Origin of the sequence: Mycobacterium vicinigordonae (genome assembly GCF_013466425.1) — a bacterium.
Classification (GTDB): domain Bacteria; phylum Actinomycetota; class Actinomycetes; order Mycobacteriales; family Mycobacteriaceae; genus Mycobacterium; species Mycobacterium vicinigordonae.
On record NZ_CP059165.1, the window covers coordinates 4,534,071 to 4,649,013 of the forward strand.

The window sequence follows — 114,943 nt, forward strand, 5'->3', positions numbered from 1 at the left end:
GGCCAGCGCGTGGGCACGGATCTGCGGGATGGTCAGCGGACCGTACGGCCCGTTACCGGTGTCGCCAACATAGATGATTTCTTCGTCCGGCAACTGGTCGATGATCGCCCGCGCAACCGTTAATCCCCCTACGCCGGAATCGAATATCCCGACGGGTGCCAGCGGCGAACTCATTGCTCAGCGGGGCGCACGGATGGCCCGCTTCCGTTCTCTGGCCTTGCGTTCCGGCGACGACAGCAGATACGCGGCCACCACACCGGCCACGGCGCCGCACAGGTGCCCCTGCCAGGACACGCCGCCGCACACCCCGAGCACCGGTAGCGCACCCAGCAGCACCCCGCCGTACACGAACAGCACAGCCAGCCCGATGACGATGTTCCACAACCTGCGCACAAAGATCCCGAACACCAGCAGGAAGGCCAGCCAGCCGAAGATCAACCCGGAGGCGCCGATGTGATCGGTTGGGCCGCAACTGCTGCCGATGTTGCCGATCAGCCAGGTGCCGAAGCCGCCCAGGATCCAGATGATCGCGGTGGCCCAGACGAAGCGCGACAATCCGGCCAGCGTCACCAAGAAGCCCAGCACCAACATCGGTACCGTGTTGGCGATCAGATGCCCCCAGTTCGCATGTAGCAGAGGCGCGAACAGGATCCCCCACAACCCGTCGGTGGTCTGGGGCCTGATGCCGTTGCGGTCCAGCCGGCCGCCAGTGAGCTGGTCGATCAGCTCGACAACGTAAAGGAGCGCGACGAACGTGATGATCGTCGTCGCCCCGGTCACCCAGGCCGGCTTCTTATCCTGCGTCGCCGGCGGGTGCGACCCGCTTCTGCCCATAGCTGCCCTTCCAGCGTGTTCCCCGCTTCGACCAGGCTACCGGCGCACCCCTGATCGGCGGCGCATTGCACCAGTGCCCGCCTACCGGGCTGTGCCGGGGTCAGCGCGGCGGGGATGCGTGACCAAAGCCTCGACAAGGTCCGCGCGGATCCCCAGCAGGCTAGCCGCTCCGCTTCGCGAGGGCGGCCGGCACGACATCGCGGTAGGCCGGTATCCCAGCCACCGACTCGGCGGCGATCAGCCCGGACAGCACCGCCCGGGCCAGGCAGTCGGCCGCGGCGGCGCCCACCGCGGTGATGACTGCAGTCTCCGGAGAGAGTGCCGCCGGGGTGTTGGGTGACGGGGGCACCTCGATCGCGCCCGTCGCCAATGCGAAAACCGTGTCGCCGTCCAGCGGGGTGTGCGCCGGGCGCAGCGTACGGGCCAGGCCGTCGTGCGCGGCAACGGCCACCCGCCGGCAGGCCGCCGGGCTCAGCGCGGCGTCCGTGGCGACCACGGCGATCGTGGTGTTCAGCTGGCTAAGTGGGGAGGGCAGTTGCGCCAAAGCCTCGACCTGCTCGTGCGGCGGTGTCGTCAGCGCGAACTCGCCAATCAGTTCGGCCATCCACGGCAGACCAGTAGCCGGATCGACGGCTTCACCGGCGGCGTTAACGATGGCCAGTGCGCCCACCGTCACCCCGGAAGGGAGCGTGACCGATGACGTGCCCACGCCGCCCTTGAGCACTCCGACGCGCGCGCCAACGCCGGCCCCGACCGTTCCCAGCGTGACCGCCGCCCCGTCGCCGGCGGCATCCGCGGCTTGGCATGCGAAATAACCAAATTCGGCGGTCGGCCGGCAATCCCAGGCCCCGACTGGCAGATCGAAAACCACCGCGGCCGGCACTATCGGAACTACACCGCCACCCATCGCCACACCGCGCTGCTGCTCCTCTAGCCAGCGCATCACACCGTCGGCGGCAGCCAATCCGTACGCGCTGCCGCCGGAGAGGACCACTGCATCCACAAAGCGCACGCTGTTGATCGGATCGAGCAGGTCGGTCTCCCGGGTGCCCGGTGCGCCGCCACGGCAGTCGACCGCGCCGACGGTCCCGGGTGGTGTCAACACCACAGTGGTACCGCAGGCCCACCCGCCACCGAGGGATGCATCAGGGTCTAACCGGTGGTGGTGGCCGACGCGGATGCCGCCGATGTCGGTGAGGGAGTTCATCGGGTCGCCACCGGAGTTACCGGTTACCCATCAGGACCAGCACCAGATACTCCTGCAACACCGTGAGCCACTGGTAAACGTCGAAGTGGGCGGCCAGCGGGTGATCGGCCGGCAGACGTTCGGGGCCCTGCGGCCCGACTTCGAGCATGACGCCCAACGTCAGCCGCAGGTCGTTGACCGCCGTGATCCAGGCGTTGGCGGCTTCCTCGGTCAGCTCGAACCGCCCGCCGTTGTCCGGCACCGTATCCAACAACTGTTGCGCCGCAGCACGTTTGGCATTGATGATGTCGGGCTCGTGCAAACTGCGCAGCGCCGAGTTGAGCGTTTCGGAGGCATCCAGGGTCAGCGGATCCGCCTCGTTACGGCGGTAGAAGTCGGGCAGCAGCCGACCTAGTGTCGGGTCGGCGGGACGCTGCGAGTGCCCGGTCTTGATGCCGGTGATCTCTTCGAGTTCGTCCGACGGCGATGTTGATTGCCGCTCGTCGAGCAGGCCGATCATCGCGCCCACCAGGTTCTTGAGCAGGGCCGCTTCGTGCGGCGCCAGCGACGACCGAAAACGGGGGCCGTCGCGCGTCTCGACGCGCTTCCATTTGCGCACTATGACTACCGGCTACCTGCGGATCTCACTTGTCCTGCTGCATCGTCGCCCACAACCCGGCGGCATGCAGCTTGGACACATCCACTTCCATCGACTCCCGACTGCCCGACGACACCACAGCCTTGCCTTCGTTGTGCACTTGCAGCATTAGCTTGGTGGCCTGCGGCTCGCTGTAACCGAACAACTTCTGGAACACGTACGTCACGTAGGTCATCAGGTTGACCGGGTCGTCCCAGACGATGGTGACCCACGGGCTCGTCGTAGCGTCGACCGGAGCGGATTCACGCTGCCCCGTGCTGCCCGGCTTGGCCGGCGCTTTCGCTACCACCATGGGCCAAGGATACCGAGAGTGGGCCGTCGCAGTCAGCCGATACCGTTGGCAGCGTGAATGCGCCGTGACTTACCGTGCATCAGCTGGGTTGCTGACCGACAAATACGAGTTGACCATGCTCGCGGCGGCCCTGCGCGACGGCACCGCGCACCGCCAAACCAGCTGGGAAGTGTTCGCGCGCCGGCTTCCCGCGGGCCGTCGGTACGGGGTGGTCGCCGGAACCGGCCGGTTGCTAGAGCTGTTGCCGCAGTTCAGGTTCGACGACGCTGCGTGTGATCTGGCCGGCGAATTCCTCGATGCCAGCACGGTGGACTACTTGCGGAACTTCCGGTTCAGCGGCGACGTCGACGGCTACGCCGAGGGCGAATTGTATTTCCCCAACTCCCCGGTCCTGTCGGTGCACGGCAGCTTCGCGGAGTGCGTGCTACTGGAAACGCTGGTGCTGTCGATCTTCAATCACGACGCCGCGATCGCGTCGGCAGCCGCGCGCATGGTCAGCGCTGCTCGCGGCAGGCCGATCATCGAGATGGGTACCCGCCGCACCCACGAACAAGCCGCGATCGCCGCTGCGCGGGCCGCCTACATCGCCGGCTTCGCCGGCACGTCGAACCTGGCGGCCCAACAGGCGTACGGCGTGCCCATCGCGGGCACCGCCGCGCACGCCTTCACCATGGTGCACACCCGGGAGAACGGTCCCGACGAGCTCGCCGCCTTCCGGGCGCAAGTCGCGGCCCTGGGTCGGCAAACCACACTGCTGGTCGACACCTACGACGTCACGACTGGGGTGGCAAACGCCGTTACCGCCGCCGGCCCACATCTTGGCGCGGTCCGCATCGACTCTGGCGACCTTGAGGCGCTGGCTCACCAGGTGCGCGCGCAGCTCGACGAGCTCGGCGCGCGGCAGACCCGCATTGTGCTGACCGGTGACCTCGACGAGTTCTCCATCGCCGGTCTGGCCGCGGCTCCGGTGGATCGCTACGGAGTCGGCACTTCCCTGGTCACCGGTTCGGGCGCACCGACGGCGAGCATGGTCTACAAACTCGTCGAGGTGGACGGCATCCCGGTGCAGAAGCGCAGCAGCCAGAAACAATCCCCCGGTGGCCGCAAAGCGGCCCTGCGGCAGGCCCGGGCTACCGGCACCATCACCGAGGAGATCGTGTACCCGGCCGCCCGCCCGCCTGCCGTCACCGAGACACACCGAGTGTTGACCACACCGCTGGTGCGCGCCGGCCGCGTCGTCTGCGACACCGACCTGGCCGCGGCACGGGAACTGGTGACCGCGGGGCTGCGCAGCCTGCCGTGGGAGGGGTTGAGCCTGTCACCGGGCGAACCCGCGATCCCGACCCAGACCATTCCGGCCTGACCGGCGGAGCAGCTGGTGTCCGAAGCCGAATCCGTAGGGGAACTGCTGGCGACGGCGGTCGCTGCGCTTGGTGGTAGCGAACGCCGCGGCCAGTTGGAGATGGCCGCCGCGGTCTCCCGCGCCTTCGAATCCGGTGAGCACTTGGTGGTGCAGGCCGGCACCGGCACCGGAAAGTCGTTGGCGTACCTGGTTCCCTCGATCGTGCGCGCGGTGAACGACGATGCGCCCGTGGTGGTGTCGACGGCAACAATCGCCTTACAGCGTCAGCTCGTCGACCGCGATCTGCCCCGCCTGGCCGAGTCGCTGGCCGACTCCCTGCCCCGCCGACCCACCTTCGCGTTACTCAAAGGGCGACGAAACTATCTGTGTCTCAACAAGATTCACGGAACCACCAGCGACGACCCGGACGAACCGCCGCAGGAGGAACTGTTCAACCCGATGGCGGTGAGCGCGCTAGGCCGCGATGTGCAACGCCTCACCGAGTGGGCGTCGAGCACCGACACCGGCGACCGCGACGACCTCAAACCCGGTGTGCCGGAACGGTCCTGGGCGCAGGTCAGCGTTTCGGCGCGGGAATGCGTCGGCGTAGCCCGCTGCCCACACGGTAGCGAATGCTTCTCGGAAAAGGCCCGAGCCCGCGCCGGCGGCGCCGATATCGTCGTCACCAATCACGCGCTGCTGGCTATCGACGCGGTGTCGGATTCGGCGGTGCTGCCCGAACACGAACTGCTGGTCGTCGACGAAGCCCACGAGTTGGCCGACCGAGTGATCTCGGTGGCTACCGCGGAGTTGACGTCGGCCTCGTTAGGAGTGGCCGTACGGCGCATCACCCGACTGGTGAAGCCCGAACTTGTCCAGCGCCTGGAGGCGACCTCGGCGACCTTCTCCTCGGCAATCCACGACGGCCAGGAAGGCCGCATCGACTACCTCGACGACGAGCTCGCGACCTACCTCGCCGCGCTACGCGACGCAGCCAACGCGGCCCGCTCGGCGATCGAGGGCACCAGCGACGCGCGCGCCGCAGCCGCTCGTGCCGAGGCGGCGGCGGCGCTGAGCGAGATCGCCGACACGGCCGCGAGGATCCTCGATTCCTTCGGACCGGCTATCCCCGATCGCAGCGACATCGTCTGGCTGGACCACGAGGACAATCGCGGTACCCGGCGCGCGGTGCTGCGGGTGGCTCCCCTGTCGGTGGCCGGACTCCTGGCCACGCACGTGTTCGCCCGCTCGACGACCGTGTTGACATCGGCGACGCTGACCGTGGGAGGGGCGTTTGACGCGATGGCAGAGTCCTGGGGACTCAAGAGCCCGGACACCGGCTGGCGCGGGCTCGATGTGGGGTCGCCGTTCGAGCACGCCAAATCCGCAATCCTTTACATCGCGGCACATCTGCCACCGCCCGGGCGCGACGGCGTCGGGTCGGCCGAGCAGCTGACCGAGATCGCCGATCTGATCACCGCGGCCGGCGGTCGGACGTTGGGCCTGTTTTCGTCGATGCGTGCGGCGAGGGCCACCGCCGAGGTAATGCGGGACCGGCTCTCCACACCGGTGCTGTGTCAGGGCGACGACAGCACCTCCGCGTTGGTCGAGCAATTCAGCGCCGACCCCGAGACGTCGCTGTTCGGCACGCTGTCGCTGTGGCAGGGCGTCGACGTACCGGGGCCGTCGCTGTCACTGGTGCTCATCGACCGCATCCCGTTCCCGCGGCCGGACGACCCGTTGCTCAGTGCTCGGCAGCGCGCGGTGGCCGCCCGCGGTGGCAACGGGTTCATGGCCGTCGCCGCCAGCCATGCCGCGTTGCTACTGGCGCAAGGATCTGGCCGGCTGCTGCGCCGGGTCACCGACCGGGGGGTGGTCGCAGTGCTGGACTCGCGGATGGCCACCGCCCGTTACGGCGAATACCTATGCGCCTCGCTCCCGCCGTTTTGGCGAACGACCAACCCCGCACAGGTTCGGGCCGCCCTGGAACGATTGGCGCAAGCGGACGGCACTAAGCCAGGGTGACCAACCCGAGTTCGCTGCTCTCGGCCAGCATCGGATGGCGCGGCAGCACCCGCACCGTGTATCCGAGGGAGCCCGCCAACGGCAGTGGCGTCGTCGTCGAGAACACCTGATAGCCACCTTCGGCGCTGCCGGCGTACGTCATCTCGACGGTGAACGGATCCTGCAGCTCGTCGGCGGCGTCCACGCGGCCCAAGACCGCCTGCACCGTCACTTCGTCGGGCGACAGCCCGGCCAGGTAGATCGTCGCGGTCAGGGTCAGCTTCGACCCGAGCAACGGGGTGTCCGGCAGCCCGGTGCTGTCGACGTCGGTGATGTTGATCTGTGGCCAGGCCTCCTCGGCGCGGCGGCGGTACGCGGCCAATTCGCGCGCCGGGTCGAACCGAGCGCCACCGTCGGGAGCGGCGACGGTTTGCCGCAGCGACTTCGCCGCCGGCGTGTAGTACTGCTCGACATAGTCTGTCACCATCCGCGACGCCAGCACCTTGGGCCCCAGCGTCTGCAGGGTGTGCCGCACCATCTCGATCCAGCGCGGCGGCGTCCCGTGCTCGTCGCGCTCGTAGAACTTCGGCGCCACCGCCTCTTCCAGCAGCTTGTAGAGTGCGGTGGCCTCCAGGTCGTCGCGCCGGTCCTCGTCGAGGACCCCGTCGGCCGACGGGATCTCCCAACCGTTTTCGCCGTCGTACCACTCGTCCCACCAGCCGTCGCGGATGGACAGATTCAGCCCGCCGTTCAACGCGCTTTTCATCCCGGACGTGCCGCACGCCTCCAACGGCCGCAACGGATTGTTCAGCCAGACGTCGCAACCCCAATAGAGCAACCGCGCCATCGACATGTCGTAGTTGGGCAAAAACGCTATCCGATGCCGAACTTCGGGGCGATCCGCGAAGCGCACCACCTGCTGGATCAGCGCCTTGCCGCCGTCGTCGGCGGGGTGCGACTTACCGGCGACGATCAGCTGCACCGGCCGGTGCTCGTCGAGCAGCAGTCGTTCCAGCCGATCCGGATCGCGCAGCATCAGGGTCAGACGTTTGTACGTCGGGACCCGTCGGGCGAACCCCATCGTGAGCACGTTGGGATCGAATGCTGTTGATATCCAAGTTAGTTCAGCTTCCGACGCACCACGCTCCAACCAGGACTGGCGCAGCCGCACCCGGACGTCCTCGACCAGCAGCGCACGCAACTGCGACCGGATCCACCACAGGTGACCGGGATCGACCTGCTGCAGCCGCAGCCACACGGCGGGCTCGCCGAACGAGTCCGACCCGGCCAGCTCACGTCCCAGTTGCAGCCACTGCGGTGCAGCCCAGGTACGCGCGTGCACGCCGTTGGTGATCGATCCGATCGGGACTTCCGCGGGGTCAAAACCGGGCCACAACTCGTTGAACATGACCCGGCTCACCCGGCCGTGCAGCAACGAGACGCCGTTGGCCCGCTGTGCCAGCCGCAGACCCATGTGCGCCATGTTGAACTTGGCCGGGTCGTCCTCGGCACCCAGCGCCAGCACTCGGGCCGTCGGCACGCCCGGCAGCAGTGTGGACACCCGGTCACCGGCGTCGTCGAAGTAGCGCTGCACCAGCTCCACCGGGAACCGGTCGATGCCCGCCGGTACCGGGGTGTGAGTGGTGAACACGGTGGCCGACCGCACCACGGTCAGTGCCGTGTCGAAGTCCAGGCCGCCGTCCATCAGTTCGCGGACACGCTCGACGCCGAGGAATCCGGCGTGGCCCTCATTCATATGGAACACCTCGGGACCGGGGCGCCCCTCGATCGCGGTGAAGGCGCGGATCGCCCGGACCCCACCGATGCCGGCCAGTAGTTCCTGCACCATCCGATGTTCCTGGTCCCCGCCGTAGAGCCGGTCGGTGACGGTGCGCAGCTCGTGCTCGTTCTCCGGGACGTCGGAATCCAGCAGCAGCAACGGGATCCGGCCGACCTGCGCAACCCAGATCCGGGCTCGCAGCTGCATCGAATCCGGCAACGCCAACTCCACCAGCGCCGGGTTGCCCTCGGCGTCGGTGAGCAGCCGCAGCGGCAGGCCCTGCGGGTCCAACGAGGGATAGGTCTCCTGTTGCCAGCCGTCGGCGGTCAGGGACTGCCGGAAATATCCCGAGCGGTAGTACAGGCCCACCGCGATCAGCGGCAGCCCCAGGTCGGACGCCGACTTGAGGTGATCTCCGGCGAGGATGCCGAGGCCACCGGAGTAGTTGGGCAGCACCTCGGCGACACCGAACTCCATCGAGAAGTAGGCGATCCCGGTGGGCAGTTCGGCCCCGGCCGACTGCTGCTGCTGATACCACAGCGGGCGGGTCAGATAATCGTTCAAGTCGGCGGCGAGTTCGTCGAGGCGGCGCAGGAAATCCTCGTCCGTCGTCAGTTCGTCGAGCCGCGCCGGCTTGACCGCGCCGAGCACGGCCACAGGGTCCTTGCCGCACTTGTTCCACAGCTCGGGGTCGATGGTGGCGAACAGGTCCTGCGTCGGCTTTTCCCAGGACCAGCGCAGATTGGTCGACAGCTGGTCCAGCGCGGCGAGACGTTCGGGGAGGTGGGCTCGGACGGTAAAGCGGCGGAGGGCTTTCACGCATTGCAACCTTACTGAGGTTTTCGCAGCCTGCAGCCTTCCACGGCGGCCAATTCGGCAGTCGGCTACACCACCTTCGGTGTAGCCGACCATTAGGGTGGGTATGGGCGCTAAGGAGGCGAGCAGACCGGCCTGCGGAACTAGACCTGGAAGAAAACCCCGACGAGGACCGCTACATCGTTCGAGGGGTGAAGTCCAAGAACTCTCCCGCGACGATGCGGTCCGCACCCCGCGGACCGAGCAGGAGCCGGAGAATCGGATTGGAGTGATTGGTGCCCGGTCGTATCGAGATCGACGACGTCCAACCCGTCGTCTCGTGCGGTACTTATCCCGCAAAAGCTGTGGTCGGCGAGGTGATCCCGGTCCGCGCCTCGGTATGGCGCGAAGGCCACGAGGCGGTAGCGGCGACCCTGGTGGTCCGCTACCTGGGGACGCGCTACCCGCAGGTCACCGAGGTTCGCCGAATCAAGGCCGTACAAGCTACCGAGGCCGAAGTGACCGGCAAGCCGGACACGGCGGCAACTGATGAGCGAGTCAAGCCGCTGCACCTGCCGATGACAATGGGCCTGGAACCCTACGTGTTCCACGGCCTATTCGCACCTGATCGGGTCGGCCTATGGAGCTTCCGGGTCGACGGCTGGGGCGACCCTATACACACCTGGCGACACGGTCTGATCGCCAAACTCGATGCGGGCCAAGGCGAAAAGGAACTTTCCAACGACCTGCTAGTAGGCGCGGCGCTGTTCGAGAGAGCCGCCACGGGGGTACCGCGGCAACAGCGCGGACCGCTACTGGAAGCGGCGACCGCGTTGCGGTCGCCCGGGGACCCCTTGACGCGCACCGCGCTTGCGCTCGCTCCCCAGATCGAGGAGCTGCTGCACGAGTATCCACTGCGAGAATTGGTCACCCGCGGCGAGCAGTTCGGCGTCTGGGTCGACCGGCCGGCGGCGCGTTTCGGGTCGTGGTACGAGTTCTTCCCGCGCTCGACCGGCGGGTGGGACGCCAACGGCAACCCGCTGCATGGCACGTTCGCCACCGCCGCAGCGACACTGCCGCGGATCGCCGAGATGGGTTTCGACGTGGTCTACCTTCCGCCGATCCACCCGATCGGCAAGGTGCACCGCAAGGGACCCAACAACAACCCCACCGCCGCTCCCGGAGACGTCGGCTCACCCTGGGCGATCGGCAGCGACGAGGGCGGCCACGACGCGGTGCACCCCAGCCTCGGCACCATCGACGACTTCGACGAATTCGTCTTCGCCGCAAGAGAACTAGGGATGGAAGTGGCGCTCGATCTGGCATTGCAGTGCGCGCCCGACCACCCGTGGGCCCGTGCGCACCGTAACTGGTTCACCGAGCTGCCCGACGGCACCATCGCCTACGCGGAAAACCCGCCGAAGAAGTACCAGGACATCTACCCACTGAACTTCGACAACGATCCGGCCGGCCTCTACGACGAGGTGCTGCGTGTGGTGCGGCATTGGATCGACCACGGCGTCAAGTTCTTTCGGGTGGACAACCCGCACACCAAGCCACCGGACTTCTGGGCCTGGCTGATCGGTCAGGTCAAGTCCTTCGACCCCGACGTGCTGTTCCTGTCCGAGGCATTCACCCCGCCCGCGCGCCAATACGGTCTGGCCAAGCTGGGTTTCACCCAGTCCTACAGCTACTTCACCTGGCGCACCGCCAAGTGGGAACTCACCGAGTTCGGTAACGACATCGCCCGCCTCGCCGACTTCCGCACCCCCAACCTGTTCGTCAACACGCCCGACATCCTGCATGCAATCCTGCAGCACAACGGTCCCGGCATGTTCGCCATCCGGGCGGTGCTGGCCGCCACCATGAGCCCGGCTTGGGGAGTGTATTCGGGCTACGAGCTGTTCGAGCATCGCGCTGTGCGCGAGGGCAGCGAGGAGTACCTGGACTCGGAGAAATACGAACTGCGGCCCCGCGACTTCGCGGGCGCCCTGGCCGAAGGAAAGTCGTTGGAGCCGTTCATCACCCGGCTCAACCAGATCCGCCGGCTGCATCCCGCACTGCAGCAACTGCGCACCATCCACTTCCATCACCTGGACAACGACGCCCTGCTGGCCTACAGCAAGTTCGACCCGGCGACCGGTGACTGCGTCCTGGTGGTGGTGACGCTCAACGCATTCGGGCCCGAGGAATCGACCCTGCATCTGGACATGGAGGCGCTGGGCATGGAGCCCTATGACCGGTTCTGGGTGCGCGACGAGATCACCGGCGAGGAATACCAATGGGGGCAAGCCAATTACATCCGCATCGACCCGGGCCGAGCAGTCGCTCACATTGTCAACATGCCCGTCATTTCCGAAAAGTCCCGGATCACGCTGCTGCGCAGGAGGTGAGGGGAAATGAACCGCATTGACCAACTCGCTACGACACATCTGATGCCCGATCCCACCGAGGTGCAACGCCTGGTATCCGGCGAACATCACAACCCGCACAGCATCCTGGGCGCCCATGAGTACGTTGACCACACCGTGATCCGGACCTTTCGCCCACACGCCACCAGCGTCGTCGCGCTGGTGGGCGAGGACCGGTTTCCGTTGCAACACCTCGATTCCGGGGTGTTCGGGGCGGCGTTGCCGTTCATCGATCTGATCGACTACCGACTTGAGGTGACCTACGAGGGTTCCGGCCCGCACGTCGTCGCCGACGCCTACCGCTTCCTGCCCACGCTGGGCGAGGTGGACCTGCACCTGTTCGCCGAGGGCCGCCACGAGCGACTCTGGGAAGTACTTGGCGCCCATCCCCGCTCGTTCACCACCCCCGACGGCGAGGTGACCGGGGTGTCGTTCGCCGTGTGGGCCCCGAATGCCAAGGGCGTCAGCCTGATCGGTGAGTTCAACGGCTGGACGGGCAACGACGCTCCGATGCGGGTGCTGGGCTCCTCCGGTGTGTGGGAGCTGTTCTGGCCCGACTTCCCCCCCGGCGGTCTATACAAATTCCGAGTGCACGGCGCCGACGGCGTGGTGTCCGACCGCGCCGATCCGCTCGCGTTCGGTACCGAGGTTCCGCCCCAGACCGCATCGCGGGTGACGGTCAGCCAATACACCTGGGGCGACGACGAGTGGATAGCGCAGCGCGCGCAACGCAACCCGGTCTTCGAGCCGATGAGCACTCTCGAGGTGCACCTCGGCTCCTGGCGCCCCGGCCTGAGCTACTTGCAGCTCGCACACGAGCTGACGGAATACGTTGCTCAACAAGGCTTCACCCATGTCGAGCTGTTGCCCGTAGCCGAGCATCCGTTCGGGGGTTCGTGGGGCTACCAGGTCACGTCCTACTATGCGCCATCGTCTCGCTTCGGCACGCCCGACGAATTCCGCAGCCTCGTCGACGCGCTGCATCAGGCGGGCATCGGTGTCATCATCGACTGGGTGCCCGCACACTTCCCGAAGGACGCCTGGGCACTGGGCCGGTTCGACGGCACCGCCCTATATGAGCACTCCGATCCCAACCGCGGCGAGCAACTGGACTGGGGCACTTACGTATTCGACTTCGGCCGTCCTGAGGTGCGCAATTTTCTGGTGGCCAATGCGCTGTACTGGATCGAGCAGTTCCACGTCGACGGCCTCCGCGTGGACGCAGTGGCATCGATGCTCTACCTGGACTATTCGCGACCGGAAGGCGGCTGGACGCCGAACATCTACGGCGGACGGGAAAACCTGGAAGCGGTGCAGTTCCTGCAGGAGATGAACGCCACCGCGCACAAGGCCGCGCCGGGCATCGTCACCATCGCCGAAGAGTCGACCTCTTGGCCGGGCGTCACCCGCCCGACCAACCTGGGCGGGCTTGGCTTTTCGATGAAATGGAACATGGGCTGGATGCACGACACGCTCGACTACGTCAGTCGCGACCCGATCTACCGCAGCTTTCACCACCACGAGATGACGTTCTCGCTGCTGTACGCGTTCAGCGAGAACTACGTGCTACCGCTGAGCCACGACGAGGTGGTGCACGGCAAGGGGACCCTGTGGAGCCGGATGCCCGGCGACAACCACACCAAAGCGGCCGGGCTGCGCAGCCTGCTCGCCTATCAGTGGGCACACCCGGGCAAGCAACTGCTGTTCATGGGCCAGGAGTTCGGCCAGCGCGCCGAGTGGTCGGAGGAGCGCGGCCTGGACTGGTGGCAACTCGACGAACAGGGCTTCTCCAACGGTGCGCTGCGTCTGGTGCGTGACATCAACGCCATCTACTCCAGCCACCCCGCCCTTTGGAGTCAGGACAACACCCCCGATGGCTACTCGTGGATCGACGCCAACGACTCGGCCAACAACGTACTGAGCTTCCTGCGGTACGGCAGCGACGGCTCGGTGCTGGCTTGCGTGTTCAACTTCGCCGGTGCCGAGCACAGCAACTACCGCCTGGGGCTGCCGGTCGCCGGTCGCTGGCGGGAGGTACTCAACACCGACGCGACGATCTACAACGGTTCGGGGATCGGCAATCTCGGCGGTGTGGACGCCACCGAAGATGCCTGGCACGGGCGGCCTGCCTCGGCGGTGATGGTGTTGCCGCCGATGTCAGCGCTGTGGCTGGAGCCCGACGAGTAAAGGATTCTCAATACAGCGCGTTGGCGAGGTTGCGCCGGCCGGCGATGACTTCCGGGTCGGCGGGGTCGAACAGCTCGAAGAGGTCGATCAGCCGGGTCCGCACCTTGGTGCGGTCGTCGCCCGAGGTGCGGCGCACCAACGCAATCAGCCGGTCGAACGCCCCGCTGACATCCTGGTTCAACAACTGCACATCCGCGGCGGCGAACGCGGCGTCGATGTCGTCGGGTGCGGCGTCGGCAACCAGCACCGCGTCCGGGCGTTGCGCGGTTGCGCGGGTGAGGAAGTCGATCTGGCGGATGGCCGCCTTGGCCTCGACGCTGCCGGGGTCGGCGTCTAGGACCTGCTGATAGGAAATCTTGGCCGCCTCGAACTCGCCGGCCTCCAGTTCCTGGCGCGCCTGTGCCACCGTCGGGTCGACTGGCGCCGGCTCGCCGGAACCGGAAGGGCCCTTGAGCTTTCCTTCGGTCGCTTCGAGCAGCTTGTCGATCCAGCGGCGCAACTGGTCGGCGGGCTGTGCACCCTGAAAGCTGGAAATGGGCTGTGCCGCGGCCAGCGCGACAACGGTCGGAACGGCCTGCACCCCGAATACCCGGGCCAGCCCGGGCGCGGCGTCGACGTTGGCCGCCGCAAGGGCCCACTTGCCGTTGTCGTCGGCCGCCAGTGCAGACAGCGTCTCGAGCAACTCGACGCAGAGCTCGCTTCGTGGCGACCACAACAGCACCACCACCGGCACCTCGTCGGAGCGGTTGATTACCTCGTCTTCGAAATTGGCTTCGGTGACCTGGATGATCTCTGCACCGCCCGGTCCGCCGGGTTGTGCTGACGGTCCACTACCCGCCGGTGAACCCGACGGTGCGGTGGATTGCTGAGCGCGCTGCTTAAGACCGGACAGGTCGACCGCGCCGGCCAACGCAGGCCCGATCGAGGGACGAGGACGTGTCACGCTCTCAAGTTTGTCACGCCGCTCTTGGCGCCGTCTGACCCGGTGGCGCGGATGCGGCAAGCCCGTGATACTGGCCGGTAACCAGCGGGTATGACCGATCTCACAAACTTCGCGCCACCGCTCTGCCCCGCCGCCGCCAGCAAAGTCCGACCCTGGTTGCTGACGGCTACGGCGCCCGCAAGATGAGTGCGTCGCCCTGACCACCGGCGCCGCACAGCGCGGCTACGCCGTAGCCCGAGCCGCGGCGCGCTAGCTCTAGCGCCACGTGCAGGGTGATGCGCGCTCCCGACATACCGATCGGGTGCCCGACGGCGATCGCGCCGCCGTTGACGTTGACGATCTCCGGATTGATCCCGAGCTCTTTGGTCGAGGCCAGTGCCACCGCCGCGAATGCTTCGTTGATCTCCACCACGTCGAGTTGGTCGACGGTGATGCCTTCCCGGTCCAGCGCCTTCTTGATTGCGTTGGCGGGTTGCGACTGCAAGGTGGAGTCCGGCCCGGCCACCACACCGTGGGCGCCGATCTCGGCCAGCCAAGTCAGCCCCAACTGCTGGGCCTTTGCCTTGTTCATCACCACGACCGCGGCCGCCCCGTCGGAGATCTGCGAGGCCGACCCGGCGGTGATGGTGCCGTCTTTGCGGAACGCCGGTTTGAGGCCGGATAGCGAGTCGGCGGTGGTGTTGGCGCGAATGCCCTCGTCCTCGCTGAACTGCAGCGGATCGCCCTTGCGCTGCGGAATGCTGACCGGGACCACTTCGTCGGCAAAGACGCCGTCCTTCCACGCGGCGGCGGCCTTCTGGTGCGAGGCGGCGGCGTATTCGTCCTGCTCCTGGCGGGTGAACTTGTCGATGTCGTTGCGTTGTTCGGTCAACGCACCCATCGGCTGATCGGTGAAGACATCGTGCAGCCCGTCGTAGGCCAGGTGGTCGAGCACGGTGACGTCGCCGTACTTGTAGCCCGACCTGCTGTCCATCAACAGGTGCGGCGCCTTGGTCATGGACTCCTGCCCGCCGGCAACCACCACGTCGAACTCCCCGGCGCGGATCAGCTGATCGGCCAACGCAATCGCGTCGATACCGGACAGGCACATCTTGTTGATTGTCAGCGCCGGAACGTCCCAGCTGATACCGGCCGCGATCGCGGACTGACGGGCCGGCATCTGCCCCGCGCCCGCGGTCAGCACCTGGCCCATGATCACGTACTCGACCAATGAGGCGGGCGCCTCCTCGTTGGGGAAGGCCTTCTCCAGGGCCGCCTTGATCGCGATGCCGCCCAGGTCGCTGGCGCTGAAATCCTTCAGCGAACCCATCAACTTGCCGATGGGTGTCCGTGCCCCAGCAACGATCACCGACGTGGTCATGAAACCTCCTAGACGCTTGGGAACGGGCGATTACAGCAACCCGGAGAAGCAGATTCTTCCTCATGAGGTTACCGTTATGTGATGACGACCGATCAAGTTGACGCCCGTCGCAGTTTGGCTACTTCCCTGGTGACCGGACTCGATCACGTCGGCATCGCAGTCGCCGACCTCGATGCCGCGATCGAGTGGTACAACGACCACTTGGGCATGATCCTGGTGCACGAGGAAATCAACGATGACCAGGGTATTCGCGAGGCCATGCTGGCGGTGCCGGGTACCAGCGCGCAGATCCAGCTGATGGCCCCGCTCGACGAGGACTCGGTGATCGCGAAGTTCATCGACAAGCGCGGCCCGGGCATCCAGCAGCTGGCCTGCCGGATCAGAGACCTCGACGCCATGTGCGAGCAGTTGCGCGACCAGGGCGTGCGGCTGGTCTACGAGAACCCGCGCCGCGGTACCGCAAACTCGCGGATCAACTTCATCCACCCCAAGGACGCCGGCGGGGTGTTGATCGAATTGGTCGAGCCGGCGCCGCGCTGAGCTAATACCACTTGCGGGTTGGCCCGCGGGTGGCGCGGTTCACCCAACACGGTGTGTGCCAGTGCCGTCGGTCCTGCACCGCCTCTGCCGAATCGGTCCGCCAAACCACCACATGTGCTATGCCAGAACGGATTTCGTGATCGCACCCGGGGCAGCGATACGTCTTGGCAGCACGCGCGACCGCCACCGCGCGCACTTCGTAGTCGTACCCGTCCGGTCCGGTCTCCACCCGCTGCGCCAGCGGCGGCGGCAGGGGCCGCTGCGGCCGGTTGCGGCGCCGGGCCATCAGAACAGCCGGTACTCGTCGCTGTCCATCCCTCGCATCTTGTCGTAATCCAGTGTCAGACAACGGATGCCACGATCCGTTGCTAGAGTGCGGGCCTGCGGTTTGATCTGCTGGGCGGCGAAAACTCCTTTCACCGGCGCCAGCACGGTGTCACGGTTGAGTAGTTCGAGATAACGGGTGAGTTGCTCGACGCCGTCGATCTCGCCGCGACGCTTGATCTCCACGGCCACCGAACCGCCCTTCTCGTCCCGGCACAACAGATCGACCGGCCCGATGGCGGTCATGTACTCGCGGCGCACCAGGGTGTACCCCTCGCCCAGTAGCCCGACATGCTCGGCGAGCAGCGCCTGCAGGTGGGCCTCCACACCGTCCTTGACCAACCCGGGATCGACGCCGAGATCGTGGCTCGAGTCGTGTTCGATCGCCTCAACGGTGATGCGCAATTGTTCGCCGGCCTTGTTCTCCACCACCCAGATCGGTCCCGGCTCCTCGGTCAGCCAGCATGGTGGGCTCATCCAATTCAGCGGCTTATAGGCGCGGTCGTCGGCGTGGACGCTTACCGAGCCGTCCGCCTTGAACAACAGCAACCGGCGTGCGGAGGGCAGATGCGCGGTGAGGCGGCCAACGTAGTCGACAGTGCACTGGGCGATGACAAGACGCACCCGCATCACCTTAGAGGCTGGCGGGAATCGGGCGTTGGGACGATCCGACGAATTAGGCTGAGCGCAACCATGTCCTCCAAGCAGCCGCCCCGGCGGTCGTCCCAGCGGAGTTTCGCGCAGCGGCTCGGCCGCGTGCTGGAGCGGTTGACCCGCCAGAGCGGGCGGTTGTCGGCGACCCCCGCTTACGGCTCCTGGCTGTTGGGGCGGGTGTCGGAGGACCAGCACCGCCGACGGGTCCGCATCCAGGTCATCATGACCGTCCTGATCATTAGTGCGAATCTGATCGGCATCGCCGTGGCGATGCTGGTGGTGACTGTCGCGGTTCCGGTGCCGGATGTGTTCGATGACGCACCGTTCTGGGTGTCGTTCGTGGCGGTCCCGGCCTACATCGTGGCCGCCTTGGCGATCGGGGCGGTCACGATCACGCGCGGCACGGTCGAAGCGCTGCGCTGGGCGATCGAGGAACGCACGCCGACTCCCCGCGACGAGCGCAACACTTTCATGGCGCCGTGGCGCGTGGCCGTCGGCCATCTCGTTCTGTGGGGCATCGGGACGCTGTTGCTGACCGCCCTCTACGGGATGGCCAACAAGATGTTCATTCCCCGTTTTCTGGTGGTGGTCAGTTTCTGCGGCTTGCTGGTGGCCACCAGTAGCTACCTGCTCACCGAGTTCGCCCTGCGCCCGGTGGCCGCGCAGGCGCTCGAGGCCGGGCCGCCGCCGCGGCGACTGGCGCCCGGGATCCTGGGCCGCACCATGGTGGTGTGGCTGCTCGGTTCGGGTGTGCCCGTAGTCGGCATCGGCCTGATGGCCATCTTCGAGATGGCCATGCAAAACCTGACCCAGACACAGTTCGCGGTCGGTGTGCTGATCATCGCGGCAGCCACCCTGATCTTTGGGTTCACCCTGATGTGGATCCTGGCCTGGCTGACGGCCACCCCGGTTCGGGTGGTGCGGGCGGCACTCAAGCGCGTCGAACAAGGCGACCTGCGAGGAGACCTGTTGGTGTTCGACGGGACCGAGCTCGGCGAACTGCAACGGGGCTTTAACGCCATGGTGGACGGGCTACGCGAACGGGAGCGCGTGCGCGACCTGTTCGGCCGCCACGTCGGGCGCGAGGTCGCGCTGGCCGCCGAGCGCGAGCGACCGAAGCTGGGCGGCGAGGAGCGCCACGTCGCCGTCGTCTTCATCGACATCGTCGGCTCTACGCAGCTGGTAACCAGCCGGCCGCCCGCCGACGTCGTGCACCTGCTGAACCAGTTCTTCACGATCGTCGTCGAAGAGGTCGACCGCCATCACGGGCTGGTGAATAAATTCGAGGGCGACGCGTCGCTTGCCATCTTCGGAGCGCCCAATCACCTGGACTGTCCCGAGGACGCCGCGCTCGCCGCCGCACGGGCTATCGCCGAGCGACTTGCCCACGAAATGCCAGAACTTAGGGCCGGTATCGGGGTCGCCGCCGGACAGGTGGTCGCCGGCAATGTGGGCGCAAAGGAGCGCTTCGAGTACACGGTGATCGGTGAGCCGGTGAACGAGGCGGCCCGCCTGTGCGAGTTGGCGAAGTCACGCCCCGGCCGGTTGCTGGCATCCGCGCAGATGCTGGAGCGGGCCGGCGAGGAGGAACAGGCCCGGTGGTCGTTGGGCAGGCACGTGCGGCTTCGTGGACACGACCAGCGCATCCGACTGGCCGCGCCGGCGCAGCCGGCCAAGCGGGACAAATAGCGCCGTCGACGTAACCTTTCCCCATGGGTACCGGCAGCTGGGTGTTCCTCGTCTACGGATCGGTGTTCGTTCTGTTCGTCGGGATCATCGCCTACAGCATCAAGGTGACTCGCGGCGACGGCCGCTTCCGCAACAGCGATGTACCGGACACCGGCAGTGACCGCAAGCCGCGTGAGCGGCACGACACCGCGGACTGACGCGCCGAGTCAGAGCCGTACCGTCAATTCCACGCCCTTGTCCAAGCCCAGCGGCGTGCTGATGTAGCCGTTCTCTGGGGCGCGCACATAGTTCAGATAGGCGTGATCCGGGTCGAGGCTGACGTTGTCGCCGACGATCACCGCGCCGTGCGTCAGCACGGGTTCGAGGATCTTCGCCACCGTCAGGTCAAGGTCGGGCCACCCATCAAGCAGCACGAATTGCACTGGGCCCGTGACTGTTTGGAGTGTACTGCGGGCGTCACCAGCGAGGATGGTGATCAGGTCGCTGACACCCGCTTCGTCGAATGTCGCCCGAGCAGATGCCAGTTTTCGTGAGCTCATCTCGGTGGTGACGATGTGGCCGAAGCCGTTGTCGCGGACCGCGGCGGCTAGGTGCAGGGTCGAGATTCCGTACGACATCCCGTATTCCACGATCGTGGTCGGTTTGACCGCACGAACCAGGCTGTAGAGCAGTCGCCCGGAGTCGGGCGCTACGGAGAGGTAGAAGTCCTGGCAGGCCTCCGCGCGCTCCTCCAACGGATAGTCGCGGGACGAGACCCCTTGTCGGCGTTCAGCATCGAGTCTCGCATTGGCGAAGAGCTGATCGATGATCGAGGCGTATTCCGGTTGATTCAAAGTCGTAGTCATGATTTTTACAATAGACGCTACGTTTCGTCTAGTCTAGTACTTATGGTGTTGGATCGGGTTGTGGCAAACACGCAACCGCATCGCGGCAACCGACACGGGCGCAGCGAGGCCGCGCGTGAAGCCATCCTGCGCGCCGCCGACGACCTACTGGTCGAAAAGGGATTCGCCGGAGTAACCATCGAAGGCATCGCCAGGTCCGCCGGGGTGGCGAAACAGACCGTCTACCGCTGGTGGAACTCCAAGACCGAAGTGCTGATGGACGCATTCCTCGAGGACGCGGCCGCCGATCTGGAACCACCAGACACCGGCAGCCTCAGGTGCGACCTGCACACCCACTTACGCGACCTGGTCCGATTTCTCACCACTGACGACGCGGGCGCCGTGTACCGCGCATTGATCGGGCAGGCGCAGCACGATCCGGAACTCGCGCGGTCGTTTCGTGCCCGCTACCTGCATGACCAGCAGGTTCGCGACCAGAAGCCGTTCGTCCGGGCGATTGCACGAGGCGAGCTGGCCTCCGACATCGATGTGGCATCGTTGGCAGAGCGGCTCGTCGGCCCCATCCACTATCGGGTGATAGTGACCGGTGAGCCGGTCGACGACGCCTTCGTCGACGCATTGATCGATTCATGCTTGACGCACACCGCAGGAGCACAGAAATGAGATTCCTAGCCACCGCGGCAGCGTTCGCGGGTGTTGCGGCGCTGCTGCAGACAGTTCCGGCGGCCGCGGATCCCCCGTCCGGCGCTGATGCAATCGATGCTTATCCGTTGGCGCAGGGGCACTTTTCTTCGACATCGGACTTCTACTGGAAATTCTTCAAGACACCCGACGGCCGCTCCTGTGCGGTCGCACCCAATGGTGGCGTTTCCGGATGCGACGCGGTTCCCATCGACGCTCCCGCCGGCACCAACCAGACCGTGGTCAGCAGCTGGGCGGCGGCACAGTACCGGCACGCCGACCCGCCCGGTTTCGCCCGAGACGTGGACGTACTTCCCGAGGGACAACGGCTGGAAAACTGGGGCACCGTCTGCGGGGTGGGACATCAGGGCACGGTCACCTGCAAAGCCCCCGGATCGCACGGCTTCATTCTGGCCAGCACCTACGGGGTGCTCTGGTAGCGGCGGGTTGCTGGCGATTTCCGGCGCACGACGTTGATGTCGCTTTTCCGCCAGTCATGTCGGACCAAGGGTGTAACTGTTGAGGGGTGCATGAAGATTTCGAACGCTGTTACCGGGCGGTCCAGGCCAAGGACGCCCGGTTTGACGGCTGGTTCGTTATCGCGGTCCTGACCACCCGGATCTATTGCCGGCCCAGTTGTCCGGTCCGGCCTCCACTGGCCCGAAACGTACGATTTCTCCCGACAGCAGCCGCGGCTCAGCGCGAGGGCTTCCGAGCCTGCAAGCGGTGCCGGCCGGATGCGTCCCCCGGTTCTCCAGAATGGAACATGCGCGGAGACACAGTCGCGCGGGCTATGCGGCTGATCGCCGACGGCACGGTGGACCGCGAGGGCGTGACCGGCCTGGCGGCCCACCTGGGATACACCACTCGGCAGGTGGAGCGGCTGCTGCAGGCAGAGGTCGGCGCGGGTCCACTCGCACTGGCCCGGGCTCAACGAATGCAGACCGCGCGCGTGCTGATCGAGACCACAGACCTGCCGTTTGGCGACGTGGCATTCGCCGCCGGTTTCTCCAGCATCCGCCAGTTCAACGACACCGTGCGCCTGGTAAGCGACAGCACTCCGACGCAGTTGCGCAAGAATGCGGCCGTGCGGTTCGGCACGCCAACCAGTTCGCCCGGTGCTATTTCACTGCGACTACCGGTACGAACTCCGTTCGCGTACGAGGGTGTCTTCGGCCACTTGGCCGCTACCGCGGTACCGGGCTGCGAGGAGGTCCGCGACGGTGCTTACCGGCGCACCCTGCGATTGTCCAGGGGTACCGGCATAGCGACACTGACGCCCGCACCCGATCACGTGCGCTGCCTGCTGGTGCTGGCCGATTTCCGTGATCTGGCCACTGCCACGGCCCGCTGCAGACGCCTTTTGGACTTGGACGCCGACCCCGAAGCCGTGGTCGACGCGCTGAGCGCCGACCCGGATCTGGCGTCGGTGGTCGCCAAGGCGCCCGGTCAACGGATCCCGCGCACCGTCGACGAGTCCGAGCTGGCGGTGCGGGCCGTGCTGGGTCAGCAGGTCTCGACACGGGCGGCCCGCACCCACGCCGCCCGACTGGTCACTACCTACGGCCGCCCCGTTCAGGATGCCGCGGGCGGTTTGACCCACACGTTCCCGTCAGTAGCGGAGCTCGCGGACATCGACCCACTGCAGCTGGCCGTGCCAAAGACGCGCCGACGGACCCTAACCGTGCTGCTGGCCGCCCTCGCCGAAGGCAGCGTCACCCTTGACCCCGGGTGTGACTGGGCACGGGCTCGCCAGCAACTGCTCGATCTACCCGGAATCGGGCCCTGGACTGCAGAGGTGGTAGCCATGCGCGCCCTCGGCGACCCGGATGCGTTCCCGTCCGGCGACCTCGGTCTCAGACAGGCGGCCAAGCAGCTCGGCATGCCCGACCAGGAACGAAGCCTGATCGAGCACAGCGCCCGCTGGCGTCCCTGGCGGTCCTATGCGACTCAGCACCTGTGGACCACACTTGAACATCCGGTGAACCACTGGCCACCGAACGAGCCAGGAAAGGCAGAAGCATGATTCTCTATCGCACCATCGAAAGCCCTATTGGTCCGCTGACCCTAGCCGGCCAGGAGGGGGTTCTGACGAATCTGCGGATGGTCGATCAGACCTACGAACCGAGCCGGGCCGGGTGGAGTCGAGATGACAGCGCGTTCGCCGACGCGGCCGAACAGCTCGACGCCTACTTCGCCGGCGAGCTCTGTGACTTCGATATCGAAATGGAAATGCGTGGCACGGGATTTCAACAGCGCGTGTGGAAGGCGCTACTGACCATTCCCTATGGCGAGACGCGTTCCTACGGAGAGATCGCAGCCCAGATCGGGGCCCGGGGTGCGGCGCGCGCGGTGGGATTGGCCAACGGACACAATCCCATCGCTATCATCGTCCCGTGCCATCGCGTTATCGGCGCCAGCGGGAAGTTGACCGGCTACGGTGGGGGCCTCGACCGCAAGCAGACGCTGCTCGAGTTGGAGAAGCGGCGATCCGCACTGACGCTCTTCGATTGATCACCGCGCGTCTGATTGCCGCGTTCGGTGCGTGATCACATCCGAAATGCAAAAGACCCCAGAATACAAAAACACCCCCAAATGAATGGGGGTGTTTTTGTATGTTCGGCGGTGTCCTACTTTTCCACCCGAATTGGGCAGTATCATCGGCGCTGACAGGCTTAGCTTCCGGGTTCGGGATGGGACCGGGCGTTTCCCTGTCGCTGTGGCCGCCGTAACTCTATTTAATTTGTACATTCAAGTTGTATTGATGGGGGGTGTGGTGTCCACGGCAATTAAGCCAGCGAACAGATAGTGGTTGCGATTGGTTGTGTTGGTAAGTTTTCGGCCGGTTAGTGCCAGTTCCCTGCACCCATTACTGGGCTTCCAGGTCTGGCCTATCAATCCAGTGGTCTGCTGGGGGCCTTATCCCTCCTAGAGGGTGAGAAACCTGATCTTGGAGAAGGTTTCCCGCTTAGATGCTTTCAGCGGTTATCCCGTCCGAACGTAGCTATCCAGCGGTGCTCCTGGTGGAACAACTGGTGCACTAGAGGTTCGTCCGTCCCGGTCCTCTCGTACTAGGGACAGGTTTCCTCAAGTTTCTGACGCGCGCGGCGGATAGAGACCGAACTGTCTCACGACGTTCTAAACCCAGCTCGCGTGCCGCTTTAATGGGCGAACAGCCCAACCCTTGGGACCTGCTCCAGCCCCAGGATGCGACGAGCCGACATCGAGGTGCCAAACCATCCCGTCGATATGGACTCTTGGGGAAGATCAGCCTGTTATCCCCGGGGTACCTTTTATCCGTTGAGCGACACCCCTTCCACTCAGAGGTGCCGGATCACTAATCCCGACTTTCGTCCCTGCTTGACTTGTAAGTCTCGCAGTCAAGCTCCCTTGTGCATTTACACTCAACACCTGATTGCCGTCCAGGTTGAGGGAACCTTTGGGCGCCTCCGTTACATTTTAGGAGGCAACCGCCCCAGTTAAACTACCCACCAGGCACTGTCCGTGAACCGGATATACGGTTCGACGTTAGGTGTCCAATACGATCAGAGTGGTATTTCAACAACGACTCCGCCCTGACTGGCGTCAGAGTTTCACAGTCTCCCACCTATCCTACACAAACCGTACCGAACAACAATACCAAGCTATAGTGAAGGTCCCGGGGTCTTTTCGTCCTGCCGCGCGTAACGAGCATCTTTACTCGTAGTGCAATTTCGCCGAGTCTATGGTTGAGACAGTTGAGAAGTCGTTACGCCATTCGTGCAGGTCGGAACTTACCCGACAAGGAATTTCGCTACCTTAGGATGGTTATAGTTACCACCGCCGTTTACTGGGGCTTAAATTCTCCGCTTCACCCTTACGAGTTAACGGGTCCTCTTAACCTTCCAGCACCGGGCAGGCGTCAGTCCGTATACATCGTCTTGCGACTTCGCACGGACCTGTGTTTTTAGTAAACAGTCGCTTCTCACTGGTTTCTGCGACCGGTTTCCGCTCCCACCGCAAGGGTGTTCACGGCATGCCGGTCCCCCTTCTCCCGAAGTTACGGGGGTATTTTGCCGAGTTCCTTAACCATAGTTATCTCGTACGCCTTGGTATTCTCTACCTGACCACCTGTGTTGGTTTGGGGTACGGGCCGTGTGTGAACTCGCTAGAGGCTTTTCTTGGCAGCAGAGGATCACCGAATTCGCCTCAATCGGCTATGCGTCACCTCTCAGGATTAATGAGCGACGGATTTGCCTATCGCTCTCCCTACGGGCTTGCCCCAGTATTACCACTGACTGGTACGGCTACCTTCCTGCGTCACCCCTTCGCTTGACTACTACCAACCGGGGTCCCACGCAGCCGGTCACCGTCGCACCCCGAAGGGATTGATCAGCAACCATTTGGGTGGTTAGCACAATTGATTCATCACGGGCGCGCACACACGGGTACGGGAATATCAACCCGTTGTCCATCGACTACGCCTGTCGGCCTCGCCTTAGGTCCCGACTCACCCTGGGCGGACTGGCCTGGCCCAGGAACCCTTGGTCTTTCGGCGGGCAAGGTTCTCACTTGCCTATTCGCTACTCATGCCTGCATTCTCACTCCCCCACCCTCCACCGGCGGTTACCCGACGGCTTCGCTGAATGAGGGACGCTCCCCTACCCACACCTACTTACGTAGATGTGCCGCGGCTTCGGCGGTGTGCTTGAGCCCCGCTACATTATCGGCGCACAATCACTTGACCAGTGAGCTATTACGCACTCTTTCAAGGGTGGCTGCTTCTAAGCCAACCTCCTGGTTGTCTCTGCGACTGCACATCCTTTCCCACTTAGCACACGCTTTGGGGCCTTAGCCGGCGATCTGGGCTGTTTCCCTTTCGACGTACGGAGCTTATCCCCCGCCGTCTCACTGCCACGCTTGACACCACGGCATTCGGAGTTTGGCTGACGTCAGTAACCTAGTAGGGCCCATCGGCCATCCAGTAGCTCTACCTCCGCGGTGAACCACGTAACGCTGCACCTAAATGCATTTCGGGGAGAACCAGCTATCACGGAGTTTGATTGGCCTTTCACCCCTACCCACAGCTCATCCCCTCAGTCTTCAACCTAAGTGGGTTCGGGCCTCCACGCGGTCTTACCCGCGCTTCACCCTGGCCATGGGTAGATCACTCCGCTTCGGGTCCAGAACATGCCACTACACCCCTTACGGGGATGCGCCCTATTCAGACTCGCTTTCGCTGCGGCTACCCCACACGGGTTAACCTCGCGACATGTCCCTGACTCGCAGGCTCATTCTTCAAAAGGCACGCCATCACCCCACAAGGAGGCTCTGACGGATTGTAGGCACACGGTTTCAGGTACTCTTTCACTCCCCTCCCGGGGTACTTTTCACCATTCCCTCACGGTACTAATCCGCTATCGGTCATCGAGAAGTATTTAGGCTTACCGGGTGGTCCCGGCAGATTCACAGCAAATTCCACGGGCTCGCTGCTACTCGGGAAATTGATACGAGGCAGGCGCCGAGTTTTCGCGTACCGGGCTCTCACCGTCTATGGCAGACCATCCCAGGCCACTTCCGCTAACTACGACACTTTTTGACTGCCCCTCAGCCAGGTAGAACTGAGAAGTATCACTCCCACAACCCCGCACACACAACCCCTACCCGGTATCACATGCATGCGGTTTAGCCATTTTCCGCGTTCGCTCGCCACTACTAGCGGAATCACAATTGTTTTCTCTTCCTACGGGTACTGAGATGTTTCACTTCCCCGCGTTCCCCCCCGTACCCTATATATTCAGGTACGGGTAACACGACATCACTCGTGCTGGGTTTCCCCATTCGGAAATCCTCGGATCAACGCTCGGTTGACAGCTCCCCGAGGCATATCGCAGCCTCCCACGTCCTTCATCGGCTCTCGATGCCAAGGCATCCACCATGCGCCCTTAGACACTTACAAACACTACAAAAACCAAAGAATAAAATTGCACAAAAAAGAACGCGCTACCGCGAACGGCAACGCATCTGTTTTGATGCTCGCAACCACTATCCAATTCTCAAACACCACACCCCACCATCAAGATGGCGGGACAACACCTGGACAAACTCAAGTGTTGCCTCAGGACCCAATAGTGTGTCTGGCTTGCTTGTTGTTGTGCACCCGGCCCTCATCCACTACAGATGAGAACCCCTCACGGCTCGCACCCCACCAATTGGAGTGCTTTTCGTGGTGCTCCTTAGAAAGGAGGTGATCCAGCCGCACCTTCCGGTACGGCTACCTTGTTACGACTTCGTCCCAATCGCCGATCCCACCTTCGACAGCTCCCTCCCAAAGGGTTAGGCCACTGGCTTCGGGTGTTACCGACTTTCATGACGTGACGGGCGGTGTGTACAAGGCCCGGGAACGTATTCACCGCAGCGTTGCTGATCTGCGATTACTAGCGACTCCGACTTCACGGGGTCGAGTTGCAGACCCCGATCCGAACTGAGACCGGCTTTAAAAGGATTCGCTTAACCTCGCGGCATCGCAGCCCTTTGTACCGGCCATTGTAGCATGTGTGAAGCCCTGGACATAAGGGGCATGATGACTTGACGTCATCCCCACCTTCCTCCGAGTTGACCCCGGCAGTCTCTCACGAGTCCCCGGCATTACCCGCTGGCAACATGAGACAAGGGTTGCGCTCGTTGCGGGACTTAACCCAACATCTCACGACACGAGCTGACGACAGCCATGCACCACCTGCACACAGGCCACAAGGGAACCGACATCTCTGCCGGCGTCCTGTGCATGTCAAACCCAGGTAAGGTTCTTCGCGTTGCATCGAATTAATCCACATGCTCCGCCGCTTGTGCGGGCCCCCGTCAATTTCTTTGAGTTTTAGCCTTGCGGCCGTACTCCCCAGGCGGGGTACTTAATGCGTTAGCTACGGCACGGATCCCAAGGAAGGAAACCCACACCTAGTACCCACCGTTTACGGCGTGGACTACCAGGGTATCTAATCCTGTTCGCTCCCCACGCTTTCGCTCCTCAGCGTCAGTTACTGCCCAGAGACCCGCCTTCGCCACCGGTGTTCCTCCTGATATCTGCGCATTCCACCGCTACACCAGGAATTCCAGTCTCCCCTGCAGTACTCAAGTCTGCCCGTATCGCCCGCACGCTCACAGTTAAGCCGTGAGATTTCACGAACAACGCGACAAACCACCTACGAGCTCTTTACGCCCAGTAATTCCGGACAACGCTCGCACCCTACGTATTACCGCGGCTGCTGGCACGTAGTTGGCCGGTGCTTCTTCTCCACCTACCGTCAATCCGAGAAAACCCGAACCTTCGTCGATGGTGAAAGAGGTTTACAACCCGAAGGCCGTCATCCCCCACGCGGCGTCGCTGCATCAGGCTTTCGCCCATTGTGCAATATTCCCCACTGCTGCCTCCCGTAGGAGTCTGGGCCGTATCTCAGTCCCAGTGTGGCCGGACACCCTCTCAGGCCGGCTACCCGTCGTCGCCTTGGTAGGCCATCACCCCACCAACAAGCTGATAGGCCGCGGGCCCATCCCACACCGCAAAAGCTTTCCACCACAGGACATGTGTTCTGTGGTCCTATCCGGTATTAGACCCAGTTTCCCAGGCTTATCCCGATGTGCAGGGCAGATTACCCACGTGTTACTCACCCGTTCGCCACTCGTGTACCCCGAAGGGCCTTACCGTTCGACTTGCATGTGTTAAGCACGCCGCCAGCGTTCGTCCTGAGCCAGAATCAAACTCTCCAAACAAAAACCCCTCGATAACGAGGTGAATTCACAATCAGAGAAAATCTGATCTAACAAATGACACCAAAACTGGCATCTTAAAAGCGACCACACCCACACACGGGGAGTGCTAGGTGTAGTCAAAAAAACAACAACAAACAAAACACCAAACACACTATTGAGTTCTCAAACAACACTTTTCGATCTTGATTTCGCCCGTTTCGGGGCAACCCTGCCAGCTTAATACAGATCCGGCTGGGGTGTCAAGCCCCGGTTTCGATCTTCTTCTTGGGAAGTTGTCTTCGCTTGGAAGTTGATCGCGCCGATCGGGCGTGACTCGGCTACTGTACCCGCTCGATCTCCGCTCCCAAAATCGCCAGGTTCTCGACGAAAAGTGGGTAGCCGCGGTCGATGTGGAACACGTCGTGGACCTCGGTGTCACCGTCGGCGACGAGGCCCGCCAACACCAGCCCCGCGCCCGCCCTGATGTCCGAACACCACACCGGAGCGCTGGACAGTTGGGGCAATCCGCGCACCACGGCGTGATGTCCGTCGGTGCGGGCGTCCGCGCCGAGCCGGATCATCTCCTCGACGAACCGAAACCGCGCTTCGAAAACGTTCTCGGTAATCATCGAGGTGCCGTCGGCGATCGCGGCCAGCGCTATCGCCATCGGCTGTAAGTCGGTTGGAAAGCCTGGAAAGGGCAATGTCGCGACGTTGACGGCTTTTGGGCGTTCGTATTGGGCAACCCGAAAGCTGTCATCGGTCTGGGTGACTGTTGCACCGGCATCGTGCAACTTATGCAAGACCAACTGCAGGTGCGACGGATCTATTCCCGTGACGGTGATGTCGCCGCGGGTCATGGCTGCGGCGATCCCCCAGGTGGCGGCAACGATGCGGTCACCGATCACCCGATGTTCGGTCGGGTGCAGCCGTGGCACGCCGGTGATGGTCATGGTGGGTGAGCCGGCGCCCTCGATTTGGGCGCCCATCTGGTTGAGCATCGTGCATAGGTCAACGACGTCAGGTTCGCGCGCGGCGTTGTGAATAGTGGTAACACCTTCGGCGACAACGGCGGCCATCAAGATGTTCTCGGTGGCCCCCACGGACGGGAACTCCAGCTGAATCTCCGCGCCACGCAACGTGTCTGCGTGCGCCACCACGCAACCGTGCTCGATGTTGCACTGCGCGCCGAGTTGACGCAGGCCGGCTTGGTGCATATCCAGCGGTCGCGACCCGATCGCATCGCCGCCCGGCAGCGCCACTTTGGCCCGCTTGCACCGGCCCACCAGCGGCCCAAGCACACAAACTGAGGCCCGGAACTGGCGCACGGCGGCAAAGTCGGCGTCGTACTTGGGCTCGTCCGGTGAGGTGATGCGCGCTACGTCACCGTCGAGTTCCACGGTGGCGCCCAAACCGCGCAGCACCTCGGCCATCAGCGGAACGTCGAGGATGTCGGGACAGTTGGTGATCGTGCTGGTGCCCTCGGCGAGCAACGTCGCGGCCATCAGCTTCAAGACACTGTTCTTGGCGCCCCCAACAGCGACTTCGCCCGACAACCGGTTGCCACCAGTCACCACGAATCGCTCCGCCACCCGCGTCAGTCTAGTGAAGGGCTATCGCCTTGTCAGTCAGGCGAGCAGGTCGCGCCGGGTAGCGTCTTGCCCATGGCTGTCCATCTGACCCGCATCTATACCCGAACCGGCGACGACGGCACGACGGGATTGAGCGATTTCTCACGTGTTGCCAAGACCGACGCACGGCTGGTCGCCTACGCCGACTGCGACGAGGCGAATTCCGCGATTGGCGTCGCGGTGGCACTCGGTAACCCGGATGAGGCACTGCGAGAAGTGCTGCTGCAGATACAGAACGACCTGTTCGACGCCGGCGCGGACCTCTCGACGCCGGTGGTTGCTGACCCGAAGCATCCCCCGCTGCGCGTCACGCAGCCTTACATCGATCGGCTGGAGGGATGGTGCGACAGCTTCAACGAAGGCTTGCCTTCGCTGAATTCCTTTGTACTACCGGGTGGTTCGGCTCTGTCGGCGCTACTGCACGTGGCCCGGACGGTCGTTCGCCGCGCCGAACGGTCGGCATGGGCGGCGGTCGACGTGCACCCGGACGGGGTCAGCGTACTGCCGGCGAAATACCTGAACCGCCTCTCGGACCTGCTGTTCATCCTGTCGCGGGTGGCAAATCCCGACGGGGACGTCCTGTGGCGCCCGGGCGGCGGCGCGACGAGCTAGTCAGTCGCGCAGCGTGCGCCCCTGCGCGTCGGGCACATTGCCCATCAGAATCATGATCCCGTCGACCAACGGCCAAATGGCGCCGATGCCGCACGTGCAGATGGTCACGGCGATCTGAATCAGGGCGATGTTCGTGTAGCCGAGATAGAAGCGGCCGACAGCGAAAGTCGACAAGAAGATCTGCATCAGTCCGGCCGCGACCTTGCTCTTATCGGAGAGCGGTCGTCCGTAGGCATCCACGCCATAGGGTGCGCCGCCGCCATAGGGCGCCGGAAATGGCGGGGGCACGTCGTTACGCCATTGCGCGCCATCCCAATATGCCTGACCAGGTTGGCCGCTCGGGTCGGGGTACCAGCCGGGGGCCGGCGAGCCGCTCGTCATTGTTTTTCCCTCTTCCTGTCGATGGCCGACCCGGGAGCGCTGGATAGATTCGGACGCCGGATATCGAGCCTGGTTATCAAGAATTGAAGCAGACGGTTTCGAATACTGCCCCAGTCGTCTTGGAAGATTCTTGGTTCAGCGGCTGCGACGACGGGCGCGTGGTGACGGCCGCGACTCCAACCAGGACTGAAACGCGGTCAAAGCGCCTCGGTCCAAAGCGATTTCATAACCCATCCGACGGTCCTGGGTGGTATCGCGCAGTTCCAAGACACTGATCTCGTCGGTCATGATGTCGAATTCGTCGCCGCGCGGGCCACGTCGGGCGACGATCTCCACACCTCGCCGGCTGAGCCGCCGGTCGGGCCACAACCGCAAACTGGACAGCCGGTAGAACGCGGCTTCGCCGCCGCGGTAACGGATCACGCCGTGCCGCCAGCCGTGGCCGCCTACTGCGGGGATGTCACGCATGATGGCCGCGGTTCCACCCTGACGCAGCTTCCAAAGCCGATAGCTCAGGCCAAGTACCGCCGCGCCCAACAAGACGACGAGCACGACCATGCCAACCATGGGCGCGCTCATGTTGCGGATCAGTCGATCGCGCCGATGGCGCGCAATCTAGCGCGGCCTCTCGCGGCGGTTTGGGGATCGTCCGATTCGGAGTCCTGCCGGGCGGAGTCCTCGTTGATCTCCGACTCGAACTCAGCGGACTCGGCGAGGATGCTCACACCTTGCTCGGTCACCGACAGGAAGCCGCCGTCGACCGCGACCCGCAGGTCATCGTCATCTTCGCGCTCCACCCGCACCATGGCGTCATCGATCAATTGGGCCACCAGCGGAATGTGGTGCGGCATGATGCCGATCTCGCCGACGGTGGTGCGGGTGAATACGAATTTCGCCTCGCCGGACCAGATCTTCCGGTCGACAGCAACGATCTCAACGTTCATTTCCGACATACCACACCTCCTTTCTTGCCAGCTCGACCTTGGTCACAGTTTGGCGCCGAGGCTCTCGGCCTTCTTGGCCAGGTCGTCGAGACCACCGATCAGGAAGAACGCCTGCTCGGGGACGTGGTCGAACTCACCCTTGGACAGGCGGTCGAATGCCTCGATGGTTTCCTTCACCGGGACAGTCGAACCGGGCTGGCCGGTGAACTGCTCGGCGGCCATCATGTTCTGCGAGAGGAACCGCTCGATGCGTCGGGCACGCTGCACGAGCTGCTTGTCCTCCTCGGAGAGTTCGTCGATACCGAGAATCGCGATGATGTCCTGAAGGTCCTTGTAGCGCTGCAGGATTCGGATGACCTCCTGCGCAACCCGGTAGTGCTCGTCGCCGACGACGCTGGGATCCAGAATTGTCGAGCTGGAGGCCAGCGGGTCCACCGCGGGGAAGATGCCCTTGGAGAACACCGATCGGGACAGCTCGGTGGTGGCGTCCAAGTGCGCGAAGGTGGTCGCCGGTGCCGGGTCGGTGTAGTCGTCCGCGGGCACGTAAACGGCCTGCATGGACGTGATCGAGCGGCCACGCGTGGAGGTAATGCGCTCCTGCAGCTCGCCCATCTCGTCGGCCAGCGTTGGCTGGTAACCCACCGCGGAAGGCATACGACCGAGCAGTGTCGACACCTCGGACCCGGCCTGGGTGAACCGGAAGATGTTGTCGATGAACAGCAGCACGTCCTGGCCGGCTTCGTCGCGGAACCACTCGGCCATGGTCAGCGCGGACAGCGCTACCCGCATACGAGTGCCCGGCGGCTCGTCCATCTGACCGAACACCAACGCGGTGTCCTTGAGCACGTCAGCTTCCTTGAGCTCGACCCACAGGTCGTTGCCCTCACGGGTGCGCTCCCCCACTCCGGCGAACACCGAAGTGCCACCGAAGTTGCGGGCAATACGGTTGATCATCTCCTGGATCAGCACCGTCTTGCCCACGCCGGCCCCGCCGAACAGGGCGATCTTGCCGCCACGCACGTACGGTGTCAGCAGGTCGACAACCTTCAGACCGGTCTCGAGCATTTCGGTGCGCGGCTCGAGGTCCTCGAACGCCGGTGGCTTGCGGTGAATCGACCAGTGCTCGAAGTCTTCTCCGTACCCCGGCTTGTCCAGGCAGTAGCCCAGCGCGTTGAACACGTGACCCTTGACGTTCTCACCCACCGGCACCGAGATCGACTTGCCGGTGTCGGTCACCTCGACCCCACGCACCAAACCGTCGGTGGGCTGCAACGAGATTGCCCGAACCAGGTTGTCGCCGAGGTGCTGGGCGACCTCCAGCGTCAGGGTCTTAGCCAGTTCCTGGTAGGTGATCTCGGCGTGCAAGGCGTTGAACAATTCCGGGACGGACCCACGCGGAAACTCGACGTCGACCACGGGCCCGGTGATCCGAACCACCCGGCCGTTGGTGTCGGAGCTCCCCGACTTTCCTGCCGTGTCCTTCTTGGTTTCAGTAGCAGCTGCCATTATTCTTCGCTTCCTCGTGGGGCCTACTTAGCGGCGTCGGCGAGTGCGTTTGCGCCGCCGACGATTTCGCTGATCTCCTGGGTGATCTGGGCTTGACGCTCGCGGTTGGCCATCAGCGTCAGGGCTTTGATGAGGTCGTCGGCGTTGTCGGTGGCCGACTTCATCGCCCGTTGGCGAGAGGCCAGCTCGGATGCCGACGCCTCCAGCAGCGCGGCATACACGCGGGTGGTCAGGTAGCGCGGCAATAACGCCTCGAAAAGCGTTGTCGCGTCCGGCTCGAACGAGTACAGCGTGTGCGGCCCGGTGTCCTCTTCGACATACTCCACCACCAACGGGGCAATCCGGTGCGCCACAGCGGTCTGCGACATCATCGACTTGAACTCCGAGTAGACGATGTGCAGTTCGTCGACGCCCTGGTCTTCTTCGGCATCGTCGTCGCCGGCGCCTTTCATGAAGGTCTCCACCAGCGTCGACGCGATCTCAGACGCATTCTCGTACTTGGGTTGCTCCGAGAAGCCCGACCAGGACTCGGTGATGTCCCAGTTACGGAACTTGAAGTAGTTCTGCGCTTTTCGGCCCACCGTGTACAAGACCGGCGTCTTGCCGTCTTCCCGCAGCAACGAGAAAAGCTCCTCGGAGCGGCGGAACACGCTGGAATTGTACGCGCCGCACAGGCCACGATCGGACGAGATCACCAGCACGCCAGACCTTTTGGGGTTGGCACGCTCGACGAGCAACGGATGGTCCAGCGCCGCCTCGGAGGACAGCGTGGTGAGCATCGAGGTGATCTGGAACGCGTAGGGCCGGGCCGATTCCAACCGGGCCTGTGCCCTGCCGATGCGCGAGGTCGCAATCAGCTCCTGGGCCTTGGTGATCTTCTTGATCGACCCGGCCGAGCGGATACGCCCGCGCAGTTCGCGAAGTGTGGCAGCCATTGTTAGCTACTTCTTGTCCTTCTTGGCGTCCTTCTTGGGCTTTTCTTTCTTGACCTGGACCGACTCCTTGGCAAGGTCGCCTTCGTCCAGCGCGTCGACGTGCGCGTCGGGCACCACCGAGCCGCCGCCGGTGGCCGCGAAGCCCTTCTTGAACTTGTTGATGATGTCGGTGAGCTTCTGTTCTTCTTCCTCACCGAGCTTCTGCGAGGTGCGGATGCCTTCGAGGAACTTCTCCTCCGACGCCCGCATGTGGTCCAGCAGTTCGGCTTCGAAACGCTTGACGTCCTCCACGGGTACCGAGTCCAGGTGGCCGCCGGTGCCCAGGAAGATCGAAACCACTTGCTCTTCAACAGGCATCGGCTGGAACTGGGGCTGCTTGAGCAACTCGACTAAGCGCTCGCCGCGCTCCAACTGCGCCTTGGAGGTGGCGTCCAGGTCGGAGGCGAACGCCGCGAAGGCTTCCAGCTCACGGTACTGCGAAAGGTCCAGGCGCAGCGAGCCGGCCACCTCCTTCATCGCCTTGATCTGCGCGGCACCACCGACGCGGGACACCGAGACACCGACGTTGATGGCCGGCCGCACACCCTGGTTGAACAAGTCGGTCTCCAGGAAGCACTGACCGTCGGTGATCGAGATGACGTTGGTGGGGATATAAGCCGAGATGTCGTTGGCTTTGGTCTCGATGATCGGCAGGCCTGTCAACGATCCGCCACCCAGTTCGTCGGACAACTTGGCGCACCGCTCGAGTAGGCGCGAGTGCAGGTAGAACACATCGCCGGGGTAGGCCTCGCGACCGGGCGGACGGCGCAGCAGCAGCGAGATGGCACGGTACGCCTCGGCCTGCTTGGTCAGGTCGTCGAAGACGATCAGGACGTGTTTGCCGTCGTACATCCAATGCTGGGCGATCGCCGAACCCGTGTACGGCGCAAGCCATTTGAAGCCGGCGGAGTCAGAGGCGGGGGCCGCCACGATGGTGGTGTAGTCCATCGCGCCGCCTTCATCGAGGGCGCGGCGGACGGAGGCGATGGTGGTGCCCTTCTGTCCGATGGCCACGTAGACGCAACGGACCTGCTTCTTCTCGTCGCCGCTCTCCCAGTTCTGCCGCTGGTTGAGGATGGTGTCCACACACACCGCGGTCTTGCCGGTCTTGCGGTCGCCGATGATCAGCTGACGCTGGCCGCGCCCGATCGGAGTCATCGCGTCGATGGCCTTGATCCCGGTCTGCAGCGGCTCTTTCACGCTTTGCCGCTGAACCACCGAGGGCGCCTGCAGCTCCAGGGCACGCCGGGTCTCGGCCTCGATCTCGCCGCCTCCGTCGATCGGCTGGCCCAGCGGGTTGACCACGCGTCCCAGGAACGCATCGCCGACCGGCACCGAGAGGACCTCACCAGTGCGCTTGACCTGCTGGCCCTGCTCGATGTTCTCGAAGTTACCCAGGATCACCGCGCCGACGCTGTGCTCGTCGAGGTTGAGGGCGACGCCGAGGACACCACCCGGAAACTCCAACAGCTCCTGGGTCATCACCGACGGCAACCCCTCGACGTGGGCGATGCCGTCCCCGGCATCCACGACGGTGCCGACTTCCTCGCGGGAACTGTCGGCGGTGAAGGAATCCACGTACTCTTCGATGGCGCTCTGAATGGCATCAGCGGAGATTGTCAACTCGGCCATGTCTTTTCGTCTTCCTAATTCGATTTGTGCTGGCTAGTTCGTGTTTCGGTCGAGCGGTTCAGTCGGGCAGGTTCGCTTCGGCGGCGGCCAAGCGGGACTTGAGCGTGCCGTCGATCACCTCGTCGCCCACGGAGATCAGCAGGCCACCGAGTAGTTCAGGGTCGATTTGCAGCTGGATCGCAACCGGATGCCCATAGATGCGGCCCAGTACCTCGCTGAGCCGAGTGCGCTGGGAGTCGCTGAGGTCGGCCGCAGCACCGACCTGCGCGACAACCTCGCCGCGGCGGGCGACCGCCACTTGGGCCAAGAACAGCACGGCCTCCTCGGCTGGCTGGCCGCGCAGCAGCTCCACCGTCTGGGACAGCAGCGAGAGGGCTACAGGGTTGACCTTGCCGCTGGCGCTCTCGAGCACCTTGCGTAGCAACCCAACCCGGCCTTCGGCCGGGGTCGTGTGCGCGCCCAGCAGGACGGCCAGTCGCGGTTGCGCCTCGAGGATGCGGGAGAACCGGAACAGTTGGTCCTCCACCTCGTCGACGGCGCCCTCCTGTTCGGCCACCTCCAGCAGCGCTTGGCGCGAAATGTGCTCGATCGCGTCGATTAAATCAGCATTGGCCGACCAGCGCTCGGAGACGGCGGCGCGCAGCAACTCGAGGGTGGGATCGCCGACCTTGCCCTGCAGTAGACGTTCGATCAACCGCACCCGGGGCGCTGAATCCTCAGCCGGCACAGTGAGATACCGCGTTACTACGGCCTCCCGCTGCAACAGCTGAGCCACCGACGCCAGCTCCTGGGCCAGCTTGGTCAGGGCCGCCTTGTCGAGGTCCTTGGCGATGTCCTTGAAGCGATCGACCACATTGCCCAAGGCCCGCCGGCTGGATGAGCGCATCTTGGCCAACAGTGGGTACTCGACGTCCACCGCTTCGGGTGCCATCTCGTCGAGTTCGTCGAGGAAGCGGTCCACGGTGGCGGCCTGCTGATCGGCCTCGGCGACGTAGTTGAGCACCAATTCGCCTGCCTGGCGCACAGATTCGTGGCCGAGTTCCAGGCGGAGCTGACGAGTCAGCTGCGCTCGCAGCAGCTCGGACTGACGACCCCCCTGAGCCTTGATGCGTTCGGCCTCGGCTTCGGCCTGGGCCCGCATCTGTTCCTCGATGCGTTCGGAATCGGCCTTGGCCTCTTCGACGAGCCGTTCCGCGTCTTTCTTGGCGGCTTCCACGGCCTTGCTGTGCGCCGTCGTCGACTCCTCGAGACGCCTGGCTGCGTCTTTGGAGTCCTTCAACTGCTGGCGCACCGCCTCCTGCCGAGCGGTCATCAGGTTGCGCACCGGCGGCACCACGAAGCGCCACACCAGCAGCACGATGGCCGCGAAACCGACCAGCTGTCCGATAAAGGTGTCCATATTTGTGGCTACCTCGCCGTGGCCGTAGGGGCGACATCGACGCCGAGAATCCGGCTGGCCAGCGTGGCCGACATGCTCCCGACGTTGGCGCGCAGATCCAATTCCACGGTGTCACGCTCCCGCTTCAATTGCTCGTTGGCCTGGGCCAGGGTCTCCGCCACCTGTTGCTCGGCCTCGGCACGTGCCTGGTCGATGGCCTTGCGGCCCTCGTTGCGGGCGTTGTCCCGAAAGGAGGACGCCTGGACTCGGGCTTCCTTCAGCGCTTCCTCATAGTCGGCTTCGGCGGCGGCGAACTGCTCGGACGACTTTTTGTTGTCGGCCTGCGTTTTGGCGACCATGGCGTCGCGTTCCTTGAGCACCTTCAAGATCGGCGGCACAACGAACGTGCCGATGACTCCGAGCACCACCAGGAAGATGGCCAGCACGAAGAAGAAGGTGCCGTTGGGAATGAGGAAGTTGTTACCTTCCGCCACTGCCTGGCTGGACGCCAGAACATTCATGGTCGTGTCACTCACCACGACGAGCTAGGACGCGCCGGGTGTGGCGAAGACGAACAACGCCATGAACGCCAGGTTGATGAAGTAGGCCGCCTCGACCAGACCGACGGTGATAAAGAACGGCGTGAAGAGCCGTCCCTGCGCCTCAGGCTGGCGCGCGACGCCGGAGATCAATGCGTTACCGGCGATACCGTCACCGATACCAGCGCCGATGGCGCCGCCACCCATGATGATCCCACCGCCGATCAGGGCCCCGGAAATAATGTGGGGGTCGAGAGCCATCGTTATCCTCCTTGATAATTGGGGTTTTCAAGCATTGACAGTCTTAGTGGTGGTCTTCTTCTAGCTCCATGGCCTGACTGAAGTACAGGATCGTCAGCAGCGAGAAGATGAACGCCTGGATCGCGCCGACGAACAGGTCGAAGGATTTCCAGATCGCATTGGGCAGCCACAGAATGTACGGCGGGAACAACGCGATCAGTGCGACCAGGATGCCGCCCGCGAAGATGTTGCCGAACAGTCGCAGCGACAACGAGATTGGCTTAGCCAGCTCTTCGACGATGTTGATCGGTGCCAGGATCGCGACGTGGCCCTTGAGGACCTTGAGCGGGTGACCGATGACACCGCGTCGCCAGAATCCGGCCGCGTGGTAGCAGACGAAGACGAACAGAGCCAGCGCGAGCACGTAGTTGATGTCGGCCGCGGCCGAAGACAGCAATTCGCTGGTCTTGCCCTTTTTATCGGTGTACTGCAGCGGCAACACCGACAGCCAGTTGGAGATCAGGATGAACACAAAGATGGTCACCGCGAGCGGCAACACGAACGGCGCGATGCGCATGCCGATGGCGCTTTCCACCTGATTGCGCATCTGGATGGTGATCGCCTCGAAGAACAGCTGTACACCGCCCGGGACATCGCTGGAGGTAACTTTCGACTTCAGCCAGAAAGCCAGCGCGATCACGATCACCGCGGCGATCGCGGTCGAATAGATGGTGTCGGTGTTGACGGTCAACCCCAGCCACTTGGCCGTGTGGTGCTCGCCGACCTCGATCTGGCCGGCCAGGATGGACTTAGTCATCGCCGGCGCTCCTCACATCCGTCCCTTCCGAAACCGCCACTACCCCGTCAACTGCACTTTCGGGTTCCCCGTTCCGCAGCTTCTTCCACACCGGCAAGGCCGTCGACGCCACCAGCAGCACCTGGAAGATCGCCAGACCGAACAACACACCCAAGCCCTCAGGCTTGAAGATGAAGGCGACGATCAGCGCAAGGATGGTGATGACCGCGATCCGCGACGCCGAGTTGACGGCCATCGACCGCTTCAGCGGATGCTCCCGCCCAGTGATCGCCTCGACCGAACGCTTGACCATGACGGCGTTGAGCAAACCCAGCAGCAAACCGACGCCCAGGAACAGTCCCACCATCGGATGGCCGGCGTAGCCGGCAACCAAAGTTCCCACCGCGCTCAGCGCGAGGCTGATGACGAGGAGTCGCACCGGGCGGAACGCCACAGAGGGAAACACCAACGGCGCGTCCTGCGCTGGTGTCGTCACTGCAGCACCTCAATCCCGGATTGGTGGAGCGGAAACCGTCGGATCGCCTGATCCGTGGCCCGCCGAGCGTATCGCAACGCTCGAGCTGGACTTACCCAAGGGGTAGCTCCCTGTGTCGGTCAATATTCGGCACCATCGGATGCGCATCCGACGGGCCTGGGGGCCGGCAACCCGCGAAGTTTGTTTTCGGGGCTCTACCAGGACCTTACCATAGCTAGGACGGTGCTACTACTGGTCGTCGTAGTCCTCGTCCCAGTAGTCGTCGCGCCGTCGCAGCAGCGGAACCGCCGTTGCGATGCCCGCAACCACGATCGCGCCCAGCATCACCGCCGCGGTATGACTCGGGTCGAAGAAAATGGTGCTGGCCGCGCCGAACGCGATAATGCCCACCCACAGGTAGATCAGGAGCACCGCTCGACGATGCGAGTGCCCAATCTGCAGCAGCCGGTGATGGAGGTGCATCTTGTCCGCGGTGCTGAACGGGCTGAGCCCGGCGCGGGTGCGCCGGATGATGGCCAGCAACGTGTCGAGCGCAGGTACGAACATGACGGCCACCACCAACAGAAACGGTGACAGCAGAGCAAACACATCGCGGGCTCCGTAGGCGTTCTGGGAGATCGGGCCGGCCGCGGTGGTCGACGCCGCCGCCAGCATCAGCCCGATCAGCATCGACCCAGAATCGCCCATGAAGATACGGGCGCGGTGGAAGTTGTGTGGCAGAAAACCCAGGCAGGCGCCGGCCAGCACCACCGAGATCACCGCGGGCGGGTAATACAGCACGTCGCCGCCGTGGTCGCGAAGCAGACCCACCGAGAACATGCAGATCGCCAGCGCGGTGATTAGGCCCAGCCCGGCCGCCAGCCCGTCCAGGCCATCGACAAAGTTCATCGCGTTGACGATCGACACGGTCAGCGCCAGGGTGAGCAGGATCGAGGAGGCCTGGTCCAACACGATCGTTCCGACGCCGCCGACTGGAATGTAGAGCACGCTCCAGGCCACGCCCATGGTCACCAGGACGCTGGCCGCGGTGATTTGACCGGCGAACTTCGTCAGCGCGTCCAGCCCCCAGCGGTCGTCGATCAGCCCGATGCCCATGATCACCGCGCCCGCCACCAGCACCGCGGGCATCCCGGTGGAGTACACGAACCCCCGGGTGAGTGCTGGCAGTTGCGAAGCCAAGAAGACGGCGGAGACCACGCCGAGGAACATCGCCAGCCCACCCATCCGCGGGGTCGGCGTCACATGCACGTCACGTTCCCGCGGATAGGCGACCGCTCCCAGGCGGGTCGCCAGCACGCGCACCGGCCCGGTGGCGAAGTAGGTGATGATCGCCGCGGTCAGGCCGACCAGAGCGAGTTCGCGCAACGGGACGCCGGCGCTGCGATCCGATAGTGCGAGCACACCACCGGCAAGGCTGGTCACATCGCTGGACACCACGAGACCCTACTTCACCAACCTGTGTGACTTGCCAGCTCGGTCGCGAAACTTGTCTGTCAGAACGTTGCGGCCGCAACCGGCGCCGCATGTTAGGACGGTCCCGCCCGATCTGCCAGGTTCGGACGAGATACCACGGCCGTCATGGCATGGTGAGTTTTATTAGAGTTGCCGGAATCGCGGCTGACGAATTGCAGAGGGGTAATCGGGTGGCGGACGGAACGCCGTTCGGGCGCTATCGGCTGCTGGATTTGTTGGGCCGTGGCGGCATGGGCGAGGTGTGGCGCGCTCACGACACGACCATCGACCGGGTGGTGGCGGTGAAAACGCTGTTACCGCATTTCGCCGAGGACCAAAAGTTTGAACAACGGTTTCGCCGCGAGGCCCGTCTGGCCGCGCGCTTGGAAAATCCGCACGTGGTGCCGATCTACGACGTGGGGGAAATCGACGGCCGGCTTTTTGTCGCAATGCGGTTGATAGCCGGCCAGGATTTGCAGCAGCTGTTAGAAGCGGGACCACTACCACCCGAACGCGCGGTACAGGTCATTGGCCAGGTAGCCAAGGCATTGGACGCCGCGCACAAGGCGGGGTTGGTACACCGCGACGTCAAGCCCTCCAACATTTTGCTCGGCGACGACGACTTCGCCTACTTGATTGACTTCGGGATCGCGCGTGCGACCGGGGAGTCCGGCCTGACGTCGACCGGCACCACCATCGGTACCTGGTCATACATGGCGCCCGAGCGGTTCAGCACCGGAGCAGCGGGAGCAAGTTCCGACATCTACGCGCTCGCCTGCATGCTCTATCAGTGCCTGACGGGACAACTCCCATTCCCCGCCGTCGCGCTCGAACAGATTGCTGTCGCACACATGACGAGCCCCCCACCGCGACCCTCCACTCAGCGGCCCGGCATTCCCACCGCGATCGATGCTGTCATCGCCACCGGGCTGGCCAAAGACCCGGCTCAGCGCTATGCCACCGCCACGGAACTGGCCTCTGCTGCCCATAACGCCATCACCACACCGATAACCCAGCATCCTGCTGGGCCAGCATCGCCACAGGCCGCCAAGGCGGCAGCTGCGCCGGCGGCGATTCCCGGAATTGGCGTCCCAACCGAAGCCCCCGAACAGCATTCAGTCGCCGGCAACGGCGATGTACCTGAGTTTCTTGCACGCCCTGGCGCACCTGTGGCGTCCCGGACCGGGACGCCATCACCGGATCCGCTGTTGGCTTCGGCCCCCACTCAACGTCACCGGGCAGATAGCGATGCGCCCACTGCGAAGATCTTGCCCGCGACGGTGATTCTCGCAACGATGTCGACGAAGATTCCGGCAATTTCGTTGGTCATCGCCGCGCTGCTCGCGATGGCGAATATTGCCACTCTCCTCAAAGCGTCAATTTCTTACAATAATGATTTGGGTGTCTTTTACTCTTTTGCATGGAGTGGTGCGTTAAACGTTGAGAGTAAGTCTGACCAGGTCGAAAAAGTAATAGTGCAGTATGTGTTTTTACTAGTATGGCTGCTTATCGCCGTCGCATACGGCCGTCTCGCCTACTCTTTCAAACAAGCCGAGCGTCGGCGCATCGAGGTCACCTCATGGTGCATCAGCTTGGCGGCATTGGCCGTCGGCATTACGCATGCGGTCGCGGCTAGCCAGGGCCCACGTCGAGGCGGCTCGCCGGGAAATATCGGAGTGGAGGTCTTTTATTGGGCACGGCCGTTGGCGCCAGATCCTCATTATCCAGCTAGTTCGCTGCTCCTCGATGTGAGCAACCTGGTGGGCCTGATCGCTATTTCTACAGGCTTTCTACTATTGGGGGCCTTCATGCGCCTACAACCAAACGTCAGGCTCGCAAACGCTCAGACCCTATGCGGCGGCATCGGTTTGATCGTGGCGGCGCTCTACTCTTACGGCGTAATCACGGCATCTCCTGCGGCGTATACAGACAGGTTGGGAACAGGCTATTACTGTCTGCTTTGCAGCTTTTTGATCTGGCATATTTCGGTCTTCGTTCTCGGAATCCTTCTCTTCGGAGCAGCCAAACGGGGATCTCCGATGAGGCCAAGGTCCTGAGTTCACTCGGCGCACTCAACCGTGGCTACATTGTGTGCGGAACCCGCATTTTGACGGTGGCCCTGGTCGCCGCAGTGATTTTGCGTCCGCTCCGGTGGGTATATCTCTCCTCGAGTGGCGTGTTGCTCGCCGGTGCAATTGGCATGGTGGTGATCTTCAGCGTCGGTTTTGCCATGGCCGCCAGCCGTTTTACCTTCGCTGATCCAGCTCCCGTTTGACCCAGTCGCTACTACGCGAGCAGCGTCGCTGCATCGACGCCGAGCACCTCTGCCACCCGCTGCGTGCTCACCGGCCCTTCCCGCAAGATGCGCGGGGCGTTTCCGCTCAGGTCGACGATCGTCGACGCGGCTTGCTGCGCGGACGGTCCGGCGTCCAGGTAGACGTCGACGCGGGGCCCGAATTGGCGGCGCGCATCCTCGGCATCGACGGCGGCGGGCTGGCCCGAGATGTTGGCGCTGGAGACGGCCATCGGCCCGACCTCGCGCAACAACTCGATGGCGACGGGGTGCAGCGGCATCCGCAGCATCACCGTGCCGTGTGCGTCGCCGAGGTCCCAGCGCAGCGACGGCGCCTGCACCACCACCAGGCTCAGCGCGCCCGGCCAGAACGCACGAACCAGGTCGCGGGCGCCGTCCGGCATGCCGTACACCAATCCCTCGATGGTGTGCCAGGAGCCGACCAGCACACCGACCGGCATGTCCCGGCCGCGCCCCTTGGCCGCCAGCAGCGCGTCCACCGCGGTGCTGTCGAACGCGTCGGCGCCGATGCCGTAAACGGTGTCGGTCGGCATGACGACCAGCCGCCCGGCCTTGAGCGCACCCACCGCCGCGGCGATCCCGCGCGACCGCTGATCGGGGTCGGCGCAGTCGAAGGCGTCAGTCATCGGCACCCTTTCTGCGGGCCGTCACGAACCTCGGCCGTCCGGCAAGATCGGTTCGGGCCACGATGTCGTCGAAAAAACCTGTCCTGTCCAAGTATTCGACGGTAAGCCCAGAGGTGGTGTCGTCGTGCTCGACCGCGAAGAAGCCACCGGGGCGCAACCAACGTCCGGCCAGTCCGACGACGGCCGCGATCACCGCCATCCCGTCCGGACCGCCGAACACCGCATGATGCGGATCATGTTGTGTCACTTCGGGTTCCAACGCCGCACCGTCGGGAACATAGGGAGGATTGGACACCAGCAGGTGCACCTGCCCGTCGAGTTCGGGCAGCAAATCAGGCGTCGCGACCTCGGCATGTACGAGTTCCACCGCGGTGCCCGCGGCGTTTCGTCGCGCATAGTCCAGTGCCGCCGCCGAGTCGTCGATGCCGACCACCCGGGCTAGCGGCCGGTGCCGAGCCAGCGCGACGGCCAGGGCGCCCGATCCGGTGCACGCGTCGACGATTACCGGTTGCGCCGGAAGAGACTGTGCCGTAGCCCATTCCAACATCGCCTCGGTCTCCGGGCGCGGAATGAACACGCCCGGGCCGACGTGTAACAACACCGGACCGAACGCGACCGTCCCGACCAGATGCTGCAGCGGCACCCGGCGTGCGCGGGCGCTGATGGCGTCGCTGTAGCGCCAGTAGAAATCCTCGGCAGGCTCCCCGAGCAGGGCAAGGCGACCGCGGTCGACGCCGGCCACGTGCGCGGCGAGTTGCTCCGCGTCGTGACGCGCGGAGTCGATTCCCGCTTCGGCCAGCAGCGCCGCAGCGGAGGCGATCGCCTGCCGCAGGGGACTCATGTCGCCTGTTGCAGCCGGGATTGTTTGTCGGCTTCCCTCAATGCGTCGAAGAGCGCGTCGAGGTCGCCGTCGAGAACCTGATCGAGGTTGTGCGACTTAAAGCCGATGCGGTGATCGGTGATCCGGTTCTCCGGGAAGTTGTAGGTGCGGATACGTTCGCTGCGGTCCACCGTGCGGATCTGGCTGGCCCGGTCGGCCGACGCGTCGGCCAGTGCCTGCTCTTCGGCCATCACCTGCAGGCGCGCCGCCAGAACCTGCAGCGCACGGGTCTTGTTCTGCAGCTGCGACCGTTCGTTCTGACAGGTGACCACGATCCCGGTGGGTAGGTGGGTGATCCGGACCGCCGAGTCGGTGGTGTTGACTCCCTGGCCACCTTTTCCTGACGAGCGGTAAACGTCGATGCGCAGGTCGGACTCGTCGATTTGAATCTCACCGACTTCCTCAGGCTCGGGATACACGAGCACGCCGGCCGCCGAAGTATGCACGCGCCCTTGGGATTCTGTGACCGGAACGCGCTGCACCCGGTGCACTCCACCCTCGAACTTCAGTCGCGACCACACCCCGTCGGCGCTGTCGCCCTTGCTGGCGATCGCCAGGGTGGCGTCCTTGTAGCCGCCGAGGTCGGAGGTTGTCTCGCCCAGCACCGTCACCGTCCAGCCGTGGCGTTCGGCGTAGCGGATGTACATCCTGGCCAAGTCGGCGGCGAACAACGCCGATTCCTCGCCGCCTTCGCCGGATTTCACCTCGAGCACAATGTCGTCGGCGTCGTGCGGATCGCGCGGCGCCAGCATGTCGGTGAGTTGCGTGTCCAGTTCGGCGACCCTGGCCTCAAGCTCGGTGACCTCGTCCGCGAACGACGCATCGTCGGCGGACAGCTCGCGGGCCGTCTCCAGATCTTCCCGCGCTGCGACGAGCTTGCGGTGTGTGGCCACAATCGGGGCCAACCGGGCGAAGCGTCGACCCACCTTGCGGGCTTCCTCGGGATTGCTGTGCAATTCGGGGTCGGACAGCGCGTGCTCGAGCTCGGAGTGCTCAGCGAGCAGGACGTCGATCGTCTGCACCGGTTGCGTCATGTTTGCACCTCCCTACCGCCAGCCTTGCCCCCGAACGCGAACCGACGCCCGGCCTGCGCGTTGCTGCGCAAATCGGGCGTCGGTAGGACAGCTATTTTTCGGTCTCGGCCTTGTCGGCAGCCTTACGCTTGCCGTACCGCTTCTCGAAGCGGGCCACCCGGCCGCCGCTGTCGAGAATCTTCTGCTTGCCCGTGTAGAAGGGGTGGCACTGCGAGCAGACCTCGGCCACGATGCGTCCGCCAGGCTTGGTGCTGCGGGTAGTGAAGGTGTTCCCGCAACCGCAGACCACGGTGGTCTCCTCGTAGGCGGGGTGAATGTCAGTCTTCATGTTGTCCTCTTCGATGCGGAAGTCGAGGGCCGATTATGCCAGCTCAATCACTGCCATCCCAAAACGTGGCGATGGCTTCGGGCATTCCCGAACTAGTCCCCGTCCATGTTGCCCGGTGTCGTCTTGGACACCTGGACCAGGAATTCGTAGTTCGTCTTGGTCTTGCGCAGCTGCGACATCAGCAGGTCGATGGCCTGGTGGGAGTCCAGACCCGACAGCACGCGACGCAGCTTGTGCACGATGCCGAACTCGTCGGGCGACAGCAGCAGCTCGTCTTTGCGGGTGCCGGAGGGGTTGACGTCGACCGCGGGGAAGACCCGGCGCTCGGAAATCTTGCGATCCAGCTTGAGCTCGGCGTTGCCGGTGCCCTTGAACTCTTCGAAGATCACCGTGTCACCGGTGGAGCCGGTCTCGACCATCGCGGTGGCGATGATGGTCAGCGACCCGCCTTCCTCGATGTTGCGAGCGGCGCCTAGGAAGCGCTTCGGCGGGTAGAGCGCCGTGGAGTCGACACCACCGGACAGGATCCGGCCCGACGCCGGGGAGGCGTTGTTGTATGCGCGGCCCAACCGGGTGATGGAGTCCAGCAGCACTACGACGTCCTTGCCCTGCTCAACGAGCCGCTTGGCGCGTTCGATGGCCAGCTCGGCGACGGAGGTGTGGTCGGATGGCGGCCGGTCGAAGGTTGAGGCGATCACCTCGCCCTTGACCGAACGCTGCATGTCGGTGACCTCTTCAGGCCGCTCGTCGACCAGCACAACCATCAGGTGGCATTCGGGGTTGTTGCGGGTGATCGCGTTGGCGATGTCCTGCAGGATCGTGGTCTTACCGGCCTTGGGCGGGGACACGATCAGCGCGCGCTGCCCCTTGCCGATCGGCATGATCAGGTCGATCACGCGGGTGGTCAGCCGATCCGGCGTGGTCTCCAAACGAAGCCGCTGGTTGGGGTACAGCGGGGTTAGCTTGCTGAACTCGGGCCGCTTCTTGGCGTCCTCGATCGATCCGCCGTTGATGGTGTCCAGACGCACCAGCGGGTTGAACTTCTGCCGCGGGTTCTTGTCGCCGCCCTCTCCCTCGCGGGGCACCCGCACGGCGCCGGTGACGGCGTCGCCGCGCCGCAAGCCGTTCTTGCGCACCATGTTCATGGAAACGTAGACGTCGTGCGGGCCGGCCAGGTAGCCGGAGGTGCGTACGAAGGCGTAATTGTCCAGGACGTCGAGAATCCCGGCGACCGGCTGAACGACGTCGTCCTCACGCAGTTCGGTCTCGCCGCCACCTTCGCCGGTGCGCTCTCCCCGACGCCTGCGGTCGCGGAACCGTCGGCCACGGCGGCCCTGGCGTCCGTCGCCGTCGTCGTCTTGCTGATTCGAGCCACCGCGCTGCTGACCGCCTTGCTGGTCACCGCCCTGGTCGCTCGAGCGCTCGTCGTTCTTGTCGTTGTTCTTGTCGTTCCGGGCTTGCTTCTGGTCGCGCGGACCGTTTGCGGTGTCGTCGCCGCCGTTCTTCTCGGCGCCCGCGGCGCCGGCTTCCCGGGAGGCACCACGACGTTCCCGGCGCGGCGCATCGTTGTTGGCCTGCTGCTCGTCGGCAGGGCCGCTCTGCTGAGCCGGTGCGTCCGGGTTGGTGTTCTGGGGTGGTGCGTCCTGTTGAGGCTTGGCATCCTTTTCGGCTGCCGCCTCTTGCGGGGAGTCCTTTTGCTCCGGCGCGTCAGTCTTCGCGTCAGCCTTGGGGGCGTCCTGTGCCCGGGGCGCCTTCGCGGGCGCCGAACCACCGTTCGCTTGTCCGCGGCTTTCCTGGATCGCGGCGATCAGCTCGCTCTTGCGCATGCCCGATGTCCCCTTGACCCCGGCCTGGTTAGCCAGGGCACGCAGCTCGGGCAGCACCATGGTGGCCAGCGAGCCGGTATTGCTCTTGACGTCGGAGACGGCGGGAGAGTCTGTGGCCACGGCGTTCGACAGCTTCTCGCGGTCGGTGCTTTCGCCAGCCGTGATGAGGTCCGTATCAGTCACGGATTTCCTTTCTTGCCCCGCTGATCAGGTCAAACGGGGGATTCCTGCATCGGACGAATGTTCAGGCAAATTGCCGAGTGCGCCCAATCATCGACTCTGAAACGGTGATCGCCGAGTCGGCGACGAAACAGCGAACCACGTTCACGAGAAGAATTTGGTTTGTCCTAGCGTCAAGGCAGTATGGATGCGATGCAGATGCTGCGATTGCTGGACGGCTCCGAGGATAACCCGCTTCCTGGCGGGAAGCAAGAAACCCCGCCGCCAGTCTGTGGATCATCGCGCGACCGCCACTCCCGGCCTCCAGCGAACTCCGTTGCCGGCGGTCATCTTCTGAATGACGAATCCGTTTGCGATTCCGTATTCGACCGCTTCACCTGGCAACTCCGGCTCGGTGCCCAGCACAATCAGTGAAGGTCCCGCCCCGGAAAGCGTTGCCGCAACATTATGACGTCGCAGCAGTCGCAAATATTCCGCCGAGGCCGGCATGGCGGGCGCGCGCTGCGGCTGATGAAGGACGTCTTCGGTGGCGGCCATCAGCAGCTCGGGCCGCTGGGTGAGCGCAACGACCAACAACGCGGCACGGCTGAGGTTGAACCGGGCGTCCTCGTGGCTGACATGCGCGGGCAACAGGACTCGCGTTTCGGCGGTCGAAGACCGTTCCTCGGGAATCGCGGCGAACAGATGGATATCGGGGTGCAGCGTCAGGGGAACAGCACGGTAGTCGGGTCGACCGGCGTGACGGTCTACCCAGGAGACCACCGCACCACCGAGTACCGCGGCAGCGGCGTTGTCCGGGTGCCCTTCGAACTCCGCTGCCAGTTGGATCAAGTCGGATTCGCTGAATGGTCTCGTATCAGTTTGTGCAACAAGGCCATTGACCGCCGCAAGTCCACTCACCACAGCTGCGGCCGAAGAGCCCAGGCCGCGGGAATGCGGGATGTCGTTGCGGCAGCGCACCACCAACCCCGCCGCCTTGACACCCGCGGCGTGTAGACCACGCTCGATGGCACGAACCACCAAGTGCTCAGGACCCAGCGGCACCTGGTCGGCACCCTCGCCCTCAACCACCACTGCCAGGCCGGAACCCGTTGTCTCGACCACAATCTCGTCGCACAGACTCAGCGCCATGCCAAGGCTGTCAAAGCCCGGGCCAAGGTTGGCGCTGGAGGCCGAAACCACGGCTGAGGCGACGAGCCCGGCAGGCAGCGTGCGGGTCACCGTTACTCGAGCCCGAGTTGCTCGACGACCAGGACCGGATCGACCGGCAGCGCAGCTACTTCCGGCATGTCCCGCAGCGCGGTGTCGGGATCCTTGAGGCCGTTACCGGTCACGGTGCACACCACCGTCGACCCACGGGGTACCCATCCGTCCTCGACGGACTTGAGCAGACCCGCGATGCTGGCCGCTGACGCGGGTTCGACGAAGACGCCTTCGAGGCTGGCGACCAGGTGATAGGCGGCCAGGATCTCGTCGTCGGTGGCGGCCAAAAACCGCCCATCGGACTGCTGTTGGGCTTCAACCGCCGCAGTCCACGACGCGGGGGCACCGATACGGATGGCGGTGGCGATGGTCTCGGGATTGGGCACGGGCTCGCCGCGCACCAACGGTGCCGCGCCGGCCGCCTGGGTACCAAGCATCCGGGGCAGCTTGTCGCAAACCCCATCGCGGTGATACTCGGTGTAGCCCTTCCAATACGCGGTGATATTGCCGGCGTTGCCGACCGGGAGCGCGTGGATGTCGGGTGCGGCGCCGAGCGCGTCGACGATCTCGAACGCCGCCGTCTTCTGCCCCTCGATACGCACCGGGTTAACGGAGTTGACCAGCGAGATAGTCGGGAAGTCGGACGTCATCTTGCGGGCCAGTTCCAGGCAGTCGTCGAAGTTGCCGTCGATCTGGATGATCTTCGCGCCGTGCATGACCGCCTGGGCGAGCTTGCCCATCGCGATCTTGCCCTGCGGAATCAGGACCGCGCAGGTGATTCCAGCCCGGGCGGCGTACGCGGCCGCCGACGCCGACGTGTTACCTGTCGACGCGCACAACACCGCCCGCTGGCCCCGGGCCAGCGCATCGGTGACCGCCATGGTCATACCCCGGTCCTTGAAAGAGCCAGTGGGGTTGAGGCCCTCGACCTTCAAATGAATTGTGCAACCGGTCTTCTCGGATAGCCGGGGAGCCGCGATCAGCGGCGTGCACCCCTCGAGCAGGGTGACCGGAGTCCAGTCGTCTCCGACCGGCAGCCGGTCCCGGTAAGCCGCGATCAGCCCCGGCCAAGGGTGGTGGACGGCCGTGCGGCTCATAGATCGGTTCCTTCCAGTCTCAGCACGCTCGCCACGCTCTGCACGACGTCCAGGTCGGCGAGTGCTTCGACGGTTTCCGACAGGGCGGCGTCGGTCGCGCGGTGGGTGACCACGACGATGCGGGCACCCACCCGTTGACCACCTTGATCGGTCACGCCCTCCTGGCGGACCTCGGCGATGCTCACTTCACGTTTGGCGAATTCGGCTGCCACTGCGGACAACACACCGGGTTTGTCGGCAACATTCATGCTCACGTAGTACCGGGTCTCGATGAAACCCATTGGTGCCACCGGCAGTTGGGCGTACTTGGACTCGCGCGGGCCTCGACTACCCAGCACCCGGTTACGCGCTGCCATCACCAGGTCACCGGTGACCGCCGAGGCGGTGGGAGCGCCTCCGGCGCCTTGCCCGTAGAACATCAGCCGTCCGGCCGCCTCGGCTTCGACCACCACGGCGTTGAACGCGCCGTTGACCGTGGCGAGCGGGTGCGACAATGGCACTAGCGCCGGATACACCCGGGCCGAAACCCGTTGCTGGCCTTCGTCGAGCGTGATGCGCTCGCAAATGGACAGCAGTTTGATGGTGCAGCCCAAGGATTTTGCGGACTCGAAATCCGACGGCGTGATCTTGGTGATGCCCTCGCGATATACGTCGTCGGCGGTCACCCGGGTGTGAAAGGCGATGGAGGCCAGAATGGCGGCTTTGGCGGCTGCGTCATAGCCCTCCACGTCGGCGGTGGGGTCGGCCTCGGCGTAGCCGAGCGCGCTCGCATCGGCCAAGGCCTGCTCATAGTCGGCGCCGGTACTGCCCATCTCCGACAGGATGTAGTTGGTGGTGCCGTTGACAATTCCGGCGACCCGCAGCACCGTGTCTCCGGCCAGCGACTGGGTCAGCGGACGGATCACCGGGATCGCGCCCGCGACCGCCGCCTCGAAGTAGAGGTCGACGGCTTCGCTTTCGGCGGCTGCCGCCAGTTCCCCGCTGGACGTGGACAACAACGCCTTGTTGGCGGTGACGACGGACTTGCCGTGCTGGAGTGCGGCCAGGATCGCCTTACGCGCAGGTTCAACCGGGCCCATCACCTCCACGACAATGTCGACGTCGTCGCGGGTGACAAGTTCGTCGATGTCGTCGGTGAGCAACTCGATGGGCACACCACGGTCAGCGGCCACCCGACGCACCCCGACGCCGCGCAGGACCAGCGGTGCGCCGATGCGGCCAGCCAAATCCTCGGCACTGCGCTCGATGATGCGCACGACCTCGCTGCCCACGACACCCAACCCGAGTACCGCCACGCCTATGGCCTTTTCGTCACCAGGCACAGCTCACCTCACTTCCAGACTCAGCAGATCGTCGAAGGTCTCGCGACGCAGGATCAGCCGGGACTGCCCACCGCGCACGGCTACCACGGCGGGGCGACCCACCATGTTGTATCGGCTCGACAGCGAATAGCAGTAGGCGCCGGTCGCGGCGACCGCGACCAAGTCGCCCGGCCGGATATCGTCGGGTACCCAGGCGTCGCGCACGATGATATCGCCACTCTCGCAATGTTTTCCGACCAGACGAGCCTGCACAGCAGGGGAATCGGACAATCGCGAGACCAGCCGCACATCGTATTGCGCGTCATAGAGCGCGGTGCGGATGTTGTCACTGATGCCGCCGTCGACGCTGACGTAGCGGCGGTGCGCAGTAGCACTTACATCGACGTCCTTGACGGTGCCGACTTCGTAGAGCGTGATGGTGCCCGGCCCGGCGATGGCCCGGCCAGGCTCGACCACCAACCTGGGTGTGGGTAGACCGACGGCGGATGATTCGGCGCTCACAATGGCGCTCAGCTTGGCGGCCAGTTCATGTATCGGCGGCGGGTCGTCGGAGGGCTGGTACGAAATACCAAGTCCGCCACCGAGATCAATGGTGGACACTTGCGCGGTCTTCTCGACACCGAATTCGGCGACGATGTCGCGCAGCAGGCCGATGACGCGGTGCGCGGCGATTTCAAAGCCCGCGACGTCGAAGATCTGCGACCCGATATGGCTGTGCAGGCCAACCAGACGCAGGTGGTCGGTTTCGAACACGCGCCGCACGGCGGCCATCGCGGCACCGCTGGCCACCGACAAACCGAACTTCTGGTCTTCGTGTGCCGTAGAGATGAATTCATGCGTGTGTGCTTCTACACCGACGGTGAGTCGCACGTAGACGTCCTGCACTATTCCGGCCTCGCCGGCGATCGCGTCGAGTCGTTCGATCTCGATCATAGAGTCCAGAACAATATGGCCGACACCTGATTTCACCGCGGTAGTCAGCTCGGCAACCGATTTGTTGTTGCCGTGCAACGCGATTCGTTCGGGCGGGAAGTTCGCGTGCAGCGCGACGGCGAGTTCACCGCCGGTGCAGACGTCCAAAGACAGGCCCTCTTCGGCGATCCAGCGGGCTATCTCGCTGCACAGGAACGCCTTGGCGGCGTAGTGCACGTTCACTCCCCCGCCGAAGGCGGTGGCCGTCTCCCGACAGCGGGAGCGGAAGTCGTCTTCGTCGATGACGAACAACGGAGTCCCGTACTCCTGGGCCAGCTCGGTGACCCCCACCCCGGCGATCTCCGCTACCCCACTGTCATCGCGAGTAGTGTTGCGCGGCCATACATTCGGTGCCAGACGCAACAATTCCTCAGCCGACTGCGGGCGCGGTGGGCTGCTGGCTTGCCGGGCGTCCTCGGCGTACCGGGGACCGGCGGGGTGCACGTTCACATTCTCTCCGGGGCGCTGACTCCGAGGATCGCCAATCCGTTGCCGATGACCTGGCGGGCCGCCTGGCACAACGCCAGCCGTGCGGTGTTCAGGTCGGTGGGCTGTTCGTCGCCTTGCGGCAGGATCCGGCAGGCGTCGTAGAACCGATGGTAGTCGCCCGCGAGATCCTCCAGGTAGCGGCAGACCCGGTGTGGCTCTCGCAGCGAAGCGGCGGTTCTCAGCACCCGAGGGAACTCGCCGATGGTGCGCAGCAGGGTGCCCTCTTTGTCGTGACTGAGCAGTTCAAGGTGACCCGTGTCGGGAATCAGGCCCAGTTCGGCGGCGTTGCGAGCCAGCGCAGATAGCCGGGCATGCGCGTATTGCACATAGTAGACCGGGTTTTCGTTGGACGCCGATGACCATAGAGCGAGGTCGATGTCGATCGGGGTGTCCACTGAGGACCGGATCAGGCTGTAGCGTGCCGCGTCCACGCCGATGGCTTCGACCAGGTCGTCGAGGGTGATCACGGTGCCAGCCCGCTTGCTCATCTTGACCGGCTGGCCGTCACGCACCAGGTTGACCATCTGCCCGATCAGCACCTCGACGGTGGCCGGGTCCTCGCCGAAGGCGGCCGCGGCCGCCTTGAGCCGGGCGATGTAGCCGTGGTGATCGGCCCCCAGCATGTAGATACACAGGTCGAATCCGCGCTGCCGCTTGTCCAGGTAGTAAGCAAGGTCGCCGGCGATGTAGGCGGGTTTGCCGTCGCTCTTGACCACGACGCGGTCTTTATCATCGCCAAAGGCACTGCTACGCAACCACGTTGCGCCGTCCTTTTCGTAGATGTTGCCGGTCTCACGGAGCTTGGCGATGGCCTCGTCGACCCGGCCGCTGGTGTGCATGGAGTCTTCATGGGTGTAGACGTCGAAGTCGGTGCCGAACTCGTGCAGCGATTCCTTAATGTGCGCGAACATCAGGTCGACGCCGATCTCGCGGAACGTCTCGTGCATCTCGGCGTCCGGCTCTTGGAGCGCATCGGGCGCCTTCTGCAACACCTGGGCGGCGATGTCGTTGATGTAGGTGCCCGCGTAACCGTCCTCGGGCGGGCGTTCCCCCTTGGCCGCGGCGACCAGCGAGTTGGCGAAACGGTCGATCTGAGCGCCGTGGTCGTTGAAGTAGTACTCGCGGACCACGTCGGCGCCCTGCGTGGTGAGGAGCCGGCCCAGCGCGTCGCCGACCGCGGCCCAGCGGGTACCGCCGATGTGGATCGGGCCGGTGGGGTTGGCCGAAACAAACTCTAGGTTGATCTTTTGATTCTTGAGGTCACCGGAGTGACCATATGCCGACCCGGCGTCGATGACGTCGTTGACGATCTTGGCCTGCGCCGAGGTCTCCAGACGCATGTTGATAAAGCCAGGCCCGGCCACCTCGGCAGCGGCGATGCCATCGGCGTTAGTGAGCGCCTCGGCGAGCCATCCGGCCAGCTCACGCGGGTTTGCGCCGACCTTCTTACCCAACTGCAGGGCCAGGTTGGAAGCGTAGTCCCCGTGCTCGGGGTTGCGCGGGCGCTCCACCGTGACCGTCTGGGGCAGCGCGGACACGTCGAGGTCATGCTCAGCCAGCACCGCCATGGCGGTGATTTTGAGCAGCTCAGCGAGGTCGGCGGGGGTCACGACCGTCCATCCTATTGGCTGACCTGCCTCGGCCCCGAATCCATTACCGGTGGTCGGGCGGTCACCGGGATGCGCTACTCTGGCGAGGCTTGTTCATGCCCTATGGTGCAGCATGTTGATGGTGCGCCCCCGTAGCTCAGGGGATAGAGCGTCTGCCTCCGGAGCAGAAGGCCGCAGGTTCGAATCCTGCCGGGGGCACCACCGTGTATTTGCACTTCAGGAGCTATTTTGAGCCGTTCCCACGATAGCCCTCGTGCGATCTACGTGCGATCTTGGATGCCATTGTCCAGCGCCAGCCAGCGCACACCGGCCAAGCGCCAGCCTGGTGCACACGGACCAGCGCCCCACAGCCAAGCGAATCTCCGCCCAGATCTCACCGATGCCCGTCGCCAAATGTCCTCGCCAACGAAAGCCCACCTCCACAGCAGTGATTCCTGAAGTCAGGCGGGCCGCGTCTGGCCTGCGACGCATACCTGTCGCGTGTATCGGAATGGATGTGTCGGTTGTGCACAGGTCCGCCATGGCGCGCCGGGATAGGGTGAGCGGCGGGAGGACTAACTGCGCTTCGCGGGCTTGCGTCTTGACTTGGCTTTCGTCACTTGCTCGCGAAGCTCCAACAATGCATTAATCTCGTCCGCCAGCGGCTCGTAACTCTGCGGCTGTAGGTCACTGCGCGCGGCCAGTCGACCCATCCAAGACGACATATTGCCCTTGTCTCCCCGTCGGCCCAGTGCGTCCGTCCAGAAGTCCCACTCCGCCTGATTCATCAGCCAGTTATTCGCGTCAATCGGCTGCTCAAGCCAGTAGCGCAGCTCCTGTTCGATCCTGGGGGTTGCCTTCGTCGGGCGCGAGACAGCGTCCGCTGCAAACTTGGTCCAGACGAACGTCCGTTTCTGGCGCAGCCTCCAGAACGCGCTGACTGGCAATCGATCCAGCACCGTCTCGATATCCATCTGGAGGCTCTCGGCGACCGACTTAGATTCTTCGGCCTCGTTGCGGCCTGCCATGCGGCGTCTTCAAGTCGCTGCACTTGGTCGCCGATTACCGCCTCGATGTCTTGACCTACGTCCGAAACCCGATCGATGACATTGTCAATATCGCTGGCCACCATCATCAGGCTGTCCTGCAAGTGAGCCGCCGTTTCGCGGAAGCGCCGGTTGAACTGAACCGCTTCTCGATCCAAGTAAATGTCGAGCATCTCTTGGTCAGTCAGAGGCCTGGTTGACGCATTGAGACGGACCACTCGGCGCCCTTCATTGTCGTAGTGCGGCGGATGCTCTGGCCAAATCTCAAGGCGTAGAAAGGGTTTCGGTGTAGCAACCGCCTCTTCGATAATTCGCAGCCCGACTGGGACGGGGTAAGTGTTCGCGCAGTACTGCTGTATCGCGTCGATGCTCCTGTCAAGGTCGGCGAGTCCGACAATCTTGCCGCTGACAAGCCCAGTGTCGGGATCCTTCACCTCGTCGACGCCGACGAGCAGCGTCACTTTGTCACGATCGCTCGGATCCAGAGCTACCCAGTTCGCGGCCGCCACGAGGACTCGGGGTCTCACCGCGCTGGCGTCTCGTTTGAACTCGAATCGCTCCGTCTCGCCGGACGCGACGAGCAGTGCGCGTGCCGCTTTGCTGACACCCTTGAAGCGCACCGGGGCGATCGGGGACTTCGGGTCCTGAGGGGTTGCCCTGCTCACCGCGACCAATTTACTGGGTCGCGAGACCGTCATCTTGGAACTCATCCCGCTCGTCGTCTAACCAGCGTGCACCCCCTATACGGGTGCACGCTGTGGGTATCCCGCGCGGTGCACGGCCTCTGCCAGCGCAAACACAACCTCATGCGTGCCGTGTGATCCGAGCAGCTAGCCCGTGTCGGATTTGGCTGTCTTTTGGCTGTCAGCGCTCCTGCCGGTATCCGGTTGCTCTAATGTGCTGGATCGAGGACTGAGTAGGGGGTGTTCTCTTGAGCGTGGAAGTAATAGCCGCTGGTGTTGTCGCAGGCGACCCACTCATTAGTTTCGCCGCCCACCAGGTACGGGCAGGGCACGACGGTGCTCGCGAGGACTTTGAACACATGATCGGTCAGGTGTGCAAGGACTCCGGTGCACAAGTCGGTCGATCATAGCTGCGGCGACCACGTCGTCGGAAAGCTTCCCGAATCTGCTTGGAATGCTGGGGTTCGACCCTGAATCCGGTGTTTGGCTTTCGGTCTCAGTTCGGCGGGTACGCGGGAGGCGGATACCGGCCGCGCAGGATCCACGCAAACCAGTCGATGCCGAACTCGACTTCATCGGAGGCGTCGTAATCGGGGTTAGGATCCAGCGGGACGTTGTTGGAACGGTCGCCGAGTGCGCGCGGTGTCGGTGTCGGCGTCGGTGTCTGTGGCTGCCCGTAGACGGCGACAACGACGGTGCGATCGGGGCTGTTTTCTGACCACACCCCGATTTGCGTGTTGGCGCAATCAGACATGATGGCCAAATACTCCGGGCTGGAATGCCATTGGTTGATTAGCTCGATCCCGCTGATAGCCACAGCGGGGTTGATCGCCACGGTTTCTGCTACGTGCCCGTGGTAGCCTGCTGCATTGGCGCGATCTTGTGGGGTAGATGCGTCCGAGCCGATATCGCCGTCGAGGTTGCGGTTGTTCAGCACGTCCTGGCTGTGCCACTGCGCAGCCAACTGCAATTGTGGATTGATCTTGACGTCGTTGGCGCAGCCCGCCTGATGCTGGATGGTGTAGACGTTGGCGACGACGGAGTCGTTGAGTCGCTTGTTGTCAGCATGGGCCAACGGCGTGGCCAGTGTCACACCGGCGGCTAGCGCTGCAGCAATGGGCACCATTGGATTCTTTGAATACGACAGTTGCATAATGGGATTGGTCTTTCTGAACGTCACGGTGCCGGCGGGCGGTAGTAGGCTGCGGAGTTGCGTAGCAGCCAGATCAGGTCGGGACAGAGGAGATTCACCGCATACGAGATCAGGTAATTGGCCGCAAACTCGTCGCTTGGGACAACCTCACTTCTCGTATCGGTCATCACCCGGGCATAGCTATCGCCCCGGCCGACCTTGTCGCAGATGCCGTACCCGTAGTTGACCGCGTCTGCGTGGCCCGGAAAGTCATAGTGCCGCCGAACCATAACGTCGTACACGTATTCCACCTCTGGTGCCGGCGCCGCAGACGCCTGTGGGACCATCGTCGCTGTTATGGTGCCCGCGATAAGTACCACCGCGAATATCGCCAGCATGCGCGGACTCATTCGAATCTTCACCACGACAAGGCTTCTCAGGCTTATATTGGATCGAATCCGGAAACCAACCATCGACCGCCTGCCTTCTCGAGGGTGACCCGTACCCGCGACGCAGTGCTGGTGGGTGGATCAGCGCCAACCGTGATCGTCTGGTTGACGAACACTAAGACAACGGCGTGGTTTGATGACACCGACACCGACGCCGCGGCCGGAACGGTGGCCACTGCAGCGATTTTCTTTTGTTGCGAACCGGGAATCACCACGTCATGAACCAGCGACGTGTAGGCATCTTTGAAGTTGCCGCTCAGTCGATTACGCGCTGCAGTCAGATCACTTTCCACGGTGTCTGGCTTGTAGGACAACATGGCGATGGTGCTGTCAGTGGCAGCGTGGACGGCGTCACTAGTCGCCAGCTGTGCCGCGCGCAGCTCCGAGTCCTGCCATTTCTGATAGCCGGCGGCCAATGCCAGGATCAGCGCAAAGCTAGGGATCACCCCGTAAATAACTAGTCGGCGCCACTGGACGGGGCCGCAGCGCTTACCAGAGTCGCTGGCGTTGACCTTGACGTCACCGGGACTGACCTCACTGTCATCTGCGACGATTTCCGCGTCTCCGGAGTTGGCCTCAACGTCAACGGCGTTGGTGTCATCGTTGGTTTCGAGGGCCTCGGGGAAGCTGGATTCCTCGGTTGCCTTACCGGCTTCGGATTCGACCGAAACATGCACGGCTTTCTTGCCTCGCTGTAGCTGGCGCCGTAGCGCTTGTGCTGTCATGGCACGAACTCCACATTCGCGATTTTGATAGTGCCCCCGACTTTCACTACACTGACCCGCATCCTCCAGGCGCGCGGTTCTTGTTCTGCTACACCCGCATTCGATGTCTTGACGTTTACTGCGACGAGGACTTGCGCTTGTCCGTTGTCGGCGGATTCAAGGCCGGCTTCGATGATGGTCCCCTCAGACTTCGCCTGGGCCTGCTTGACGACCTCAATGAATGGGCCCGACCGCTTCTCGAAGTCGTCGTGGAAACTTCCCGTCGCCGAATCGATGATTCGCCGCACATCGCTTTCAACTTTCGTGTAGTCGATCGTGGTCAGATTCAGTGCGCACTGACGCGCGACTTGGACAAAAGCTTGACGCTGATGCTGGACTTGACGGGCTTCGTAAGCCCGATACCCGAGCGAGCCAATCAGAGCCACTAATGCGGCTATCGCTACGACACCGAACACCAGGGCCGGCCGCATCCCAGAAGGGGCGTCAATACCGGCCCGCCCAACTTCGTGATCGCTGGCCGAGTCGGCATCTTCGTGGCCATCGGGAGAGGCAGACACGGTGTCCGGTACGTCGAATTCCCGCTCAATCAGCTCGTCGGCGGCGGCAAAAGCATTGACTGCCATGTTCGCTCCTTCGGCGCGGTTTGGGACAGGTTGGACTGGTTGTACAGATGTCCGTCAGGGCCGACGTAATTGCCAGTGGCAGGGTCATATTCGGCGGTCGCGAGCGGTGGTGGGGGTGCCCCCGCCGGCGGCGCCAACGATCCTGGTGTCACCGCGTTCGCCGGGGGCATTTGCCCGGGCGGCAATTGGGGTACGTCTTGACCAGTCAGGGTGCCGTTCGGGTCGCCCTTCCAGTTGTAGCCATCGTTGAGCGGCACATAGTTCTCGTCGCTGTCGCACATCTTCGCCGTCGGGGCACGTTTGTCCGGAACGGTCAGGCAGGGGTAGTTCCGCGCGCCGCGGACGTTGAACGGCGAGTCTTGGGGCACACGGCAATACAGATCACCGGGGGCACGTTCGGGGTAATCCTGAAGAGACGCCGCCCGCTGTTGCTGCGGCGGTAGGAATCCGGTGTTGCAGACCGGCGGCAGCCCAAAGTTGAGGTTGAAGTCCAAGAAGATGCCTCGGTAGGCCTGCTTGGTGTTGAGGTTCGCTATGATTGCGGCCTGCAAGTTGGCCACGGCTTGTGGGAAAAGAACGAGCAGCTGTTCCAGGGCGGGCTGATATGCGACGGCCACTTCTCCGATCCCGACGAGATTCGCCAGTAGCAATGGCAGGGTCGGTTGCAGTCTTCGGAAAAGTTGGCGGGCCTCATCAGCGGCCGTACCGCCGTTATGCAGCACTCCGGCCACGGAGGTATCGCTCGAGCGCAGCTCGCCGGTGATGGTGGCCAGGTGGGCTGCCCAGCCCTGGATTGCGTTGGCGCTGTCGGTTTGTGAGTCCAGGATTGGCTTGGTTTGATCGATGAGCATGGTCAGCGAGTCGAGGTTCTTCTCGGCGTCGATGGCGAGTTCGGTAGATCCGGTAACGAGCCGCGACAGTTCGGGACCCAATCCGCCCACCGAGATATAGCTTTCGTCGATCACGGTTTTGAGGTTCTGTTGCGGGATTGCTGCCAACCCACGGTTCGTGGCGTCAAGCACTGTGTCGATATCCGGGGGTATCGATGTGTCCTGGGCCAAGATGACGTCGCCATTCTTCAACGGCGGAGCGTTGCCCGTGCGGGGCAACAGCTCGACGTACTGCTCGCCGATTGCCGAAGTGCTGTGCACCCGCGCCTGCAAATCTGACGGTATGGCGAATTCAGATTTGAGCGTCAACACGGCGTCGACGCCATTGGCGGTGAGGCGCACGCTCTCGATTCGGCCAACTTCGGTGCCGCGGTAGACGACGTTTCCGTGGTAGTACAGTCCACCTGCGCGGGCGAGCTTGAGTGTGACTGTGTAGTGCTCGGAGCCGAAAAGCATGGCCGGCGCGTCGATGTAGCGGAAACACATCACGGCTCCCGACGCCACGGCGATCAACGCAAATAGCGCCAGCTGGATTCTTGTGCGGCGGTCAAGGTTCACGTTAGGACCCCTCATCGCGGTGATAGGGAATGACCAGTGGATTGCCGCCAGTTGCAGGGCTGGGCAGCTGTCCGATCGTGCGGCCCCACTGCATTTCGAGTTCAGTCAAATTCCCTTCCCACCGGGTACCAGTGAAAAAGGAAGTATCGAGGCGACTTAAGGTGAGGTCTACCATCAGGGTGGCGTTCGCGGCGTCGCCGCGGATGAACTTGGTGATATTTTCCTTCGGAAACGGATAGGTCAGGATCAAACTGAGCGCGCGCGTCAAGGCGGGTCCGGCGTTGGCCAGGGATTCCAGCACCGGTCCAAGATCGTTGAATTCCTGCACCAGAGCGTCTTTGGTCTGGCTTACCGAGGTGGCGGCCAATGCGGTGAACTTACCGAGCCGATCAAGCGCATCGGCGAGCCTGAGGCGCTGGTCCTTGAGCACTGCTAAGGCGTCGGGGATAGTGCGCATCGCCTTATCCAGCACGGGTTTTTGGCTGGCGAGTTGACCCACGAGGTTGTTGAGACTGTCGGTGGCTGCGATGATGTCGTTTTTCTGCGCGTTGAGGTGGCCGGCGAATTCATGAAGTTGCTGGATTAAGCTGCGTAGGTCGCTTTCTCGTCCGGCGAATGCGGTCCCCAACGCCTTGGTGATTTCTTGCGCCTTGCCGAGTCCACCGCCGTTGAGCAGGATCGAGGCCACCGACAAAGTTTGTTCGGTCGTGGGATAGGTACCGGCATGCGCCAACGGGATCAGTGATCCGTTGTGGAGCCGACCTTCTGCCGGCATATCGGTCGGAGGGGCGAGCTCGATGTGCAGTGTGCCCAATAGGCTGGTTTGTCCGATTTTCGCGGTGACGTTGGCGGGCAGGTTCACCTCACCATTGAGTTTCATGGTGACCAGGGCATGCCAACCCTGCCGTTCGATCTTGGTGACGTTGCCGACCGTCGCGTCACCGACGCGGACCCGCGAATTGGGTTGAATGTTGGCGACGTTGGGAAGCTGTGCCTGCACCACATAAGCGCCCGGCCCGTTGCCTTGGGTTCCCGGCAGCGGCAGCGAGTTGATGCCCCGCCATTCGCAGCTGGGCAGCACAGTCGCTACGGCAAGCGCGACGGCCAATGCAGCGATCCTATGCCTCAACATGTTCGGGATCATCATCGGCTCCCGGGAATGATCATGCCGCGCAGGCCGTCTGCGGGATTTGTCACCGTTGTTCCGGTTGCTTGTGACGGGCTGACGGCCGTTGCGGGTGAGGCAGCCGGTGGTGCCGGCTGCGCAGTGTCGGGCGCCGGCGGTGCGGGCCGGTAGTCGGGCCGCATCCACGGCTCGCTGTAGGTCACCTCATTGGGTCGGGCCTGCGCGTTGACAAAAAGATTTTCTCCGATTCCAAGGAAGTTGTACTGGCGGTTTTTGATGATCGGCGCCAGGTATTGGACGCATAGCTTTGCTGACTGCTCGCTGTTGAGCCGGGAAGCCGCCTGAACCGCCCCACACAGAAAGGAGATTGGATTGGCGAAGTTATAGACGGACAAGGCGGAGGTGATTGAACCATGGGCCGGCTCATAAATGTTGACCACGTTTTGCAATACGTTGGGCAGGACATGCAGCGACTGCTTGACGTCATCGAGGCTGTCTATGACCGTCGTGGAGACCGAGGCCAATTTTTCGGCTGTAGACCCCACCGCCTCGCGATTGTCTGCCACAAATGCTGCGACGTCGCTGACCGCGGTGTTGAGGTCGGTGACCGCGCGGGAGACCTCGGTAGGGTCATTGGCCAACAGGGCCGTGACCGAAGCCAAGTTTTGGTTCAGCTGACGCATCAAGTCCGCGCTATCATGCAGCGCCGCAACCAATGTCGACAGATTCTTCACAGTGAAGAAGATGTCACCACTATGATCGCCCAAAGCGGAAACAACCTGCGAGAGTTTGATTATCGTGTCGCGGATGTGCGCGCCTTGCCCGCGCAGGTTGCTCGCGGCGGTGTTGATCAGCGCTCCCAGTGGACTGGTCCCGCCGGGCTGGGAGGGTTGCAGGCTGTCGGCGAGTTGCGCCAGTTGTTGGCGCAAGTCGTCGAACTCCATTGGTACCGCCGTGCGGTCTTGGGGTATGACCGCGCCGTCAACAAGTGCCGCGCCGCCGGTGTATGCGGGTGTGAGCTGGATCGCGCGCGACGTGATCAACTTCGGCGACAGGATGACCGCCTTAGCGTCAGCGGGGGCCTTAAAGTTGTCGTTGATCCAGAAGGTGATTTTCGCGCGCTGCGGCTGCGGCTCGATTTTGTCGATCCGACCCACTGGGACGCCGAGGATCACGACATCATCACCGGCGAAAATGCCGTTGCTATTGTCGAAATAGGCGACCACCTGGGTCCGGTGAAAGGTGGGCGCCCACCGCACCACCATCAGTCCCGAAATCAGCATTGTCACCAGCGCCACCGCCAGCGCGATTCGTGCCTTGCGCGATATCACGGTTGCTCCTCAGACGTTGCCGGCGCCGTTGGCCGCGGTGGTGCTTCGCCAGGCGCTGGCACATAAATCGGCGACGGTGTGGGTTCTGGCGTGGAAGCCAGCCCGGGTGGCGCGACGGCCGGAGGCCCCGGGGGTGGACCTCCCGGCGGCGGGGCGGCCAGCGGCTCTCGATAGGGATACCGCGGATCGCCGGGGTTGCCAGTGATCGCGCCGGGCAGCGTCAAATTGGGCGGCCCGCCTTGGCCGGTTCGAGGGTAGGGCACCGGCAGCGGCGGGGTCCCCCGCTGACCGGTCTGCGGGTCGGACCGTTCTGAGGGCAACAACACATGGGGGTCGAGCCCAAGATCGGAGAATGCCGCGTCGACGAAGGGCTGCACGAATTGGCCGGGAAGCAGATTGGCGACATAGCCGTTGAAGAAGGGGCCCGATGACACTGCTTCACCCAATGACATCGCGTAGGAGTTGAGCAGCTTGATCGACTTCTGCACGCGCTCCTTGCGGTTTTCCACGATCGTCAGCACGCTGTTGATTTTTTCCAGCGCAGGTCGTAGCTGGGCACGGTTGTCGGCGACGAATCCCGTTAGTTGACGCGACAACGCGGAAATGTTGCCAGAGATCTGGTCCAATGACGAGCTCTGTGTAAGCAGTTGTGTCAGCAGTGCATTGGCGTTGACAATCAGCGCGGCCACCTGGTCGCTGCGTGGGGCAAGCACCGTGGTTGCCTTTGCTGCGTTGGCCAGCAGGTCACGTAGCTGGGCGTCGCGGTCGTTGAGGGTCTGCGAGATTCGGGCGATACCTTCGATCGCGGTCTTGAGATCCGGCGGGGTGTCTTGAAAAGTCTGCGCCAACGTGGTCAACGATTGGTTAAGCTGATCTGTGTTCAGTCCCTCGATGGTTTGGGCCAAATCACCGAGTGCATCGGGCAATTGATAGGCAGGGGTGGTGCGCTCTGTGGGGATGGGGCTCGATAGCTGCCCCTCCCCGCGCGGGGTGATCTCTAACAGTTTGGCGCCCAGCAGGCTCTTGGCTTTAATCGCCGCCTCTGTGCGATCACCGAGATGGACGTCCTTGTCCACGTTGAACTTGATTAGCACTCGCGCACCATCGAGCGCGACGCTCGTCACTGCCCCGACTCGCAAGCCAGATACTTGAACGTGCGCTCCAGGCGTCAGTCCGCCGGACTCGGCGAAATAAGCGCTGTACTCCCGCTTTTGAAGGCTGAAAAGTGGCAGTTTGTCGTACTGCAGAGCCCCGAAAATGGTTGCGGCAGTTACCGCTGCACTGATCGCACCGATTACTGTCAGATTGCGTTCGGAGAAGGATTTCATCTCGGTGTGCACCGTCCCGTGCTTTGGCCAGCGAGCTTCACATACACCGGCTGCCCTCCCTTGCCATTGAGTTTGAGGACGATGTCGCAGAGGTAGAAAGTGAAGAAGTCTCCGTACATGCCTTGCCGGCCTAGCGCCTGGTAGGCATCGGGCAACGTGTTGAGCAAGTCATCGAAGTAGTCATGGTCGGCAACCACGATGCCGGCGACGCGATCGGATTGTGCCACAGTCTTTTTGATCGCAGGACGGCCGCGCGCAAGTAGGTCAGTAATTGTCGCGGCGGCGGCATTACTGTAGGCCAATGAGTTGGTGATCTCGCCTTTGTGCGACGACAGGGTCTCGACGATGGCGGCAAGGGAGTCGACAGCTTTGTCGAACTGTTTAGCTTGGCCGCCCAGCGATCCCAACACTATGTTGAGATTGACGATCACCTGCCCGATGAGCGCATCGCGGTCGGCCAAAGTGGCAGTAAGTGAGGCGGTTTGGGCGAGAAAGGAGTTGATTGCCGAACCCTGGCCCTGGAATGCCTGAATCAACTGTCCGGTGAGTGCGTTGACTTGTCCAGGATCGAGCGCCCGAAACAGCGGTCGGAAACCACCGATCAACGAATCGAGATCAAGTGCTGGCTCGGTGCGGTTCACCGGAATGGTTTGACCCGGGTTGAGCGTGGTGAGTGGCCCCGCACCTTCTTGCAGTTCCAGGTAGCGATCACCGATGATGTTGTCCCACCGTATGAGTGCTTTGCTGCTGCGGGTGAGCACTACGGTGTCGTCGGCGGAGAAGTTCACGCGCACGGTGTTGTCGGCCTGTATCGCAATGTGCTTGACCTTGCCGACTTCCACGCCGGCGATTCGGACAAAGTCGCCTTGCTTCAACCCGCTCACGTTGGTGAACGTTGCATTATAGGAGTTTTCGTGTTGGAAACGGAATTGCCCAAACGTCATGAACAGGGCGAAAGTGCCTACGGCGCAAACCATGACGAAGATCGCCAAGCGCCACAATGCGCCTACCAATCCGGCTCTCACAGTTTCTGCCCTTCTAGATAGTAGTCAGTCACGGTCATGGTGTCGGAGATTCCGCTGGTAGCGCTGGCACCGCCGGTGGCAGGATTGGTGCGTCTCCGGTTGGTGGATAAAGCGGGGCTCCGTAGGGCGGTGCGCCCAGCGGGGGTGCGGGCCCGGGCGCTGGCCCCGGGATACATTGGCGGATGCTGGGGTGTTGGGGCGCCCCGCGGGTTACCGGGAGAAAATCCACCCAGCAGGGATGGCCAATACCGGGATTGGGCCGGATGTCGAGGCCTGTACCCCACCCTGTGTTAGTGATCAACTGCCGCACCGGATAGGCCTTGGATGCGTCTGGCAGAGACCCGCAACCGGGCTTACCGCCGGGACCGCCTTTGGCCGCGACAATCGGCAGATTGTCGGGGTACTGGTAGGGGTCGTCACCAAGCAACAGAGCAGAATCCAACATTATCGTGCGGCCGTTGCCACCCATTACTTCATAACCGCCGTTGTCCAGCCACCACTTGGCACCCATCAACAGGCAGGTGTATTCCGGGTTGTACTTCATCAACAGATTTGTGGTCGGTTTGAGCACATTAATCGCGTGCACCAAGTTGTCCCGGTTGGGGCCAACGACGTCGATTCCGGCTTGAGATAGCCCGATCACGTTGACCAGCAAGGCATCTAGGTCAGTGGTTTGGTTGGTGATCGTGGCGCTCACAGTACTGGCAGCGTTGAGCGTGGCCAGGATGTCTGGCGCCGCTGCGCTGTAAGCGTCGCTGAACTGCTTGAGGGAGTGCCAGTCGCTTCCCACGGTGTTCATGCGCGGGTTGATCGCCAGCAGCACATGATTGGTCGCCGTGGTGGCTTCACCGATACGTTCGCCGCGCCCACCGACGCCTTCCGCGACGGCGGTGAGAACGGCATTGAGCTTAGCCGGGTCGATCTGGTGCAGCACATCGACCAAGTTCTGAAATACAGTGTTGACTTCTGTACTGACGTTTCGGGAAGCCAGCACTGCCCCGGCCGAAATATGCTGTGGGCTAGGATGATCTGGGTAGATGAGATCCACATATTTAGCTCCGAAAATCGTGGTGGCGCGGATTTCGGAACCCACGTTGGCGGGAATGTATTGGATCTGATCGGGGAATAGCTTCAGCTTCAGGCGAACCTGCTGTTGGCCGCCCTCGACACCGGCGACTTCGCCCACTTGCACGCCACGCAATTTGACCTTGGAACCGGATTCCATCACCAACCCGGCGCGATCGGAGGTGAGTGTCACCGGCACCGACGAAGTCATCGCTCCGACGAAGGACGCCGAACACAACCACAGGAAAAGTGCGATGACCCCCACGAGAATGGTTGTCCACCATGCCGGGTGGATCCGCTGCAGTCTTGCTCTGGACGTCATCGCATTATCCCGACAAGTTGAAGTGCCCAGACTGCCCGTACACGGCCAGCGTGATGAAAACAGTCAGTATGCCCGCCACCACCAGCGAAGTGCGTACCGAACGGCCCACCGCTTCTCCGACACCTGCCGGGCCGCCAGTGGCCGTGAAGCCGTAATAGGTGTGCACCATCATGATGACGATGCCCATCGCCGTTGTGAGCACGAAGGATGAGATCAAGTCTCTTGGATATAAGAAGGTATTGAAATAGTGGTTGTAGACGCCCGTGGACTGCCCATACAAGTCAGTCGTGATAAACCGGGTTGAGAAGAAAGATCCCAACACCGCAAGGCAATACAGCGGAACCACCACTACCACCCCGGCGACGATTCGGGTGGACACCAGATAGCCAATAGAGCGGATGCCCATCGCCTCGAGGGCGTCAATCTCCTCGTTAATTCGCATCGCCCCGAGCTGAGCGGTCGCGCCGGCACCGATGGTGGACGACAGTGCTACTGCGCCGGTGAACGGAGCGACGAGCCTGACGTTGAAATACGCCGACGCAAAGCCCGTCAACGCCTCTACGCCAATGTTTCCGAATTGGTTATAGCCGATCACCGCGGTGACTGCCCCGATGGTGACCGTCAGGAAGCCGACAATGACGACGGTGCCACCGATGACAGCGAGTGCTCCGGTGCCCAATCCCATTTGGGCGATGAGCCGCAACGTCTCGGTTCTGTAACGCAGGAAAACGTCTGCGATTGACGCGAGCGACTCGGCGAAGAACTGTGTTTGCCTGCCGAGGCGGTTCCATGCTGAGAACCACCGCCGGGCACGGTGAGACAGCCTCGGCAACCGCGCGCTTGCAACGGTCATAGGGTCACCTTGACGCTGACGGCAGTAACGACGATGTTGATCGCGAACAACGCCATGAAGGAGTAAACGACCGTTTCGTTGACTGCGTTGCCCACGCCCGCGGGGCCGCCTTTGACCGAAAGTCCTTTGTAGCAAGCGATTAGGCCAGCCGACAAGCCGAACAACATGGCCTTGACGAGCGCAATAAGCACATCGGCAGATCGGGTCAGGAACGTCATTCCCGCGGCGAAGGCGCCCGGCGTGACGTGTTGGACGAATACCGAGAAAAAGAAATCGCCGATGAGCGAGACCAGGATCACCACCGAAGCCAGCATCGTCGCGACAACCGTTGCCGCGAGTACGCGGGGGGCCACCAGTGCTTGAATCGGGTTAATGCCCATGACACGCAGCGCGTCGAGTTCCTCACGGATGGTACGCGCACCCAGGTCGGCACACATCGCGGTCGCGCCCGCTCCCGCGACTACCAAAACCGTTACGATGGGGCCGATTTGAGTAACAGCCGTGTAAGCAGCGGTGATGCCGCAGAAGTCGGCGGCGCCGAACTCTAACAGCAAGATGTTGAAGGTGAAAACCACCAACACGGCGTAGGGCATGGCCAACGTCAGTGTCGGCACAAGGGAAACCCGAGCCACAAACCAGGATTGCAGCACAAACTCGCGCCAAGCGAACGGCCTTCTGGGTAGCACCACCAGCGTATCGAGAGCCATCGCAAAGAATGCGCCCAGCGCCGAAAACGGTCTTGCGGCAAGGGCAATCATCGCTCCTCCTGAATCTTGCAGGACGGGATCTGGCCGGGTGTCTCCACATCCACGAAATGCGGCTTGCGGTTAGCAGTGATGCGCCTTGCGGCGTAACTGAATTCATCGGGCTTGCTATCGACGACAGCGCTGCGGGCAAGGGTGATCATCTGTCGGCCCCGCCCTGTCCACGAAGGGTGGCTTCGAGACGGTCGAGGGTTTCGCGGGCCAAGTCGATCAACTCTTCTGGGCCGTCGACGGTATTGGGGTCCGGCACGGCGAGGCTGCGGACAGCCATGTCTGCGATTTCTGCAGAGATGGTCGCTAAATCACCGTCGCGGTGCCAGAACACAACCCAGTTCATGCCGCCGATGAGGGTAAATGCGGCGGTTCGCGTGTCCACGGGCCGAAACAAGGCCTGTCTCTTGCCGTCTTCGATGATGCTCATGACCGCGCTCAGAGCAGCATTGCGACTTCGCCGATGTCGTTCGGCGAGCTCGCCTGTCAGGCTGCTCTCGTTTTGCAGCAGGATCCGGAAATGCGCGGGATGTGTGCCGACCATCTCGGTCATGGCAACAACGATGGCGCGAAGTTTGTCGACCGGCCCGTGGGCAGAGTCGGCGAGAAGAGCGCCGATTCTCTTATCCGAAATCTCTGCCATGTCGCACACGACGCGCTCCAGCAGCTCGTCTTTGCTGCGGATGTAGTGGTAGAGAGATGGTCGACTCACTCCGAGAGCGTTGGCAATGTCTTGCAATGTCGTCCCGGAAAAGCCCTTGCTGGCAAAAAGCTGGCTCGCTTTTTCGAAGAGTTCTCGTTCAAATAGGTCCCGGCGGGCGGGCGTCGCGGCCGATCCTGTTGAGGCAACGGCCGGCGTGTCCGTCGGCGCCACTTTGTTGACCTGCCGGGTCATTGGGTCACCGTGTCCCTCTGCCGAGAGCAATGATGGAGCGAGACACACAGTGGTCCACAGGGCAGGGGCCAACCGCGGTGCCAGCGGCCGGTGTTCCGCAAATTGATGTTGCTGAGACTGCGGCCAAGACCGAGAAGTGCCCGCCCGAGAGACGCGTGCATGTCTGTGGCGGTGGCGCTTGGAAAAGCCTCGGGCAAAAGGGGTTTCGATGGCGCTGGGAACGGTCGCTGTGGATTCCATGGCGGCCTCGCGCGCAACCGGTGGCGCGGCTCTGCGCCACCCAGAACCCGTCGTTCGATTGTCGACGATGCATGGGAGCGGATTCGAAAGTGCCCACGTGCTTCCCTTCCGCTCGGCTGTGTCCCGGCCGGCCGCGCACATGTGACGCGGATACCTCGGGAACCATAAAGTGGTTCAACTCACATGTCAACTTTTCGTCAGTACTGTCTGCCTGAGACGTCGGATATTCGACGATGACGTCGATTTGAGTCGACCTACGCCGGTAATTTGCGTGCGACGCCGGATCATGCTGCCGCCGAGGGTGCCCCCCTGCCACTACGGCCAGGCGCCCAGCGGCGAGGCAGGTGTTGTGACATCACCTGCTTGCATTCGAGGCGCGACGAGTCCGAGGTTGGTAGAATTGACGTAGATGTCGACATATTGACATATATGTTCACTTCTATCTAGCATTTGGTGTGGGCAAGGCAGGATTTTTAAGCACCACCGTCACCCCCTCCCCCGAGACCGGCGAGGACCTCAAGGATTTCCGGGTCCTTCGTGCTGTTGCCGATCGCGTGCTCTGGCTGTCGACGGCGATGGTGCATCATGCTAATCGCGTGCGGCCCAACGATTCCGGACTGAAGGTGGGCGGCCACCAAGCCTCGAGTGCGTCGATGGTGACCATCATGACCTCGCTCTGGTTCGACCATCTACAGGCCACCGACCGTGTCTCGGTCAAGCCACATGCTTCGCCTGTGCTCCACAGCATCAACTACCTGATCGGCGCGCTAGAGACGGGGCATATGAGTGCACTTCGCGAATTTGGGGGTCTGCAGTCTTATCCGAGTCGATCGAAAGACCCGGACCCCGTTGATTATTCGACAGGCTCGGTGGGAATCGGTGCGACGGCACCGATCTGGGGCGCGATCGCGCGCCGCTACACCAACAGCCACCTCGGCTGCGCCGGGATCGGACGTCAGTATTCGCTTGTGGGTGACGCAGAACTCGACGAGGGCGCGGTATGGGAGGCAATCCTTGACCCGGGCATCGCGGAACTAGGCGAAGTCGTATGGATCGTGGATCTTAACCGCCAGTCTCTAGATCGGGTGGTACCCAACATAGCTGCGCGGCGCTTGGAAGCCATGTTTGAAGCCGCGGGCTGGCAAGTCATCACCGTTAGTTTTGGCCGATTGCTGCAATCGTTGTTCAGCCGCCGCGGGGGGCAGGCATTGCGGAGCCGTATCGTGGCCATGGAAAACCCCGAATACCAGCGCCTGCTGCGCTGCAATGCTGAGCAACTCCGGCAACGGCTGCCCGGGGACAGCCCTGACAGCGATGAAATCGCAGGGCTGCTCGGGTCTCTGGATGACGCGAGCCTGACGGCGGCGATCCGCAATCTAGGAGGCCACGACCTGGAAGCTCTGGCAGATGCCTACAGTCAGATCGAAGACAACCGGCCGACCGTGATCCTCGCTTACACCATCAAGGGGTACGGCTTACCCACCGAAGGACATCCTCAGAACCATTCTGCGCTGCTCAGCCTTGAGGAATATCGCTCCCTGGCAGCGCGACTGGGCATGGATCCGGATCAACCGTGGCAACGATTCTCACCCGACACGCCGGCTGGACAGCTGTGCCTGGCGACAGCGCGGCGCTTGCAGCGCGGCCCCACAACCTACAGCGCCCCGCCCGTTACGCCCGTTGATTTCGGCCGAACACCAAAGGGTGTAGCGAGTACGCAAGCAGCCCTAGGGCGCGCGCTACTGGATCTCACCCGGGAATCGCCGGAAGCGGCAAAACGCGTTGTGACAGTGAGCCCTGACGTCAGCTCGACAACCAACCTCGCCGGGTGGGTGAACAAGGTCGGAGTGTGGTCGGCAACCGAGCGGCGCAATTGGTTCGCCGACGACGCCGCGACTCTCATGCACTGGAACGAACGGCCCGACGGACAGCACATCGAACTCGGCATCGCTGAAACCAACCTAGTAGGACTGCTTGGTGAGCTGGGCGCCACCTGGAATCGCTGGGGGCAGCCGCTTTTCCCGATCGGAGTACTTTATGACCCATTCATCGAACGGGCACTGGAACCGTGGTCATTCGGAATTTACGCCGGCGGACAGTCGATATTGATCGGCACCCCGTCGGGAGTGTCCCTGGCCGCGGAAGGTGGCGCCCACCAATCCATTAAGACCCCGTCCATCGGACTCGAGCAGCCCGGGTGCATCAGCTACGAACCAGCATTCGCCATCGACGTTGAATGGACACTGCTAGCTAGTATTGCCCGACTCGGTCGACCTGACGGCACATCGGCGTACCTGAGGCTGTCCACCCGACCAGTCGACCAGGCGATGGCGGCCGTGCCGGCTGACGGCGCCGCGCGTGAGCGACGTCGTCGTCAAGTCCTTGCTGGCGGCTACCCTCTTCGGCGCCGGGACGACGCTGAAGTAACCATCGCGGCGATGGGTGCGACCGTCACCGAAGCGATCCGGGCCGCCGACCGATTAGAGCAAACGCGCATTCGCACCAACGTGATCTGCGTAACCAGCCCTGGCCTACTGTTTGAGGCGTGGCAGGCCCGCCAAGGCCGGCATTCTGGCGAAACTTGGATACTGGACCAGCTTTTCGCGGACAATCAGGCTACTCCCATCGTCACTGTTCTCGACGGACATCCGCACACTCTCGCGTTCCTGGCTAACATTCGGCAGGCACGTCTGGCGGCGCTCGGCGTGAGCAGCTTTGGGCAGGCCGGAAAGCTCGACGAGGTGTATCGCTACCACGGCATCGACACCGACAGCATTGTGCGGGCGGCTCTTGATGTCCGCGGCCGGACCTGAGCCCAGCAGGTACACCTAACGACACGGCCGAATAGGTCCTCGCCCACCTGCAATCGACACGCACCCCATCGCGTCAGAGCATGAGAAGAAGGTGAGCGGCAGGTCTATCTTCGTACGCCTCTCTTGCGACATCACGGTTAGCGCGTGGTGTGCCACAGGTGAGCCATTGATCTCGAGCTCGCGGCAACAAGGCCGCAACGCGATTCTCCCTCAGGTTATCTAGGGTCCGCGCGCAGGGCGTCTTTATCCCACTGCGTAATGCGACATCCACTCAACGCGGAAACCCAGCTATACCAAACTGCGTGTCGCACGCCCGTCGCGCGCCGGTCAACCACGATAGGTTGGTCAGCTTCGATAACGAAGTATGACCCCACTTTGCCGATCTTGACATCGGCACTATTACCGGCGGTCTCGACGATTGATGTGTTCTCCGGGACATCAAGCACGTAGACGATGTTGCCCATCGCTTCTCACCTGCCCATGACCGAGGCAAGCGCTGCGGGCGGCTCAATCTCGGTCTGGGTGGCCACCCGCTCCACGATGAGTTCGGCCTTGCGTACCAGCAAGTCGTCCATCGTCGGATGGGGATTGGCCATGATGTCCAGGAGGGCATCAACGCTAATGTTGGCGTCGATATCCTCCTGCCCCAGGACTGGGCGCAAGGCGCGCGTCAACTCGAACATGTAACCGTTGGGGTCGGTGGTGTAGATCGACTCGATGGTCTCATGCTGCACCTGGAGCTCCACTGGCCACTCGCTGGCGTCAAGGCGCCTCCGGTACTCCATCAGCTCCTCGTGGGAGTCCACGTGAATGGCGAGGTGGCGTGATCGCATGAAATAGTTTGGTGTCTCATCCGAAAAGCGTGCGTGTACATCGCCTTTCGCTCCCGCCATCGGCATCTCCAGGCCGAAGTAATAGAAGAAGGCTAGCCGGTCCCCGTTGCCGATGTCGAAGAAGAAATGCACGAAGTCGGGATGATCTTCCGGGCCCCAGCCGGCCGCACACACCGCGTGTACCACCGGGAACCCGAGAGTGTCGCGGTAGAAACGCACCGTAGCAACAGGGTCGAAGGTCGGAAACGCAACGTGGTCAACACCACGGGCCGCATGCGTCATTGCAATCTCGTTCATCCCTACTCCTTAATCTTCATGAGACCACTCGCCGCGACGTGGTCACTCGTATCGAAAGACGACGAATCCCCTGGCCTGCTGCGCCGTCTTGGACAGCGGGTGGGTCTCAGTAACGCACGAGTCGTACCGGACGGGTTGCCTCGACTTCTCGGGCCGCAGCTGAGTCTGCGAGTCCTCTATTCCGCCCCGGAATCCACCCTCCATGATCGCGTCAAACACGGAACCCATGTGACCATAATGTCGGATTACTGACATTATAGTCAAGAAGGGGATGGTTCGATGCCGCCGTTCGTGGTGACGTGGATTGTTCCGTGGCCAGCCTAGACACAGAGTTCGAACCGGACAGACGTTTCAGCAAGGCGCCGAGCCATCTCAGCACCCTGCCCAGACCAGCACCTTTAATGAGAACAACCTGATCGGTGCAACGATGCATCACACTCCTGCCTTGAGTAATATTGTTGTGCCGCTTCGCCTTTCGGAATTGCGGTCACGACAAAGCCCGTGCGCCAACCACACTGTGGGCCGAGTATCATCGCGCACGGTCCCGTACCCTTGTCGCTAAGTGGAGCGCCGCTGCAGGACTGGGGGATTAGACTTAAACCCGGCCGCCGATCAGGTTCTACCGGCCGGGCCGGGCATCACGGCTTGGGAAAGTGGACGATTTGTCCCGTTGCAGGAGAGATCCCGCACCGCCAATGTTCACTGGCAAGTTGCATGCTTTGAGGATCGCGTAACTCGCGGCGGTAGCAGCGGAGACCACCGCGATGCCGCACTCGGTTTCGAGTCGCTGCACCAATGTCAGCGAGGGCATCTGCGAGCTGACCGAAATCACCAGAGCGTCTACGTCAGAAAGATTTAACGACCTAGCCGCATCAATGATTTGATCCTGGCGGATCTCGGCGATTGCGCCGTAGTCCTCGACACCCAACGCTGCCCAGTCGACTACCTCGAACCATTCGGACTGAAGGCATTCGATCACCGTCGCGGCTAAGGAACCTGTGTAAGGCAGCACCAGTGCAATTCGTCTGGCGTTCAATGCATTAAGCGCCTCGACGAGGGCCCCGACGCTGGTTCGAACCTTCGCTTGTGAGCCTCCCAGAGATAGTTGTTCAGCGATGAGGCTTTCAACGCGCCGGTGTTCGGCGGGACCGGCTGACGTGAGGGCCGCAACGTTGGCGTAGAGCACGACGTCCGGGTGTGCATCGGCAATCTCAATGATGCAGCGATCCCGCTGTGCGCTCATCGCGATTAGTCCGGCGGCCGAGACCCGCGGCATTCGCATTCTGCTGGAGTGAAAACTGAACGTGGCATCTGGCTGTCTAGCCAACAGTGTCGCCAGCTCGGCTTCGATGGTTACGTTGGAACTCGGCAGCACCACACCGACTCTGATCACTGGCATCGGTAGCGGCACGAACGATGCCGAGACGACCCAATCGACGGAAGTCGATGCTGAGGACACATCTCAGGGTGAGAGCACAGTGCTTGCCCGCGTGTCACGGCATCGCCGCCGGCTGACGGACGGGCGTCACCTCGCAGTGCAGCTGGGTCGCGCAGCGAGGACAGCAATAGGTTCGGTAAACGATCTCCTCATCGACGTAGGCCGAGCAGTCGGCCCACGTACCTGGAATCGCATCGATAGCTGCCTGCTCGCGGATCGCGACATGCTCGGTGAGATCCGATCCGAACCCGCCCAAGGTATGGCCGCACCAGCGGCAGGTGACCTCTGGTGTGTCACCGATCACGATGAGGCTCACGCTGATTGGGTTGCCCTCTGTCAGAGGCTCTTCGGCTGGCAGTGAGTAGCCGGGGCCGACACGTTCGATGCGGATCTGGTTGCGCCGGTTGAGTGTTCCGGGCTCATTAACATAACCGTCGTCGTTGATCAACACACCGTAGACCTTCTCGGCGGCCCGCCTGGTTACCTTCCCATTCCCGACATCATGTGCGACAGCCTCGGGCCGGCGCAGCAGCGGATCTCCGTAGCCGCCGCCGCCGGCGGCGTGGACGAACATCACATCAGTAAGGCCCAGGATCATTTCCGCTCGATTGGGCACAGGAATTGGGGTTCCGCCTAGCTCATCAATTGTTGACGGGATGACTCCGTTGGCGAACAGCTCGGCGACGTGCGCCTCCTGTACGACGATGTCGTGGGCAACCCCGCCGGGCAGCCCGCCCGCCAGGCCGGCGCTCTCCGCGCGCGCCTTGCCGTTGCCGGAGAACGCCGCCGACATTGGAGCCGGGGTGCCGTGCGGGATCAGGCATGTCGAGATTGACACCCCCCCGCGATGCTCACCGGCACCACCTGAGTCGGGTTCCTCGCGCCGCCACAACACCAGATAGGGCGAAAGGTATTCCTGCATTTCGACGTCGGGGGCGCGACCCATCGGGATCGGCATAATCCCGGCCGTGTCGCCGCCGTCGCTTGTGGCGTGCGCTCCGTATCCGCCGGCCATCATGTCGAACAGCATTGACACTGAAGGTAATCCGCGCTGGTCGATACCGGCCAGGGTCACGATGTCAAACGATCCGGTACAGCACGCCTGCACTCTGGGGCGCAGTTCCACGGAGGTATCAAGCATGCGGCCAAGGCACTCAGCGACCAAGTTGGAGGTGGCCCAGGCCGCGCTGATCGGCGCCCATCCCACCGCCGCGGGGTAGCTGGCATTGTTGATCGTGCCTTCTTCGCTGATCAACTTCAAGCAGCGCATGAAACCGCCTACCGACCAGGGGATGTCACCTGCCAGTACCGGCAGCAGCGCGAACATGATGCCGGCGCGCATCCCGGAGTACGGGCAGTTGATCATGCCGACCTGCGGATCTGTTCCGGTGAAGTCGAAGGTCATGTCGCTGCCGTTCTTGGTCAGAGTGAGGCAGATCTTGTGCAGCCCGCGGTCGCCGACTTCGGATTGCTCCATGTAACCCACGCTGCTCCAGGAGCCGTCAGGGATTGAGGTGAGCCGTGCCCGCAGCCGACCCTCGGCGTCGTCCATCATGCGCTTCATGACCGCTTTCACGGTGGTAGGGCCGTAGCGGCTAACGAGGTCGGACAGTCTGCGCTGGCCGACCTTGTTAGCACTGACTTTCGCCCTGATGTCCAGGTGGATGTGCATCGGGCTACGGGACCTGCGAGCGAAGTTGTCCAAGACGTCGTCTTGGATTTCTCCGCCGCGCACCAGCCGGATCGGCGGTGTCGGTACGGCTTCGCTGAACACGTCGGTGGCGGTCAAATTCGCCGAGCCCGGCTTAGCTCCACCGACGTCGATCTGATGGCACACCGCCGAGGTCCAGGCGAACAACTCCTCTCCGATGAAAATCGGTGCGATGATTGAGGTGTCGTTTTGATGCAGACCGCCACCGACCCACGGATCGTTGGTGAGGAACATGTCTCCGGGCCGAATCCCCGAATTGGCACTCCGGTGCTGCAGTATCCAGTAGATAGCTAGATCCATCGAGGCGACCAAACCGGTGTTGTAGAGACCGACCTGCACTTCCTGGCCTAGCTCGTCGCAGATGGCGAAGTCGAAGTCGTTGGCCTCGGTCACGCCCTGCGATCCAGACATCTTCTTGAGGGTCTCGCCCATCTCGTCTGTGATTGACCAAATTCGGTGTCGGATCACCTCATAGGTGAGTGGATCCAGGTCATCGAGTGCGGTGGAGGAAATCTCATGAAGGCGAAGCGACGGATCGATCCGGCCGCGCAGCTCGCCGAGCGGCAGCGGCCTGCTGGCGAAGCGCTCCGAACCTGGAACCGGCATCAAAAGTGGCTTATTCATTAGTGATTCCTAGTTGAAAGTTATCGTGATGTTGCCGTAGGTATCGACGACGGCCTCGTGGCCGCCGGGGATTGTCACGGTGGTGGTCGGTACTTCGACGACGGCAGGGCCGGGTAGCACGTGCCCGGCGCGCAATAATCGGTAGTCGTAAATAGCGGTTTCCTCAAAGCCGCGGTGAACCGAGAGAAAGACCGGTCGACGCTCTTTGATCGCGTTGCTGGCGTCGGGGTTGGATGCGGCTTCGTGCTTGACGGGACGCGGCCGGAAGGATAATTGCCCGGTCCCGCGCACGCGGTAGGTGATCATCTGGATGCCGACCTCTGTCAGGGCCGAACCTTCACCGTATATTTCGGTGTACCGCTGATCGAAGTTGGCGGCCATCAGTGCAACAGCTGCTTCGTCGATCATTCCGTCGGGGGCTAGAGCGCTGACCTCAAACATCTGCGCGGTATAGCGCGCATCAAAGGATCGGACTAGCTGCACCGAAGAATATTCCACGCCTTGGCGCTGCAGCGCATCGCTTACTTGCGCCTCGAGCCGGTGATAGTTGTCCCGCACCAGAACCGGATCCAACGGGAACGGGGCGGGGTTGGAACATTCCGCGGTCACCATCACGTCAGAGGCTGCCAGCCCAAAAGCGGAGAACCCTGACGCGGCTGCACCGAGAGGAACGATCAGACTCTTAGCTCCCAACTCGGCAGTGAAGGCCGACGCATGGATGGGCCCGGCGCCCCCGAAGGCGTACACCACGAATTCTCTTGGGTCATGGCCGGTTTCGATTACGACCTTGCGGGCCAGGTCCGCGGTCTGTTGATTCTGTACCTCGTATATCGCGGCGGCAGCCTGCTCGGCGCTGAGGCGCAGCGGGTGTCCGATCTTTTCTAGCAGGGCCTTCTTGGCGAGATCGACGTGGAGTTTGCGGCGGCCGCCGATGAAATAGTCGGGGTTCACAATTCCCAGAACCAAATCAGCATCGGTGACGGTGGGCTCGGTACCTCCCGCGCCGTAGGCGGCTGGGCCGGGCACCGCTGCAGCGCTTTGCGGGCCTACCCGCAGATTGCCGCCGGCGTCGATCCAGGCGATCGCCCCGCCACCTGAGCCGATGACGTCGACCTTGATTGTCGGCACGTTGATGGGGTGTTGATTAATGATGGTGGTTGACGACCGAATCGGGTCACCATCGACGATCATGCCGACCAGGAAGGTGGTGCCGCCAACGTCGGCTGTGACTACATTGGAGTGTCCTAGCTGTTGAGCCAGCCGGCTTGCGCCCACGACGCCACCGCTTAAGACCGAACCGATCGTGGTGATCGCGGTCTCTGGCGCTTCGGTAGCTGAGACGGTACCGCCGGAGCTTTGCATGATCAGCAGCGGCCCAGCCAACCCTCGCTCGAGGAGTTCTGCGCTGAGTGGTTCGAGATACCTACGCAGGGCCGGTCCGAGCTGTGTGCTCATGATCGTGGTGGCGTTACGCGGGAATTCGCGGATTCGCGGTGAGATGTCACTAGAAATTGCGACGAACATCTCTGGGGTGATGTCACGAACAATCTCGCGAATTCGACGCTCATGGATTGGATTGTGGAAGGACCACAAAAGAGAAACAGCAATCGCACCAATTCCGTCGGCCTTGAGCTGATGCACCGCGTCGCGGACCTCGTCCTCGTTGAGCGGAACCACGATGCGGCCGGCTTGGTCAATCCTCTCGGTCACCTCGAATACATGATTTTTCGGCACTAACGGCTGCGGTTTGCGAGTGAAGGCGATGTCCTGGGCCTCGTGTGCGGAAAGCCCCAAGTACCGGCCCTCCACATTCATGATCGCGATTGAATCGCCGTGACCCTTTGTAGTGATAAATCCAACAGGGTCAACATTGCCGGTCACTAAGGCATTGATGCTGGCCGTCGTGCCGTGGGCGACGTACGCAGTGTTTTCCAGCAGTTGTCGCTCCGCGATGCCCAATTCGTCGGCAAGCGCGGCGACCGCGTTCAGGACTCCATGAGCATAATTCTCGGGAGTCGATGCTGTCTTTGCCCCGACGATGTTGCCGTATTGGTCGGCGGCGACGGCGTCGGTGAACGTTCCGCCCACATCGATCCCAATGACGTAGCTCATGAGCATGTACTTTCTGCGTCGGCCCTACACAAGGATGCGTTCCTTGTTAAAGGCGGTATGGATTGACTTTTCCGCACGGTGTTTCGTCACAGTCGTTGAATAAGTGTGGCTGTTCCTAGGCCACCGCCGCAGCACATAGTGACGAGGCCGAATTCCCTATCTTCGTCTTCGAGAAAGTGCAGCAACGTGGTGATCAGTCGCGTGCCGGAGGCTCCCAGTGGATGCCCAAGCGCCATTGCCCCGCCGCGCGGATTGACTCGATCAGGATCGGGTTTGACCTCGTGCATCCACGCCGCTACGACCGCGGCGAACGCCTCGTTGATTTCGATGGCATCAATGTCGTCGATGGTCAATTTGTTGCGCTCCAGGATCTTCTGGGTGGCCGGTATCGGGCCGTGAAGCATCATTTGTGGGTCAACGCCGATAGTGAGATGGTCGAGAACTCGTGCCCGTGACCGCATCCCGAGTTCGCTGGCGCGCTCTCGACTCATCAACAAAGCGGCGGCAGCTCCGTCAGAGACTTGCGACGACGTCGCGGCGGTCACCAGCCCGTCGGGCCGAAAGACCGGCGGCAGCGCAGAGATTGACGCCATATTGGCCTCGGCCCGGATTCCTTGGTCTGTGACGATCTCGCTCTGACCCACGTGGACCGCGATGATCTCTCGCGCGAAGTTGCCGGCAAGAGTGCTCTGATGCGCTAACTGGTGAGAGCGCAGCGCAAGCTCATCCATCTCTACGCGAGACAGCGCCCATTCTTCGGCGATGCGTTCGGCGGCAGCACCTTGCCCCGTGAGCGTGTACGTGTCCGTCAATCCGTAGCGCTTTTGCATCGGCATTGTGATCGCGCGGCCGAACTCCTCTTGGGCGCGAATGCCGGCGGCGAAGGGCACACGGCCCATGTGCTCAACTCCGCCTGCAATCGCGATGTCCTGGATTCCGGCGGCGATCATCGCCGCAGCAGTGTTGAACGCGGTTTGGCCCGACCCGCATTGCCGGTCGATCGTCGTTGCCGGTACCTCCACGGGTAGCCCTTCGTGCAACCACCCGTTGCGAGCGACATTGCAGCCCTGTTCTCCAATTTGCTGCACACAGCCTGCGATAACGTCGTCGACCATCGAAGGGTTAACCCCGCTGCGGTCCAGAACCCCTCGATAAACTCGGCCGAGCAGCTCTTGTGGCGTCAGCTCGCGGTACTGTCCTTTGTCGGCGTGACCTTTGCCGATACCGGTCCGAACTGCTTCGACGATAACGACATCGCCACCTGAGCGCCCCTTCACGCGATGCTTTCCTTCATTGTCGACCGCACGGCGTCCCCTGTTGGAGCGCCCGTCGACAAGTCACTGGCGAGTTGACGCTTGTCGACTTTGCCGCTAGGGGTGGTCGGCAATGCGGCGTAGGTCTCAAGACGTTCCGGCCATTTGAACTTGGCGACCTCGCGGGCAGCCAAGAACTGCGTGATATCGGCAAGCGTGATCGGACTGGCCCCGTCGACCATCTGCAGACACAAACACCCGCGTTCGCCAAGACGCGGATCCGGCACAGCAACGAGCGCCGCGCGAGCCACACCGGGGACCTGTGCGATGAGCCCTTCGATCTCTGCGGCGTTCACCTTCTCGCCCCCACGGTTGACTAGGTCTTTGATCCGTCCCTCGAAGGTGTAGGTAACCGCACCGTCGATGGTTCGCCGCGCCACCAAGTCTCCGCTACGGATAAACCCGTCGGAGGTAAATGCCTCGGCGTTTCGGTCGGGCGCCTTAAGGTATCCACGTAGGGTCGTCGGACCGCAGTAGCAAAGCTCGCCGGGGACGCCGTCAGGAACCTCAGTCTCGGCGCCCGGTTGGAGTACTCGGATCACGTCGAAACTCGACAACGGTGTGCCCAATGCCTGAAAGCGAAAAGCCCGGGGGGCCTGCGGCCGGGTGACCATAACCAGCCCTTCAGTGGCCCCATAGAGTCCAAGTGCGCGAATTCCCTTGTCTTCAAATAAGTTAAAAGCTTCTTCTGTAACCTTCGCACCGGTAAGGACAACGCGCTCAAGATGTTTGGTGGCCGCTGCGAAGGCGGGATGACCGCGCCATTCGAGCGCCAACGACGGGTAGGTGAGCACGTCGGTGGCGCGTGCCGCCGCCATCGCGGGCAGCAGTTGGTCGGCTTGGGGCCCCGAGAGGACGATCGCGGCGCCAACCGAGTGCGCGGCATGGACGCCGAGCACTATGCCAGCGTTGTGCACGATCGGCAGGAAATGCATGACCCGGGCACGACTGTCCCATCCCAGTGCCTGGGCATAGCTTGCCGCGTTGTACCAGTAATCATCGTGAGTTCGGGGGATGACCTTCGGCGTTGAGGTGGTCCCGCCCGAGAGCTGAAACACCGCAACATCATCCCCATGTGTTGCCGCCGCGATGTTTTCGACGATCCGGCGTGCTTGTGATGCCGAGAGACCGGCTCCGAGTGATGCGACTGCGGTCGCCTCGCTCGACCGTGCTGCGGAGCGGATCGTCAGCAGTAACCGGGGGGTGCTGCTCGTTGCCGACATGCGCTTCGCGAAGGACAACAGGTCGTATTTCTCATAGGAAGCGTCGACGATGTGCGCGCGGGCTTCGACGATGTCACCGATCTTGGCGATCTCATGGGCGCGGTGCACCGCCAGGGTAGCCACGGGGATCGCTCCGGATTTGATGACGCCGTACCACGCCAAAATCGCTTCCATGGAGTTGTCGACCTGCAGCAAAATCGCGTCGCCAGGCTCGATGCCGGCTTGCGCAAGGCCGGCACCGATCCGATCGGTGTGCTCGTCCAAACCACGGTATGTCAGCAGACCGTCGGGCCCGATCACGGCGGTCGCGTCCGCGTGCATGGTCGCGCTGCGGTGCAGCTGCTCCCCGATGGAGCACTGGGCCCACACCCCAGATGCCCGGTAACGGTCAGCGACCGCCTGCGACAGAGCAGGAATGTCGTCTCGCCAACGGTCGACTTTCATACTCGGCAGCTTCTCCCTTGCTCGTCGAGAGGGTCTTGACACGGGTGACGTATGTTGCGCAGCAGACCTCCGGGCTGGCCCATACACAGCCCGCCCCTGTGCCTCACGTCACTGATGGTGCCCGAAACTCGACATATATGTCAATAGTTCGTCTGCTGTGACAGTAAACGTAGCCTTAGCCGGTACAGTCGACTGTCATGGCAGGCATGACAGGCGCCGGGAGGGCGCGGACTGGCACTTCTCAGCGGCCGCAGAGAGCAAAGTCGACCACCAACGGACGCTCCAGGATGCGCAGAGACACAGTCGAAAGCCAGATCTTCGATGCCGCGGCACGGCTCTTCGCCGAGAAGGGCTACGGCGGTACGACTCTGTCGGATATCGCCCAGGCGATCGGGGTGAGTCGCACCGCTGTCTACTACTACGTTGCCAGCAAGGAAGAGCTGCTCAGTCGCGTTGTGCACGATGTGACCGACGCCGGCTACGCGGTTGTTTCCGAAGAGATCAAAGCTCGATCGTCGGCCCCCGAGCGGCTACGCCGGATCGCGGTGGGCATGACGCAGCTCATCATCGCCAATCCCGCCCGCTTCCGCTTGTTGTTGCACAGTGAATCAGCGATGCCAGACGACATCGCGCACGCGCACCGCGAGACGCGCCGCAAAGTCTTAGAAGTCTTGATTGCACTCATCGAAGAAGGCCAGCGCTCCGGCGAGTTTCGCCCCGTGCCGGCTCGTGAGGCAGCTCTGGCGTTGCTCGGCATGTGGAATTGGACGGCGTTCTGGGTCCATAGCAGCACCCACGATCTCGATGAGATCGCTAACGTCTTCGGTGAACTGGCGGTGCGCGGCCTTGAATCACGCTCCTCGCCTGCAGGATCCAGGACACCACTGGACGTCATCGGTGCTGCCCAGGAAGAGCTCGCCGCACTGGCGGTCATGCTGAAGGGAAGCCCCTCGAGCGGCTCCTGACGGTGCCGCTGTTGCTGCAACGCTGCACCGAGTTACTTTGGTATGCGCGGAAAAGATTGCTGGGTAATGTTTTACCGAGTAACTGCGATAGCAGATCGACCGCATCGAGTAGCGCGCCTAGCGAGATCCCTGTCGCGATGCCGGACTCCTCGAACATATACGTCAGCTCTTCTGTAGCAATGTTCCCGCTGGCGCCGGGCGCGAAGGGGCACCCGCCCAATCCGCCGAAGGAAGCGTCGAAACTACGCACACCCGCCTGCCACGCGGCCCACGCACACGCCAGTCCTGCTCCGCGGGTGTTGTGGAGGTGTACCCCGATGTCGAGTCCGGCGACCACGTTGCGCACCGCAGTAACCAGGTCGACAACGCGTCCAGGTGATGCAGTCCCGATGGTATCGGCCAGACAGAGCCTGGTCGCACCCGCGGCAGCTGCGCGAGTCGCGACGTCCAGTACGCGATGTGACTCGGTGCGACCCTCGAACGGGCAGTCCCATGCCGTCGCCAGAATTACCTCGAGGACACCCCCCTCGCTGCGGCACATAGTGGCGATGTCTGAGATCAACGCGACTGACTCTTCGGTCCTGCGCCCAACGTTGGCGAGGCTATGGCCGTCGGTGACAGAAATGACGTACTCCAGCCGGTGCATCCCCGCAGCCAGGGCTCGGCGCGCACCGCCACTCCCGGCAACGAGCGCGGTAAATTCGATCTCCGGCCAGTGCTGCAATTCGGCCGCGAGCTCGGCGGCATCAGCCAGCGCCGGAACAGCTTTCGGTGATACAAATGACGTGGCTTCAATCCGCCCGACTCCTGTGGCTGCCAGTGCCTCCAGTAGCGCGACCTTGTCGCGCAGCGGTATCGCGGACTCTAGCTGCAGTCCGTCACGCAGCCCGACTTCTCTAATATCGATCTCCGGTTTATCGCCCATTGACCCGCTCTTTCCAGCAGTTGAGAGCACTGTCTGTCAGCACAGTTGTTCTATTTCCTCCGCGGACATACCGAGCACACCACTCAGCACCTCGGCGGTATCCTGGCCCAGCTCTGGCCCGACATGGCGGATCGGCAGGGAACATTCATTGAGCACAGGCACCACACCGGGAAAAGCGACGCGGGCAGATTCTGCGTTGCCGGTATCGACCTCGAAGTACTGAATCATATTGCGCGCCAACAGCTGTTTATCAGTCGCGAGGTCGGCGGCGCTATAGACGGGGCCAGCAGGGACCCCGGCGTCGTCGAGGCATGCGAGTACCTCCGCACGTCTTCGGGACGAGACCCACGCAGCGATCGCATCGTCGAGCTCGTCACGATAGTTCCAGCGATCGCTGTTGGTCACTAGCCTTGGATCGCCGGCGAGATCTGGGCGACCTATGACTTTCATGAATCGCCGGAAGATGGCGTCGCCGTTTCCGGCGATGACGACGGTGTCGCCATCCAGACACACATATGCATTCGAGGGAGCGATGCCTTCGATTCGGCCCCCCGCACGATTACGCAGCACCCCGTAGGCGTCGTAATCAGGGACGAGAGATTCCATCACGGAGTACACCGCTTCATTGAGAGCGACATCGACCTCCCGAAAACATGGCTTGGCTAAAGGGGATTCGGTACTTCCCTGTGCAGATTGACGGGCCAGCAACTGCATCACCGTGCCGAAAGCGGCATACAACCCGGCGATAGTGTCACCAATCGAGACGCCAACCCGAGACGGTGGGTGATCGGGCTCTCCGACCAGCGCACGCAACCCCCCCATTGCCTCCGCGACAGCGGCGAACCCCGGCCGCTCGCGCAGCGGCCCGGTCTGCCCGAAAGCCGACACCCGGGTCAGGATGAGGTCGGGATTAGCCTCGGCTAGTACGTCTGGTCCCATCCCCCACTTCTCAAGGGTTCCGGGCCGGAAGTTCTCGATGACCGCGTCACAGTGCCCAATCAAGCTGAGTGCGGTTTGCCGGCCAGGGGTGCTGCGCAGGTCGAGGGTGATCGACTTCTTGTTGCGGTTGATCGTGCGATAGAGCATCGACGTGTCACCGCGATACAAACGCCATTTGCGAATTTCGTCGCCCACTCCGGGCCGCTCCACTTTGATTACCTCAGCACCGAAATCGGCCAACAGCCGACCTGCAGTCGGCGCGGCGATGAAGTTGCCAAGTTCCAAGACCCGATAGCCTGCCAACGGCCAATGAACCGCCTCACGAGGCCCGCCCGCACCGTTGATGCTCATGCGGGCGGCACGAGAGCGAAGCGTTCGTTGAGCCATTCTGCGACCACTTCGGCAGTCAAGTCGCTCCCCAGCGGCTCGCCGGGATTGATGGCGCCGCCGAAATGGGTGCCACGCACCCGGCGGTTAGTCATGTCCATCGATCCCAACGCGTCACGCATCCGGGCCGACACGCTCGGGAATGCCGCCTGATCGCCGGTAAGCTCCACAAACAGCGCTGGAATCCGCACCCCTGGCGCACACCGCACGAAATCGGCGTTGGAGCTCAGCCCAGACCACGTAGACAACCACGAGTCCGGCGTGCACAACCGTCCAAAGCCCACCATCCCGTGATTGATCAAGTCGGGACGACGGCCGAACACCGAACCATAAGGGCGGTCGTTGGGGTCTAGGGACAGGTCCACGGTTCTCAAGTCCGCGTCGGTCCGATAGACGGTAATGATCCTTGGCACCAATGCGCGCCGGCGGTCGAGGGGATCAGAGCTTTGCGCGAAAGCCTGGCGGGCGGCTATCGCTTCTGCGACGTACTGGCGGGCCACCTCGTCGATCCGTGCGACTCGTTCATGCTGGGCATGCGTATAACGCTCGATGAAATCCGCAGCGTAGGTCGATGATTGGGGCGGCTCGATGAATCCGTTGGCTGGGTTGAAGGCATAGAGGTCGGGGTCGATTGATAGCGGATCGGACTCGTCGGTGACGGAAGGGTCGATGCAGCGCAGCAGGAGTTGACCCTGTCCGGGGTGGGGCGCCCAGAAAACGATGCCATCGAACTCCGGCATGCTTGCCTCGGCAAGGTTGATTGGCCGGCCCGACGGCGTCTTGGCGATGCGCTGTTCAGGAGGAAGACCAGCCTGCTCGCTGTAGAAGGCATAGAGGGTGCCACCGCCGGAATGCCCAAGGGCGACAACGGATTCAAAGCCGCAGTCCCGCAGAAACTCATTTCCGGCCGCGACGTCGAGCAGGGTCTGCTCGTGAACCAAGGAGATGTCGTTGTTCACCGAGCGAGGCTGCTGGGTCCACACCGCAACGCCGGTACGTAGCAGGAGCGGGACCAGGGCATGGTGAGTGACATCGGCTCGTGGATGCATGAGGCAGACCACAGTTCGAGCGTCGGGGATCGTGCGCAGCACACCTTGAAGCTGTGCTCCGTCCGCGGTCTGGAGTTGATGCACTCTCTCTACAGTGGCGTCGGGGTACTTGGCCGCGGTGATAGTGCGTCCTTCGCCCAACCGTTGAGGCGTTACGGCAGGAGTCGCCGCCCCAGTTATCTTCGTGCTCGATCGCAGTGGGGAGTTGTGATTGCTGCTCAATTCATCTTCCTTCCACGTTTTGCGCTACTGCTTCAGCGGGTTTGACCACTAAATTTGCAGCGCAGCTGCACGTTTGACTCTCACGTCCCAAGCGCCGCTTAGCGTTCGTCCACCAACTGATCAGGCAATGGTGTCGGCCAGTTCGGTCGCTGCCGCGCCAGGATGTTCCTCGACCGACAACGTGCAGGCGAAGTCGATGCGGCCTGCGACCAGCCCCGCGGCGACGTCTTCGATGTCCTCGGCGCCCGCATCGATGGCGACGAGGCATCCGAGTTCCATACGCATTCGCTCGGCGACATGCAGCCTGTTGAGCACAGCACACCGGTCGCGTTCACCTGTCAGCACGACACAGTCGGTCCCGTCGCCAAGAGCGCGCCTGGCTTCAGCGACGAGTGCATCAGCAATCTCACCCCACGGATCATCGACGTCGACCACGATCGTTTCCGGACGGCGCCCGCTAAACATCGCCAATACATCGCGGCGTGAAAGTATCTGCGAGGCAAATGTTTCCGACCTCCACCGGAAGGGCCGATTGACGATCCACTGTGCAAGCCCGGCCTCGGGAAGATCCGAGCTGTCCACTTGTGCCCAGCTCGCGACCGCGGGTCGGATGAGGTCGCCGCTTCTAGCCAAGGCGGCGTCCAAAGACACGTGGCCGCCGCGCGTCAGATATGCCACGGCGAGCCGTTCACCCTCGAGATGCAACCGTCGCGGAAAAGTGTCCCACCAACGCTGACTGCGAAGTGCTAACTCCTGAAAGGCCGTCACAGCAGGCCTACGGAAGGCATCGTATCTTTCGAGGCAATCGCGGATTTCCCTGTGCGGCCACGCATTAAGTGCGTCGGCGAGCGCTATAGCAGAGTCCAAGGTCAGTTTGGTGCCTGACCCCAGCGAAGGGTCGGCGGTTGCGGCAGCATCACCAAGCAGTGCGATGTTCTCGTGGGTCCAGGTTTCGCAGAAGACAGTACGGAAGTGGAACCATTTAGAGCGGTTCCCGTGCAGCATCTGCCCATCCAGCAGGTCGGCGAAAGCATTCGACAAGTATTCGATCGAGTAGACATCATCGTCCACAGTTGGCGAAACATGGTCCAAGCCTGCGTTTCTCAGCGTCTCTTCAGTCGACTCGATGACAAACGCCGAGCGGCCGGTGGCGTAGGGATATGCATGTGTCGTAAAAACTCCATGCTCGGTAGCCACCGGGGCGAATATTGCGCCCGGCAACTCGAGGTCGGCGCCGCACCACAAATACACGCCCCTCCCTTCGATGACTCTTGCACCGAACTGCGCGGCATATCGGTCGCGTGTCGGGCTCGAGACCCCGTCGGCGGCGATTATCAAGTCGGCCGAGCCGCGAAATTCGTCGACGTCGGCAGCTCGGCCATTTTCTACCACCACGCCGGCTTTAGTAGCCTGATCACACAGGAGCCGACGCAATTCGGGGCGGGAGATCGCGATACCGCTGCTGAATCCCGGCAGCCGATAAGTGCCCCGCGGAAGACAGAAGCTGGCTTCGTGGAACCGCAGCGCATGCTCTTCGAGTAACTCACGCGTCTCTGGATCGTGAACTCCAAGCACCTCTAATGCTGCGCCGGAAAGCCCCACACCGAAGCCCAGCGTGCCATCGAGATCCAGCCGGTCATGCACCGAGATCGACCACGTGGGGTGGCGAAGCGCCAACAGACGCGATACGAACAGCCCCCCGGGTCCACCACCGATCACCGCCACATTCAGGTCCATGTAGACGATACTGTCAAACTATCGACGTATACGTCAATCTCGATCGCATCCGGCCACGTCGGTGCCCGATCAATTGGCGCCATGCAACCCCATCTGGCGCGGCACCCAGCCAGAAGGGATGGCAGCACGTGGAGTCGACACGCAAGTCAGAATATTGACGTATAAGTGGGTGCGCAAATGGGGTGCTCACCGACACGTACGCGGCGGGTACGTGCTGCAGAGGCACGTCGGTTCACAAACGCCTCGCTCTGCTTGTGGCCGGGGGCCTGTGCCGTATGCGGTGGTTGTCGCAATCTGCGCAGGCGATGACCCCATCAAGGTTCGTCACCGGCACGGCGCGCCCAACAGCACCGAAGACCGTCACCCCACCGGGCCCAGGCGGCATGATGGATTGATGGCAGTGCAGCCACCGCCCGACCTGGTGGAAGACCCGAATCCGGAGCCTCGCGCGTTGCTGCCGATGCTGCGCTGGGTCGCCGTCATTGGTCTGATCGCCGGCGCCGTGCTGTATTCGAACTGGCTGCTCGAGATCTTCTACACCCGCACGTTGCCTGACCCTGACCTCTACATCAGCGAACTCTCGGCCCCCGACCAACCGCACGGCGGGTGGTTTCGTGGCGGAGACCAAGCCTCGGCCGTCATATTGCTCTTCGCCGCGGCCGCCGCCTTGATCGGCGTTCGGAGCTGCAGATGGGCGCGCACAGGTTGGTGGGCACTGGGCGTCTTCGCGCTCGCGACACTACTGGACAGCACCGTATGGCGATTGGTGTGCGCGCCGAGCTCGGATGCCGGGTGCAAAGCCCGCGAAGCCTCCGGCACCGTGCCGATCGGCCATCAGCTGCACTGGCTCAGCAGCGGAATGGGCCTGGCCGCCGCGATCGCGTCGTTGCTGGCCTTCGTAATAGCAGACCGTCGGGCCGATACCGAGGCGCTGGTGCGCCACCTCGGGACCTTCATGCTGGCAGCGCTGGTGGGAACGGCGAGCTTGACCGGCGTCGCGATCATCATCGACGAGACCGACCACGTGGGCGTGATCGGCATCGCGCAGCGGGCTGAATTGGTCGCCTTCGCCGGCTGGCTGATCTATGTCGCCTTGCGCACGGCGCGCACCCCATCCGTCCGACATCCATGACCCGGCACGTCGATGTCGAAATCGGCGACTATCGCGTGCGAGTCCTCGTCGACGGCAACACCGGTCTGGTCGTGGTGCTCTGCAGCGGACTCGGCGGTCGCGCGCTGCACTGGACCGACACCGTCGAAGACCTGAAAACCGATCACACCGTCGTCCGCTTCGACAGACCCGGAACACCGCGCACCCGCGTCCTGCACTGGCATCCGACGGTCCGGGGCGAGGCCGACCGAATCGCCGCCGTACTCGAGGCCATCACTGGACCCCGGCAAAGCGGCGAGAAAGCCGTCGTGGTGGGACATTCGGTGGGCGGGTTCTACGCCGAGGGGTTCGCCCGCCTGCACCCGGACCGCACCCACGCATTGTTGCTACTGGACTCCAGCATCGCCACAAGCAAGGCGCGACTTCCATTGCGGCCCAAGCTCGCTGCCGTCGGCGTGGCGACGAGGCTGCTGGACGCATCGCACCTTCGGACACCGCTGGCCCGGGCGGCGCTCTCGCTGGTGCAGCGACGACGCCCCGGCGGGCTCGACAGCCCGATGCGCTCACAGCTGAGCATCGCCGCAACCGAACCGGGAATCGCGCGCGCGGTCCTCGCTGAATACGTCGCCTACCCCCAGCTCGGGGCCGAGCTGCGCGCACTACGGACCACCAATCCGTTGCCACCCGTGCGGTGTGTGGTGGCGACGGCTCACACGGGTTGGCGCTCGCTCGGCTGGCGTGGCCGACAGATCAGGTTGGCCGAGGCGCTGGGCGCCGAGCACGTCACCATCGCACCCGCCGGGCACCTGGTCATGGTCGAACAGCCGCAGCGCACCGCGGGGATCATCCGCGCGCTGGCCCGCTGAGCACCCGCCGACCGTCCGAGCATATTTCCACGCAGGCTGAACAAAAACATTCAGAAGCACTTTTCGGAACCCGTCGAGTCTCTTGGAATCCGCTATGAAATCCCTGGTTATGCCGATACGCTGGCGTTTCGCCGATACACTTCGACTATATTGCCCGTAGTGAATGATTCCTACGCGCGAGGTGGCGTCATGAAGCTCGACTTGCGAGTGGCCGGGATTTCGATATTGTGCTTGGCCCTTTGCGGGATGCAAGCACCACTCGCCAGAGCCGACGGCCCGATCATGGAGGGCGTCTACGCCTACCAGGAAGAGGACGGCAGCGCCGCTACGTGGACGATCAACACCACCTGCGCGCCGGACTGCGTCGCAAACGTCACAACCTCACCGGGACATGGTTTCGCCGCACCCGTGATCAACGGCCGTCCCACCGTTACTCGAGTCGTCCCAGACGGCGTGAGTTGCCCGACCTACCAGCTCGGCGTGGACATCCTCGGCGGCGGCGACTGGCCCGTCACCGTGCGCCAATCATGGGACCCGCGCCGGCTCGTCGGCCAAGTCGACTTCCTCAACACTCCCGCGCCGTGTGGAATAGCTGATCCACACCAGAGCTTCACTCTCACAAAAATCGGCTGACGACAGACCCGGCCTCGGCTGCGCCAAGAATTCTCCAAGCGCTCACCCGCAAGCTTCTCCCTAACACCCGCTCAAGGCGGTGGAAATCGCACAGGGAGAAGGAGAGCGCCATGTCGAACCGATCGCACCGCCACCTGCGGCCCGTCCGGGACATCACCGCTCCGTCGCTGCAATACCGCACCATCCACGGCCACCGCCGCGCCTTCCGGATCGCCGGCTCCGGCCCGGTCGTCGTGCTGCTGCACGGTGTCGGCGACAGCTCCACCACGTGGGAACCCGTGCACGCCAAGCTCGCCCAGCGCTTCACCGTCATCGCCCCCGACCTGTTAGGCCACGGCGAGTCCGACAAGCCACGCGCCGACTACTCGCTGGCGTCGTTCGCCAACGGCCTGCGCGACCTCCTGACCGCACTAGACATCGAGCGCGTCACCCTGGTCGGGCATTCCCTGGGCGGCGGCATCGCCGCGCAGTTCGCCTACCAGTACCCACAATTCGTCGAGCGCGTCGTGCTGGTCAGCGCCGGCGGCGTGACCAAGGACGTCAGCGCCGCGCTGCGCGTTGCCGCCATGCCGATGGGAGCCGAGGCGCTCTCGGTCCTGCGCTTGCCCGGCGCTGTCCCAGCGCTGCAACTGGCCAGCCGCGCGATCGGAAACGTCGTGGGTTCAACAAGATTCACCCGTGACGTGTCGAGCCTGCCGCGCCTTATCAACGGCTTGCGCAAACCAGGCGCCGTGGAAGCCTTCGCCCGCACCCTGCGCGGGGTGGTCGACACCCGCGGCCAGTACGTCACGATGCTGGACCGCACCTACTTGATGCACGACCTTCCGGTACAGATCATCTGGGGCGAGGACGACCTGATCATCCCGGTGAGCCACGCCCGGCTGGCCCACCAGCAGATCCCCGGATCGCGGCTCGAGATCTTCGAGAAGTCCGGCCACATGCCCCACGGCGACCACCCGGACCGTTTCGTGCAAATCGTCGAGGAGTTCATCGACTCAACCGAGGCTTTCGACTCCGACCCCCAAGTCATCCGACAGGCACTCAAGACCGGCGAACGTCAATATGCCGACTACGAGCCGACCGACAGCGCGTCGGACTTGGCGTAGCCGCTGCATTTTCCCAACACAAGATGGAGGCACGCATCACAGTCATGTCAGCACACCGAATAGACGCAATCCGACTACGCCAAAGCCATATCGCGGGCAAACCCGCCGCGTATGATTCGCCGGTAAAACCGCAGATCGAGCTCGCTGGGCGATGCCCGATGTTTTGGCAGGGTACTGCCGAGGAGGGGACATAAAGCATGGGCATGCGAGACATGATCCGGGGCGAGTTCGTCGACATCATCGAATGGCTCGACGACACCAACACGACTCTGGCGTGGCGGTTCCCGCGCTACGACAACGAAATCAAGAACGGTGCGCAGCTAATTGTCCGCGAGGGCCAGCGCGCGATGTTCGTCTACCGGGGGCAGTTGGCCGATCAGTTCACTCCCGGCCACTATCGGCTGACGACCGAGAACATGCCGATTCTGGGCACTCTGCAGGGTTGGAAGTACGGTTTCAACAGCCCGTTCCGATCCGAAGTCTATTACGTCAACACCCGCCCCTATCCTGATTTGCGTTGGGGCACACCGCAACCGGTGACGGTACGCGACCCGGACTTCAAGATGGTGCAGGTGCGCGCCAACGGCACCACCGTGGTGCGGGTCACCGATCCGACCGTCTTCCTGCGCCAGGTGCTGGGCACCCAGAGCGTGGTCGACATGGACCAGATCACCGAGCTGATCCGTCGCAATATCGCGCTTGCGTTCAACGACATGGTGATGGGCAGCGGTCTGGGCGCCATCGACCTGCAGGGCCGCCAGGTGGAATTGTCGGACAAGCTGCGTGAGTTCGTCGCGCAGCGAGTCCAAGCCTTCGGCCTCGGCATCGATGCCGTCACCATGACCATCTCGTTGCCGGAGGAGATTCAGCAGGCGATGACCCGCGGTGTGGCGCGGGGGCTCGAGGAGAGCAGCTTCCTGAACAACGTCGGCGACCTCGACCGCTACGCGCAGGCTCGCCGCGCCGATGCGATGTTGGCCGCCGCGCAAAACGAGGGCGGGGGCGCTGCCGGAGCAGCGATCCAGGCCGGACTTGGGGTCGCGCTGGGCAGCCAGATGGCCGGTGCGGCCCAGGGCGGCTACGCCCAACCGCAACAACCACAACACTTCATGGGGCAGGGAGGCCCCGCGCAGGCGGCGCCGCCACCCTTGCCGACACAGCAACAGTTCCACTTCGAGCAGGCCGGCCAGCCGGCCGGCCCCTACCCGCTGAGCGCGCTGCAGCCATTCGTCGCTAGTGGTCAGCTCACCCGTGACACCGTGGTGTGGACCGAAGGCATGGCCGGCTGGGCGCCAGCCGCGACGGTCCCGGCGCTTGCACACCTGTTCAGCGCGCCGCCGCCGCTGCCCGGCACGCCTCCGCCGCTTCCGCAGCAATGAACTACCCACCAGGCGACTCCAGTCGCTACCAGGGTCCACCGCCGCCGCAACCGCCTCCGCTGCCGCGTCCACAGACCGGACCGCCGCCGCTGCCGCGGCCGCAGGCGGGTCCCCCTCCTCTGGCACCGACCGGCCCGCCTCCGCTGCCGCGTCCACAGACCGGACCGCCACCGCTGCCCCGGCCACCTGCCGGCCCGCCGCCTATGCCGCGTCCGACCGGCCCCCCACCCCCGCCGCGCGTCCACGCGTTCGCAGGACAGGCGGCCGGTCCGGCGATGTTCCACCAGACTGAGCGCACGCGCACCTACCCCTGCGCAGCGTGTGGCGGCCAGCTCAACTTCGATATCGCCAGCCAGAAGTTGAGATGCCCGAGCTGCGGCAACTATTCGGAGATCACCGCGCCCAACACGCCGGTCCGATCACGCGAATTGCGTACCGCGATGCAGCAACTCAGGGAGATGCAGCAGCGTCAACAAGGACCCAACGTCTCCGGCATGCGCGAGGTCGCCTGCCAAAACTGCGGTGGCACAACAGAGTTTGCGGGCAGCTTAACGGCAACGAAATGTCCGTACTGTGCGACGCCGATTCAGCGCGACGACGTGCACAACGCACCCGCCCGGCTGCCGGTGGATGGACTGCTCCCGTTCCGCATTGACGAAAAGCAGGCCCGCCAGCTCATCGAAAAATGGGTCACCAAACGTTGGTTCGCACCAAACGACTTCAAGAAGTATCGGGAAATCGGCGCCTTTTCCAGCCTCTACACCGCATATTTCAGCTACGACGCTGACACGGACACGCAATACGAGGGCGAACGCGGAGAAGATCACCGGGTTCGAGTCGGCACCGACGACGACGGCAACGCGATCTACGAAACCCGGACGAACTGGTACCGGGTCTCCGGACAGGTCCACAACAACTTCGTCGACCTGCCCGTCCTGGCCAACGACAGCGAGAACCTCAACCGCAAGCGAATCAAATCCCTGGAGCCGTGGCCGATCGAACAAGCCAGGGCGTTCTCGCCGGAGTACGTCGCCGGCCATCTGTGCCGTACCTACGACAAGGACGCCGAACAGGCGCTACCTGAGGCAAAGCAGGAGATGGAGAACGCCGTGGAACGCACCGTGCGCTCCGACATCGGCGGCGACCGCCAACGGATTCATGGACTCCGCACAACGTGGAATTACCTGGGATTCAAGCACATTCTGCTCCCGTTGTGGTTGTTGACGATCATGTACAGCGACAAGCCGTTTCAGGTGTGCATCAATGGGCTCACCGGCGAAGTGGCCGGCGACCGACCGTGGAGCAAGGTCAAGCTGGCGATCGCGATCACCATCGCGGTCCTGGTGGCGATATTGGTGATCGCGATCTTCGTCTATCTGCGTTCCCACGGCCATCATTCGGGCTCGTCACACCACACCAGGCAGCGGAGGTAGCCGATGGAAATCGCCCTGCTGGTGATTGCGGCGCTCATCGTCGCCGTCGTGGGTGCGACGGTCGCCGTCGTGGCCATCGTCAATCACAACCAACAACGAGCCATCACCCGGGACAATCAGCTGATCCCCGGCCGACCGACCGCCGCCCCCCGGGCCTGGGCCCGATCACACGACCCCGAGGCGCGCCTGCACCGCCGCCTGCGAGACGCGATGACCGCCCTGCACGCGGCAAATGCGTTCGACACCGGCTCCACGGTGGTGCTGCGCGCCGACCTGGAACAGACGGCGCTCACCGTCGACAACCAGCTCATCACAGTCGCCCAGCTCACGCCGGCCCAACGAGACGAGTTGCTGCAATCGATCACCCGCACCGTCGAAACCATCGAGGCCGCGGTCGGGCGCTACGCGACGGCGGCGACAAAGCCCGATACCGCCGCCCTCGAAGCAGATCTTGCTGCCGTGCAAAACCAGCTCGACGTCACCGTGCAACTGCAGCAGCCGCCGCCGAACCAAAACCCGCAATACGAGTAACCAGGGCTGCGCTGTGTCCCCCGGGACCTGCGCCGCGACAAGAATCCTTCAAGAATCCGTGCAGGATCCAACAAGCCCACTGCGTGATCGTGATTGTCACAAGCCACGAGATGCGGAAGGGCGATCACCATGAGGATGTTCTGCTTCCACCACGCCGGCGGCGGCGGGTTGGCATTCAAAGCATGGGTCAAGGCACTGCAGCCCACCGTCGAGGTGGTTCCGGTCGAGATCCCCAACCGCGAACGCTTCGCCACCATGCGCGACCTGGTCGACGAGGTGATCGCACAACTGGGCTCCCTGCTCGACGATCCGCACATGTTCTTCGGCCACAGCTTCGGCGCCCTGCTGGCATACCGCCTGGCATGTGTGCGCGCCGCGGCCGGCGCCGAGCAGCCACGGGCGGTGTTCCTCTCGGCTTACGCACCACCCCACCTTCAGCTGCCCTTGCACGTGGTGGACCAGCTCGACAACAAGCAGCTCGCGGAATTTCTCGCCGAGATGGGTTTGATGCCTGCCGAACTGACCCGCTGGCCGTCCCTGCACGCGCAGGCACTCACGATCACCCGACACGACCTCAAGCTGCTGATGACCGACGTGGAGAGCGACACCCCCGAGCTGTCCTGCCCGATCCACGTCTTCGGTGGCAGCGAGGACCCGATCGTCAAGGAATCGGAACTGCGCGAATGGCGGTCCCGGACCCGCGCCGACTTCTCGCTGCAGATGCTGCGCGGCGGTCACTTCTACCTCCGCGACCGCAAGCCGTTGTTCGAGTCGCTGCGACCGCTGATGTCGACGCTTGCGGCCGCGTAACGCGGCGCGTGCCGCCTTTGCGAGACTGGGCCGATGCACAGTGCCGGCCAACCTGGACTTCGACGATACGAAGTCACCGCTACAACAATGACGCGGAAGTGGCTCATCGCGGCGGCAGCGTTGCTGTTGCTCGGCGTTTGCACACCGGCGACGGCCGCGGCCGCCCCCGGAGATGACCAGCGACTCAGCCCCTTCGACCTGTCCTACCCCACGGTGAGCCGGCTCGACCCCGCACTATTGGACGCGCTGCAGCGCGCTACCCGGGCCGCCGCTGCCCAGGGCATCACGGTCGGGCTCAACTCCGGCTGGCGCTCACCGGAGTATCAGCAGCAGCTGTTCGACGACGCCGTCGCCACCTACGGCAGCGCCGCGATCGCCAGTCAGTACGTCGCCTCACCCCAGACCTCCAAGCACGTGCTCGGCAAGGCCGTCGATGTCGGGCCCGCCGCGGCCGACAACTGGCTCATCGGCAACGGCCCGGCCTTGGGGTTATGCCAGATCTATGCCAACGAGATCTGGCATTTCGAGCTGGCCTCCGACTACGGCGGCGTCTGCCCGCCGCTGCGGCCCAACGCCGCCGGTTGAACCTCAAAACCCCTCCTGGGACAGCCAGCCGTCGATCCGTTCGGCCACCGACTGCCATCCGGACTCCAGCATCATGTCGTGTCCCATATTCTCGAAGAACTCCGGTTTGACGCCGAAAACATCTGCTGTGTAGACGATTTCGTGGGGCACGATCATGGTGTCGAGTTCGGCGCCGAGGACCAAGGCGGGCACCTGGTTGACCCGTTTGGGCTTGACCAGTTTCAGAACGAGCATGTCCAGGAAGGCGCGGTAAGCCTCGTCGTCAACCCGTTGCCAGCAGGCCTCCACGTCCGCCTGCGGCGTCGACGCACAGAAGAACAAGTCCCGCACCTGTTCAGGGGTGGCGACCATGGGAGCCAGCGACATCCGCGTATTGCTCTTGACAAACTGCCACGGGTAGCGACGCGCGACATCGAGCGTCAGTCTCAACACACCGCGCGGTGGAACCGGCGCCAATAGGGCGGCCCCGGCCGCGCCGTGGCGCTCCAGGTACTTCTGCACGATGAAGCCACCCATGGAGTGACCGACCAAAACCGGCGGCGCCGACAGTTGCCCGGCTACCTCCGCGACATCGTCGACATAATCTAGAATCCCCAAGCGGCGCATATGATCTCGGCCGGGGCTTGCCCCATGGCCACGCACGCTTGGCGCGTAGCACGCGTACCCGCGGTCGGCGAAGAAACCGAGGAAATGCTCGTCCCAGCACCAGGCTCCGTGCCACGAGCCATGCACGAACAGCAGCGGGGTCCGATGACGCTCGGTGGCCGACCCCTTGGCAATGACTTCGAGCACGGGGGAACTCCTCTGCTCCCCCGAAGTCTGCTGGCCCCGAGGCGAACCATAACGTGCCAACGCCGCTTGCGCACCAACATCGCCGGCGGTACGCATGAATAGGCGTCCACCCGGGAGAGGTAGCCCAGCATGCAGATCAAGCGCAGCGTCGCGCTCGCCGAGCGCACCGAAGAAGAGTGCCAACGCGACACCTTCCCCGCCGACTTCCCCAACCCGATCGACGTCCCCGCGGCGCGCTACACCGACCCCGAGTTCCTCGCGCTGGAGCGCGAGTACGTACTAGAACGGAGCTGGCTGTTCGTCGCGCACAGCCGTCAGCTGCCAGAGCCGGGCGACTTCTTGATGCTCGACGCCCTGGACAAGCTGGGCCACCCAATCTTCCTGGTACGCGGTCGCGACGGTGTCATTCGCGCCTTCTACAACTCTTGTCGCCACCGCGGCGGACCGCTCGTCGACCAGCCCAGCGGATCCACCGGGCGCACCCTGGTGTGCAAATACCACGCCTGGAGCTACGACCTGACCGGAAAGCTGCTGGGCTTCCCGGAAGCCAAGAACTTTCCCCGCGGCGCTAAGACCACTTGCCCACCCCTGCCCCAAGTCGACTGTGACACTTGGGGTTCCCTGGTATTCGTCAAACTGCATCCCGGCGGCCCCGGGCTGCGCGAGTACCTCGAGCCGGTGGCCACCGAGCTGGACGGGCTGCTTGGCGAGCACGCATCCGAGGTCCACCTCGTCGACCGCAAGGAACTCGACGTGGCCTGTAACTGGAAACTGCCGGGCGACGGCAACATCGAGACTTACCACGTGCCGTTCGTGCATCGCGACTCCGCGGCGCTACTGCTCGACGAAACCCGCACCGGCCAGTGGCTGCTGCCAAATGGGCACTCCCGTATGCTGATTCGGTTCCGTCAACCATGGCCAGCGGATTTTCCGATACCACACTTCAGCGGTGACACCTCGGTGGCAGAACTCGGCATCTACTCGTTTCATGTCTTCCCGAACCTGAGCATCGTCCTGGGCGGTCCTGCAACGGCCTTCTTGATCACCGCGCTGCCCGACGGCACCGACAGCTGCCACTTCGTCACCCACTTCCTGTCACCGGTCGCCCGGTCCGAGCAGACCGCGGGTTTGATCGACGCGATGACCGCCAACAACTGGGCCGTCCTGCTCGAGGACTTGGGCTGCATGACCGCGGCGCAGAAGTCGATGCGCTGCGGTGCAGCCGATCTGCTCCGGCTGCAATACCAGGAACGGCGGATCCGCTACGTCCACGAACAGATCGATCGGTGCATCGGCGTCGAACGGATACCCGAAAAGCTATGTACACCAGCGCTTCTCGACCGATACGTGGAGCAGCGATGAGCATCGAGCCGTTTGTGGCGCTGATGCGGCGCCATTGCATCGACTACACCAACAGCCACGACCAGTCGGTATGCGACGAGATCATGCATCCGGACTACGTCGTGCACATCAACGGTTTTGACCTCCCGCGTGACGCCGCCTACAAGCCGGCCGTCAAGCTGGTGTTCGACCGCTTCCCCGGCCTGGGACTGGTGGTGCACGAATTCGTCACCAATGGCGACCGACTCGCGATGCGATTCTCCGAACACGGCGCGTGCCCGAGCGCGCAGGGACACTATGCCGCGTGGAGCGGGATCGGTGTATACCGCTGGGATGGAAAGCAATTGATGGAGAACTACGTCGAACAGGATTTCCTGACCCAGGAGACTCAACTTGCCAGCGGCCAGCCCGCGCCGCTGGAGCCGCCCCACCTCGATCCGTGGCTGGGGACCCGGTCGGCGCCCCACAACCCGGAGACCGAACGTGTCGCCCGCGATTGGCTGGCCAAGGGTGACCTGCGCGACGCAGGCGACGTCGTCATCGACGGGTCCTGGTACGAGCCACTGCACCCGTCGCCCATCGACGTCGCCGACGTCACCGTCAACGACCTGTTCACCGCCGGTGACCGGGTTGCCTTCCACGTCACCCAGACCGGCACGTACCGTGGCGGGCTGGTGGGTGCCCCGGCCGAGGCGCAAGGCCGCGAGACCACGCTGCGATGCGCCGGCCTCGCCCGGGTGCGCGACGGAGCAGTGACCGAGGCACGGGTGGTGACCGATCGGCTGGGTGCGCGGACCTTGCTGCTGAAGCCGTAGCAGGGTCTCGATTACGCCAAGAATTTATCAAGAATCCAAAAAGTGCCGGTGCCGAATATTGGTTCAACGCAATCCAGCGTCCACCACCACCAGCACAAATGGAGTTATGAAATGTTCACTCGCCGCTTCACCGCTTCCCTGGCCGGCACCACCCTGACGGCCGCCACCCTCGGTCTGGCCGCCCTTGGCTTCGCCGGCGCCGCCAGCGCAAACTCGGTCGACGACGCGTTCCTGGCCCAGATCCAGGCCGACGGCATCACCCCGCCGAGCGCCGCCCGCGCCATCAGCGAAGCCCAGACCGTCTGCAGCGAGCTCAACGCCGGCAAGACCAGCAAGCAGGTCATCAGCGGGGTTGCCACCCGGACCGGCCTGAGCAACAACAGCGCCAACACGTTCGCCGTCGACGCCGCCAAGGCCTACTGCCCGCAGTACGTCAGGACCAGCAACGCCTGATAGCGACTGCCTGCTTTCGACCGAAAAATGCGGGGATCCATCCGGATCCCCGCATTTGCGCGCACAACGCCCATCATCGCCGAAATGCGGCAACCGGCATTTCGACGCTGCCCTGGCACGGACCGCTGGCGATATCGGTATGCCAGGTGCCGCGCATAGACCCATCCGGCTGCGGCGTGTAGAACGCCCACGACTTCGCGGGTGCCCACACCTTCGAAACCCCCTCCCCCATGTAGCAATCCCATTGGAAGTCGAATCGCTCGACCCACCTGTTGCCGTCCCAGGCGTAGTGCGACGGCACCGCGATGGTTGGGTTGGCGGGCTTGGGCCCGTTGTTGGCGGTGGCGACACAAGAGCCGGCCGAGCACACGGTGGAGAAGACGTAGTCGGCGCTGAAGGTAGCTTCGGCCTGCGCGGCGGCCATGCTGGTACCGGTCTTGTCCGCTGCGTAACGCACCAGCGAGTACTTGCCGTTCCATGCCGGCGTCGCCGCCGATGCCGCCGGAGTACCGCACACCGCGATTCCGAGGGCAGCGAACAAGGCGAATACCGGACGCATCCGATATATGCTCACCCATCGATGACGCGACTAGGTTTCGCCGCGGACACGATCAAAGACGAGCTTCCCGCAGTAGCAACAGCCCGTACGCGGCGATCGACTGCGCATCGGTGATGACGCCGTCGCGGATCATCTCCTCGAGTTCCAGTCGCGAGAACCAGGCGCTGCGCATGTCCTGCTCCTCGTGCTCGCGCTCGACCGGCCCCGGCGTTATTCCGGTGGCCAAGAACACCCAGCCGCGCTGACTACTCATGCCCGGTGCGACGTCGAGCTGACCCAACAACTCGAAAGTGGCGGCGCGCAACCCGGTTTCCTCGCGCAATTCACGCTCCGCAAGAGCAACCGCTTCCAGGTCGGCCAGATCCGGCGCGGTGCCCTGGGGAAACTCCCAGCGGCGCGCACCGACGGGGTAGCGAAACTGTTCGACCAGCCGAAAACGCGCCCCGTCGTAGGCCATCACCAGCGCGTAGGTCGGCTTGTCCACCACCGCGTATACGCCGGGACTGCCGTCCGGCCGGCGGATGTCGTCCTCGCGCAACACCATCCACGGATTGCGGTAGACCTCACGGGACCCGATGGTTTCGATGAAAGGCACCTGCCCAGTATCACGACCGGATAACCTCGCACGCGTGCGCTGGACCCGTGACCAGCTCGCGTTGACCGCGATTCTGCTGCTTGCCGCGGCGTTGCGCCTGGTGGGGCTACCCGGACGCGGCGAGTGGGACGACGACCAAGGCATCGAGATGCTGACGATGCTGCGCTGGGTCCGCGACGGTCAGCTGCCGCTCCTCGGGCCGCTGAGCTCAGCGCCGACCGTTCACCACGGCGCGTGGTTCTACTGGATTCTGGCGCCAGGCGCCTTCGCGACCGATGCGCACCCGGTGGCGGCCGTGGCAACACTCGCCGTCATCGGCGTCGCGGGCGTCGCCGCGGCCTGGTGGCTGGGCCGCACGGTCGCCGGCCCCCTCGCGGGACACCTCACCGCGCTGCTGATGTCCATCAGCCCGACGTCGATCAGCTCGTCCACCTTCGTCTGGAACGCCAACATCGTCGTCCCGGGAGCTGCGCTGGCCTGCGCCGCCGCCTGGCATGCGTGGCACACCCGGCGGGCCCGCTGGTGGCTGCTTTCGGCCCTGGGTGGTCTGCTGATGCTCAACGGTCATCTGCTGGCCGCCTTGGCAATCCCGCCGTTCGCGGTCTTGATTTCGGCCGACCTGCTGCGCCGGACACGCCCCGAACGCCCCCGGATGCTGGCGCCGCTGGCCATCGCGGTGGTGATTATCGTGGTCGGGTTCCTACCGAACCTGATGTACGACCTGTCCCACGGCTTCGCACAGTCGCACGCGATCGCCGATTTTCTGGGGCAGCCGGACGACGGGCGCGGACCGGCGCTGCCCTCGCGGATTGTCGCCATTTCACGACGGGTGCTGGAATGGCCGGTGCCGGGCTGGCCGGGGGCCTTGATCACTGCGGCGGCGCTGGTGTTCCTCGCCGTCTTCGGGCAGGGCATCGCCCGTCTGTTCGGTTGGTGGGCGGCCGCGTCGACGGCGTGGGCAGCGCTAGCTCTTGCTGTGGTGGCTCCGGGCCTGGCGACCCCAGTCGCCGGCCTGCCCACCGACCAGTACCACACGTGGTTGGACCCGATCCTGTTCGCGGCCGTCGGAATTAGCGCAGCCCGACTATGGACCGCGCTGGTACCCAGGACCGCTGCCGTCGTTGCCATCGCCGCCTGCATCGCGTTGTCAGTCGCGTCGCTGCCGCCACTGAAGTCGCCGGACGGCGGATGGCCCCGCGCCTCCGACACCGCAACCCGGATACGTGCCGTCACCGGGACGCACCCCACGGCGGTGACCGGAGTCGCGAAAACGGGTGCAGCACTGGAATTTCCGCTGCGGCGCCAAGGCAGCCCGCGGGCCGATCCGTCGGCCGCCGAGTTCCTGGTGGTCACCTGCGATCCGCTGTTCTTCCGCGTGGCCGTGCTGCCGTGCGGTGGACAGGCCGAAGCGGCAACAGCCCGCGATATCGGCTTCCCGACCGCTCGACTGATGGACCGCTTCGCCGACGGTCCGCGGCGGGTGGTCAGCATTTTCGCAAACCACTGAACAGGTGCTTGAGCAAACTATTCGCGATATGGTTTCGTTACCTGAATCCAGCGGGGAGCTTTCGGCAGTATGGCAGTCCAACCACCACCGAAGCACAGTGTGCGGATGCGGCACCATGGCGCCCAGCAAACGTCGCTGGCGATAGCCATCGGGCTTGCAGTTACGTCGGTGTTATTTGGCCTGGCAAGCTGCTCATCCAAGAGCACTCCGGTGGTGCAGCGCGAAGTGGTGCTGCAATCCGCCACGTCGCGCGGTGCGTATCCGTGGACCACGGATCTCACTACGGTGGCGGTGCCTGTAGAAGGCGAGTCCACCGAGTCGGTGCCGGCCGCGGGCGGTGTCGCGAGCACTGTAGACGTATCTGGTACCCAGCCGGATCTGTACGGCGGGGTCACCGGCGTGCCGGCGATGGATCGGGACAAGTTGGTGACCGAACTGGATGCCAATCCGCCAATGGCTGCCGCCTGGCGCGGTGCCGCACAGGTTTCAGACGTCGACGGGTATGTCGGCTCGCTGACCCCGGTTGTCCTGATCCACGACACCGCAGTGACCGACTACTCCTACCAGGACGGCGCGGCGAGGCCGTTCCAGTCCGTGCTGCAGGCCGGTACCCCGGTGCTGGTCGACGACAAAGGCGTCCCACGGGTGCGGGGCACGTCGGGCAGCCCGCTCTCCGAGCCGGAGCGCGACATCGCACCCAAGTACAGCGGGAACGGATGGCGGACCTTCGACCAGTCATCGGTGGTAGCCGTGCAACCCGCCGCGCAACCGGCGACTCAGATGCAGCTGCTGGCGGTCACGCCGGTCGGTGCGGAGGCCGCGACCCCGTTCCAGCCCGATATCGCGGTGGGTCAGACGGTTCCCGTGCAGTCCACTCGCACGGCGCCGCCACCACCCGCCGGCCGGCTGCCGATAGGTCCGTTGCCGCCTCCGGTGCGGCCGCAGCCCACCGGGGCGCAGCGCGCTACGGGTGCGACGCCAGTCCCGACGGGCGCGACGGGCGTCCCGACCGGGCCTACCGGCCGGTCACGGCCTAGCGGCTCGCAACCTAGCGGCGTCCAACCGACCGGCGTCCAACCCACTGGGGTCCAACCCACTGGGGTGCAAGCCACCGGCGTCCAACCGACCGGAGTGCAACCGACCGGGGTGCAACCGACCGGAGTCCAACCGACCGGAGTCCAACCGACCGGAGTCCAACCCACCGGCGTCCAACCCACCGGGGTGCAACCCACCGGAGTCCAACCGACGGGCGTGCAGCCAACCGGCACGCCGAAACCGACCGGGGTTCCGCAGCCGACCGGCGTTCCGCAGCCGACCGCGCCGCCACCCACCGCAGCCCCGCAACCAACCGCAGCCCCGCAGCCAACCGCAGCGCCAAAGCCGACGGCGGCACCGCAGCCCACCGCCGCTCCCAAGCCAACCGCAGCGCCGCGGCCCACCGCCGGCGGCTGACTACAACGCGGCGACGACGTCGGCGGCGCGCCGCAACTGCGCGATGTCCGAGCTAGTCGGAATCAGTTGCACTTCGTCGGTGCCGGCGTCGGCGAACGCGCGCAGGACGTCCACCAATTCGTCCTCAGTTCCCGCCCATCCCGTCGTCGGCGCCATGGCGTCGACATACTCGGCCGGAATCCAGTTCATGTATCGCCGCAGATGGCGATGCACCTGCGTACGCGCCTCGTCGGGCGGACCGAACGCGAACCAGAACGAGGTCGCCAAGTGCGGCCTGGGCCTTCCCGCCTGCGCCCACGCCGATCGCGCCACGTCGAACAACTCGCTCTGCTTGGCGACATCGAGATCCAGCGTGGTCCCGGCGACTCCGTCGGCCCAGGTCGCCGCGCTGCGGACAGTCTTGGGACCGATGGTGCCGACGTGCAGCGGCGGACCGCCCGCCTGAACCGGCAGCGGACCCACCCGGCGCACCGAATCGGTGGTCTTTTCACCGGCCCAGACACGTTTCAGCACCGCCACCCGCTCAGCCATGCCGCGCATCGTCTGCGTCTGCAGATCGGCGCCCACCGCGTTGTAGTCCTCCTGCCGGCCGCCCACGCCGATACCGACCGTCAGGCGCCCACCGCTGAGCAGGTCGCCGGTCGCCAGGCCCTTCGCCAGCATCACCGGGTCGTGCAACTGCGGCACGATCACCGTCGTCACCAGCCGAACTCGGTCGGTCCACGCCGACAATGCGCCGAGCAGCGTCAGGCTGTCGGGATTGTCGAACGCGATGCGCTCACCCCAACACAACGACGAGAACGGGCCGGCGTCGATCGCACGGGCCCAATCCCTGAGTAGGGTGGCGTCGAGGTCGGGTTCCATTACCGGCATGGTCATACCTACGCGCACACAGCTGATTCTGGCAGCATGGGTCGGATGGCCTTAAGCAGCACGTCCATTGCGCATGTCCGGCTCACCGTCACCGACATCGAACGATCCCGGCAGTTCTACGAAAACGTATTCGGCTGGCCCGTACTGGTCGAGATACCCGAGAACGCCGACGAGGCGACCCGGAGCCGATTGAGCTTTCTGTTCGGTGGGGTCATCTACGACATGGGCGGCGCGTTGCTGGGCCTGCGGCCGGTGGCCGGCGACCGCTTCGACGAGGATCGCACCGGCCTGGATCACATCGCGTTCCGGCTCGGTAGCAAGGACGAAATAGATTCCGCTGCAGAGTATTTGGACGAGATCGGGATCGGCCACGAGCCGGTCAAGGACATTGGGCCGTCCTATATCCTGGAGTTCCGCGACCCCGACAACATCGCGCTGGAGCTCACTGCACCGAAGTAGGAAACATGGCAATCAGCTTTAACCACACCATCGTCGCGGCACGCGACAAGCGGACCTCGGCGGAGTTCCTGACCGAATTGTTCGGCCTGCCGGCTCCGGCGCCGTTCGGTCCATTCCTTGTGGTCACGCTGGAGCACGGCGCCAGCCTCGACTACGCCGACGTCGGCGAGGACGACGAGATCCGCCCGCAGCACTATGCCTTCCTGGTCTCCGAGCCGGAATTCGACGCCATCTACGGCAAGATCTCTGCGCGCGGCATGCCGCACTGGGCCGATCCTCGCGCGCAACGGCCCGGCGAGATCAATACCCGCGACGGCGGGCGCGGCGTGTACTTCCGTGACCCGGCCGGGCACGCGATGGAGATCCTCACCCGTCCCTACGGCTCAGGCGGATGACCTGGCCTCAGCCGTGCCGTTTGCTCTCCTGATCGCGGTAGTCGTCGGCCATTCTCGCGACGTGCTCGGGCAACTTGCCGGCGGCGACGTCGGCCAACGTCGTCTCCTCCAGCACCGAGCGCATGCTGGCCCGCAATGCCCGCCACACGTCGGTCAACGGCAGGGTCGGACCGGAATAGGGCAGATCACCCAGCCCGATGTCGCGGACGCTGGCCAACGGGCCGTCGATGCAACGCAATACGTCGGCGATGCTGATTTCGCTGCCGGCACGGGCGAGTTCGTAGCCGCCGTCGCGCCCGCGTTGACTTCGCACCAGTCGATCGGTGCGAAGGTTGGTCAGGATGTCGACCAGAAACTGCGACGGAATGCCCTGGGCTTGCGCCAGATCCTCGGTCTTGACCAGGGTTCCGCTGGGGACCGTGGCGAGTTGGACCATCGCCCGCACGGCGTATTCCGCTTTGGCCGACATCCGCATAATTCAGGATTGTCTCATCCGCCTGGGACCTGCCTTCGTGAGCGTAACGCCGGGGCGAGATACCGCGGCCCGAATCTCCAACCGGTCACATTCGCGCAGATCAGGACGGGAGCTGCAACATGTCGATCACGGCCTGCGCCTGGTCCTCGATGCTGTGATCGGCGAGCAGCCGCAGATCGGGGTTCTTCGGCCGCTGGTACGGGCTGTCGATACCGGTGAAATGGGTGATCTCCCCGGCCCGCGCCTTGGCGTACAAACCCTTGGGATCACGGCGTTCGCACTCCTGCAGCGGGGTATCGCAGAACACCTCGAAGAACTGGAATCCCGCGTCGGCGTGCACTTTCCGTGCCATCTCCCGATGCTCGGCCAGCGGGCTGATCGCCGGAACTAAGACAATCTGGCCAGAATCGGCCAGCAGCGTCGCCACGTGCGCCAGCCGGCGCAGGTTCTCGGCCCTGTCGGCCATCGAGAACCCCAGGTCTGCATTCAGCCCGTGCCGCAGGTTGTCACCGTCGAGAACGTATGCGGGAAAGCCTTTTTCGAGTAGCTTCTGCTCGACCAGCATGGCAACCGACGACTTTCCGGCTCCCGACAGACCGGTGAGCCACACCGTCCTACCGTGGATCGCGCGGTCGGAGGCGGTGACCAAAGACTTGTGCCGCACCGTGTTCGGGCTGGCTTTTTGCGCCGTGACGTCACGCAACACCATCCCGGCAGCCACCGTGCCGTTGGTATCGGGGTCGATCAGGATGAACGACCCGGTGCTGGCGTTGCGGGTGTACTCGTCGAGCAGCAGCGGCACCTGGCTGCGCAGCGAGATGCGGCCAAGTTCATTGAGCTTCAACGCCGTTGCCGTTTTGTCGCGGTGCAGGGTGTTGACGTCGAGCCGGTAGTCCAGCGCGGTCACCCGGGCACGGGTGGTCCGCGTGGTGTGTTTGATGACATAGTCGCGGCCGGGCTCGAGCGCCGCCGTGTCCGACATCCAGCAGACGGTCGCGTCGAATTCCTGCGAGATCCGGGGCTGGTTGTTGGTGCGGGCGATCATGTCGCCGCGGGAGATGTCGATGTCGTCGGCCAGGCTGATCGACACTGCCATCGGTGGAAAGGCTTCTGTTACAGGGCCGTTCGGTCCGTCAATCGCGGTGATCCTGGTGGTCTTGCCGACCGGCAGCACCACCACCTCGTCCTCGGGACGCATCACGCCGCTGGCCACCGTGCCCGCGTAACTGCGATGGTCCTGGTGCTCGCGGGTGTGCGGCCGGATGACGTACTGAACCGGGAACCGGACATCGACCAGGTTGCGGTCTCCGGCGATGTAAACCTCTTCGAGGTGCGACAGCAGCGCCGGCCCCTCGTACCACGGCGCCTGGTCGGACTTGGTCACCACGTTGTCGCCGTGCAGCGCCGACAACGGGACGGTGGCGACGTCCTGGACGTCCAGGCGTGCGGCGAAGGCGTGGAAGTCGTCTCGGATGGCCTCGAATTTCTCTTTGTCCCAACCGATCAGGTCCATCTTGTTGACCGCCAGCACGATGTGCTGAATACCCAGCAGCGACGCCAGGAAGGCGTGCCGGCGGGATTGTTCAAGCAGGCCGTGGCGCGCGTCGACGAGCACGATCACCAACTGGGCGGTGGAGGCGCCGGTAACCATGTTGCGGGTGTACTGGATGTGGCCGGGCGTGTCGGCAATGATGAATTTGCGCTTAGGAGTGGCGAAATAGCGGTAGGCGACGTCGATTGTGATGCCTTGCTCGCGTTCGGCGCGCAAGCCGTCGGTGACCAGGGCTAGGTCGGTGTATTCGTGACCGCGATCCTTGGAGGTCTGTTCGACGGCTGCCCACTGGTCCTCCATCACGGCCTTGGAGTCGTAGAGCAGTCGCCCGATCAGCGTCGACTTGCCGTCGTCGACCGAACCGGCGGTCGCCAGCCGCAACAGTGTCGTCATCAGAAGTACCCCTGCCGTTTGCGGTCTTCCATGCCAGCCTCGGAAATCCGGTCGTCGGCCCGGGTGGCGCCGCGCTCGGTGAGCCGGGACACCGCGGTTTCGGCGATGACCTCCGACACCGTGGCCGCCTTAGACTCCACGCACCCGGTGCAGGTGACGTCGCCCACGGTGCGGAACCGCACCGAGGCTTCTAACACTCGCTCGTCGGCCCGGGGCTGCAGGTGACGGTCCACCGCCAGCAGCATGCCGTCGCGTTCAAACACCTTGCGGCGGTGGGCGAAATAGATCGAGGGCAACTTGACCTTCTCGGCGCCGATGTAGGACCAGATGTCGAATTCGGTCCAGTTGGACAGCGGGAACACCCGGATATGTTCGCCCTTATGATGACGCCCGTTATAGAGGTTCCACAGCTCGGGCCGCTGCGCCTTGGGGTCCCACTGGCCGAACTCGTCGCGGAAGCTGAACACCCGCTCCTTTGCGCGTGCCTTCTCCTCGTCGCGCCGGGCGCCCCCGAATGCCGCGTCGAACTTGTTCTCCCGGATTGCGCGCAGCAGCGTCACCGTCTGCAACGGGTTGCGCGACGGGATGGTCTCCACGACGCGGCCGGCGTCGATGTCGTCCTGAACCGAGGCCACCACCAGACGCACCCCGGACTCGGCGACCAGCTCGTCCCGGGTAGCGATAACCTCGTCGAAATTGTGGCCGGTGTCGACGTGCATGACCGGGAAGGGCAGCCGCCCGGGCCGAAATGCCTTCAGCGCTAGGTGGAGCATCACGATGGAGTCCTTGCCGCCGGAAAACAGCAGGACGGGCCGTTCGAACTCGGCGGCGACCTCGCGGATGATGTGGATCGCTTCGGCTTCCAGCGAGCGCAGATGGCTCAGTTCGTACTGGCCGGCGGTGGGGCCGGCAGCCAGATCGGTCGTCATCGGCATCATTCCCGGTAATGTTGGTCGAATTGACCAAATTTATTTGTATTACCGGGTATCAAACCAGCCGGGTCAAAAGCTGTCAACAGCTGCCAAGGAGCCCGCGCATATAGCCGGGCTGCGCTTTCGCGCTGGGAATCGCGCGGTGCGGTGAGGTTCGCTGCGAGGAAAGGCCGCTAGGCGACCGTTAGAGGGTGACCTCTTCGAGTTTGCCGGTCGCGACATCGAAGACGAAGCCACGCAACGACACGTGCTTAGTGACGAACGGGCTGCTCTCGATGCGGCGCAAGGACTGCCGGACATCTTCGGCCACATCGGGGAACGCCTCGGCGGCCCACGGTGGCTTCACCCCGATTTCGTCCTGGATACCGCGCTTGAAATCGTCGTCGGTGAATGTGAGCATCCCGCAGTCGGTGTGGTGGATCAGGATGATCTCCCGTGTCCCGAGCAGCCGCTGACTAATGGCCAGCGATCGGATCGCGTCGTCGGTGGCCACGCCACCGGCGTTACGGATGACGTGCGACTCCCCCTCCTTGATACCCAGCACTCGGTAGACGTCGATTCGGGCGTCCATGCACGCCAGCACCGCGATGTGTTTGCTAGGCGGAAGCGGCAGTGGACCCTGGAAAGCGCTCGCGTACTGAGCGTTGTTGGCCAAATAGTCGTCGGTAACCGTCACGCAAGTCTCCCTCGGGTTTGCTACGCGAATCGCTGCCGCGCTGCATGGTAACAATCGGACGCCGGGAATTCACTAGTGCGACTCAGCCGGATCGGAAAGTCGGGAGCCGCCTCAGCCCCCCGGTCGTTACCCTGTCCCAATGCGACACGGTGGTAGGGCATGACGCGTTTCCTACTGCGCCGTGTACTCAACTACATTGTGCTGCTCGCGCTCGCGTCGTTCCTGACTTACTGCCTGGCGGCGACGGTGTTCTCCCCGCTGGAAGGCCTGATGCAGCGCAGTCCCCGCCCACCCCAGGCGGTCATCGACGCCAAGGCCCACGACCTCGGCTTGGATCGGCCCATTCCGATCCGCTACGCAAACTGGGTTTCACACGTCGTGCAGGGCGATTTCGGAAAGACGATCACCGGCCAACCCGTGGGTACAGAACTGGGACGCCGGGTCGGAGTCACCCTGCGGTTGGTGGTGATCGGCTCCGTGGTCGGCACGCTGCTGGGTGTGACGCTGGGGGCCTGGGGGGCCATTCGCCAGTACCGGCTCAGTGACCGCCTCGTCACCGTGTTCGCATTCCTGGTGATGAGCACGCCGTCGTTCGTCATCGCCTACCTGCTGATCATCGGCGCGCTGCGACTCAACTGGGCGCTGGGATATCAGTTATTCGACTACACCGGCGAGACGGCACCCGGAATCGAAAGTGGAACGTGGGCGGCCATGGTCGACCGGTTGAAGCACCTGGTGCTGCCCACCTTCACGCTGGCTTTGATGGCCGCCGCCGGGTACAGCCGGTTCCAGCGCAACGCGATGCTGGACATTCTCGGTCAGGACTTCATCCGCACCGCCCGCGCCAAAGGGCTGACGCGGCGACGCGCACTGGTCAAGCACGGTCTGCGCACGGCGCTAATACCCATGGCCACATTGTTCGCCTACAGCGTGGCCGGGCTTGTCGGCGGAGCCGTCTTCGTCGAAAGGATCTTCGGCTGGCACGGCATGGGCGAATGGGTGATTCGCGGGATCTCCACCCAGGACACCAACATCGTCGTCGCCATCACCCTGTTCTCGGGCACCGTCGTGTTGCTGGCCGGCCTGCTCTCCGACATCTTCTACGCCGCGCTCGACCCCAGGGTGCGGGTTTCATGACGGTCGACGCCACCCATAGCGCGGAATTCACCTCGCGCCGCACCTTGGTGCGGCGCCGGTTCCTGCGCAATCGACCCGCGGTCACGGCGCTGGCGATCCTGGTGCTGATGTTCGTCGGCTGCTACGCCTTGCCCCCGGTGCTGCCCTACTCGTATCAAGATCTGGATTTCAATGCGCTATTGCAGCCGCCGAATTCGCATCACTGGTGGGGCACCAACGCGTTGGGTCAGGACCTGCTCGCACAAACATTGCGCGGCATGCAGAAGTCGATGCTGATTGGCGCCTGCGTTGCGGTGATCTCCACCGGGATAGCCGCTACCGTCGGATCAATCGCCGGATACTTCGGTGGACTGCGAGACCGCGCGCTGATGTGGCTGGTCGACCTGATGCTGGTGGTGCCGTCCATTCTTCTGATCGCGATTGCGTCGATGAAAACCAGGAACTCGGCCAACATCGCCTCACTGATCGTGTTGCTGTCAGTGTTCGGTTGGATGGTCAGCTCCCGCATCGTGCGCGGCCTGACCAAAGGCCTGCGGGAACTCGAATTCATCCGCGCCGCAAGATATATGGGCGTATCCAGTCGCCGGATCATCACCAGGCACGTGCTACCCAACGTGGCCTCGATCCTCATCATCGACGCCACCATCAACGTCGGCTCCGCGATCATGGCCGAAACGGGGCTCAGCTTCCTCGGTTTCGGCGTCCAGCCCCCGGATGTGTCGCTGGGCACCCTGATCGCCGACGGCACCCAGTCGGCCACCACATTCCCGTGGGTCTTTCTATTCCCCGCCGGTGCACTGGTGTTGATTGTGCTGTGCACCAACCTGACCGGCGACGGACTGCGAGACGCATTTGATCCCGGCGCCAGAACTCTGCGGCGTGGTGGTGCATGAGCCCGCTTCTCGAGGTGACCGACCTGGCCGTCTCCTTCCCGACCGACGGCGCCCCGGTGCGGGCAGTGCGCGGCATCAGCTATCACGTCAACCCCGGTGAGGTGGTGGCGATGGTCGGCGAATCGGGCTCGGGCAAGTCGGCGGCGGCAATGGCGGTGGTGGGCCTGTTGCCGGAGTACGCGAAGGTAGACGGCTCTGTTCGGCTGCACGGCACCGAACTGCTGGGACTCGGCGACAACGCGATGTCGGCGTTTCGCGGCAAATCGATCGGCACGGTGTTCCAGGACCCGATGTCGGCGCTGACGCCGGTCTATACCGTCGGAGATCAGATCGCCGAGGCGATCCGGGTCCACCAACCCGGCGTTGGCAAGAAGGCCGCCGCGGCACGTGCAGCCGAACTCCTTGAGCTGGTGGGTATCTCACAACCGCAGCAGCGCGCCCGGGCATTTCCGCACGAGCTTTCCGGCGGCGAACGGCAGCGCGTGGTGATCGCGATAGCCATCGCCAATGACCCCGACCTGTTGATCTGCGACGAACCCACCACCGCTCTGGACGTGACCGTGCAGGCGCAGATCCTCGAAGTACTCAAGAAGGCCCGCGACGTCACCGGCGCCGGAGTGCTGATCATCACCCACGACCTCGGTGTGCTCGCCGAGTTCGCCGACCGTGCGCTGGTGATGTACGCGGGTCGGATCGTCGAATCGGCTACGGTGACCGATCTCTACCGTGATCGCCAGATGCCTTACACCATAGGCCTCTTGGGCTCTGTGCCGCGGCTCGACGCCCCCCAGGGCACCCGATTGGTCCCGATCCCCGGGGCACCCCCCTCGCTGGTCGACCTGGAACCAGGGTGCCCCTTCGCGCCACGCTGCCCCCTGGTCATCGACGAATGCCGCGACGCCGAGCCGGACTTGGTGGAGGTCGGACCCGATCACCGGGCCGCCTGCATTCGTACCGAGGCGGCCGCCGGGCGCAGCGCTGCCGACATCTACGGCGTCGAGACTGCGAGGGGTGAAGCGGAGCACGATGATTCGACCATCGTGGTGCGGGTCCGCGATCTGGTCAAGACGTATCCGCTGACCAAGGGTGTCTTGCTGCGCCGCGCCGTGGGCGAGGTGCGGGCGGTCGACGGCGTCAGCTTCGAACTACGACAAGGCCGTACCCTCGGCATAGTCGGTGAGTCCGGGTCGGGCAAGTCGACGACCCTGCAACAGATCATGGAACTGGCCGCGCCGCAATCGGGTTCGATCGAGGTGCTCGGCACCGATGTCGCCACCCTCACTACGGCCGGTCGCCGGTCGCTGCGCCACGACATCCAGATCGTGTTCCAGGATCCGGTGGCATCGCTGGACCCGCGGCTGCCGGTGTACGAACTGCTCGCCGAACCCTTGCAAGCCAACGGTTTCGACAAGCGCGACACCAACTCCAAGGTGGCCGAGTTGATGGACACCGTAGGTCTGCGCAGAGCCGACGCCGATCGCTACCCTGCCGAGTTCTCCGGCGGGCAGAAACAGCGCATCGGCATCGCCCGGGCGTTGGCCCTGCGGCCCAAGATCCTCGCTCTCGACGAGCCGGTGTCGGCACTCGACGTCTCGATTCAGGCCGGGATCATCAACCTGTTGCTGGACCTGCAGGATCAGTTCGGGCTGTCGTATCTGTTTGTTTCCCACGACCTTTCGGTGGTCAAGCACCTTGCTCACCAGGTGGTGGTGATGTTCCGCGGCGCCGTGGTCGAGCAGGGCGACAGCCAAGACGTGTTCGGCAACCCGCAACACGAATACACCCGGAGCCTGTTGAATGCAGTGCCACAGCCGGAGCGCCGAGATGACTAGCCAGGTTATGGGCAGGCTCTGCCGTGCACTGGCGGCGACGCTAGTCGCCGGGCTGGCGTGCTGCGGATGTTCCCCCGGCGTCGCGACGACGGCCGGCGGCAACGCCGCGCTCGGCGCCAGCAGCGACCTCAACCCGCAGGATCCCGCCACCCTGCGGGAGGGCGGCAACCTGCGACTCGGTCTCAGCGACCTGCCGCCGAACTTCAACATCCTGCATATCGACGGCAACAGCGCCGAAACGGCAAACATGCTCAAGGCCACCCTGCCCAGCGCCTTCAGGATCGCGGCAGACGGCTCGGCCACCGTTAATACCGACTACTTCACCAGCGTCGAACTCACCGGCACCAACCCGCAGGTGGTGACCTACACCATCAATCCCCAAGCGGTGTGGTCGGACGGCACACCCATCACGTGGCAAGACATCGCCAGCCAAATTCAGGCGACCAGCGGCGCCGACAAGACGTTCGAGATCGCGTCGACCAACGGCGCCGAGCGCGTCGCTTCGGTGACCCGCGGTGTCGACGACCGGCAGGCGATCATGACCTTCGCCAAGCCCTACGCGGAATGGCGCGGAATGTTCGCCGGC

General features: G+C 63.7%; 106 protein-coding genes, 1 tRNA gene and 3 rRNA genes (2 of these 110 only partly in view). 37 read left to right on the forward strand and 73 right to left on the reverse strand.

Going from position 1 to position 114,943, the window contains the following annotated elements:
- The 5 genes from murI to clpS all read right to left on the reverse strand — a co-directional run.
- Positions 1 to 174: the 5' portion of a glutamate racemase gene (gene murI, locus H0P51_RS20260; protein WP_180914675.1), read on the reverse strand. The gene continues 654 nt to the left of window position 1, outside the view; the window shows 174 of its 828 coding nt (coding positions 1–174); it begins with the start codon at positions 172 to 174; the stop codon falls past the left edge of the window.
- A 3-nt stretch (positions 175 to 177) separates the two neighbouring features.
- Positions 178 to 834: a rhomboid family intramembrane serine protease gene (locus H0P51_RS20265; protein WP_180914676.1), complete on the reverse strand. Its 657-nt coding sequence runs from the start codon at positions 832 to 834 to the stop codon at positions 178 to 180.
- Positions 835 to 994: 160 nt separating this feature from the next.
- Positions 995 to 2,041 (reverse strand): P1 family peptidase, encoded by a 1,047-nt coding sequence (locus H0P51_RS20270; protein WP_180914677.1) that lies wholly within the window; start codon positions 2,039 to 2,041, stop codon positions 995 to 997.
- Between the two features lie 16 nt (positions 2,042 to 2,057).
- A complete protein-coding gene (gene aosR, locus H0P51_RS20275; protein WP_180914678.1) occupies positions 2,058 to 2,639 on the reverse strand; it encodes an oxidative stress transcriptional regulator AosR in 582 nt (193 codons plus the stop codon).
- A gap of 25 nt (positions 2,640 to 2,664) precedes the next feature.
- A complete protein-coding gene (gene clpS, locus H0P51_RS20280; protein ID WP_180914679.1) occupies positions 2,665 to 2,970 on the reverse strand; it encodes an ATP-dependent Clp protease adapter ClpS in 306 nt (101 codons plus the stop codon).
- 115 nt (positions 2,971 to 3,085) lie between these two features.
- Between clpS and H0P51_RS20285 the strand changes: the two genes are divergently transcribed.
- Complete coding sequence (locus H0P51_RS20285) at positions 3,086 to 4,333, forward strand: nicotinate phosphoribosyltransferase (RefSeq protein ID WP_246398881.1); 1,248 nt, start codon at positions 3,086 to 3,088, stop codon at positions 4,331 to 4,333.
- Positions 4,334 to 4,348: 15 nt separating this feature from the next.
- Positions 4,349 to 6,337, forward strand: coding sequence for an ATP-dependent DNA helicase (locus H0P51_RS20290; RefSeq protein WP_180914681.1), 1,989 nt, complete (start codon positions 4,349 to 4,351; stop codon positions 6,335 to 6,337).
- Here H0P51_RS20290 and glgP read toward each other — a convergent pair.
- Complete coding sequence (gene glgP, locus H0P51_RS20295; protein WP_180914682.1) at positions 6,324 to 8,915, reverse strand: alpha-glucan family phosphorylase; 2,592 nt, start codon at positions 8,913 to 8,915, stop codon at positions 6,324 to 6,326. The two genes, H0P51_RS20290 and glgP, sit on opposite strands and share 14 nt — an antisense overlap.
- Before the next feature lie 272 nt (positions 8,916 to 9,187).
- Between glgP and H0P51_RS20300 the strand changes: the two genes are divergently transcribed.
- Positions 9,188 to 11,284 carry an alpha-1,4-glucan--maltose-1-phosphate maltosyltransferase gene (locus H0P51_RS20300; protein ID WP_180914683.1) on the forward strand — a complete coding sequence of 699 codons (2,097 nt, stop codon included), beginning with the start codon at positions 9,188 to 9,190 and terminating at the stop codon, positions 11,282 to 11,284.
- Positions 11,285 to 11,290: 6 nt separating this feature from the next.
- Positions 11,291 to 13,489, forward strand: coding sequence for a 1,4-alpha-glucan branching protein GlgB (gene glgB, locus H0P51_RS20305; protein WP_180914684.1), 2,199 nt, complete (start codon positions 11,291 to 11,293; stop codon positions 13,487 to 13,489).
- 7 nt (positions 13,490 to 13,496) lie between these two features.
- Here the strand turns inward: glgB and H0P51_RS20310 are convergent, their stop codons facing one another.
- Complete coding sequence (locus H0P51_RS20310) at positions 13,497 to 14,432, reverse strand: tetratricopeptide repeat protein (protein WP_180914685.1); 936 nt, start codon at positions 14,430 to 14,432, stop codon at positions 13,497 to 13,499.
- A 166-nt stretch (positions 14,433 to 14,598) separates the two neighbouring features.
- A complete protein-coding gene (locus H0P51_RS20315) occupies positions 14,599 to 15,792 on the reverse strand; it encodes an acetyl-CoA C-acetyltransferase (RefSeq protein ID WP_180914686.1) in 1,194 nt (397 codons plus the stop codon).
- Positions 15,793 to 15,870: 78 nt separating this feature from the next.
- Here H0P51_RS20315 and mce point away from each other — a divergent pair, with 78 nt between their 5' ends.
- A complete protein-coding gene (gene mce, locus H0P51_RS20320) occupies positions 15,871 to 16,332 on the forward strand; it encodes a methylmalonyl-CoA epimerase (RefSeq protein ID WP_180914687.1) in 462 nt (153 codons plus the stop codon).
- A gap of 1 nt (position 16,333) precedes the next feature.
- Here mce and H0P51_RS20325 read toward each other — a convergent pair whose 3' ends face one another.
- A complete protein-coding gene (locus H0P51_RS20325) occupies positions 16,334 to 16,618 on the reverse strand; it encodes a hypothetical protein (protein ID WP_180914688.1) in 285 nt (94 codons plus the stop codon).
- On the reverse strand, positions 16,618 to 17,280 hold the full coding sequence (gene nucS, locus H0P51_RS20330; protein ID WP_180914689.1) for an endonuclease NucS: 663 nt from the start codon (positions 17,278 to 17,280) through the stop codon (positions 16,618 to 16,620). Before nucS ends, H0P51_RS20325 begins: the two co-directional genes overlap by 1 nt.
- Positions 17,281 to 17,349: 69 nt before the next feature.
- Here nucS and H0P51_RS20335 point away from each other — a divergent pair, with 69 nt between their 5' ends.
- Both H0P51_RS20335 and H0P51_RS20340 read left to right on the forward strand, forming a co-directional pair.
- The gene (locus tag H0P51_RS20335; protein WP_180914690.1) at positions 17,350 to 18,999 is read left to right on the forward strand and encodes an adenylate/guanylate cyclase domain-containing protein; all 1,650 of its coding nucleotides are present in this window, start codon (positions 17,350 to 17,352) and stop codon (positions 18,997 to 18,999) included.
- 23 nt (positions 19,000 to 19,022) lie between these two features.
- Positions 19,023 to 19,196, forward strand: coding sequence for a hypothetical protein (locus H0P51_RS20340; RefSeq protein ID WP_180914691.1), 174 nt, complete (start codon positions 19,023 to 19,025; stop codon positions 19,194 to 19,196).
- Positions 19,197 to 19,205: 9 nt separating this feature from the next.
- Here the strand turns inward: H0P51_RS20340 and H0P51_RS20345 are convergent, their stop codons facing one another.
- Positions 19,206 to 19,844, reverse strand: coding sequence for an O-methyltransferase (locus H0P51_RS20345; RefSeq protein ID WP_180914692.1), 639 nt, complete (start codon positions 19,842 to 19,844; stop codon positions 19,206 to 19,208).
- A gap of 60 nt (positions 19,845 to 19,904) precedes the next feature.
- Here H0P51_RS20345 and H0P51_RS20350 point away from each other — a divergent pair, with 60 nt between their 5' ends.
- From H0P51_RS20350 to H0P51_RS20365, 4 genes are all read left to right on the forward strand, one after another.
- Positions 19,905 to 20,507 (forward strand): TetR/AcrR family transcriptional regulator, encoded by a 603-nt coding sequence (locus tag H0P51_RS20350; protein ID WP_246398107.1) that lies wholly within the window; start codon positions 19,905 to 19,907, stop codon positions 20,505 to 20,507.
- Positions 20,504 to 20,965 (forward strand): hypothetical protein, encoded by a 462-nt coding sequence (locus H0P51_RS20355; protein WP_180914694.1) that lies wholly within the window; start codon positions 20,504 to 20,506, stop codon positions 20,963 to 20,965. Before H0P51_RS20350 ends, H0P51_RS20355 begins: the two co-directional genes overlap by 4 nt.
- An 86-nt stretch (positions 20,966 to 21,051) precedes the next feature.
- Positions 21,052 to 22,551 carry a DNA-3-methyladenine glycosylase 2 family protein gene (locus tag H0P51_RS20360; protein ID WP_180914695.1) on the forward strand — a complete coding sequence of 500 codons (1,500 nt, stop codon included), beginning with the start codon at positions 21,052 to 21,054 and terminating at the stop codon, positions 22,549 to 22,551.
- Entirely contained in the window at positions 22,548 to 23,039 is a 492-nt protein-coding gene (locus H0P51_RS20365) for a methylated-DNA--[protein]-cysteine S-methyltransferase (protein ID WP_180914696.1), read from the forward strand. The genes H0P51_RS20360 and H0P51_RS20365 overlap by 4 nt, the downstream gene beginning before the upstream one ends.
- A 103-nt stretch (positions 23,040 to 23,142) precedes the next feature.
- Here the strand turns inward: H0P51_RS20365 and rrf are convergent.
- From rrf to murA, 4 genes are all read right to left on the reverse strand, one after another.
- Positions 23,143 to 23,256, reverse strand: a 5S ribosomal RNA gene (gene rrf, locus H0P51_RS20370).
- 95 nt (positions 23,257 to 23,351) lie between these two features.
- Positions 23,352 to 26,463 (reverse strand): 23S ribosomal RNA (locus H0P51_RS20375).
- Between the two features lie 281 nt (positions 26,464 to 26,744).
- A 16S ribosomal RNA gene (locus H0P51_RS20380) occupies positions 26,745 to 28,274 on the reverse strand.
- Together the 16S, 23S and 5S rRNA genes form the textbook arrangement of a ribosomal RNA operon.
- 317 nt (positions 28,275 to 28,591) lie before the next feature.
- On the reverse strand, positions 28,592 to 29,845 hold the full coding sequence (gene murA, locus H0P51_RS20385) for a UDP-N-acetylglucosamine 1-carboxyvinyltransferase (protein WP_180914697.1): 1,254 nt from the start codon (positions 29,843 to 29,845) through the stop codon (positions 28,592 to 28,594).
- A gap of 72 nt (positions 29,846 to 29,917) precedes the next feature.
- Here murA and H0P51_RS20390 point away from each other — a divergent pair, with 72 nt between their 5' ends.
- The gene (locus tag H0P51_RS20390) at positions 29,918 to 30,496 is read left to right on the forward strand and encodes a cob(I)yrinic acid a,c-diamide adenosyltransferase (protein WP_180914698.1); all 579 of its coding nucleotides are present in this window, start codon (positions 29,918 to 29,920) and stop codon (positions 30,494 to 30,496) included.
- On the opposite strand, the gene H0P51_RS20395 is transcribed toward H0P51_RS20390, so the two are convergent.
- The 12 genes from H0P51_RS20395 to H0P51_RS20450 all read right to left on the reverse strand — a co-directional run bounded on the left by H0P51_RS20395 (position 30,497) and on the right by H0P51_RS20450 (position 40,819).
- Positions 30,497 to 30,877, reverse strand: coding sequence for an NINE protein (locus H0P51_RS20395; protein WP_180914699.1), 381 nt, complete (start codon positions 30,875 to 30,877; stop codon positions 30,497 to 30,499).
- Positions 30,878 to 31,012: 135 nt separating this feature from the next.
- Positions 31,013 to 31,456: a DUF2550 domain-containing protein gene (locus H0P51_RS20400; protein ID WP_180914700.1), complete on the reverse strand. Its 444-nt coding sequence runs from the start codon at positions 31,454 to 31,456 to the stop codon at positions 31,013 to 31,015.
- 8 nt (positions 31,457 to 31,464) lie between these two features.
- Positions 31,465 to 31,830: a F0F1 ATP synthase subunit epsilon gene (locus tag H0P51_RS20405; RefSeq protein WP_180914701.1), complete on the reverse strand. Its 366-nt coding sequence runs from the start codon at positions 31,828 to 31,830 to the stop codon at positions 31,465 to 31,467.
- 33 nt (positions 31,831 to 31,863) lie between these two features.
- A complete protein-coding gene (gene atpD, locus H0P51_RS20410) occupies positions 31,864 to 33,327 on the reverse strand; it encodes a F0F1 ATP synthase subunit beta (protein ID WP_180914702.1) in 1,464 nt (487 codons plus the stop codon).
- A gap of 23 nt (positions 33,328 to 33,350) precedes the next feature.
- Positions 33,351 to 34,262 (reverse strand): F0F1 ATP synthase subunit gamma, encoded by a 912-nt coding sequence (locus H0P51_RS20415; protein ID WP_180914703.1) that lies wholly within the window; start codon positions 34,260 to 34,262, stop codon positions 33,351 to 33,353.
- Positions 34,263 to 34,268: 6 nt separating this feature from the next.
- On the reverse strand, positions 34,269 to 35,933 hold the full coding sequence (gene atpA / locus H0P51_RS20420) for a F0F1 ATP synthase subunit alpha (protein ID WP_180914704.1): 1,665 nt from the start codon (positions 35,931 to 35,933) through the stop codon (positions 34,269 to 34,271).
- 58 nt (positions 35,934 to 35,991) lie between these two features.
- Positions 35,992 to 37,332 (reverse strand): F0F1 ATP synthase subunit B/delta, encoded by a 1,341-nt coding sequence (locus H0P51_RS20425; RefSeq protein WP_180914705.1) that lies wholly within the window; start codon positions 37,330 to 37,332, stop codon positions 35,992 to 35,994.
- Positions 37,333 to 37,340: 8 nt separating this feature from the next.
- Positions 37,341 to 37,832: a F0F1 ATP synthase subunit B gene (locus H0P51_RS20430; RefSeq protein WP_180919115.1), complete on the reverse strand. Its 492-nt coding sequence runs from the start codon at positions 37,830 to 37,832 to the stop codon at positions 37,341 to 37,343.
- Between the two features lie 24 nt (positions 37,833 to 37,856).
- A complete protein-coding gene (locus tag H0P51_RS20435) occupies positions 37,857 to 38,111 on the reverse strand; it encodes a F0F1 ATP synthase subunit C (protein WP_180914706.1) in 255 nt (84 codons plus the stop codon).
- A 43-nt stretch (positions 38,112 to 38,154) separates the two neighbouring features.
- Complete coding sequence (atpB, locus tag H0P51_RS20440) at positions 38,155 to 38,907, reverse strand: F0F1 ATP synthase subunit A (RefSeq protein ID WP_180914707.1); 753 nt, start codon at positions 38,905 to 38,907, stop codon at positions 38,155 to 38,157.
- Positions 38,900 to 39,382, reverse strand: a complete 483-nt coding sequence (locus tag H0P51_RS20445; RefSeq protein ID WP_180914708.1) for an ATP synthase subunit I — start codon at positions 39,380 to 39,382, stop codon at positions 38,900 to 38,902. The genes atpB and H0P51_RS20445 overlap by 8 nt, the downstream gene beginning before the upstream one ends.
- Positions 39,383 to 39,610: 228 nt before the next feature.
- Complete coding sequence (locus H0P51_RS20450; RefSeq protein WP_180914709.1) at positions 39,611 to 40,819, reverse strand: glycosyltransferase family 4 protein; 1,209 nt, start codon at positions 40,817 to 40,819, stop codon at positions 39,611 to 39,613.
- 266 nt (positions 40,820 to 41,085) lie between these two features.
- Here H0P51_RS20450 and H0P51_RS20455 point away from each other — a divergent pair, with 266 nt between their 5' ends.
- Both H0P51_RS20455 and H0P51_RS20460 read left to right on the forward strand, forming a co-directional pair.
- On the forward strand, positions 41,086 to 42,891 hold the full coding sequence (locus H0P51_RS20455) for a serine/threonine-protein kinase (RefSeq protein ID WP_246398882.1): 1,806 nt from the start codon (positions 41,086 to 41,088) through the stop codon (positions 42,889 to 42,891).
- A 56-nt stretch (positions 42,892 to 42,947) separates the two neighbouring features.
- On the forward strand, positions 42,948 to 43,109 hold the full coding sequence (locus H0P51_RS20460) for a hypothetical protein (protein ID WP_180914711.1): 162 nt from the start codon (positions 42,948 to 42,950) through the stop codon (positions 43,107 to 43,109).
- Between the two features lie 11 nt (positions 43,110 to 43,120).
- Here H0P51_RS20460 and H0P51_RS20465 read toward each other — a convergent pair whose 3' ends face one another.
- The 10 genes from H0P51_RS20465 to argS all read right to left on the reverse strand — a co-directional run bounded on the left by H0P51_RS20465 (position 43,121) and on the right by argS (position 54,715).
- Positions 43,121 to 43,774, reverse strand: coding sequence for an L-threonylcarbamoyladenylate synthase (locus H0P51_RS20465; RefSeq protein WP_180914712.1), 654 nt, complete (start codon positions 43,772 to 43,774; stop codon positions 43,121 to 43,123).
- Positions 43,767 to 44,615, reverse strand: coding sequence for a peptide chain release factor N(5)-glutamine methyltransferase (gene prmC, locus H0P51_RS20470; RefSeq protein ID WP_180914713.1), 849 nt, complete (start codon positions 44,613 to 44,615; stop codon positions 43,767 to 43,769). The genes H0P51_RS20465 and prmC overlap by 8 nt, the downstream gene beginning before the upstream one ends.
- Positions 44,612 to 45,688, reverse strand: a complete 1,077-nt coding sequence (gene prfA / locus H0P51_RS20475; protein WP_180914714.1) for a peptide chain release factor 1 — start codon at positions 45,686 to 45,688, stop codon at positions 44,612 to 44,614. Before prfA ends, prmC begins: the two co-directional genes overlap by 4 nt.
- Positions 45,689 to 45,779: 91 nt before the next feature.
- Positions 45,780 to 46,016 carry a 50S ribosomal protein L31 gene (gene rpmE, locus H0P51_RS20480; RefSeq protein WP_180914715.1) on the reverse strand — a complete coding sequence of 79 codons (237 nt, stop codon included), beginning with the start codon at positions 46,014 to 46,016 and terminating at the stop codon, positions 45,780 to 45,782.
- 92 nt (positions 46,017 to 46,108) lie between these two features.
- Complete coding sequence (rho, locus tag H0P51_RS20485) at positions 46,109 to 48,025, reverse strand: transcription termination factor Rho (protein ID WP_180914716.1); 1,917 nt, start codon at positions 48,023 to 48,025, stop codon at positions 46,109 to 46,111.
- A gap of 273 nt (positions 48,026 to 48,298) precedes the next feature.
- Positions 48,299 to 49,243, reverse strand: coding sequence for a homoserine kinase (gene thrB / locus H0P51_RS20490; protein ID WP_180914717.1), 945 nt, complete (start codon positions 49,241 to 49,243; stop codon positions 48,299 to 48,301).
- Between the two features lie 2 nt (positions 49,244 to 49,245).
- Complete coding sequence (gene thrC, locus H0P51_RS20495) at positions 49,246 to 50,322, reverse strand: threonine synthase (RefSeq protein ID WP_180914718.1); 1,077 nt, start codon at positions 50,320 to 50,322, stop codon at positions 49,246 to 49,248.
- Positions 50,319 to 51,644: a homoserine dehydrogenase gene (locus tag H0P51_RS20500; RefSeq protein ID WP_180914719.1), complete on the reverse strand. Its 1,326-nt coding sequence runs from the start codon at positions 51,642 to 51,644 to the stop codon at positions 50,319 to 50,321. Before H0P51_RS20500 ends, thrC begins: the two co-directional genes overlap by 4 nt.
- A gap of 3 nt (positions 51,645 to 51,647) precedes the next feature.
- Positions 51,648 to 52,982, reverse strand: coding sequence for a diaminopimelate decarboxylase (gene lysA / locus H0P51_RS20505; RefSeq protein WP_246398883.1), 1,335 nt, complete (start codon positions 52,980 to 52,982; stop codon positions 51,648 to 51,650).
- A gap of 80 nt (positions 52,983 to 53,062) precedes the next feature.
- Positions 53,063 to 54,715: an arginine--tRNA ligase gene (gene argS, locus H0P51_RS20510; RefSeq protein ID WP_180914721.1), complete on the reverse strand. Its 1,653-nt coding sequence runs from the start codon at positions 54,713 to 54,715 to the stop codon at positions 53,063 to 53,065.
- A gap of 125 nt (positions 54,716 to 54,840) precedes the next feature.
- Here argS and H0P51_RS20515 point away from each other — a divergent pair.
- Positions 54,841 to 54,916, forward strand: a tRNA-Arg gene (locus H0P51_RS20515).
- A 353-nt stretch (positions 54,917 to 55,269) separates the two neighbouring features.
- Here the strand turns inward: H0P51_RS20515 and H0P51_RS20520 are convergent.
- From H0P51_RS20520 to H0P51_RS20595, 16 genes are all read right to left on the reverse strand, one after another.
- Complete coding sequence (locus H0P51_RS20520; RefSeq protein WP_180914722.1) at positions 55,270 to 55,722, reverse strand: hypothetical protein; 453 nt, start codon at positions 55,720 to 55,722, stop codon at positions 55,270 to 55,272.
- A 910-nt stretch (positions 55,723 to 56,632) separates the two neighbouring features.
- Entirely contained in the window at positions 56,633 to 56,818 is a 186-nt protein-coding gene (locus tag H0P51_RS20525; RefSeq protein WP_180914723.1) for a hypothetical protein, read from the reverse strand.
- Between the two features lie 101 nt (positions 56,819 to 56,919).
- The gene (locus H0P51_RS20530; protein ID WP_180914724.1) at positions 56,920 to 57,549 is read right to left on the reverse strand and encodes a CAP domain-containing protein; all 630 of its coding nucleotides are present in this window, start codon (positions 57,547 to 57,549) and stop codon (positions 56,920 to 56,922) included.
- Positions 57,550 to 57,599: 50 nt separating this feature from the next.
- Positions 57,600 to 57,965, reverse strand: coding sequence for a DUF732 domain-containing protein (locus H0P51_RS20535; RefSeq protein ID WP_180919116.1), 366 nt, complete (start codon positions 57,963 to 57,965; stop codon positions 57,600 to 57,602).
- A gap of 32 nt (positions 57,966 to 57,997) precedes the next feature.
- On the reverse strand, positions 57,998 to 58,729 hold the full coding sequence (locus tag H0P51_RS20540) for a hypothetical protein (protein WP_246398109.1): 732 nt from the start codon (positions 58,727 to 58,729) through the stop codon (positions 57,998 to 58,000).
- A complete protein-coding gene (locus H0P51_RS20545; RefSeq protein ID WP_180914725.1) occupies positions 58,726 to 59,352 on the reverse strand; it encodes a hypothetical protein in 627 nt (208 codons plus the stop codon). The genes H0P51_RS20540 and H0P51_RS20545 overlap by 4 nt, the downstream gene beginning before the upstream one ends.
- Positions 59,316 to 60,800, reverse strand: a complete 1,485-nt coding sequence (locus H0P51_RS20550) for an MCE family protein (RefSeq protein WP_180914726.1) — start codon at positions 60,798 to 60,800, stop codon at positions 59,316 to 59,318. Before H0P51_RS20550 ends, H0P51_RS20545 begins: the two co-directional genes overlap by 37 nt.
- Position 60,801: 1 nt before the next feature.
- Positions 60,802 to 61,932 (reverse strand): MCE family protein, encoded by a 1,131-nt coding sequence (locus H0P51_RS20555; RefSeq protein WP_180919118.1) that lies wholly within the window; start codon positions 61,930 to 61,932, stop codon positions 60,802 to 60,804.
- 11 nt (positions 61,933 to 61,943) lie between these two features.
- Positions 61,944 to 63,209 carry an MCE family protein gene (locus tag H0P51_RS20560; RefSeq protein WP_425489084.1) on the reverse strand — a complete coding sequence of 422 codons (1,266 nt, stop codon included), beginning with the start codon at positions 63,207 to 63,209 and terminating at the stop codon, positions 61,944 to 61,946.
- Positions 63,210 to 63,253: 44 nt separating this feature from the next.
- A complete protein-coding gene (locus H0P51_RS20565) occupies positions 63,254 to 64,585 on the reverse strand; it encodes an MCE family protein (RefSeq protein ID WP_180914727.1) in 1,332 nt (443 codons plus the stop codon).
- Positions 64,582 to 65,610 carry an MCE family protein gene (locus H0P51_RS20570; protein ID WP_180914728.1) on the reverse strand — a complete coding sequence of 343 codons (1,029 nt, stop codon included), beginning with the start codon at positions 65,608 to 65,610 and terminating at the stop codon, positions 64,582 to 64,584. Before H0P51_RS20570 ends, H0P51_RS20565 begins: the two co-directional genes overlap by 4 nt.
- A gap of 34 nt (positions 65,611 to 65,644) precedes the next feature.
- On the reverse strand, positions 65,645 to 66,997 hold the full coding sequence (locus tag H0P51_RS20575) for an MCE family protein (RefSeq protein WP_180914729.1): 1,353 nt from the start codon (positions 66,995 to 66,997) through the stop codon (positions 65,645 to 65,647).
- A gap of 4 nt (positions 66,998 to 67,001) precedes the next feature.
- The gene (locus H0P51_RS20580) at positions 67,002 to 67,850 is read right to left on the reverse strand and encodes an ABC transporter permease (RefSeq protein ID WP_180914730.1); all 849 of its coding nucleotides are present in this window, start codon (positions 67,848 to 67,850) and stop codon (positions 67,002 to 67,004) included.
- Positions 67,847 to 68,608, reverse strand: coding sequence for an MlaE family ABC transporter permease (locus H0P51_RS20585; protein ID WP_180914731.1), 762 nt, complete (start codon positions 68,606 to 68,608; stop codon positions 67,847 to 67,849). Before H0P51_RS20585 ends, H0P51_RS20580 begins: the two co-directional genes overlap by 4 nt.
- Positions 68,605 to 68,757, reverse strand: a complete 153-nt coding sequence (locus H0P51_RS20590) for a hypothetical protein (RefSeq protein ID WP_180914732.1) — start codon at positions 68,755 to 68,757, stop codon at positions 68,605 to 68,607. Before H0P51_RS20590 ends, H0P51_RS20585 begins: the two co-directional genes overlap by 4 nt.
- Positions 68,754 to 69,500: a TetR/AcrR family transcriptional regulator gene (locus H0P51_RS20595; RefSeq protein WP_180914733.1), complete on the reverse strand. Its 747-nt coding sequence runs from the start codon at positions 69,498 to 69,500 to the stop codon at positions 68,754 to 68,756. Before H0P51_RS20595 ends, H0P51_RS20590 begins: the two co-directional genes overlap by 4 nt.
- 695 nt (positions 69,501 to 70,195) lie before the next feature.
- On the opposite strand from H0P51_RS20595, the gene H0P51_RS20600 reads away from it, so the two are divergent.
- Positions 70,196 to 72,553: a transketolase-like TK C-terminal-containing protein gene (locus tag H0P51_RS20600; protein WP_246398110.1), complete on the forward strand. Its 2,358-nt coding sequence runs from the start codon at positions 70,196 to 70,198 to the stop codon at positions 72,551 to 72,553.
- Positions 72,554 to 72,768: 215 nt separating this feature from the next.
- Here the strand turns inward: H0P51_RS20600 and H0P51_RS20605 are convergent, their stop codons facing one another.
- The 8 genes from H0P51_RS20605 to H0P51_RS20640 all read right to left on the reverse strand — a co-directional run bounded on the left by H0P51_RS20605 (position 72,769) and on the right by H0P51_RS20640 (position 82,548).
- Positions 72,769 to 73,017: a hypothetical protein gene (locus H0P51_RS20605; RefSeq protein ID WP_180914734.1), complete on the reverse strand. Its 249-nt coding sequence runs from the start codon at positions 73,015 to 73,017 to the stop codon at positions 72,769 to 72,771.
- Between the two features lie 6 nt (positions 73,018 to 73,023).
- The gene (locus H0P51_RS20610) at positions 73,024 to 73,683 is read right to left on the reverse strand and encodes a VOC family protein (RefSeq protein WP_180914735.1); all 660 of its coding nucleotides are present in this window, start codon (positions 73,681 to 73,683) and stop codon (positions 73,024 to 73,026) included.
- A 42-nt stretch (positions 73,684 to 73,725) separates the two neighbouring features.
- On the reverse strand, positions 73,726 to 73,911 hold the full coding sequence (locus tag H0P51_RS20615; protein ID WP_180914736.1) for a hypothetical protein: 186 nt from the start codon (positions 73,909 to 73,911) through the stop codon (positions 73,726 to 73,728).
- Positions 73,912 to 74,302: 391 nt separating this feature from the next.
- Positions 74,303 to 75,082, reverse strand: a complete 780-nt coding sequence (locus H0P51_RS20620; protein WP_180914737.1) for a maleate cis-trans isomerase family protein — start codon at positions 75,080 to 75,082, stop codon at positions 74,303 to 74,305.
- Positions 75,083 to 75,176: 94 nt separating this feature from the next.
- A complete protein-coding gene (locus H0P51_RS20625; protein ID WP_180914738.1) occupies positions 75,177 to 77,456 on the reverse strand; it encodes a hydantoinase B/oxoprolinase family protein in 2,280 nt (759 codons plus the stop codon).
- Between the two features lie 9 nt (positions 77,457 to 77,465).
- On the reverse strand, positions 77,466 to 79,568 hold the full coding sequence (locus tag H0P51_RS20630; RefSeq protein WP_180914739.1) for a hydantoinase/oxoprolinase family protein: 2,103 nt from the start codon (positions 79,566 to 79,568) through the stop codon (positions 77,466 to 77,468).
- 86 nt (positions 79,569 to 79,654) lie between these two features.
- Positions 79,655 to 80,845, reverse strand: a complete 1,191-nt coding sequence (locus tag H0P51_RS20635; RefSeq protein ID WP_180914740.1) for a thiolase family protein — start codon at positions 80,843 to 80,845, stop codon at positions 79,655 to 79,657.
- On the reverse strand, positions 80,842 to 82,548 hold the full coding sequence (locus tag H0P51_RS20640) for an AMP-binding protein (RefSeq protein ID WP_180914741.1): 1,707 nt from the start codon (positions 82,546 to 82,548) through the stop codon (positions 80,842 to 80,844). Before H0P51_RS20640 ends, H0P51_RS20635 begins: the two co-directional genes overlap by 4 nt.
- Before the next feature lie 287 nt (positions 82,549 to 82,835).
- On the opposite strand from H0P51_RS20640, the gene H0P51_RS20645 reads away from it, so the two are divergent.
- On the forward strand, positions 82,836 to 83,513 hold the full coding sequence (locus H0P51_RS20645) for a TetR/AcrR family transcriptional regulator (RefSeq protein WP_180914742.1): 678 nt from the start codon (positions 82,836 to 82,838) through the stop codon (positions 83,511 to 83,513).
- On the opposite strand, the gene H0P51_RS20650 is transcribed toward H0P51_RS20645, so the two are convergent.
- The 4 genes from H0P51_RS20650 to H0P51_RS20665 all read right to left on the reverse strand — a co-directional run bounded on the left by H0P51_RS20650 (position 83,479) and on the right by H0P51_RS20665 (position 88,679).
- A complete protein-coding gene (locus H0P51_RS20650) occupies positions 83,479 to 84,438 on the reverse strand; it encodes a hydroxymethylglutaryl-CoA lyase (protein WP_180914743.1) in 960 nt (319 codons plus the stop codon). The genes H0P51_RS20645 and H0P51_RS20650 overlap by 35 nt on opposite strands.
- Positions 84,439 to 84,474: 36 nt before the next feature.
- Complete coding sequence (locus tag H0P51_RS20655) at positions 84,475 to 85,728, reverse strand: CaiB/BaiF CoA transferase family protein (protein WP_180914744.1); 1,254 nt, start codon at positions 85,726 to 85,728, stop codon at positions 84,475 to 84,477.
- The gene (locus tag H0P51_RS20660) at positions 85,725 to 86,813 is read right to left on the reverse strand and encodes an alpha/beta hydrolase (RefSeq protein WP_246398112.1); all 1,089 of its coding nucleotides are present in this window, start codon (positions 86,811 to 86,813) and stop codon (positions 85,725 to 85,727) included. Before H0P51_RS20660 ends, H0P51_RS20655 begins: the two co-directional genes overlap by 4 nt.
- Positions 86,814 to 87,155: 342 nt before the next feature.
- Positions 87,156 to 88,679: an FAD-dependent monooxygenase gene (locus H0P51_RS20665; RefSeq protein WP_180914745.1), complete on the reverse strand. Its 1,524-nt coding sequence runs from the start codon at positions 88,677 to 88,679 to the stop codon at positions 87,156 to 87,158.
- A gap of 487 nt (positions 88,680 to 89,166) precedes the next feature.
- On the opposite strand from H0P51_RS20665, the gene H0P51_RS20670 reads away from it, so the two are divergent.
- From H0P51_RS20670 to H0P51_RS20710, 9 genes are all read left to right on the forward strand, one after another.
- The gene (locus tag H0P51_RS20670; protein ID WP_180914746.1) at positions 89,167 to 89,904 is read left to right on the forward strand and encodes a DUF998 domain-containing protein; all 738 of its coding nucleotides are present in this window, start codon (positions 89,167 to 89,169) and stop codon (positions 89,902 to 89,904) included.
- On the forward strand, positions 89,901 to 90,749 hold the full coding sequence (locus H0P51_RS20675; protein WP_180914747.1) for an alpha/beta fold hydrolase: 849 nt from the start codon (positions 89,901 to 89,903) through the stop codon (positions 90,747 to 90,749). The genes H0P51_RS20670 and H0P51_RS20675 overlap by 4 nt, the downstream gene beginning before the upstream one ends.
- Positions 90,750 to 90,938: 189 nt before the next feature.
- A complete protein-coding gene (locus H0P51_RS20680; protein ID WP_180914748.1) occupies positions 90,939 to 91,382 on the forward strand; it encodes a hypothetical protein in 444 nt (147 codons plus the stop codon).
- A gap of 110 nt (positions 91,383 to 91,492) precedes the next feature.
- A complete protein-coding gene (locus H0P51_RS20685; RefSeq protein WP_180914749.1) occupies positions 91,493 to 92,488 on the forward strand; it encodes an alpha/beta fold hydrolase in 996 nt (331 codons plus the stop codon).
- Positions 92,489 to 92,685: 197 nt separating this feature from the next.
- Positions 92,686 to 93,867 (forward strand): SPFH domain-containing protein, encoded by a 1,182-nt coding sequence (locus tag H0P51_RS20690; protein ID WP_180914750.1) that lies wholly within the window; start codon positions 92,686 to 92,688, stop codon positions 93,865 to 93,867.
- Positions 93,868 to 94,142: 275 nt separating this feature from the next.
- Complete coding sequence (locus H0P51_RS20695; protein ID WP_180914751.1) at positions 94,143 to 95,300, forward strand: TFIIB-type zinc ribbon-containing protein; 1,158 nt, start codon at positions 94,143 to 94,145, stop codon at positions 95,298 to 95,300.
- Between the two features lie 3 nt (positions 95,301 to 95,303).
- Positions 95,304 to 95,831, forward strand: a complete 528-nt coding sequence (locus H0P51_RS20700) for a hypothetical protein (RefSeq protein WP_180914752.1) — start codon at positions 95,304 to 95,306, stop codon at positions 95,829 to 95,831.
- 129 nt (positions 95,832 to 95,960) lie between these two features.
- Positions 95,961 to 96,641 carry a thioesterase II family protein gene (locus H0P51_RS20705; protein ID WP_180914753.1) on the forward strand — a complete coding sequence of 227 codons (681 nt, stop codon included), beginning with the start codon at positions 95,961 to 95,963 and terminating at the stop codon, positions 96,639 to 96,641.
- A gap of 87 nt (positions 96,642 to 96,728) precedes the next feature.
- A complete protein-coding gene (locus tag H0P51_RS20710) occupies positions 96,729 to 97,226 on the forward strand; it encodes a M15 family metallopeptidase (protein ID WP_246398113.1) in 498 nt (165 codons plus the stop codon).
- A 3-nt stretch (positions 97,227 to 97,229) separates the two neighbouring features.
- Here the strand turns inward: H0P51_RS20710 and H0P51_RS20715 are convergent, their stop codons facing one another.
- Positions 97,230 to 98,018, reverse strand: coding sequence for an alpha/beta hydrolase (locus tag H0P51_RS20715; RefSeq protein WP_180914755.1), 789 nt, complete (start codon positions 98,016 to 98,018; stop codon positions 97,230 to 97,232).
- A gap of 129 nt (positions 98,019 to 98,147) precedes the next feature.
- Between H0P51_RS20715 and H0P51_RS20720 the strand changes: the two genes are divergently transcribed.
- From H0P51_RS20720 to H0P51_RS20730, 3 genes are all read left to right on the forward strand, one after another.
- On the forward strand, positions 98,148 to 99,380 hold the full coding sequence (locus H0P51_RS20720; RefSeq protein WP_180914756.1) for an aromatic ring-hydroxylating oxygenase subunit alpha: 1,233 nt from the start codon (positions 98,148 to 98,150) through the stop codon (positions 99,378 to 99,380).
- Positions 99,377 to 100,174, forward strand: coding sequence for an ester cyclase (locus H0P51_RS20725; protein WP_180914757.1), 798 nt, complete (start codon positions 99,377 to 99,379; stop codon positions 100,172 to 100,174). Before H0P51_RS20720 ends, H0P51_RS20725 begins: the two co-directional genes overlap by 4 nt.
- 111 nt (positions 100,175 to 100,285) lie before the next feature.
- On the forward strand, positions 100,286 to 100,627 hold the full coding sequence (locus H0P51_RS20730; protein ID WP_180914758.1) for a DUF732 domain-containing protein: 342 nt from the start codon (positions 100,286 to 100,288) through the stop codon (positions 100,625 to 100,627).
- Between the two features lie 73 nt (positions 100,628 to 100,700).
- On the opposite strand, the gene H0P51_RS20735 is transcribed toward H0P51_RS20730, so the two are convergent.
- Together H0P51_RS20735 and H0P51_RS20740 are read right to left on the reverse strand one after the other, a co-directional pair.
- On the reverse strand, positions 100,701 to 101,186 hold the full coding sequence (locus H0P51_RS20735; protein WP_180914759.1) for an Rv2253 family sensor-like surface protein: 486 nt from the start codon (positions 101,184 to 101,186) through the stop codon (positions 100,701 to 100,703).
- Between the two features lie 52 nt (positions 101,187 to 101,238).
- The gene (locus H0P51_RS20740) at positions 101,239 to 101,730 is read right to left on the reverse strand and encodes an NUDIX domain-containing protein (protein WP_246398886.1); all 492 of its coding nucleotides are present in this window, start codon (positions 101,728 to 101,730) and stop codon (positions 101,239 to 101,241) included.
- A gap of 85 nt (positions 101,731 to 101,815) precedes the next feature.
- Between H0P51_RS20740 and H0P51_RS20745 the strand changes: the two genes are divergently transcribed.
- Positions 101,816 to 103,288, forward strand: a complete 1,473-nt coding sequence (locus H0P51_RS20745) for a glycosyltransferase family 39 protein (protein WP_246398114.1) — start codon at positions 101,816 to 101,818, stop codon at positions 103,286 to 103,288.
- Positions 103,289 to 103,393: 105 nt separating this feature from the next.
- The gene (locus tag H0P51_RS29015) at positions 103,394 to 104,740 is read left to right on the forward strand and encodes a DUF6777 domain-containing protein (protein WP_180914762.1); all 1,347 of its coding nucleotides are present in this window, start codon (positions 103,394 to 103,396) and stop codon (positions 104,738 to 104,740) included.
- Here H0P51_RS29015 and H0P51_RS20755 read toward each other — a convergent pair whose 3' ends face one another.
- Positions 104,741 to 105,619 carry an LLM class flavin-dependent oxidoreductase gene (locus H0P51_RS20755; RefSeq protein ID WP_180919122.1) on the reverse strand — a complete coding sequence of 293 codons (879 nt, stop codon included), beginning with the start codon at positions 105,617 to 105,619 and terminating at the stop codon, positions 104,741 to 104,743.
- Positions 105,620 to 105,658: 39 nt separating this feature from the next.
- Here H0P51_RS20755 and H0P51_RS20760 point away from each other — a divergent pair, with 39 nt between their 5' ends.
- Both H0P51_RS20760 and H0P51_RS20765 read left to right on the forward strand, forming a co-directional pair.
- On the forward strand, positions 105,659 to 106,072 hold the full coding sequence (locus H0P51_RS20760; RefSeq protein WP_180914763.1) for a VOC family protein: 414 nt from the start codon (positions 105,659 to 105,661) through the stop codon (positions 106,070 to 106,072).
- A 5-nt stretch (positions 106,073 to 106,077) separates the two neighbouring features.
- Complete coding sequence (locus tag H0P51_RS20765) at positions 106,078 to 106,467, forward strand: VOC family protein (protein WP_180914764.1); 390 nt, start codon at positions 106,078 to 106,080, stop codon at positions 106,465 to 106,467.
- Positions 106,468 to 106,474: 7 nt separating this feature from the next.
- On the opposite strand, the gene H0P51_RS20770 is transcribed toward H0P51_RS20765, so the two are convergent.
- The 4 genes from H0P51_RS20770 to H0P51_RS20785 all read right to left on the reverse strand — a co-directional run bounded on the left by H0P51_RS20770 (position 106,475) and on the right by H0P51_RS20785 (position 110,495).
- Positions 106,475 to 106,942, reverse strand: a complete 468-nt coding sequence (locus H0P51_RS20770) for an Rrf2 family transcriptional regulator (protein ID WP_180914765.1) — start codon at positions 106,940 to 106,942, stop codon at positions 106,475 to 106,477.
- Between the two features lie 100 nt (positions 106,943 to 107,042).
- Positions 107,043 to 108,887 (reverse strand): adenylyl-sulfate kinase, encoded by a 1,845-nt coding sequence (gene cysC, locus H0P51_RS20775; protein WP_180914766.1) that lies wholly within the window; start codon positions 108,885 to 108,887, stop codon positions 107,043 to 107,045.
- A complete protein-coding gene (gene cysD, locus H0P51_RS20780; RefSeq protein ID WP_180914767.1) occupies positions 108,887 to 109,816 on the reverse strand; it encodes a sulfate adenylyltransferase subunit CysD in 930 nt (309 codons plus the stop codon). The genes cysC and cysD overlap by 1 nt, the downstream gene beginning before the upstream one ends.
- Before the next feature lie 187 nt (positions 109,817 to 110,003).
- Positions 110,004 to 110,495 carry a beta-class carbonic anhydrase gene (locus tag H0P51_RS20785; RefSeq protein ID WP_180914768.1) on the reverse strand — a complete coding sequence of 164 codons (492 nt, stop codon included), beginning with the start codon at positions 110,493 to 110,495 and terminating at the stop codon, positions 110,004 to 110,006.
- A 159-nt stretch (positions 110,496 to 110,654) separates the two neighbouring features.
- Here H0P51_RS20785 and H0P51_RS20790 point away from each other — a divergent pair, with 159 nt between their 5' ends.
- The 4 genes in view from H0P51_RS20790 to H0P51_RS20805 are tightly spaced (at most 7 nt apart) and all read left to right on the forward strand, a layout consistent with a single transcriptional unit that may run on beyond the window.
- Complete coding sequence (locus H0P51_RS20790) at positions 110,655 to 111,632, forward strand: ABC transporter permease (RefSeq protein WP_180914769.1); 978 nt, start codon at positions 110,655 to 110,657, stop codon at positions 111,630 to 111,632.
- Positions 111,629 to 112,525, forward strand: a complete 897-nt coding sequence (locus H0P51_RS20795; RefSeq protein ID WP_180914770.1) for an ABC transporter permease — start codon at positions 111,629 to 111,631, stop codon at positions 112,523 to 112,525. Before H0P51_RS20790 ends, H0P51_RS20795 begins: the two co-directional genes overlap by 4 nt.
- The gene (locus H0P51_RS20800) at positions 112,522 to 114,357 is read left to right on the forward strand and encodes a dipeptide ABC transporter ATP-binding protein (protein WP_180914771.1); all 1,836 of its coding nucleotides are present in this window, start codon (positions 112,522 to 112,524) and stop codon (positions 114,355 to 114,357) included. The genes H0P51_RS20795 and H0P51_RS20800 overlap by 4 nt, the downstream gene beginning before the upstream one ends.
- 7 nt (positions 114,358 to 114,364) lie before the next feature.
- Positions 114,365 to 114,943 carry the beginning of an ABC transporter family substrate-binding protein gene (locus tag H0P51_RS20805; protein WP_180919123.1) on the forward strand. 1,080 nt of this gene lie beyond the right edge of the window, so only the first 579 of its 1,659 coding nucleotides appear in the window; it begins with the start codon at positions 114,365 to 114,367; its stop codon lies beyond the right edge, outside the window.

Bases quoted from the DNA above. Each gene is read 5' to 3' on its own strand.
- H0P51_RS20590 (WP_180914732.1), bottom strand. From the start codon at position 68,757: ATGATCACCCTTGCCCGCAGCGCTGTCGTCGATAGCAAGCCCGATGAA.
- H0P51_RS20610 (WP_180914735.1), bottom strand. From the start codon at position 73,683: ATGAACGAGATTGCAATGACGCATGCGGCCCGTGGTGTTGACCACGTT.
- cysC (WP_180914766.1), bottom strand. From the start codon at position 108,887: ATGACGACACTGTTGCGGCTGGCGACCGCCGGTTCGGTCGACGACGGC.
- H0P51_RS20355 (WP_180914694.1), top strand. From the start codon at position 20,504: ATGAGATTCCTAGCCACCGCGGCAGCGTTCGCGGGTGTTGCGGCGCTG.
- H0P51_RS20520 (WP_180914722.1), bottom strand. From the start codon at position 55,722: ATGGCAGGCCGCAACGAGGCCGAAGAATCTAAGTCGGTCGCCGAGAGC.
- H0P51_RS20270 (WP_180914677.1), bottom strand. From the start codon at position 2,041: ATGAACTCCCTCACCGACATCGGCGGCATCCGCGTCGGCCACCACCAC.
- H0P51_RS20630 (WP_180914739.1), bottom strand. From the start codon at position 79,568: ATGAGCTACGTCATTGGGATCGATGTGGGCGGAACGTTCACCGACGCC.
- thrC (WP_180914718.1), bottom strand. From the start codon at position 50,322: ATGAGCCGCACGGCCGTCCACCACCCTTGGCCGGGGCTGATCGCGGCT.
- H0P51_RS20545 (WP_180914725.1), bottom strand. From the start codon at position 59,352: ATGGCAGTCAATGCTTTTGCCGCCGCCGACGAGCTGATTGAGCGGGAA.
- H0P51_RS20335 (WP_180914690.1), top strand. From the start codon at position 17,350: ATGTCCTCCAAGCAGCCGCCCCGGCGGTCGTCCCAGCGGAGTTTCGCG.
- prfA (WP_180914714.1), bottom strand. From the start codon at position 45,688: ATGACGCAACCGGTGCAGACGATCGACGTCCTGCTCGCTGAGCACTCC.
- H0P51_RS20700 (WP_180914752.1), top strand. From the start codon at position 95,304: ATGGAAATCGCCCTGCTGGTGATTGCGGCGCTCATCGTCGCCGTCGTG.
- H0P51_RS20455 (WP_246398882.1), top strand. From the start codon at position 41,086: ATGGGCGAGGTGTGGCGCGCTCACGACACGACCATCGACCGGGTGGTG.
- H0P51_RS20285 (WP_246398881.1), top strand. From the start codon at position 3,086: ATGCTCGCGGCGGCCCTGCGCGACGGCACCGCGCACCGCCAAACCAGC.
- H0P51_RS20645 (WP_180914742.1), top strand. From the start codon at position 82,836: ATGCGCAGAGACACAGTCGAAAGCCAGATCTTCGATGCCGCGGCACGG.
- H0P51_RS20695 (WP_180914751.1), top strand. From the start codon at position 94,143: ATGTTCCACCAGACTGAGCGCACGCGCACCTACCCCTGCGCAGCGTGT.
- atpD (WP_180914702.1), bottom strand. From the start codon at position 33,327: ATGGCAGCTGCTACTGAAACCAAGAAGGACACGGCAGGAAAGTCGGGG.
- atpB (WP_180914707.1), bottom strand. From the start codon at position 38,907: ATGACTAAGTCCATCCTGGCCGGCCAGATCGAGGTCGGCGAGCACCAC.
- H0P51_RS20345 (WP_180914692.1), bottom strand. From the start codon at position 19,844: ATGACTACGACTTTGAATCAACCGGAATACGCCTCGATCATCGATCAG.
- H0P51_RS20415 (WP_180914703.1), bottom strand. From the start codon at position 34,262: ATGGCTGCCACACTTCGCGAACTGCGCGGGCGTATCCGCTCGGCCGGG.
- cysD (WP_180914767.1), bottom strand. From the start codon at position 109,816: ATGACGACCGATCTGGCTGCCGGCCCCACCGCCGGCCAGTACGAACTG.
- H0P51_RS20265 (WP_180914676.1), bottom strand. From the start codon at position 834: ATGGGCAGAAGCGGGTCGCACCCGCCGGCGACGCAGGATAAGAAGCCG.
- H0P51_RS20465 (WP_180914712.1), bottom strand. From the start codon at position 43,774: ATGACTGACGCCTTCGACTGCGCCGACCCCGATCAGCGGTCGCGCGGG.
- H0P51_RS20400 (WP_180914700.1), bottom strand. From the start codon at position 31,456: ATGAGCGCGCCCATGGTTGGCATGGTCGTGCTCGTCGTCTTGTTGGGC.
- H0P51_RS20595 (WP_180914733.1), bottom strand. From the start codon at position 69,500: ATGACCCGGCAGGTCAACAAAGTGGCGCCGACGGACACGCCGGCCGTT.
- H0P51_RS20430 (WP_180919115.1), bottom strand. From the start codon at position 37,832: ATGAATGTTCTGGCGTCCAGCCAGGCAGTGGCGGAAGGTAACAACTTC.
- H0P51_RS20725 (WP_180914757.1), top strand. From the start codon at position 99,377: ATGAGCATCGAGCCGTTTGTGGCGCTGATGCGGCGCCATTGCATCGAC.
- H0P51_RS20675 (WP_180914747.1), top strand. From the start codon at position 89,901: ATGACCCGGCACGTCGATGTCGAAATCGGCGACTATCGCGTGCGAGTC.
- H0P51_RS20315 (WP_180914686.1), bottom strand. From the start codon at position 15,792: ATGACCACGTCGGTGATCGTTGCTGGGGCACGGACACCCATCGGCAAG.
- H0P51_RS20685 (WP_180914749.1), top strand. From the start codon at position 91,493: ATGTCGAACCGATCGCACCGCCACCTGCGGCCCGTCCGGGACATCACC.
- H0P51_RS20625 (WP_180914738.1), bottom strand. From the start codon at position 77,456: ATGAATAAGCCACTTTTGATGCCGGTTCCAGGTTCGGAGCGCTTCGCC.
- H0P51_RS20325 (WP_180914688.1), bottom strand. From the start codon at position 16,618: ATGGCCCGGCGCCGCAACCGGCCGCAGCGGCCCCTGCCGCCGCCGCTG.
- H0P51_RS20655 (WP_180914744.1), bottom strand. From the start codon at position 85,728: ATGAGCATCAACGGTGCGGGCGGGCCTCGTGAGGCGGTTCATTGGCCG.
- H0P51_RS20800 (WP_180914771.1), top strand. From the start codon at position 112,522: ATGAGCCCGCTTCTCGAGGTGACCGACCTGGCCGTCTCCTTCCCGACC.
- atpA (WP_180914704.1), bottom strand. From the start codon at position 35,933: ATGGCCGAGTTGACAATCTCCGCTGATGCCATTCAGAGCGCCATCGAA.
- H0P51_RS20405 (WP_180914701.1), bottom strand. From the start codon at position 31,830: ATGTCGGAAATGAACGTTGAGATCGTTGCTGTCGACCGGAAGATCTGG.
- H0P51_RS20580 (WP_180914730.1), bottom strand. From the start codon at position 67,850: ATGACCGTTGCAAGCGCGCGGTTGCCGAGGCTGTCTCACCGTGCCCGG.
- H0P51_RS20735 (WP_180914759.1), bottom strand. From the start codon at position 101,186: ATGCGTCCGGTATTCGCCTTGTTCGCTGCCCTCGGAATCGCGGTGTGC.
- H0P51_RS20680 (WP_180914748.1), top strand. From the start codon at position 90,939: ATGAAGCTCGACTTGCGAGTGGCCGGGATTTCGATATTGTGCTTGGCC.
- H0P51_RS20710 (WP_246398113.1), top strand. From the start codon at position 96,729: ATGACGCGGAAGTGGCTCATCGCGGCGGCAGCGTTGCTGTTGCTCGGC.
- H0P51_RS20575 (WP_180914729.1), bottom strand. From the start codon at position 66,997: ATGACGTCCAGAGCAAGACTGCAGCGGATCCACCCGGCATGGTGGACA.
- glgB (WP_180914684.1), top strand. From the start codon at position 11,291: ATGAACCGCATTGACCAACTCGCTACGACACATCTGATGCCCGATCCC.
- H0P51_RS20340 (WP_180914691.1), top strand. From the start codon at position 19,023: ATGGGTACCGGCAGCTGGGTGTTCCTCGTCTACGGATCGGTGTTCGTT.
- H0P51_RS20765 (WP_180914764.1), top strand. From the start codon at position 106,078: ATGGCAATCAGCTTTAACCACACCATCGTCGCGGCACGCGACAAGCGG.
- H0P51_RS20605 (WP_180914734.1), bottom strand. From the start codon at position 73,017: ATGGGCAACATCGTCTACGTGCTTGATGTCCCGGAGAACACATCAATC.
- H0P51_RS20390 (WP_180914698.1), top strand. From the start codon at position 29,918: ATGGCTGTCCATCTGACCCGCATCTATACCCGAACCGGCGACGACGGC.
- H0P51_RS20650 (WP_180914743.1), bottom strand. From the start codon at position 84,438: ATGGGCGATAAACCGGAGATCGATATTAGAGAAGTCGGGCTGCGTGAC.
- rpmE (WP_180914715.1), bottom strand. From the start codon at position 46,016: ATGAAGACTGACATTCACCCCGCCTACGAGGAGACCACCGTGGTCTGC.
- H0P51_RS20670 (WP_180914746.1), top strand. From the start codon at position 89,167: ATGGCAGTGCAGCCACCGCCCGACCTGGTGGAAGACCCGAATCCGGAG.
- H0P51_RS20565 (WP_180914727.1), bottom strand. From the start codon at position 64,585: ATGAAATCCTTCTCCGAACGCAATCTGACAGTAATCGGTGCGATCAGT.
- H0P51_RS20435 (WP_180914706.1), bottom strand. From the start codon at position 38,111: ATGGCTCTCGACCCCCACATTATTTCCGGGGCCCTGATCGGCGGTGGG.
- H0P51_RS20640 (WP_180914741.1), bottom strand. From the start codon at position 82,548: ATGAAAGTCGACCGTTGGCGAGACGACATTCCTGCTCTGTCGCAGGCG.
- H0P51_RS20795 (WP_180914770.1), top strand. From the start codon at position 111,629: ATGACGGTCGACGCCACCCATAGCGCGGAATTCACCTCGCGCCGCACC.
- H0P51_RS20755 (WP_180919122.1), bottom strand. From the start codon at position 105,619: ATGACCATGCCGGTAATGGAACCCGACCTCGACGCCACCCTACTCAGG.
- H0P51_RS20535 (WP_180919116.1), bottom strand. From the start codon at position 57,965: ATGAGTCCGCGCATGCTGGCGATATTCGCGGTGGTACTTATCGCGGGC.
- H0P51_RS20705 (WP_180914753.1), top strand. From the start codon at position 95,961: ATGAGGATGTTCTGCTTCCACCACGCCGGCGGCGGCGGGTTGGCATTC.
- H0P51_RS20760 (WP_180914763.1), top strand. From the start codon at position 105,659: ATGGCCTTAAGCAGCACGTCCATTGCGCATGTCCGGCTCACCGTCACC.
- H0P51_RS20730 (WP_180914758.1), top strand. From the start codon at position 100,286: ATGTTCACTCGCCGCTTCACCGCTTCCCTGGCCGGCACCACCCTGACG.
- H0P51_RS20790 (WP_180914769.1), top strand. From the start codon at position 110,655: ATGACGCGTTTCCTACTGCGCCGTGTACTCAACTACATTGTGCTGCTC.
- clpS (WP_180914679.1), bottom strand. From the start codon at position 2,970: ATGGTGGTAGCGAAAGCGCCGGCCAAGCCGGGCAGCACGGGGCAGCGT.
- H0P51_RS20395 (WP_180914699.1), bottom strand. From the start codon at position 30,877: ATGACGAGCGGCTCGCCGGCCCCCGGCTGGTACCCCGACCCGAGCGGC.
- H0P51_RS20425 (WP_180914705.1), bottom strand. From the start codon at position 37,332: ATGGACACCTTTATCGGACAGCTGGTCGGTTTCGCGGCCATCGTGCTG.
- H0P51_RS20530 (WP_180914724.1), bottom strand. From the start codon at position 57,549: ATGGTGCCCATTGCTGCAGCGCTAGCCGCCGGTGTGACACTGGCCACG.
- H0P51_RS20560 (WP_425489084.1), bottom strand. From the start codon at position 63,209: ATGCTGATTTCGGGACTGATGGTGGTGCGGTGGGCGCCCACCTTTCAC.
- H0P51_RS20770 (WP_180914765.1), bottom strand. From the start codon at position 106,942: ATGCGGATGTCGGCCAAAGCGGAATACGCCGTGCGGGCGATGGTCCAA.
- H0P51_RS20740 (WP_246398886.1), bottom strand. From the start codon at position 101,730: ATGGTGTTGCGCGAGGACGACATCCGCCGGCCGGACGGCAGTCCCGGC.
- H0P51_RS20615 (WP_180914736.1), bottom strand. From the start codon at position 73,911: ATGGGTTCCGTGTTTGACGCGATCATGGAGGGTGGATTCCGGGGCGGA.
- H0P51_RS20660 (WP_246398112.1), bottom strand. From the start codon at position 86,813: ATGCATCCACGAGCCGATGTCACTCACCATGCCCTGGTCCCGCTCCTG.
- H0P51_RS20690 (WP_180914750.1), top strand. From the start codon at position 92,686: ATGGGCATGCGAGACATGATCCGGGGCGAGTTCGTCGACATCATCGAA.
- H0P51_RS20720 (WP_180914756.1), top strand. From the start codon at position 98,148: ATGCAGATCAAGCGCAGCGTCGCGCTCGCCGAGCGCACCGAAGAAGAG.
- prmC (WP_180914713.1), bottom strand. From the start codon at position 44,615: ATGAGTCCCCTGCGGCAGGCGATCGCCTCCGCTGCGGCGCTGCTGGCC.
- H0P51_RS29015 (WP_180914762.1), top strand. From the start codon at position 103,394: ATGCGGCACCATGGCGCCCAGCAAACGTCGCTGGCGATAGCCATCGGG.
- H0P51_RS20540 (WP_246398109.1), bottom strand. From the start codon at position 58,729: ATGACAGCACAAGCGCTACGGCGCCAGCTACAGCGAGGCAAGAAAGCC.
- H0P51_RS20555 (WP_180919118.1), bottom strand. From the start codon at position 61,932: ATGTTGAGGCATAGGATCGCTGCATTGGCCGTCGCGCTTGCCGTAGCG.
- H0P51_RS20585 (WP_180914731.1), bottom strand. From the start codon at position 68,608: ATGATTGCCCTTGCCGCAAGACCGTTTTCGGCGCTGGGCGCATTCTTT.
- H0P51_RS20620 (WP_180914737.1), bottom strand. From the start codon at position 75,082: ATGCCAGTGATCAGAGTCGGTGTGGTGCTGCCGAGTTCCAACGTAACC.
- H0P51_RS20365 (WP_180914696.1), top strand. From the start codon at position 22,548: ATGATTCTCTATCGCACCATCGAAAGCCCTATTGGTCCGCTGACCCTA.